101 protein-coding genes and 2 pseudogenes (2 of these 103 only partly in view) are annotated in these 114,777 nt (G+C 56.9%); 44 read left to right on the forward strand and 59 right to left on the reverse strand.

Annotated elements, in window-relative coordinates; translation table 11 throughout:
- From PLANPX_RS16870 to PLANPX_RS16895, 6 genes are all read right to left on the reverse strand, one after another.
- Positions 1 to 50 carry the 5' end (the start) of a TraR/DksA family transcriptional regulator gene (locus PLANPX_RS16870; protein WP_152099863.1) on the reverse strand. Its footprint begins 349 nt before the window's first position, so 50 of the gene's 399 nt are visible here — the first part of the coding sequence; the start codon lies at positions 48 to 50; the stop codon falls past the left edge of the window.
- 100 nt (positions 51 to 150) lie between these two features.
- Entirely contained in the window at positions 151 to 555 is a 405-nt protein-coding gene (locus tag PLANPX_RS16875; RefSeq protein WP_152099864.1) for a response regulator, read from the reverse strand.
- Between the two features lie 31 nt (positions 556 to 586).
- On the reverse strand, positions 587 to 844 hold the full coding sequence (locus PLANPX_RS16880) for a hypothetical protein (protein ID WP_152099865.1): 258 nt from the start codon (positions 842 to 844) through the stop codon (positions 587 to 589).
- Between the two features lie 245 nt (positions 845 to 1,089).
- Positions 1,090 to 1,560 (reverse strand): hypothetical protein, encoded by a 471-nt coding sequence (locus PLANPX_RS16885; protein ID WP_152099866.1) that lies wholly within the window; start codon positions 1,558 to 1,560, stop codon positions 1,090 to 1,092.
- Between the two features lie 117 nt (positions 1,561 to 1,677).
- The gene (locus PLANPX_RS16890) at positions 1,678 to 2,202 is read right to left on the reverse strand and encodes a ferritin-like domain-containing protein (protein ID WP_152099867.1); all 525 of its coding nucleotides are present in this window, start codon (positions 2,200 to 2,202) and stop codon (positions 1,678 to 1,680) included.
- Positions 2,203 to 2,269: 67 nt separating this feature from the next.
- Entirely contained in the window at positions 2,270 to 2,743 is a 474-nt protein-coding gene (locus PLANPX_RS16895; protein WP_232536149.1) for a DUF2294 domain-containing protein, read from the reverse strand.
- A gap of 385 nt (positions 2,744 to 3,128) precedes the next feature.
- On the opposite strand from PLANPX_RS16895, the gene PLANPX_RS16900 reads away from it, so the two are divergent.
- The 3 genes from PLANPX_RS16900 to PLANPX_RS16910 all read left to right on the forward strand — a co-directional run bounded on the left by PLANPX_RS16900 (position 3,129) and on the right by PLANPX_RS16910 (position 4,922).
- Positions 3,129 to 3,509 carry a DUF2294 domain-containing protein gene (locus PLANPX_RS16900; protein WP_152099868.1) on the forward strand — a complete coding sequence of 127 codons (381 nt, stop codon included), beginning with the start codon at positions 3,129 to 3,131 and terminating at the stop codon, positions 3,507 to 3,509.
- Between the two features lie 125 nt (positions 3,510 to 3,634).
- Positions 3,635 to 3,979 carry a hypothetical protein gene (locus tag PLANPX_RS16905; RefSeq protein WP_152099869.1) on the forward strand — a complete coding sequence of 115 codons (345 nt, stop codon included), beginning with the start codon at positions 3,635 to 3,637 and terminating at the stop codon, positions 3,977 to 3,979.
- A 304-nt stretch (positions 3,980 to 4,283) separates the two neighbouring features.
- Positions 4,284 to 4,922 (forward strand): DUF4142 domain-containing protein, encoded by a 639-nt coding sequence (locus tag PLANPX_RS16910; protein WP_152099870.1) that lies wholly within the window; start codon positions 4,284 to 4,286, stop codon positions 4,920 to 4,922.
- Between the two features lie 63 nt (positions 4,923 to 4,985).
- Here the strand turns inward: PLANPX_RS16910 and PLANPX_RS16915 are convergent, their stop codons facing one another.
- On the reverse strand, positions 4,986 to 5,690 hold the full coding sequence (locus tag PLANPX_RS16915; RefSeq protein WP_152099871.1) for a DUF1003 domain-containing protein: 705 nt from the start codon (positions 5,688 to 5,690) through the stop codon (positions 4,986 to 4,988).
- 992 nt (positions 5,691 to 6,682) lie between these two features.
- On the opposite strand from PLANPX_RS16915, the gene PLANPX_RS16920 reads away from it, so the two are divergent.
- The gene (locus PLANPX_RS16920) at positions 6,683 to 9,049 is read left to right on the forward strand and encodes a phosphoketolase (RefSeq protein ID WP_152101910.1); all 2,367 of its coding nucleotides are present in this window, start codon (positions 6,683 to 6,685) and stop codon (positions 9,047 to 9,049) included.
- 33 nt (positions 9,050 to 9,082) lie between these two features.
- Positions 9,083 to 10,282: an acetate/propionate family kinase gene (locus PLANPX_RS16925; RefSeq protein WP_152099872.1), complete on the forward strand. Its 1,200-nt coding sequence runs from the start codon at positions 9,083 to 9,085 to the stop codon at positions 10,280 to 10,282.
- Between the two features lie 209 nt (positions 10,283 to 10,491).
- On the opposite strand, the gene PLANPX_RS16930 is transcribed toward PLANPX_RS16925, so the two are convergent.
- Positions 10,492 to 10,896, reverse strand: a complete 405-nt coding sequence (locus PLANPX_RS16930; protein ID WP_152099873.1) for a DUF2171 domain-containing protein — start codon at positions 10,894 to 10,896, stop codon at positions 10,492 to 10,494.
- Between the two features lie 556 nt (positions 10,897 to 11,452).
- Between PLANPX_RS16930 and PLANPX_RS16935 the strand changes: the two genes are divergently transcribed.
- A complete protein-coding gene (locus tag PLANPX_RS16935; protein ID WP_152099874.1) occupies positions 11,453 to 12,724 on the forward strand; it encodes a tyrosine-type recombinase/integrase in 1,272 nt (423 codons plus the stop codon).
- 139 nt (positions 12,725 to 12,863) lie between these two features.
- Here PLANPX_RS16935 and PLANPX_RS16940 read toward each other — a convergent pair whose 3' ends face one another.
- The gene (locus PLANPX_RS16940) at positions 12,864 to 13,622 is read right to left on the reverse strand and encodes a nuclease-related domain-containing protein (protein ID WP_152099875.1); all 759 of its coding nucleotides are present in this window, start codon (positions 13,620 to 13,622) and stop codon (positions 12,864 to 12,866) included.
- Positions 13,623 to 14,048: 426 nt separating this feature from the next.
- Here PLANPX_RS16940 and PLANPX_RS16945 point away from each other — a divergent pair, with 426 nt between their 5' ends.
- Together PLANPX_RS16945 and PLANPX_RS16950 are read left to right on the forward strand one after the other, a co-directional pair.
- Entirely contained in the window at positions 14,049 to 15,092 is a 1,044-nt protein-coding gene (locus PLANPX_RS16945) for a DUF3800 domain-containing protein (RefSeq protein ID WP_152099876.1), read from the forward strand.
- A 108-nt stretch (positions 15,093 to 15,200) separates the two neighbouring features.
- Positions 15,201 to 16,136, forward strand: coding sequence for a hypothetical protein (locus PLANPX_RS16950; protein ID WP_152099877.1), 936 nt, complete (start codon positions 15,201 to 15,203; stop codon positions 16,134 to 16,136).
- Between the two features lie 402 nt (positions 16,137 to 16,538).
- Here PLANPX_RS16950 and PLANPX_RS16955 read toward each other — a convergent pair whose 3' ends face one another.
- Complete coding sequence (locus tag PLANPX_RS16955) at positions 16,539 to 17,213, reverse strand: ParA family protein (protein ID WP_152099878.1); 675 nt, start codon at positions 17,211 to 17,213, stop codon at positions 16,539 to 16,541.
- A gap of 664 nt (positions 17,214 to 17,877) precedes the next feature.
- Here PLANPX_RS16955 and PLANPX_RS16960 point away from each other — a divergent pair.
- Positions 17,878 to 19,314 carry a replication initiator protein A gene (locus PLANPX_RS16960; protein ID WP_152099879.1) on the forward strand — a complete coding sequence of 479 codons (1,437 nt, stop codon included), beginning with the start codon at positions 17,878 to 17,880 and terminating at the stop codon, positions 19,312 to 19,314.
- A 283-nt stretch (positions 19,315 to 19,597) separates the two neighbouring features.
- Positions 19,598 to 19,921, forward strand: coding sequence for a hypothetical protein (locus tag PLANPX_RS16965; protein ID WP_152099880.1), 324 nt, complete (start codon positions 19,598 to 19,600; stop codon positions 19,919 to 19,921).
- Here PLANPX_RS16965 and PLANPX_RS16970 read toward each other — a convergent pair.
- Genes PLANPX_RS16970 through PLANPX_RS16980 form a run of 3 tightly spaced genes read right to left on the reverse strand, consistent with a single transcriptional unit; the run spans position 19,900 to position 21,131 of the window.
- Positions 19,900 to 20,157: a hypothetical protein gene (locus PLANPX_RS16970; protein ID WP_152099881.1), complete on the reverse strand. Its 258-nt coding sequence runs from the start codon at positions 20,155 to 20,157 to the stop codon at positions 19,900 to 19,902. The two genes, PLANPX_RS16965 and PLANPX_RS16970, sit on opposite strands and share 22 nt — an antisense overlap.
- Positions 20,154 to 20,519: a hypothetical protein gene (locus PLANPX_RS16975; RefSeq protein WP_152099882.1), complete on the reverse strand. Its 366-nt coding sequence runs from the start codon at positions 20,517 to 20,519 to the stop codon at positions 20,154 to 20,156. The genes PLANPX_RS16970 and PLANPX_RS16975 overlap by 4 nt, the downstream gene beginning before the upstream one ends.
- A 21-nt stretch (positions 20,520 to 20,540) precedes the next feature.
- On the reverse strand, positions 20,541 to 21,131 hold the full coding sequence (locus PLANPX_RS16980; RefSeq protein ID WP_152099883.1) for a hypothetical protein: 591 nt from the start codon (positions 21,129 to 21,131) through the stop codon (positions 20,541 to 20,543).
- Positions 21,132 to 22,905: 1,774 nt separating this feature from the next.
- Between PLANPX_RS16980 and PLANPX_RS16985 the strand changes: the two genes are divergently transcribed.
- On the forward strand, positions 22,906 to 23,604 hold the full coding sequence (locus PLANPX_RS16985) for a hypothetical protein (RefSeq protein WP_152099884.1): 699 nt from the start codon (positions 22,906 to 22,908) through the stop codon (positions 23,602 to 23,604).
- 3 nt (positions 23,605 to 23,607) lie between these two features.
- On the opposite strand, the gene PLANPX_RS16990 is transcribed toward PLANPX_RS16985, so the two are convergent.
- The 6 genes from PLANPX_RS16990 to PLANPX_RS17015 form a co-directional block, all read right to left on the reverse strand.
- Positions 23,608 to 23,844 (reverse strand): hypothetical protein, encoded by a 237-nt coding sequence (locus tag PLANPX_RS16990; protein ID WP_152099885.1) that lies wholly within the window; start codon positions 23,842 to 23,844, stop codon positions 23,608 to 23,610.
- Between the two features lie 85 nt (positions 23,845 to 23,929).
- The gene (locus PLANPX_RS16995) at positions 23,930 to 24,385 is read right to left on the reverse strand and encodes a putative toxin-antitoxin system toxin component, PIN family (RefSeq protein ID WP_152099886.1); all 456 of its coding nucleotides are present in this window, start codon (positions 24,383 to 24,385) and stop codon (positions 23,930 to 23,932) included.
- On the reverse strand, positions 24,382 to 24,645 hold the full coding sequence (locus PLANPX_RS17000) for a hypothetical protein (protein WP_152099887.1): 264 nt from the start codon (positions 24,643 to 24,645) through the stop codon (positions 24,382 to 24,384). The genes PLANPX_RS16995 and PLANPX_RS17000 overlap by 4 nt, the downstream gene beginning before the upstream one ends.
- 139 nt (positions 24,646 to 24,784) lie before the next feature.
- Positions 24,785 to 25,096, reverse strand: a complete 312-nt coding sequence (locus tag PLANPX_RS17005; RefSeq protein ID WP_152099888.1) for a hypothetical protein — start codon at positions 25,094 to 25,096, stop codon at positions 24,785 to 24,787.
- 403 nt (positions 25,097 to 25,499) lie between these two features.
- Positions 25,500 to 26,354, reverse strand: coding sequence for an ArdC family protein (locus PLANPX_RS17010; RefSeq protein WP_152099889.1), 855 nt, complete (start codon positions 26,352 to 26,354; stop codon positions 25,500 to 25,502).
- A 463-nt stretch (positions 26,355 to 26,817) separates the two neighbouring features.
- Entirely contained in the window at positions 26,818 to 27,447 is a 630-nt protein-coding gene (locus tag PLANPX_RS17015) for an exonuclease domain-containing protein (RefSeq protein WP_152099890.1), read from the reverse strand.
- A gap of 433 nt (positions 27,448 to 27,880) precedes the next feature.
- On the opposite strand from PLANPX_RS17015, the gene PLANPX_RS17020 reads away from it, so the two are divergent.
- On the forward strand, positions 27,881 to 28,825 hold the full coding sequence (locus tag PLANPX_RS17020) for a tyrosine-type recombinase/integrase (RefSeq protein ID WP_172992125.1): 945 nt from the start codon (positions 27,881 to 27,883) through the stop codon (positions 28,823 to 28,825).
- A 167-nt stretch (positions 28,826 to 28,992) separates the two neighbouring features.
- A complete protein-coding gene (locus PLANPX_RS28355; RefSeq protein WP_338034235.1) occupies positions 28,993 to 29,964 on the forward strand; it encodes a MauE/DoxX family redox-associated membrane protein in 972 nt (323 codons plus the stop codon).
- A gap of 224 nt (positions 29,965 to 30,188) precedes the next feature.
- Here the strand turns inward: PLANPX_RS28355 and PLANPX_RS28360 are convergent.
- Positions 30,189 to 30,725: pseudogene (locus PLANPX_RS28360) on the reverse strand (glycosyltransferase family 2 protein); the annotation flags it as partial.
- Here PLANPX_RS28360 and PLANPX_RS17030 point away from each other — a divergent pair.
- Complete coding sequence (locus PLANPX_RS17030; RefSeq protein WP_152099893.1) at positions 30,724 to 30,936, forward strand: hypothetical protein; 213 nt, start codon at positions 30,724 to 30,726, stop codon at positions 30,934 to 30,936. The pseudogene PLANPX_RS28360 and the gene PLANPX_RS17030 overlap by 2 nt on opposite strands.
- A 142-nt stretch (positions 30,937 to 31,078) precedes the next feature.
- Here the strand turns inward: PLANPX_RS17030 and PLANPX_RS17035 are convergent, their stop codons facing one another.
- From PLANPX_RS17035 to PLANPX_RS17065, 7 genes are all read right to left on the reverse strand, one after another.
- Positions 31,079 to 31,861: a DUF1559 domain-containing protein gene (locus PLANPX_RS17035; RefSeq protein ID WP_152099894.1), complete on the reverse strand. Its 783-nt coding sequence runs from the start codon at positions 31,859 to 31,861 to the stop codon at positions 31,079 to 31,081.
- A 24-nt stretch (positions 31,862 to 31,885) separates the two neighbouring features.
- Positions 31,886 to 32,671 carry a DUF1559 domain-containing protein gene (locus PLANPX_RS17040; protein WP_152099895.1) on the reverse strand — a complete coding sequence of 262 codons (786 nt, stop codon included), beginning with the start codon at positions 32,669 to 32,671 and terminating at the stop codon, positions 31,886 to 31,888.
- Positions 32,672 to 32,690: 19 nt separating this feature from the next.
- Complete coding sequence (locus tag PLANPX_RS17045; RefSeq protein ID WP_152099896.1) at positions 32,691 to 33,584, reverse strand: tetratricopeptide repeat protein; 894 nt, start codon at positions 33,582 to 33,584, stop codon at positions 32,691 to 32,693.
- A gap of 88 nt (positions 33,585 to 33,672) precedes the next feature.
- Entirely contained in the window at positions 33,673 to 35,010 is a 1,338-nt protein-coding gene (locus tag PLANPX_RS17050; RefSeq protein WP_152099897.1) for a DUF1573 domain-containing protein, read from the reverse strand.
- A gap of 357 nt (positions 35,011 to 35,367) precedes the next feature.
- The gene (locus tag PLANPX_RS17055) at positions 35,368 to 35,934 is read right to left on the reverse strand and encodes a hypothetical protein (RefSeq protein WP_152099898.1); all 567 of its coding nucleotides are present in this window, start codon (positions 35,932 to 35,934) and stop codon (positions 35,368 to 35,370) included.
- 135 nt (positions 35,935 to 36,069) lie between these two features.
- On the reverse strand, positions 36,070 to 37,050 hold the full coding sequence (locus PLANPX_RS17060) for a hypothetical protein (protein WP_152099899.1): 981 nt from the start codon (positions 37,048 to 37,050) through the stop codon (positions 36,070 to 36,072).
- 824 nt (positions 37,051 to 37,874) lie between these two features.
- Complete coding sequence (locus tag PLANPX_RS17065; protein WP_152099900.1) at positions 37,875 to 38,573, reverse strand: hypothetical protein; 699 nt, start codon at positions 38,571 to 38,573, stop codon at positions 37,875 to 37,877.
- Between the two features lie 4 nt (positions 38,574 to 38,577).
- Between PLANPX_RS17065 and PLANPX_RS17070 the strand changes: the two genes are divergently transcribed.
- Positions 38,578 to 39,761, forward strand: a protein-coding gene (locus tag PLANPX_RS17070; RefSeq protein WP_152099846.1) for an IS3 family transposase whose coding sequence is annotated in 2 segments (ribosomal slippage) — positions 38,578 to 38,845 and positions 38,845 to 39,761 — 1,185 coding nt in all. Because the reading frame shifts where the segments join, the coding sequence is not laid out codon by codon here.
- A gap of 154 nt (positions 39,762 to 39,915) precedes the next feature.
- Here the strand turns inward: PLANPX_RS17070 and PLANPX_RS27435 are convergent.
- Positions 39,916 to 40,053 (reverse strand): hypothetical protein, encoded by a 138-nt coding sequence (locus PLANPX_RS27435; protein WP_172992127.1) that lies wholly within the window; start codon positions 40,051 to 40,053, stop codon positions 39,916 to 39,918.
- Positions 40,054 to 40,408: 355 nt separating this feature from the next.
- Between PLANPX_RS27435 and PLANPX_RS17075 the strand changes: the two genes are divergently transcribed.
- Positions 40,409 to 40,717, forward strand: a complete 309-nt coding sequence (locus PLANPX_RS17075; protein WP_152099901.1) for a hypothetical protein — start codon at positions 40,409 to 40,411, stop codon at positions 40,715 to 40,717.
- A gap of 85 nt (positions 40,718 to 40,802) precedes the next feature.
- On the opposite strand, the gene PLANPX_RS17080 is transcribed toward PLANPX_RS17075, so the two are convergent.
- Positions 40,803 to 44,825: an SIR2 family protein gene (locus PLANPX_RS17080; RefSeq protein ID WP_172992128.1), complete on the reverse strand. Its 4,023-nt coding sequence runs from the start codon at positions 44,823 to 44,825 to the stop codon at positions 40,803 to 40,805.
- A gap of 771 nt (positions 44,826 to 45,596) precedes the next feature.
- Between PLANPX_RS17080 and PLANPX_RS17085 the strand changes: the two genes are divergently transcribed.
- Both PLANPX_RS17085 and PLANPX_RS17090 read left to right on the forward strand, forming a co-directional pair.
- Positions 45,597 to 47,318, forward strand: a complete 1,722-nt coding sequence (locus PLANPX_RS17085; protein WP_152099903.1) for a di-heme-cytochrome C peroxidase — start codon at positions 45,597 to 45,599, stop codon at positions 47,316 to 47,318.
- Positions 47,319 to 47,969: 651 nt separating this feature from the next.
- Complete coding sequence (locus PLANPX_RS17090) at positions 47,970 to 48,941, forward strand: hypothetical protein (protein ID WP_152099904.1); 972 nt, start codon at positions 47,970 to 47,972, stop codon at positions 48,939 to 48,941.
- On the opposite strand, the gene PLANPX_RS17095 is transcribed toward PLANPX_RS17090, so the two are convergent.
- Positions 48,897 to 49,334 (reverse strand): helix-turn-helix domain-containing protein, encoded by a 438-nt coding sequence (locus PLANPX_RS17095; RefSeq protein ID WP_152099905.1) that lies wholly within the window; start codon positions 49,332 to 49,334, stop codon positions 48,897 to 48,899. The genes PLANPX_RS17090 and PLANPX_RS17095 overlap by 45 nt on opposite strands.
- 48 nt (positions 49,335 to 49,382) lie before the next feature.
- A complete protein-coding gene (locus PLANPX_RS17100) occupies positions 49,383 to 49,664 on the reverse strand; it encodes a hypothetical protein (RefSeq protein ID WP_152099906.1) in 282 nt (93 codons plus the stop codon).
- A gap of 229 nt (positions 49,665 to 49,893) precedes the next feature.
- On the opposite strand from PLANPX_RS17100, the gene PLANPX_RS17105 reads away from it, so the two are divergent.
- Positions 49,894 to 50,613, forward strand: coding sequence for a hypothetical protein (locus PLANPX_RS17105; protein ID WP_152099907.1), 720 nt, complete (start codon positions 49,894 to 49,896; stop codon positions 50,611 to 50,613).
- Between the two features lie 74 nt (positions 50,614 to 50,687).
- Here PLANPX_RS17105 and PLANPX_RS17110 read toward each other — a convergent pair whose 3' ends face one another.
- Positions 50,688 to 50,945: a hypothetical protein gene (locus PLANPX_RS17110; protein WP_152099908.1), complete on the reverse strand. Its 258-nt coding sequence runs from the start codon at positions 50,943 to 50,945 to the stop codon at positions 50,688 to 50,690.
- Between the two features lie 11 nt (positions 50,946 to 50,956).
- Between PLANPX_RS17110 and PLANPX_RS17115 the strand changes: the two genes are divergently transcribed.
- Positions 50,957 to 51,280 (forward strand): hypothetical protein, encoded by a 324-nt coding sequence (locus tag PLANPX_RS17115; protein ID WP_152099909.1) that lies wholly within the window; start codon positions 50,957 to 50,959, stop codon positions 51,278 to 51,280.
- 8 nt (positions 51,281 to 51,288) lie between these two features.
- Positions 51,289 to 51,618 carry a hypothetical protein gene (locus tag PLANPX_RS17120; protein ID WP_172992130.1) on the forward strand — a complete coding sequence of 110 codons (330 nt, stop codon included), beginning with the start codon at positions 51,289 to 51,291 and terminating at the stop codon, positions 51,616 to 51,618.
- A gap of 79 nt (positions 51,619 to 51,697) precedes the next feature.
- Here PLANPX_RS17120 and PLANPX_RS17125 read toward each other — a convergent pair whose 3' ends face one another.
- Positions 51,698 to 52,243: a hypothetical protein gene (locus tag PLANPX_RS17125; RefSeq protein ID WP_232536152.1), complete on the reverse strand. Its 546-nt coding sequence runs from the start codon at positions 52,241 to 52,243 to the stop codon at positions 51,698 to 51,700.
- Between the two features lie 1,165 nt (positions 52,244 to 53,408).
- Between PLANPX_RS17125 and PLANPX_RS27440 the strand changes: the two genes are divergently transcribed.
- Positions 53,409 to 54,041 (forward strand): hypothetical protein, encoded by a 633-nt coding sequence (locus tag PLANPX_RS27440; protein ID WP_172992131.1) that lies wholly within the window; start codon positions 53,409 to 53,411, stop codon positions 54,039 to 54,041.
- Positions 54,042 to 54,797: 756 nt separating this feature from the next.
- Here PLANPX_RS27440 and PLANPX_RS17135 read toward each other — a convergent pair.
- Together PLANPX_RS17135 and PLANPX_RS17140 are read right to left on the reverse strand one after the other, a co-directional pair.
- Entirely contained in the window at positions 54,798 to 55,571 is a 774-nt protein-coding gene (locus PLANPX_RS17135) for an NnrU family protein (RefSeq protein ID WP_152099913.1), read from the reverse strand.
- Between the two features lie 78 nt (positions 55,572 to 55,649).
- On the reverse strand, positions 55,650 to 56,285 hold the full coding sequence (locus PLANPX_RS17140) for a YceI family protein (protein WP_172992132.1): 636 nt from the start codon (positions 56,283 to 56,285) through the stop codon (positions 55,650 to 55,652).
- A 347-nt stretch (positions 56,286 to 56,632) separates the two neighbouring features.
- Here PLANPX_RS17140 and PLANPX_RS17145 point away from each other — a divergent pair, with 347 nt between their 5' ends.
- The 3 genes from PLANPX_RS17145 to PLANPX_RS17155 are packed head-to-tail and all read left to right on the forward strand — an operon-like array spanning position 56,633 to position 59,768.
- Positions 56,633 to 57,403, forward strand: a complete 771-nt coding sequence (locus PLANPX_RS17145) for a methyltransferase domain-containing protein (RefSeq protein ID WP_152099915.1) — start codon at positions 56,633 to 56,635, stop codon at positions 57,401 to 57,403.
- Positions 57,400 to 58,575 (forward strand): NAD(P)/FAD-dependent oxidoreductase, encoded by a 1,176-nt coding sequence (locus PLANPX_RS17150; RefSeq protein ID WP_152099916.1) that lies wholly within the window; start codon positions 57,400 to 57,402, stop codon positions 58,573 to 58,575. Before PLANPX_RS17145 ends, PLANPX_RS17150 begins: the two co-directional genes overlap by 4 nt.
- Positions 58,572 to 59,768 (forward strand): type III polyketide synthase, encoded by a 1,197-nt coding sequence (locus tag PLANPX_RS17155; RefSeq protein WP_198421750.1) that lies wholly within the window; start codon positions 58,572 to 58,574, stop codon positions 59,766 to 59,768. The genes PLANPX_RS17150 and PLANPX_RS17155 overlap by 4 nt, the downstream gene beginning before the upstream one ends.
- Before the next feature lie 61 nt (positions 59,769 to 59,829).
- Here PLANPX_RS17155 and PLANPX_RS17160 read toward each other — a convergent pair whose 3' ends face one another.
- From PLANPX_RS17160 to PLANPX_RS17170, 3 genes are all read right to left on the reverse strand, one after another.
- Positions 59,830 to 60,018 (reverse strand): hypothetical protein, encoded by a 189-nt coding sequence (locus PLANPX_RS17160; protein ID WP_152099917.1) that lies wholly within the window; start codon positions 60,016 to 60,018, stop codon positions 59,830 to 59,832.
- 60 nt (positions 60,019 to 60,078) lie between these two features.
- Positions 60,079 to 61,938, reverse strand: a complete 1,860-nt coding sequence (locus PLANPX_RS17165) for a heavy metal translocating P-type ATPase (protein ID WP_232536425.1) — start codon at positions 61,936 to 61,938, stop codon at positions 60,079 to 60,081.
- Positions 61,939 to 62,435: 497 nt separating this feature from the next.
- Positions 62,436 to 63,071, reverse strand: a complete 636-nt coding sequence (locus PLANPX_RS17170; RefSeq protein ID WP_152099919.1) for a chemotaxis protein CheB — start codon at positions 63,069 to 63,071, stop codon at positions 62,436 to 62,438.
- A gap of 417 nt (positions 63,072 to 63,488) precedes the next feature.
- On the opposite strand from PLANPX_RS17170, the gene PLANPX_RS17175 reads away from it, so the two are divergent.
- The gene (locus PLANPX_RS17175) at positions 63,489 to 65,063 is read left to right on the forward strand and encodes a protoglobin domain-containing protein (protein WP_152099920.1); all 1,575 of its coding nucleotides are present in this window, start codon (positions 63,489 to 63,491) and stop codon (positions 65,061 to 65,063) included.
- A 71-nt stretch (positions 65,064 to 65,134) separates the two neighbouring features.
- Positions 65,135 to 66,520 (forward strand): sigma-54-dependent transcriptional regulator, encoded by a 1,386-nt coding sequence (locus PLANPX_RS17180; RefSeq protein WP_152099921.1) that lies wholly within the window; start codon positions 65,135 to 65,137, stop codon positions 66,518 to 66,520.
- Positions 66,521 to 66,962: 442 nt separating this feature from the next.
- Here PLANPX_RS17180 and PLANPX_RS17185 read toward each other — a convergent pair whose 3' ends face one another.
- The 10 genes and pseudogenes from PLANPX_RS17185 to PLANPX_RS17220 form a co-directional block, all read right to left on the reverse strand.
- A complete protein-coding gene (locus tag PLANPX_RS17185; RefSeq protein WP_152099922.1) occupies positions 66,963 to 67,811 on the reverse strand; it encodes a sugar phosphate isomerase/epimerase family protein in 849 nt (282 codons plus the stop codon).
- Positions 67,812 to 67,822: 11 nt separating this feature from the next.
- Positions 67,823 to 69,076 (reverse strand): hypothetical protein, encoded by a 1,254-nt coding sequence (locus PLANPX_RS17190; RefSeq protein ID WP_152099923.1) that lies wholly within the window; start codon positions 69,074 to 69,076, stop codon positions 67,823 to 67,825.
- A pseudogene (locus PLANPX_RS17195) lies at positions 69,057 to 70,129 on the reverse strand (phosphoketolase); the annotation flags it as partial. The pseudogene PLANPX_RS17195 and the gene PLANPX_RS17190, both read right to left, overlap by 20 nt.
- A gap of 93 nt (positions 70,130 to 70,222) precedes the next feature.
- Positions 70,223 to 71,215, reverse strand: coding sequence for an HAD-IC family P-type ATPase (locus tag PLANPX_RS27790; protein ID WP_232536153.1), 993 nt, complete (start codon positions 71,213 to 71,215; stop codon positions 70,223 to 70,225).
- 2 nt (positions 71,216 to 71,217) lie between these two features.
- A complete protein-coding gene (locus PLANPX_RS27795) occupies positions 71,218 to 72,768 on the reverse strand; it encodes a cation-translocating P-type ATPase (protein ID WP_198421752.1) in 1,551 nt (516 codons plus the stop codon).
- Positions 72,769 to 72,923: 155 nt separating this feature from the next.
- Positions 72,924 to 73,406: a putative toxin-antitoxin system toxin component, PIN family gene (locus tag PLANPX_RS17205; protein WP_152099924.1), complete on the reverse strand. Its 483-nt coding sequence runs from the start codon at positions 73,404 to 73,406 to the stop codon at positions 72,924 to 72,926.
- Positions 73,373 to 73,636, reverse strand: a complete 264-nt coding sequence (locus tag PLANPX_RS27445; protein WP_172992133.1) for a hypothetical protein — start codon at positions 73,634 to 73,636, stop codon at positions 73,373 to 73,375. Before PLANPX_RS27445 ends, PLANPX_RS17205 begins: the two co-directional genes overlap by 34 nt.
- Positions 73,637 to 73,703: 67 nt before the next feature.
- Positions 73,704 to 74,018 (reverse strand): hypothetical protein, encoded by a 315-nt coding sequence (locus PLANPX_RS17210; protein WP_152099925.1) that lies wholly within the window; start codon positions 74,016 to 74,018, stop codon positions 73,704 to 73,706.
- Positions 74,019 to 74,839: 821 nt separating this feature from the next.
- Positions 74,840 to 75,754, reverse strand: a complete 915-nt coding sequence (locus PLANPX_RS17215) for a type IV secretory system conjugative DNA transfer family protein (RefSeq protein WP_232536428.1) — start codon at positions 75,752 to 75,754, stop codon at positions 74,840 to 74,842.
- Positions 75,755 to 76,188: 434 nt separating this feature from the next.
- Positions 76,189 to 76,449: a hypothetical protein gene (locus tag PLANPX_RS17220; RefSeq protein ID WP_152099927.1), complete on the reverse strand. Its 261-nt coding sequence runs from the start codon at positions 76,447 to 76,449 to the stop codon at positions 76,189 to 76,191.
- Between the two features lie 240 nt (positions 76,450 to 76,689).
- Here PLANPX_RS17220 and PLANPX_RS17225 point away from each other — a divergent pair, with 240 nt between their 5' ends.
- From PLANPX_RS17225 to PLANPX_RS17265, 10 genes are all read left to right on the forward strand, one after another.
- The gene (locus PLANPX_RS17225; RefSeq protein ID WP_152099928.1) at positions 76,690 to 77,343 is read left to right on the forward strand and encodes a hypothetical protein; all 654 of its coding nucleotides are present in this window, start codon (positions 76,690 to 76,692) and stop codon (positions 77,341 to 77,343) included.
- A 46-nt stretch (positions 77,344 to 77,389) separates the two neighbouring features.
- The gene (locus PLANPX_RS17230) at positions 77,390 to 79,357 is read left to right on the forward strand and encodes a CHAT domain-containing protein (RefSeq protein WP_152099929.1); all 1,968 of its coding nucleotides are present in this window, start codon (positions 77,390 to 77,392) and stop codon (positions 79,355 to 79,357) included.
- A gap of 79 nt (positions 79,358 to 79,436) precedes the next feature.
- On the forward strand, positions 79,437 to 79,742 hold the full coding sequence (locus PLANPX_RS28480) for a contact-dependent growth inhibition system immunity protein (RefSeq protein ID WP_172992135.1): 306 nt from the start codon (positions 79,437 to 79,439) through the stop codon (positions 79,740 to 79,742).
- A 565-nt stretch (positions 79,743 to 80,307) separates the two neighbouring features.
- Positions 80,308 to 80,532, forward strand: a complete 225-nt coding sequence (locus PLANPX_RS17235; protein ID WP_232536154.1) for a hypothetical protein — start codon at positions 80,308 to 80,310, stop codon at positions 80,530 to 80,532.
- Positions 80,533 to 80,542: 10 nt separating this feature from the next.
- Positions 80,543 to 81,568: a DUF6745 domain-containing protein gene (locus PLANPX_RS17240; RefSeq protein WP_152099931.1), complete on the forward strand. Its 1,026-nt coding sequence runs from the start codon at positions 80,543 to 80,545 to the stop codon at positions 81,566 to 81,568.
- Positions 81,569 to 81,599: 31 nt separating this feature from the next.
- Complete coding sequence (locus PLANPX_RS17245; protein WP_152099932.1) at positions 81,600 to 82,514, forward strand: STM4015 family protein; 915 nt, start codon at positions 81,600 to 81,602, stop codon at positions 82,512 to 82,514.
- An 8-nt stretch (positions 82,515 to 82,522) separates the two neighbouring features.
- Positions 82,523 to 83,647 carry an STM4014 family protein gene (locus PLANPX_RS17250; RefSeq protein WP_232536155.1) on the forward strand — a complete coding sequence of 375 codons (1,125 nt, stop codon included), beginning with the start codon at positions 82,523 to 82,525 and terminating at the stop codon, positions 83,645 to 83,647.
- Entirely contained in the window at positions 83,644 to 84,453 is an 810-nt protein-coding gene (locus PLANPX_RS17255; protein ID WP_232536156.1) for an STM4013/SEN3800 family hydrolase, read from the forward strand. The genes PLANPX_RS17250 and PLANPX_RS17255 overlap by 4 nt, the downstream gene beginning before the upstream one ends.
- Positions 84,450 to 85,769: an STM4012 family radical SAM protein gene (locus tag PLANPX_RS17260; RefSeq protein ID WP_152099934.1), complete on the forward strand. Its 1,320-nt coding sequence runs from the start codon at positions 84,450 to 84,452 to the stop codon at positions 85,767 to 85,769. The genes PLANPX_RS17255 and PLANPX_RS17260 overlap by 4 nt, the downstream gene beginning before the upstream one ends.
- Entirely contained in the window at positions 85,766 to 86,608 is an 843-nt protein-coding gene (locus tag PLANPX_RS17265) for an STM4011 family radical SAM protein (protein ID WP_152099935.1), read from the forward strand. Before PLANPX_RS17260 ends, PLANPX_RS17265 begins: the two co-directional genes overlap by 4 nt.
- A gap of 81 nt (positions 86,609 to 86,689) precedes the next feature.
- Here the strand turns inward: PLANPX_RS17265 and PLANPX_RS17270 are convergent, their stop codons facing one another.
- From PLANPX_RS17270 to PLANPX_RS17310, 9 genes are all read right to left on the reverse strand, one after another.
- Positions 86,690 to 89,488 (reverse strand): hypothetical protein, encoded by a 2,799-nt coding sequence (locus PLANPX_RS17270; protein ID WP_152099936.1) that lies wholly within the window; start codon positions 89,486 to 89,488, stop codon positions 86,690 to 86,692.
- Positions 89,481 to 92,216 carry a hypothetical protein gene (locus PLANPX_RS17275; protein WP_152099937.1) on the reverse strand — a complete coding sequence of 912 codons (2,736 nt, stop codon included), beginning with the start codon at positions 92,214 to 92,216 and terminating at the stop codon, positions 89,481 to 89,483. The genes PLANPX_RS17270 and PLANPX_RS17275 overlap by 8 nt, the downstream gene beginning before the upstream one ends.
- Entirely contained in the window at positions 92,213 to 92,929 is a 717-nt protein-coding gene (locus PLANPX_RS17280) for a hypothetical protein (RefSeq protein ID WP_152099938.1), read from the reverse strand. The genes PLANPX_RS17275 and PLANPX_RS17280 overlap by 4 nt, the downstream gene beginning before the upstream one ends.
- A complete protein-coding gene (locus PLANPX_RS17285; RefSeq protein WP_152099939.1) occupies positions 92,926 to 94,083 on the reverse strand; it encodes an AAA family ATPase in 1,158 nt (385 codons plus the stop codon). The genes PLANPX_RS17280 and PLANPX_RS17285 overlap by 4 nt, the downstream gene beginning before the upstream one ends.
- Positions 94,080 to 94,742 carry a hypothetical protein gene (locus PLANPX_RS17290; protein WP_152099940.1) on the reverse strand — a complete coding sequence of 221 codons (663 nt, stop codon included), beginning with the start codon at positions 94,740 to 94,742 and terminating at the stop codon, positions 94,080 to 94,082. The genes PLANPX_RS17285 and PLANPX_RS17290 overlap by 4 nt, the downstream gene beginning before the upstream one ends.
- Positions 94,743 to 94,885: 143 nt before the next feature.
- The gene (rtcA, locus tag PLANPX_RS17295) at positions 94,886 to 95,944 is read right to left on the reverse strand and encodes an RNA 3'-terminal phosphate cyclase (RefSeq protein WP_232536157.1); all 1,059 of its coding nucleotides are present in this window, start codon (positions 95,942 to 95,944) and stop codon (positions 94,886 to 94,888) included.
- Positions 95,925 to 96,818, reverse strand: a complete 894-nt coding sequence (locus PLANPX_RS17300; RefSeq protein ID WP_232536159.1) for a hypothetical protein — start codon at positions 96,816 to 96,818, stop codon at positions 95,925 to 95,927. The genes rtcA and PLANPX_RS17300 overlap by 20 nt, the downstream gene beginning before the upstream one ends.
- A gap of 154 nt (positions 96,819 to 96,972) precedes the next feature.
- Positions 96,973 to 98,490: an RtcB family protein gene (locus PLANPX_RS17305; RefSeq protein WP_152099942.1), complete on the reverse strand. Its 1,518-nt coding sequence runs from the start codon at positions 98,488 to 98,490 to the stop codon at positions 96,973 to 96,975.
- Positions 98,491 to 99,336: 846 nt separating this feature from the next.
- The gene (locus tag PLANPX_RS17310; RefSeq protein ID WP_152099943.1) at positions 99,337 to 100,914 is read right to left on the reverse strand and encodes a TROVE domain-containing protein; all 1,578 of its coding nucleotides are present in this window, start codon (positions 100,912 to 100,914) and stop codon (positions 99,337 to 99,339) included.
- Between the two features lie 246 nt (positions 100,915 to 101,160).
- Between PLANPX_RS17310 and rtcR the strand changes: the two genes are divergently transcribed.
- Positions 101,161 to 102,741, forward strand: coding sequence for an RNA repair transcriptional activator RtcR (gene rtcR / locus PLANPX_RS17315; protein ID WP_152099944.1), 1,581 nt, complete (start codon positions 101,161 to 101,163; stop codon positions 102,739 to 102,741).
- A gap of 78 nt (positions 102,742 to 102,819) precedes the next feature.
- On the opposite strand, the gene PLANPX_RS17320 is transcribed toward rtcR, so the two are convergent.
- Complete coding sequence (locus PLANPX_RS17320) at positions 102,820 to 103,827, reverse strand: dockerin type I domain-containing protein (protein ID WP_152099945.1); 1,008 nt, start codon at positions 103,825 to 103,827, stop codon at positions 102,820 to 102,822.
- A gap of 617 nt (positions 103,828 to 104,444) precedes the next feature.
- The gene (locus tag PLANPX_RS27455; RefSeq protein ID WP_172992136.1) at positions 104,445 to 104,588 is read right to left on the reverse strand and encodes a hypothetical protein; all 144 of its coding nucleotides are present in this window, start codon (positions 104,586 to 104,588) and stop codon (positions 104,445 to 104,447) included.
- On the opposite strand from PLANPX_RS27455, the gene PLANPX_RS17325 reads away from it, so the two are divergent.
- The 6 genes from PLANPX_RS17325 to PLANPX_RS17350 form a co-directional block, all read left to right on the forward strand.
- A complete protein-coding gene (locus PLANPX_RS17325) occupies positions 104,587 to 106,005 on the forward strand; it encodes an SUMF1/EgtB/PvdO family nonheme iron enzyme (protein WP_152099946.1) in 1,419 nt (472 codons plus the stop codon). The genes PLANPX_RS27455 and PLANPX_RS17325 overlap by 2 nt on opposite strands.
- 54 nt (positions 106,006 to 106,059) lie before the next feature.
- Positions 106,060 to 107,445, forward strand: coding sequence for a Gfo/Idh/MocA family protein (locus tag PLANPX_RS17330; RefSeq protein ID WP_152099947.1), 1,386 nt, complete (start codon positions 106,060 to 106,062; stop codon positions 107,443 to 107,445).
- Positions 107,446 to 107,687: 242 nt separating this feature from the next.
- Entirely contained in the window at positions 107,688 to 110,885 is a 3,198-nt protein-coding gene (locus PLANPX_RS17335; RefSeq protein ID WP_152099948.1) for a PSD1 and planctomycete cytochrome C domain-containing protein, read from the forward strand.
- A 79-nt stretch (positions 110,886 to 110,964) separates the two neighbouring features.
- Positions 110,965 to 112,407, forward strand: coding sequence for a DUF1501 domain-containing protein (locus PLANPX_RS17340; RefSeq protein ID WP_152099949.1), 1,443 nt, complete (start codon positions 110,965 to 110,967; stop codon positions 112,405 to 112,407).
- A 290-nt stretch (positions 112,408 to 112,697) separates the two neighbouring features.
- Complete coding sequence (locus PLANPX_RS17345) at positions 112,698 to 114,272, forward strand: DUF5060 domain-containing protein (RefSeq protein ID WP_198421754.1); 1,575 nt, start codon at positions 112,698 to 112,700, stop codon at positions 114,270 to 114,272.
- Between the two features lie 147 nt (positions 114,273 to 114,419).
- Positions 114,420 to 114,777: the start of a glycoside hydrolase family 127 protein gene (locus PLANPX_RS17350; protein ID WP_172992137.1), read on the forward strand. The gene runs 1,670 nt beyond the window's last position; the window shows 358 of its 2,028 coding nt (coding positions 1-358); its start codon is at positions 114,420 to 114,422; its stop codon lies off the right edge, out of view.

Raw genomic sequence — 114,777 nt, forward strand, 5'->3', positions numbered from 1 at the left:
CGTAATGCGATCAACTGCACTTCAAAGCCGGCCTGTACTTTCTTCTCCATGAGACGATTACTCCAGCGTGGTGACGTGCGGCCTGTTCCGATCGTCGATGTCACATTGGCCTTCTATCGGCGCGCGGAACATGTAGTCCAATTGAGTGCCTTACGCGTTAACGGAAGCAGACGCATCAATAACTCGGTATTCGTCAACGACTCGTTCGCGAGCATGTGCAATAGTCGTCTCCAACAACGACAGTACACACGGTTTGGTAATGACGGCGAAAGCGCCTTCTTCTTTGGCTTTCCACAGAGGGTAGTCGTAACCCGAGAGAATAATCACTTGCAGATTAGGCCGAATTCGCTTCATCCGTCTCATCAGTTCAATCCCATCCATCCCCGCGAGACTGAGATCAAGTAGGACGACCTGGAACTCTTGCCGACTCAATGCCGCTAAGGCCAGTTGCGTAGTCGATGCCCCCGCGACTCGATAGCCCCGTCGCTGAAGGAGCTGCGTCATTGCGATCAACAGATCGGGCTCGTCTTCCACGACCAATAGTGAACAGTACATTCGATGCTCCCTTCGAAAATCTGCAACGTGACTAAAAGCAGTTGTTGTGCACCTCTTCAACGATCAGTTCCTTGAGTCGATTGATGTTCGCTTGCTCTTGCGCCTTCATATCGATCCAGAACTGTTTCAATCCCACTCGCCATTCGGCGTCGGCGGCATACTGATCGTACCGCCAAATGGAATCGAGACGACGACTCAGTTCGTGAATGATGTCGTGGTCGTGGTTGTGGTCTGGGCGACTGCATGACTCTTCCAAATGGATAGGTCGTCGCTCCGTGGCATCTGCCATGGCATGGGCCTCAGCTATTTCCTTGTCCGCGATAGATCGATATCTGTAGACCGACCTGCGTTGCCGCCGACGCCGTGAAATTGACGGCGCCGGGCGACATGCAGACCGATCGCCGGCAATGCTCATTCTTTGACGACCACTGAACCTTCAGTATTCGTTATGGGGGCTGCCACGCCTTGAGACTTCATAATCGACTCGTGGGCATCGTTGGCAGTGCCGACTGCCTTTTGCACCGCCGCACTATGCTAGGCGACTTTAGCTGGTGCGGGAGTCGCTTTGGCCGCTTCGGCATTCAACTCAGCCGCCTGTTTAGCAGCTTCGGCTTGCTGGGTGTGAACGATCGCTAGTTTCGCGTCCGCTTCCTTCTTCTCAATCGCCGTCAGCGACGCCTCTAGCTCCTTAAGTTGCACCGCTGCGGCGTCGAGTTGGCGACGAATCTCAGCTGAATGAATCTGTGCCGACTTTTGATCGATCGCTGTTTGTTGGGTGGCGTGATGCATTGCGTGCTGGTGTAGCATGCGAGTATGGTCCATCACATGTCGGTGGTTCAGGTAGATCATATGATGCTGCGCTTCCCGATGGCTGCCGGGAGCAATCTGTGACGGCTTTTGGAGCGGATCGGCGTAACTCCCGCTTGCTAAGACACACACGATGGCTGCTGCTAGGACGATCTGGTAACGCATTTCAATTCTCTCCATTGAGTCGATCGACTTCATGTCGTCGGTATTTTGCGGCGACGCCGCAGTCACAGTGCCGATGTCTAATGTTGAAGTCTGTTTTCGCTTGTCTTAGTTTGTTAGTCGCTACTGAGCCGGGGGAAACCCCATGGTGGCTTAATTGATAACGGTCGTGCCAATTGCTCGTCCTTGCTGCGGTAAGCTGCGATGGGTCAGATCGGGGACGGGCTCCCCCAGTGCAGTCGCCAACGCCACTTGATGATCTTGCTCCTGCACCAGAATCTCGCGAATCAGTTCAGCGACGGCGTACTCTCCCAGGGCCTCGCATTGAACGACGCGCTGCCGATAGCGAACGATCGTTTCGTTCTCATTTTCTAAGTCGAATCGCAGCATCTCGTCGGCCTTAGCGGACGTCTTCACGAGGTTAGGCATCGTTTCAGGACTTCCGCCCAGATAATCGATCTGGGCTGCGATCGTCAGTGCGTGCGCAAGCTCTTCAGCAGCGTGTTTTTCCAGTTCTGCAGCAATGGCCATGTAGGCAGCACCTTTAAGCGTCTGTGAATAGACGACGTACGAAATAATCGCCTGATACTCGCCGGCTAGATCTTCGTTCAGAAGCGCGATTAAGTCCGTTCGCGTCAGGGGAGAGTCCTCACCCATTTCCAACAGTTGCCTGATCATTGCTCTTTTCCGATTGGACCTAGAATGACTTGGGGCTCGGTACTCTAATGCTTTTGTTTGCGTCGTATCATGCCTGAAGTTCAGCATCAGGGCGCAACTCGTGGTCTTCATCTGCAGCGCGACCGAGAGGCTGTTGCGATTCGCTGCCATGCTCCGTATCCGCGGTCGTCTGCGAGGCCAGCAGGTAGACTTGCACCATGGCGCCCGATGTGAATGCGTGAACAACGGTACCGGTCGACGTTTCGATCTCTGCGGCCGACTCTCGAACTTGTCGTCCAGTGATGCGAGCAATCTCGCGTCGCATCTCATCATTGGAACCGCTAAAAAGTCGACGGTGATACTCTTGCACCTGCGCCATTCCCTCCGGGCTTCGAACGAGCGCCCGTTCGGCTGGCGAGAGTGCATCAAGTAACGTGACCACGAGCGTATCGTCGCCGAGTACGACCGTGACCGCCCTGGGGGCGTGGCCGGTACGCTGCTGCTGCATAGCTTTGGCCAGTTGAGCGATTTGCTCAACAGCCGACGGCGCGGAAGATGGCACGGTGGGTGGTCCTTTGTCGTCGCCGCATCACTGCGGACAACAACGAAAAAAGCCGACGTGCAAAACGCCTTGATGGCGTTCCAACACGTCGGCTTACTTACTAACGAGCCCTCCAGCGTTGGCTGGACTGCTCCTTATTATGTCTTCCGAATGCTTAAGTCATTCAGCTTGCAGATTACTCGCTTTAAGCGATTTCGCTGCACTTGTGACTGACTCAGCAGATGAACTGTAGGCTAGCCCCCTGATAATAGATACTCCCTATTTGTTTTACTTCTTCGTAATTTGGCGTTTCGGTTAGGGCGCCTTGGGATGTAGTCTTCAGCAAGCAGACCGTGCTCAAATTCGCTCAATAGACTCGAATCGGCGGTATGATGGGGGTTGAAACATGAAGTCGGTCGGCGAGATCGAAGCAGGAATCTGTGAAGGAGTTTCTCGATTCGAGTTGGAGTACATGGGCCGCGGTCCGAAGGACATTCGCGCTCATCTGCTGGGCGATATGGTTGTTGTTAGACTCCAAGGAGTGCTCACGGGCGCGGAACAGCATTTAGTTGCGTCCCTTCCGGCCGACAAAGGGCGGGATCTTCTCAAGCAAGTTCGCACCCATTTGATCGAGACGGCGCGGCCGCTAATGGAGGCGATGATTGAAGCGGTCACCGAAGTCAAAGTGGTATCTCTCCACCACGATATCAGCACGACAACGGCGGAAGAGATCCTTGTGTTCACCTTGGCGGCCATCCCCCAGTGTCGTGAGGCGAAAAAGCGATAGCAAATGTGTCTCTCGCCAGCATATTGGGAACGCTAAATGCAACGTCGACTTTGAACCACTACGACGTGTGAATCATGCGTGACGTTGATCAGTGTCGCGCAATCTCAGTATTGAGGTTCGTTGGCATGCATCAGTTTCCGGCAGTTCGCCCCGCCGATCAATTCAACGTCTCCCTGTCCGGCGAAATGGTCGCATGCAGCTGTCGTGAAGACGCCGCGGCGGTGAGAGTAGCAGACGCAATTCTTTCGGGACACGACAGATCGACGCATCAGCCGATCTATCTAAAACGCCTTGTCCGCCTCCTCCTGAGATATGGCCGTATACGCGCCGCGTGCCTATTAAGCGGCAGTGTCGTTGGTCTACTTTCTCACTGTCTCGCTTCGTTAGAGGATGATAAAGAGAGCGCCGCCGAGCATCGGCCGTTAAAGGCGCAGATTGTCGAGTTTCACTTCCATCAATTAAACGATTGAGCGTTGTGAGTTCAGGCCGACTCGCTTCACATCACATCGCGACGCACAATCACGTCAGTCTCGCTGTTCGTATCGTGAAATCGGTTGTCGGCTCCATCTGCGTTGAGAATCCGAGTAGGCACGTGCATTGCACGCGTCTATGCCTCGCGATTGTTCGTCTCGCATCGCAACCGTCTCGGTAAGGGGGCAGCTTCTTATGCCCTCCTTAGAAAGAACGCGGTGCAACTGGGAAGGAGTGGCTGCAAGGCGTGAGATCGCAGATTGCTACGAAACAACCTGTTAAGAAAGCAAAGAGTCATCGAAAATGAAAGTCACCATTAACACAGTGTTAGGATGCTTGCTGTGCCTTGCCGGTGCATCCAGGGTAGCCGGAGCTGCGGAAGAGGCAGGCCACGAAGGACTGACCCACGAAATTGCCGCTTGCATGTTGCTCGGCAATCAGGAAGAAATTGCCCTTGCACAGTTTGCGGAACAGCATGCGGAGCATGCTGATGTGAAGGAATTCGCCAAGGCATTGGTCGCTGCCCACACGAATGCCGTCGCAAGCATTAAGAAGGCAGCCCCAGAAGTCGCCGATCTTCAGCTGACGGCCGGTAAAGGCGTCACTTCGGATTTAAAATCGCAACACCATCAGGCGCTCGCGATGTTGCAGCAGGTCAAGAGTGAATGCCTGGCGCTCACCGAGAAGGAACTCGGCGAGTACAAGGGGAATGAATTCGACCAGGCCTTTATCGGCCAACAGGTCGGCGCTCATATTGGAATGCTCGCTCAGCTGCGGGGGAGCAAGAATTTTGCCTCTCCGGAACTCCAAAAGGTGATTTCCGAAGGCGAGAAGACGACGGAGGCCCACATGGCCGCAGCAAAGAAGATTATGAGTCAGCTCAAGACGAACGCATCAACCACGGCTCGCGTGGGACAGCGTCCGGCAGCGGGGACTCGCTAGACTTAAGTGACGGAATTCAGTCCCGACGTGGCGGTTCATCGCCACGTCGGGATTTCCTTCACATTATCGATTCTTTCCTCTGCAGAGTTCCGTCATTAATTCGACCTCCATTTGCTGAATCTCCATCATTCGCTCCCATTGATGAGACATTAGTTCATCAAGCTTCACGTGAAGGTGTCGAATTTCCAGCTCTGCTTTGAGATTGATGCGGTAGTCGTGTTCAGCACGCATCCGATCTCTCGCCTCCAGTCGGTTCTGGCTCATCATGATCACTGGCGCTTGGATCGCGGCGATGAAGGACAAAACAAGGTTTAATAAGATGAACGGGTAAGCGTCGAATGCCGACGTGCGAAGCACAATTGCATTAACGCCGATCCACATCGCCATGCCGCCAGTAAATAGAATTAAGAACGACCAACTGCCTCCGAAAGCAGCGAGCCGATCGGAGAGCCTGTCGCCCAGCGTTCGCTGTCCGATAAATTCGTCATCCACGTTCGCTGAAAGCAGTTCATGCTCACGCAGGCTATCGACCACCTCCCGTTCCAGCGATGACAATTCGCCCCGTTCCGCGATTAGTGATTTTTCAATGTGCAGCGCTCGGTAAGTATTCAAATCTTCCAGGCAGATGAACTGATCGGCACTCCATTGCGGATGCTCGACCTCAATAAGCGACGCAATGGGCGCTCTCACGAGATCTCCAGGCATCATCTGGGAAGACGGTTTCATCAGGCCGCACACGCCGCATTTCTTAAGCGAAGGGTAAGTCATAGCTGAGGCTTTCGGTTCGAGAAAGGAAGCGTGCGGCAGCAACGCAGGAGACTGATATGGTTAGATGTCCAAGTAGGATGACGGGCCTTCGCACTTTGACGTAACGACGCCAATGAATCACAAATGCGATCAAGCGGGGCCACTTTCAAAGCGTAAGCTTGCAGTCATTCTGACGAAAGGCACAGTAGCGCTCATCGTAATAATTGTCGGCGAACGCTTTGCATCCGCCGGTGATTCACGTGATCAATTATGTCATTTGTCGGAGGCGTCCTGGGTTCTTATAACTCCGGCGGGGCGCTCGCTCACGGCCGCGCTCGATCAACTTGATGTCGAACATCGGTGGTTACGAAGCGACTTGCGAATCGCTTGGCGCTCGGGCGAGCCAATAACTGGCCCTCTTGAGAAGCGCCGGGCGCCCCGGACGGCAGCTGAAACCCATTGCAGCGCTTTCGCCGCTGCGGTCGCTAGCCACTTTGGAGTTTATCTCCTTCGCCCGCCTGAGCACTCGCACGTCCTTTTGGCCGATGCTCAATTTGATTGGCTGTCGAGCCCTAGCGGTCGACAAGCAGGCTGGAAGTCTGTGAAGGGACCGCTTGATGCACAGAAACGAGCAAATTCTGGTATGCTCGTCGTCGCCGTAGTCAAGAACTCAGACGCCAGACTTCCCGGGCACATTGCTGTGGTGAGACCAAGCGATAAGCGTGTCATATGCATCACACGTTGCGGACCGCAGATCCTTCAGGCGGGTTTTACCAACTATCGCTCCGCCGATCTGATCCTGGGCTTCGAACGTCACTCCGGTGCCTGGCTGCCTGCGGGAAAGGGATCGGTTCGATTCTTCTCACACACGGTTGATTTGTGTCTGGGGCGCTGTTCAGCTTCGGAGTGCAGCCGATCCAGAAACTTTAACTGCGAGCGGCCAGATTGAATTGATGGTCGTTGCCAGAACGTCAACGAATGTGCCCCGACTCGACGGCGAAAGGAAACCGGCCATGGGATGCGACGGTCCTACCAACGAGCTACTGCTTAAGTTGGACGCCTACTGGCGCGCCGCAAATTACCTTTCGGTGGGCCAAATTTATCTGCGCAGTAACCCGCTATTGCGTGAGCCGCTGGCGCTCAAGCATATCAAAGCGCGACTGCTTGGCCATTGGGGAACAACGCCCGGGCAGAACTTTATATACGTCCATCTCAACCGGGTGATCAAGAAGTACGATCTGAACATGATCTACATTTCAGGCCCGGGACATGGCGGGCCTGCGCTGGTCGCCAACACTTATTTAGAGGGTACCTATTCAGAGTTTTATCCTGACGTGACTCAGGATGAGGCGGGAATGGCGAAGTTATTCAAACAATTCTCGTTTCCTGGCGGCATTCCTAGTCACGTGGCTCCCGAAACTCCGGGATCGATCCACGAAGGAGGCGAGTTGGGCTACTCGCTGAGCCATGCGTTTGGAGCCGTGTTCGACAATCCAGAGTTGATCGTGGCCTGCGTAATTGGCGATGGCGAGGCAGAGACTGGCCCGCTGGCCACTGCCTGGCACTCCAACAAATTCCTCAACCCCGCGTCTGATGGGGCCGTCTTGCCGATCTTGCATCTTAACGGTTTCAAGATCGCCAATCCCACCGTGCTGGCTCGAATCGGATCTGATCAGTTGGCGGAGTTAATGAGGGGATACGGCTACGAGCCGTTTTTCGTTGAGGGCGACGATCCGGAGGCGATGCATCTCCTCATGGCAACCACGCTTGATACTGTCGTTGGCAGGATTAAGGAAATTCAGCACGCGGCGCGAACCCATGGTTTTTCAGGCGTGCCGGTGTGGCCGATGATCATCTTGCGATCTCCCAAAGGTTGGACAGGTCCCAAGGTAGTCGACGGCGTCCAGATCGAAGGGACCTGTCGATCCCACCAAGTGCCGCTTACCGAAGGGCCCGAGACGCCCAGTCATATACCGCTCCTAGAAGCATGGATGAAGAGTTATCGACCGGACGAGTTGTTCAACGAATCGGGCTGTCTTGTCGCCGAGTTGGCCGAATTGGCGCCTCACGGTGAGCGGAGAATGGGGGCCAATCCCCATGCCAACGGCGGGATCCTCTTGAAGGCGCTGCGGATGCCCGACTTCCGCGAGTATGGCGTTAGCTTTGCGTCGCCCGGCTCCGTCGATCGGTCAGATACGCAGGTGCTTGGGCAATTTCTAAGGGATGTAATCAAACTAAATCAGTCGCAACGCAATTTTCGCATCTTCTCCCCCGATGAAACTGCGTCGAACCGGCTTTCCGCCGTCTTCGAGGCTACTTCAAAGCAGTGGCTCGCCCCCATCGAAGCGAATGACGAGCATCTGGCCGCCGAAGGTCGAGTGATCGAGATGCTCAGCGAGCACCAGTGCGAGGGATGGCTAGAGGGTTATTTGTTGACTGGTCGGCACGGACTACTTAACTCATACGAGGCCTTCATTCACATCGTCGACTCGATGTTCAACCAGCATGCCAAATGGTTGAAGGTAACGCGCGACATCCCCTGGCGGCGGCCAATCGCCTCTCTGAACTATCTGCTCGCCTCGCACGTCTGGCGCCAGGATCACAACGGGTTTACGCATCAAGATCCCGGGTTCATCGACCACGTCGCTAACAAAAAAGCCGAAATTGTTCGCGTCTACTTGCCGCCGGATGCAAACAGCCTTCTCTCGGTGATGGACCATTGCTTGCGTAGCACGCACTACGTCAACGTCGTCGTCGCAGGCAAGCATCCGGCTCCGCAATGGCTTGGCATCGACGCCGCTGTCGCACATTGTTCCGCAGGAATCGGGATGTGGGAGTGGGCCAGCAACGACCAGGATGGTGAGCCTGACGTAGTGATGGCCTGCGCCGGGGACGTGCCGACGCTCGAAACGCTCGCGGCTGTCCAGTATCTACGACAATCATTGCCCGAACTCAAGATTCGCGTCGTCAATGTCGTCGACCTCATGAAGCTCCAACCTGCGAGCGAACATCCTCATGGTTTGAGCGATTATGACTTTGATACGCTCTTCACGAAGAACAAGCACGTGATCTTCGCATTCCACGGATATCCGTGGCTGATCCACCGACTGACCTACCGTCGTACGAATCACGCTAATTTGCACGTTCGCGGCTATAAAGAAGAAGGGACGATCACGACTCCGTTCGATATGGCAGTGCTGAATGACTTAGATCGTTTTCACTTAGCGACTGACGTCATCGATCGATTGCCCCAGCTTGGTTCGCGGGGAGCGCACCTGAAGCAGGCCCTCCGAGACAAGCTCTTTGAGCATCGACAGTACATCAATGAGCAGGGCGAAGACATGCCCGAGATTCTGAATTGGAAGTGGGACCTAAGCTAAGCCTCGATCCATAGCGAGCCGAAGGATTCGAACGTGTCCCAACCATTATCTCCATCGGGCAAGCACAATTTGATCCTTGCCGTCAACGCTGGTTCTTCGAGTCTCAAGGTCGCCGTATTTAAGGCGAATTCACCTCCCGTTCGAGTTGCATCGGCCAAGGTCGAGCGAATTGGCGCGCGTGACACTCAAATCACCTTTATGGTCGGCGGTGAGGCGTCTCGCTCAGAAGCAGTGCTCGCCAGCTCTCACGATGACGCACTTGCTGCGATCATGTATCGCGTACAGGAGAGGATATGCGCTTCCTCTCTAATTGGCGTCGGTCACCGTCTTGTTCATGGCGGGCCTAACCATTCGGCGTCGGAGGTGATCACGCCAGAGTTGCTGGACGATATCCGCCAGCTTGAAATCTACGACCCAGAGCATTTGCCGTCCGAGTTGCAGGTGATCGAATCGCTGCAACGACGGCTGTCAGGTATCCCTCATGTCGCTTGTTTTGACACAGCCTTCCATCACGATCTTCCAGCGGTCGCGCGACGGCTACCGCTGCCGCGGCGACTCGACGCACTCGGCATCCGGCGCTATGGATTTCACGGGCTTTCCTACGCCTACCTGATGGACCATTTAGCGCGATTAGATTACGGGGAATCACGGGGCCGAATCGTCCTTGCGCACTTGGGGAACGGCGCAAGCTTGGCGGCGGTGCGAGATGGCAAACCCATCGACACCAGCATGGCGTTCACACCTGCCGCCGGCATTCCCATGAGCACCCGATCGGGAGACATCGATCCCGGATTGATTGAATACCTCCTGCGAGCTGCGGGCATGACGGTTCAAGAATTTAATCGCATAGTCCACCTAGAGTCAGGACTTCTCGGCGTCTCCGAGACTTCTGGCGACATGGAGCTACTTCTGGAACGCGAACATGAGGACGCGAGGGCAGGGGAGGCAGTGGCAATATTTTGCTACCATGTCCGCAAGTATATTGGCGCGTACGCTGCGGCAATGGGAGGACTTGATACGCTCGTCTTTGCCGGAGGAATCGGTGAGCGCGCGGCAGAGGTTCGATTTCAGATCTGTACAGAGCTTCGATTCCTGGGCATTGAATTGGACGCGACGTCAAACAGGGACAATGCCGATCTAATATCAAGCGGCGTTCTTCCCGTGAATGTGAGAGTCATTGCCACAGACGAGGAACTGATGATTGCGAGGGATGTGATCAACGCCATTGGCTGAGCAAACACGGCGCTTCTGCTTTCGTGAGGTTGTACAGTCCAGTCTCGATCACGCCTGACGTGCCCCTTCAAAAGAGCCCGCGCTTGGAGCGAGAATCAAATAACGAGCACGCCGTCTTTTAGGAACGCGGCTGTAAAGCGACCAACGAAAGAGGCCCGGCCAGAAATTGACCGGGCCAATTGAGGTTACGACAACGCGATTATTCGCGGTTAGTTTCCACAACCGCAGGACGCAGCATCTAACTTCCAATTCTGTTCCGTCTCTTTCGAGTTCTTCGAAAGGTGAACGTGACGATCGACCCGCTCAACCCAAGCTACAGGAACGAAATGATGTTGGCCATCAGGGCTGTCATTCTTCGTGAGCTTGATTGCTCCACCTTCGACATGATCTACAACGCCCATCTTCTTTCCGCAGGACGCAATGACATCCATGTGGTCTGTGATCGCACCGACTCCACGATCAGTTCCCTCACCCGGACCACTCATTCCTGTCTTCTCCTTAACGAAGTCGACTGCATCCTCTGCACCAGTCGCGATCCTTTTACTAACGTCTTTCGCAGCATTTGCGACTGCATTCCCTGCGTCGGCAACGCCATTCTTCACTGTGCCGGCCATGATCGTCTCCTTAAAATAAGTTAAGCGGCGGTTCCGCTGCATCCTGTGTAGACATCCACACCTCACATACGGTGCAACTGTCATACCGTTGCGGGTTACAGAAACCGGGCGTGGGGGAGGTGATTGGAGCGCGACCACAAGGCGAGAAGGCGAAGTTAGGTGGTTCGTTCGGTAACGAAGCTTTCGCTTGGTAGGCCGCGATAAGCTGACGCAAATCTGACGCAGATCCGCCAATGCATCCTCTGGATATCGTCCGGATTTAGCACAGGCGTTATTGGACGAATTAGCCGTGCATTTGCGAGTCATCCGCGAAGTGTCCACCTACCGGTCCGGTACAATCAGGATGGCAGTTGTTAGACTCAAAATCCAGTGCCCGCAAGGGCGTGCCGGTTCAAGTCCGGCCTCCGGTACTTCTTTTGTCCCAACGACTTGCAACAAATAACTGCAAGTCGTCCTCAGTGGTCCGAACGACCACTGGGGACAATCTGGGGACAGGATTGCTTTTGCATTGCGATGCGTCGATGGTCTTCTCGCAACTCGCGAGGAAAATCGCATCATGGCATCGCTCGAAAAACGCGGAAGCGCTTACCGTGTCGTCTTCCGCTATGCTGGCATCAAGTACGCTCGTTCGCTCGAAACCAAAAGTGAGAAAGCTGCCCAAGCAGCGTTGGCTCGCCTGGAAGACAATCTCCATCGCCTGCAGCTCGGCACGTTGCAAGCGCCTGATCATGGCGACCTAGCCGGATTCCTGCTGGCCGACGGTCGCACTCATTCGATCGCTTTCTCAGTAGCCGTTCCATCGCAGACACCTGCTCCTACTGGACTGACGCTGGCTAGTCTCTTAGAACGATTTTGGACCAATCTTCCCGAAGGGAGCTTGGAGAAGTCAACAATTGCCGGGATGAAGATTCACCAAAGGCAGCTTGAAAAGCATTTTGGAAAAACTCTGTTCATTCAGTCACTCACCCTTTCGCAGCTCCAAGGCTACATCAAAGAGCGATCAAAAGACAAAGGTCTTCACGGCCGCCGAGTCAAATCTACGACGATTAAGAAAGCCATCGTCACGCTACGAACCGTCTGGAATTGGGGCCGCCAGCACGAATTGATTGAAAAGGAGTTTCCTTCGAGGGGGCTGAAGTATCCGAAAGGCGAAGAGAAATTGCCTTTCATGACGTTTGCTGAAGTTCAGAAACGCGTACTCAATGCATCTGTCGCCGAGGCTGCCGAACTTTGGGAATGCGCCTTTCTATCGACACGCGAAATCAACGAGCTCTTGGAAAGAGTCAAGGCCTTTGGCAAGCAACCGGCGGTATACCCCATGTTTATGTTTGCGGCCCACACCGGCGCCAGACGATCGGAGATGATTCGCTCGAAACTGACGGATATTGATTTTGTAGAAAACGTCATCACGATTCACGAGCGGAAGAGATCGCACGATAAAGTAACGACTCGCCGCGTTCCGATGTCTCCACCGCTCCGCGACGCTATGAAGAGTCTCGTGTCGTCGCACCCGGGGACAGGTTCGACATTCTGGCATCAGGCGTCGGCAACTCGCGGACACCGAATGGTCGCTCCCCAGCCGCTCGATGCCGATACCGCGCACGACTACTTTAAGCAAACACTAAGCGATACCAAATGGACTAAGCTGAGAGGTTGGCACGTTTTTCGCCACTCATTCTGCAGCAATGCAGCCGCAGCTGGCATTGATCAGCGAATCATTAATAGTTGGGTTGGCCACCAGACGGAAGAAATGGTTCAGCGTTATCGACACATGCTGCCCAACCATGAGCAGGCTGCCATTGCTCTGGTGTTTTCTGCCGCATCGTGACAGTCACCTCAGCGACTGCTGAGCGATACAAGTCAGTGAGTCTTGTACTGCGCCACGCTCATTCATCACCAGTGATTGCGTAGACAAACACCGGCAGCCTTCAGACCAGCGATACATCGCTTGAATTGGCGATCGCCCTTCACGCATCCAAAGTGCTTCGAATGTAGCGTGCCAAACCGAATGCGAGCACGCGGACCTGTTCTGGCGTCAGCCGCTGAGGTTCCTTCTGAGCCCAAGAGATGAAAGCCTTCGGGTTCAGAACCCACGTTTGAGCCTTGCCTTTCGACTCAACATACCACCCGGGAAAGAGGACTACGCCGCGCACTTCCGTTTCAAATCCGGCGTATTCCGTCAATACGTCTCGGATACGCGATGCTCCCGCGCGTGCCTGGACTACTGGGTCTCGGTCCGGTTCCATCCCGTTGACTAGCACCCGCTGACCGTCGTAAGTGACGCGAGCGTCACCAAGCGGCTTGGAACGAGTTTTAGTTTCGATAGCAAAAACGCCGCCCGGACCAATTGCCACATGATCAACATTGAAACCATCGAAACAACAATCGTGAAAGACTTCGTAGCCCACGGGCAGCAACTCGCTCTGCAACAACTGCCCTGTTGAGCGTTCTCCCTTGAGACCGGTTTTGATAAGTCTCGCCTCAGCTTTGACAGAGCGCCATTTCCACGACGCGATGCCAACGATAACGACGGCGATGAAGGTCAATGTTTTTGGAACTGGCGGGGAGACGAACCACCACCGCCACCATTCCATCCCAGCGGTCACGGCAGCCAAAATTGCCGTCATAAACCATGGGTACGCAACATCCAACAGCAAATCATCAAGCGATTCCCTCAGTGACTGGCCCGGATCTCGTAGTGGCGTATCGCGAATAGGGTCTTTCACCAGTCATTCCTTACGTGTGTGCAGGTCTGCAATCATTCAACCAAACGACGGGGTAGTTTGGGAGATTATTCCGCTCGGCGATTTCACCCAGAGACGACCACAATCCCCAATGCATCGCCACTGTAGCGATGATAGTTGCATGGCAGTGACTATCCAAGGCACCGCACGAATGCTGAAGCGAGTTATCGGATGGGAGCTTAGTATGAAAGCCCTATGCGATTTCAACAGTTAATCGGATCGCGACAATCGAACTGAACCAAGCCCATTAAGGCCACCGCCAAACAACCCAACTTCAGCATATTTATGCCTATTATTGCCGAAACCTGACCGATACTTTTGCAACTGGCCTTGCTCTGCCCAAACGACACTCGAGCCCTCCCGCCTAATCCCTATTACTTCCATACAGGTCAACGACGAGGCGCAGCTATGCAGCAGGCCTTTCTTGACGAATCGGGCTACACCGGACGCGACCTCCTGAACAAGGAACAACGATTCCTTGTGCTGTCAGCACTATTCATCAGCGAAGACGACGCGAAAGCCTTAAAAGCCCAATACTTCCCTAGCTTGCAGTCCCCCGAGTTGAAGCACCAGACGCTCACTAGGCGCTCGCAGAATTGGTCGGCAATGCTGGCAGTACAGCGAGAATGCCTTCAGACTCATCGTGGAATCTCGTTTGTAGCGGACAAGCAGTACCTCTGCGTCTTGAAGTTCCTGGATGATTGCATCGAGCCCTCTTTTTGCGCGAGAGGATTTGACTTTTATAAGGACGGATTCAACCACGCGATGGCAAGCGTTCTGTGCCGAACTGGGCCAACGATTTTTGGCGCCCAGGAGTTCGAATCCTTGATGCGTCTCTATATCAGAGCATCTGCAACCAAGGAGTCGGTTGACATTGACGCCCTCTGTAGCCATGCACGCACGCTCAGAAGCAACGAACATCTTGGCGATCTTTTGACACCGGTAGCGGACAATCACCCCGAATTTCGACGTGAGATATCAAGCCCAAATACAAGTACCAACGTCGCATCCTCGTTGCTATTCGGCTTAGTGAGCCAGCTGGAATCTCGCTCCGGAGGTGAATATACATTGACGCATGACGCATCGCCCGCGATGCGAAAGTATCATGATGCAATCGTCAGCATGATGCACACCGATGTCGCCGACTTTCGCATCTCGGATGTAGCCAGCATTTCCTTTCCGCTCCAACTAAAACAGATTGTTGAGGCAGACTCGAAAGCCTCGACCTCCCTGCAACTTGCAGACTTATTGGCAGGCGGCGTGCACACAGTGGCAAAATCGCTTTTTGATGCGGCTGCTCAAAGCGATTACAGCACTTCGGTGCTCGAACTGTATTCGGACGATAACTTCATGTTCATGTTTCCGAGCAGCGACTGCACTGACATCCGCGATCGCTTCGCCAACACAGAAACGGCGCAAATGATCGATTTCATCGGGCGTGTGATTGACTGACCCAAGCAGATCAGGCTTGCGAGGGCGGTGCCTTTCTGCTTAAGAGCCTGGCGAGACGCCATTCCAGAGATGCGATTTGTCGCACATTCTAGTCCACAGGAGATAGTGATGGCCATCAATGCGCAAGAGTTAGCGTGGTTTGTCGCCAACTATACGGCAGTCACAGGCAAGGCAGTACAGAGGTTCGTTTGCCCAATCACGCTCCGCGATGATGAGAACGCAGAACTCTCCAACGGCCACGTGTTGAATGCAGCTCTGCACACTGCCTCACGCAAAACAGTCATTCAGCGCAAAGACGTCGATGGGTATTTCGGAAGAACGATTGAGCCGCTGCTGATCGACCTGCTGAATCTTCCGATGACCACTCCGCAAGAACTTCTTCGACGAGTTCGAAATTGGCAACTTACCACCCCGCAAGGCGAACAAGTTGAGTTATTCTTCTCTGACAGGAGAGCTCAGCAAAGATTTCAGCAGGCCGGTGTTTTCGATGGAAACAGAAATCTCGTCGCCACACCATTTTTGAGAGAGCCAAAGCTCATCCCATCAGATATCCAACCAATGCGAGTGAGCGGTTCAACCTTCATACCCGACGGCGTAATCGAAGGCTGCCTACTCAAATCCGCTTATTTGGCGCTATTTCAAAGACTGGGGTACTCTTTTGTCTTCAATCCCTTAAGTAATGAAGTTCGCGTCGCACTTGCGAAGTTCTACCAAGATGGAGCCCCCCCGGCAGAAGCGAGAGGTTATTTCCAGGCCTTCAACGGGTGCTGGTCAGTCGCTAACACGGGTGAAGCGATCCCCGATACGCTAGAAGATGGCACGGTGCTCGTTCATACGACCGGCGAGAATACAAGCGAGAGTTTCCAATTTGCGATCAGTTGCCTTTTTCGAATTAACGGCAAACTGATTTCCGTAGCTTTGCCGCCTTGCCTCTCGCCAACTCCCTCTTCGGAGGCCCTTGATAGGTATAAGGCATATCTGGGAGATCAAACAATCTCGCAACAAACTCATTTGGTCCAACTGGCAGCCGTTGATTCGAATTAATCGAGATAGCCATATTTAGCTAGCCAGTCAGCGAGCGCTTCCTCGGCAATTTCTTGCTGTGTATCAGGCTTGGCGTCTTTCAATCTCTGTTCTAAGTGAGCTCGTCTCAGCGCCTGAGCAGTCCGGCGTGGGAGCCTAATCGTCACCGGCACAAGCATCTGATCGAGAACCTGAGTGGAACTTGGCGCCTCATGAGTGGAGCGCCTATTCCGCCGTTGTGGCCGCGGTGACGAGCCTTTATCAGCTTCTCCATTCTCGCTCGAAGGCGAAAGGTCTATCGTTTGGTTGGAAGCATCCTTTGCCGGAACCGGCGTCATTGAAACCCCTGGCGGCTTCGATTGCCCACTAATGAACGCCCTCTTCTCCGGCGTCATTTCCATCGCCGCTCCAATTGATCTTCTCTCAGCCATTGCCTACGCTCTGCCTCCCTGCATGTTGTTTCACTGCTACGATATCTCCCACAAGTTCGCGAAATAGTCCGTCGAGATCGGCGGCTGCCTGCGCACCTTTGCGGCCAAACCTTGCCACCACCGTCCCTTGTTGCGCCGCATCGCGATACGCTTGCAAATCGCGAACGACGTGCTGAGCGACCTGAAGTCCAAGCTGCGGAGCGCCCTCCTTCAGTTCTTGGCTAATCGTGTCCCGGGTCTTCATCTTGTTGAGCACAAGGCGTCCGTCGGGTTTGCCGCCGTTGATTCCCTGGGCGTATCGAAGGACCGTGGTCGCCCCAGCGACCGACCTCACATCGAGAATCGAAGGCGAAATCGGGAAAATGGCCAGATCCGCGAGGATGAGCAAGGTACGACTCAAATCTTCCAGCCCACCTGGAGCGTCCCCTATCAAGAAATCGTGGCTAGAAACGAGTTCTTGGACGTTTACAAGGCATTCCTCAGGAGTGTCAGCGACGCGAACCGTGATTTTGGGCTCCGCTTCGACGATCCATTGCGAACTCGAACGCTGTTTGTCGGTGTCGAGTAACGCCGTTTGAAAGCCAAGGTCGAAGAGCCACACGGCAAGGTGCGTCGCGAGGGTGCTCTTGCCCACGCCGCCTTTGGAATTTGCGCAAACGATCATCATGTTTCGACCCTAGCGCGAAAACATCCTGACTGACAAGCATGTTTTTTTGCTGCGATGCTTTATTTCTTCCAGGCATCCAAGCTGACCATTCAGGATGCTTCACAACTGCGCATGAACGATGCAGTAATCACGACTTTAAATACGGCAAGTCAGCAAGAAAGTCAGCAAGCATGCTTGCATTGAATCAATCTCCGACTCATCTCCGGCGTTAGATCATCATTAAGACTTGCCGAAAACGTACGTCAATCCCTTAGAGGGAAGGCGTGCAGAAATCCCTTGTGAGGTGCAGGGAAATGGAGCAGGGTTTCACCGCCGCGTGATCGTCTGATCCAGCCAACTAGAGTGAAGCGAGACAGGAATTGCCTACAAACTCAGGCAATGGACGTTTGGGCACACTACGGTGAAGTGAGACAGGGAGCTACGGTGAATCGAGACAGGGAATCTCCACTGGCTAGAGGGAAATGAAACAGGGAACTAGCGTGAAATGAAGCAGGGACTGAAGGGAAACGAGACAGGGAATCTTCTCGCTCTAAGGTGAAATGAGACAGAAAAAACGAGCGTAAGTGTTGGATAAAAAAAGGCTTTTCAAGGGTGTAACTCTTGTGTTAATAACTTTAAATAACTTGCAACAACAGAGGACTGTTGCTGCTTGCTTTTAAAAGAAATGATGGAAGATGCTCATCGCACTGAATCACTAGTCGCCAAGTCGCCGCTGCCATTCGACCTCGATGATGGACGTGATGAACTGAATCTCGCTGAATTCCCGCTGGCGGCAATCGCCGACCGCGTTCCCGACAATCAAAAAACGCTCGTCTTCGAAGATCGCATTTTCGATTCTGGTCGATCAGAAATGATCACGCGGCGGCTCACAATCTCAGCGTCCGACAAGTTCGGACTGCCGACTTCACTCGATGACGAAGTGATCCTCGGGCTCATTCAACTTACGAAGCAAAATCGCTTCACCGAACGAAAAGTGAACTTCAGTCGCTACCAACTCATCCAAATCTTGGGTTGGCGCCATGAAGGTCGGAGTTACGATCGCCTGGAGAAGTCGCTCAAGCGCTGGCTTGGCGTTACGCTCTACTACGACAAGGCATGGTGGGATAAAGACGAGCAAACATGGGTTGACGAAAACTTTCACATCCTGGAGCAAGTCACGCTCTACGACCAGGAACGAAGGTTGAAGCGCTTACGCAGCAGCAACTCTGAGCCGCCACTTTCCTCATTCGCCTGGAACGAAGTTGTCTTTCGCAGTTTCAAGTCAGGATACTTGAAGGCGATCGACCTCGGGCTCTTTCGACAGCTTGAATACGCCGCGTCGAAACGGATGTACCGTTTTCTAGACAAGCGGTTCTATCACAAGTCCCGTTGGGAGTTCGATCTCGCAGAGTTTGCCTGCGAGCACATTGGCGTCAGCCGCAACTACGACACGGGGCAACTGAAGCGTCGACTTCAGCCAGCGATCGATGAATTGGAAGCGGTGGGTTTCCTCGAAGCGATGCCGATAGCACAACGATACGTGAAGATCAGTCGCGGCCAATGGAAGATTGTCTTCATCAAGAAATCAGTTCCGCAAGTTGAGCTACTCGGCAAAGAAGAATCTCAATTGATTAAGAGACTAGCGGATCGCGGCGTGACGCCATCCGTCGCGGCTGAACTTGTGCGAGAGTTTCCGGCCGAGTTGATCGAGATGCAGATGGAGGTGCTCGACCGCTTGCTTGAAAAGAAAGACCGCGATTCGATCCGAAATCCGGCTGGGTACTTGGTCAAGTCGATTCGAGAAGGGTATGCTCCGCCCAAGAAGCAACTGCAAACGAAGCCTGTTGTCCTCACCGAGACACCAAAAAATAGTTCGCCCATTGAGAAGGCGGCGCCTGATCAATCGGCAGTCGATGCTTACCTCATGGCATTAACGCCCACTGAACTCGCCCACCTCGAAGAGACGATGCTTGAGCATGTCGGAGCAACTCTTGCGGAAGGCTACCTAAGGTCCAAACAAGCGAAGAGCTCTGCCTTCTCGGTCTACCGCCGCATGGTATTGGAGCGAGGCGCTAGGCAATTTCTTTCCACTCAGTGCAAAGCAGAAAAGTCCGCTGCATAGCCACTTTTTTCTTCCTTCGTCGGCCTATTATCGTTTGGGGTGTCACCCTACCGGGGCCCTAAATGATGGTAGGTCGCGAGAAGGAAAGCTCTAAAATCCCCGATTCCCTCACAGTCCCAAAATCTTCCTTTGTTGGTCCGATTCGTCTTGGGGTGTTCTTGTCGCAAAAGTCGACAAAGCATCATTTCCACAAAATGAATGTGGCATTAGGTACTAACATTGCTGGCGCCCAGCTACTAAATTGGGAACACGTATCTCAATTGACCAACGTGGCTTCCTGACTATGGAAAAGACACTGCCGGAATTGCTGTCGCGGTCGGAAGCCGACCTCCGAACCATTGCCAAGGCTCTCGCTCTCGCGGGATTCCATGCCGATGCCTGCCGGATGTTGGGAATGGCATCCATCGTAACTCACGATGTGCGGGAAAAACTCGCCGCCGCCGAAGCCGTGTTGCGAGTTGCTCAGTCTGATGCTGTCGACGAATGCCCGATAATTCCAGAAGCTCCGAAGCTGACGCTTCTTGCATCCACCAGCGAAGATAAGAAAAAGCGGGCGAGGACGAAGCGCCCCGCCCGCCGACCGGCTTACTTGCCGGTATCAGGGTAGTTGGCTGCGAACCAAGCCTGAAGACCCGAGACGACTGCCGCCAACTCATTAAGATGTCGTCCGCCGTAGCTCGACGAGTCTTTGAAACCGCCCTCGGTCTTGTAAGACCGGCGGATGATTGCCGACGGGAACTTCGCGCCGTCCTTCCCATCATTGAGAAACACGCTCGCCGACACAGCTCCGATGCGGACGGTGTGAACGGGTTTGTTCGTTGTCTTGCTGCTTTGCTTTTTCATTTTTCTTTTCTCCATAAGTTAAAGGTAAATTGCGTTTCCGCACCCGGCGGATGAAATGCAAATTGCCTGCGTTGGAGGAGTGACAGTCGCTGCGGCATCAATAAACGCCGCGCTGCCTCGACCGGCAAAGAGAGTGACAGTTCCGCAAGGTCTGGCCGCGAACTTTGCAGAGCAGCTCCGAGCGTGATGCCTCTCGACGGGAACTTGAAAAACAAAGCAGATGCAAGGAATCGGTTGTCATCCAGATCGGAAAGAATCCTGTGTCGTCGAAGATGATTCAGTGAATTCCGGCGCGATACCGTGTGGAAATTGTCGAAAGGCTCACCGCCGACAAGTTGACGCGAGGCGTCGTCGACCTGCATCGGCGAATGAGCCTGTGCGAACTAGTCGCGAGAACCGGACTGGTCACTCGTCCCCTTGGCGTGTCCGCTCGGAGGCGACGTCGAAAGAACTTTCTTCTGCAGTTCGGGCAATTCGCCAGAGACTAGCTCGGTAACGTTCTTCCATAGTTCCCGAATCTGGAGAGGTGAAGTACTCAGCCAAACCGTATCCAGGAGCGCTTCTTGCTCGCCGCGAAGCTTGAGAACCTGTTGGCCCAGAGCGTCTTTGGACAGCAGTTCCCTTTCAGAAATCGCTTGTCGCGTTGCCACAGCTTTCTCCCACGTCTCGATGTTGTCGCGAGAACCGTAGTAGCGGGCTACAGCTTTGATGCCTGCTCGCTTTGCCAAGTCGGCAAGCTTTTGCTGCGTGTTCTCGATCTCCTTTTGGACGGCGTCTTCCTGCTCACTAAGTGCGTTGAGATCGCTCAAGAGTTGCGTTCCCCCAAGCGCCTCGATAGCTTTCTCACGCGCCTGGAGCGAGACTTGCTCCATGTACCGCGGGTCGCTCTTTTCAAGCAGCTCGGTGATGGCTCGCTCAATCTTTTGCGCGATACGTTCTTTCCAATGCTCCTTTTCTTTCACAGTAATGCTCATTAATTCCTCCACATTATTTATACGTTAAATGAACCGAGAATCGGCTCTGCGTGCCGCCATCCGCGGCGAGTCAAGGTGGAGCCTTTGCGCAGCAAAGCAGCAGCGAGACTTCCCGGTGCGCTCCGACGAGCGGACCTTGACCGCTGCGGCACAATCAAAACAGAGCCGAAGAAGGTTTGACTAGCCGGAGAAGCGACTGCCTGGGAGGATTTGATTAGGGGCAGTTTGCGTGTTATACGGACACTCAGGGAAACCAGGATAGGTTTTCCCGACTGTCGATGTTCGTAAACGCTTTGGCAGCAGTTATCCGTCTGGAGAACGCATCCGTTTAGCCTGGTCACCAACCAGGCCAAGGAGAGGGGATTTACCATCCCTCACGCGTTCTGCCGGTAGCGCTGAGTGCATGGAGACATGCTCGCTCAGTGCGAAGGAGGCTTGATGAAGTAATCTCGAAATCGCTCGCTGCCTTTGTATGGCAGCGATGACGCTCGAAGTAATCTCATCATTCTATCCTATAGTTCAATGTTCTTTTCTCGCCCCGATGCGGGGCGATACGGAAATTCTCTGACAGAAGTTCTGGTCAGAGCCGTCAGTATTCAAAGTCGGTGCGGCTGCATTGTTGCAGCCAAATCCACACGCGGGGTTCGCTTCCTCTAGGAAGGGGCGTTCAACGTTGTCCGGCGTCGGGAGCCACGAGCCTCGCAAGAGGCCGTGTCGGGGGAGTGACGTCCTTCGAGTACACCAGTAAGTCTGGTGACGTGAAAAGCTCAACGATGAAAGGCGGGTAACCGCTTGCCGGTAAATGTTTCGAAAGTCGATTGCCGAGATTCTCGGTCACTCGCGATAGCGAAGGGCCGAGGGGGACAAGTGGATGATTCACACGGTAGGGGGAGCTTCTAGACTCGTACCCCGGAAATCGCCGGGCACGAAAGTGCCAGGTGGAAAGTAGGACGGCCTGGCGGCCGCACCTAGAATCGTTCGCCATGAGGGTCACACCTCTCACCCACGAGATTCGAAACATGAAGGTACTGACTAACGTAGGAATCGCCGTCGAGGCCGGTTGGTAACCGGTGCCAAGGCTCGTCGCCTTGGTGCTTCAAATTCGACGGCGAGGGAGCGGGTCGCAAGTAGAGAGCCGGAGGCTCAAGCACGCGGGAGCGTGCGAGAGGTCCAGGCGGTGGTCGAGACGAAGGTCTCGAGCTGTCAGTCGGTGGAACCGACTGGCGGTCATGGCAAGGCAGTCATGACCCGTGCTCGCTTGGGGGTGGTACCCCAAGCATGAGAGCCGACGAAAGCGACGACTGGCTTACTAAGCCAGACGGATAACTGTGCCGGAGGACCTCCATGTGGAGGCCTCCGGCGGTCCTTGGTTGGAAGCATGGTGGTCAAACGAGTTCTCTTCGGGAGAAGAGAAGTCTTTTGGCAGCGAATTGGCGGTGGACAGGCGACGTGTGCTTTGCACACGACGGTTTTTCACCGAGGTGTTTAGCAACACGGTTAGCATGAAATTGGGCGGGCTGCTGCTAAGAGTTTAGTAGCAGCCCGCGAATCGAATGCGGCTGCGTGGCATGGAAGGTTCGCAAAAATCGAAGGCAAGGTTTTAGCTTCGAGGTTTTGCGAAGTCACCTACTTGGCGTGAGGCGAGAACGATGGACAGTTCCGCAGCATTCGCCAAGCTGATTTTCGCATGAGTGTTTTTCTCCGGGCAAGCAAGAAGCTTGCCCCTTTTTATGACGGCTTGCAGTTTGAGTCGTCATGAAAAGGGGGACTAGAAATGAGGAAGGAACCATACAAGTACGAGACGACTTCGGTCACGGGATTCGTGCAACGAATCGCGACGTGCCTGCTGAGGCATGGATACGTTCACTACGTTCAAGGGACGGTCGGCGAAGGGAAGGATTCTCGGGCAATCGACAAGAAGCTGCTTGAGAAGTACGACGTCATACAGAGCGAGTGGACTCGAGCCCGCCGCAAAGAGAGGGGGCTCGCAAACCTTCAGTACGTCAGGTTCGACCGAACTTGGGTGCTGATGGCCACCGAGGGGAGTCACCCAATGAAGTCGGCTGAGCAGTCTCAGCTTCGCGACATCCGCGAAGCTCCGATTCAGATTGAGGGATATTCCATCTATCTGAAGAGGGGGGATTTCAAAAAGAGAAGGTCGAAGGACGACGCTCCGGTGCGTGACGACAAGTTTCACGCCCGCGTGCTCATCTCCCGGGAGCGGTACGCAGAACTGCGGGCTTACTTTCTGTCCATTGCGTGTCACCGGACAGCCGCGCGGCTGGCAGTAGAAATAAACGGCTTGCCGTTTGAACCTTACAAGCCGGTCTGGCGTCAGCTCAGAAAGATTGTTCGCTTGGTAAATAAGAGGCGAAAGGCAGCCGGTTTCGACCAGGTGCTGATGGACTCGGTCCGCTGGAGGAGGAATATCGTGAAGGCGTTTGAACCACTAGAGGTTGACCGGGCGGCTTAGCATCTAGTCTGGTCGACTCCGGTGAATTTTCAGAATCAACTTTGAGTGATCAATCATTCTTTTTGCCAGTTCAGGCATGTCGCTAGGGACTGGTTGACCACAATACTCCTTCACAGCGTCAAAGATTTCACGAGAGTGAGTTCCATGGCAGCGAAGTTGGTGGTCTGTCCACGCTTGATTTGCAGATTCTGTAATGTCTTTCCATTCTTCCTTCACGAACTTAAAGAACATCGCGTCCATAGCAAGATCCGTAATTGTGAACGGTTGGCAATCAATGCACCAAAGTATACCGAAGACGGTAGTGCCTGCGAGTATGGTCTCGCTTCTATGCGAACGATTCCGCTAAGAAGTTCTCCGGCGTGCCGATGCGCAGGCGGGGGTAGAGGGCCTTGAACTCCTGGCCGACGGCAGAATCAGAACGGCTCAGTTCGAGCAGATCTTTGTCCCATGTGACCAACCAATCCGCTCCTGACGCGAGAGCGAGATTTATGTACTTACTGTCTTTAGGATCTCGCTTCAATTCGTATTGCTCCGGCACAGCGTCAATCCAGAAGCTGGTGCGGAGGAAGTGCTGCAGAAAGAGAGTGACCGCCTCAGGCGTCAGGGCAGGGAATTTGCTCTGGTGTTCGGTGCGATTTAGCACGTCATGGATTTCGGCAAGTACTTCAGCCCCTAGGGCGAGCGTTACTTTCCCGGAATCGACCAATTCAAAAAGCCTGGAAACTCGCTCGGGACGAGCGGCAGAGCGAAAGAAAAGCATGCAATCGTAAACGACTATCACGCACTCGTCTTCGGCTTGCGGTCATTGAACACTTGGTCCCGCAAACTTTCGTAGAAGGAGTCGAGGCCATCGTCAGAGGTGCCACTTGCGGCAACCTCTTTGCGGAAGGAAGCGAGAACCTCATCCAGTGACGGCGCTAATACAGTTCCGCTTAAGACACGCTCAGCGTGACGCTCCAACTCTTCGCCGCAGGCAGTAGCCTGGGCCCGCAGGCGGGCTTCTACGTCAGGAGAAAGTGAGATCTGAAGTTGAGTTGACATAGTATCATTTTACTACATTCCGCACGGTAACGCCAGAAATATCAGACCACGCAAATGGCTGAATCTAGACGGGAGAAGGGAAAACCTCTGCGGCCACTTTCGGCCGCAGACCTGCAAGCTTAGAGTCTTCCCCCTTCAACTACGCGGCCAAAGGCTCGGCTTGAACTAGCTGAGCTTCATTCTCGGCAATCCAAGTACACGCTTGCTGAATCACGTTCAACAGCTGGGCTTGGTTTTTTGCGAAGTAGTTAGACGAGTAGCCGGTTTTTCCGGTAGATGCTTTCCACGAGCGACTGATTGAGTACTCGTAGTAGGGGAAGCCGGTTGATGATTCCCGTTTCCAAATCATCGCGGAAATTCCGCCGTCACGAAATGATTTGACGGGCTTTGTTTCCCCTTTGCCGCTGCCGACTTTCTGCTTCTTAGTTTCTGTTTCTAATTCATTGGTCATACATCCTCCAAATAAACGTTTCTGGAGAAATAATGCGGCCAAATTGATTCTTAAGCAAATTTATTTTGATTCTTGCCGGGCACTGAGTTAGCAGTAAGCATATCGTGAGAGATTTTCGGAAGATAGATGAGGAGCTGCACTCGGCCGCTCGTGACAGTCTGCCGACCAATACGGACAAGACAATCCTGCACTGTGTCGATTCGTGGTCCCATATCATCGGCTAGTTCTTGGTCGCCGCGGTCATGTAGGACTAATTCAAAGATCAAGGCAGAGACGGATCCAGTGTCAGGAATAGGTCACTTCCGCGTAGTCACTTCCGGACCTCGAGTCCAGGGGCCTAAAATCGGTAAACCCCGCGACTTAGAAAATGGAGGCCAGTGGCGTGCGTGCTACGAACCTCAATCTAAGCGATCGCCAGCACAACAGAGCGGACGCAATTCATGTCAGGCTCATCGATGTCCGTCGACGCGACGACAGAGATGATCTGCATGGAAACCCGCTGAATGTGATCGAGCGATTGCATGAGTAGTTCCCTATCACCGGAGTAGAGCTGGATGTAGTCGGCCGAATGGCTGACGGCATCAAGCCCTGCAGTGCGGCAGACGATGAATGCGACTGCTTCTGCTTCCAGTTCACGAACCTTCCGAGTCGTTTCCTTTCGTCGTTCGCCGCGGTGGAGCAGTTCGTGAGCGAGTTCGTGGGCAGTGACCAAGAATTCTTCGGCTGGTTCCAGACCGTTTAGAATTTCAATCTTGCCTCCATGGGAAGCGCCGTGAGCCCCGCCGAGTGAATCGGCGAACTCCAAGGCGATCTCCAAGTCACTTACGTAGCGCTGGAGCCTCCTGAGCTTTTCACCGGGCTGGCCGTGAATTCGGCTAAACTCCGGCAACTCAGCTCCCTCTGTTTGAGCCACGTCAAAGACGTGTGCGACCCGAAAGCCGCGAACGATAGGGGATGATTGCTCGTCGTCGTTGTCAACATCTTTCTTTTGCCGATAGACAAGCGGAGCCAAAATCATCAGCCCTTTTTCGCCCTTTTTGACGTACCTGCCGAGCTGCTTCCAGCGAGCGAAGCCAGCAACTATTCTTGCCGTGGGTTTTTGCATCGCAATTAATAAGCAGTTCCGAAAGCTGTAGTGGTAAAAGCGGGCTTGAAATTCAAGGAACTGAATCAACGTGTCGCTGCGACCTTGTTCAAGGGCCTTGATCAACTCGTCGATCCCCACCTCTACATGTTTCAACGCTTCATCACTTTTCATTTGATACTTCCTCCATCAGTTAGGGTTTGCCTGTGTTCGCTCGCAAGAAGGCGAACCAGCAAATCCTGCCGGTCATGGGAAAATCGCGTCCAAGAAGCGGATGCGACCGTAAGGAATGCAGCCGAAAAGGCTGCGGTAAAAAACCGTGATTGCACGCCACCGGTCTCGCGACGCAGCCTGATGGCTAAGTCGCGAGAAGGTGGTTGCGTTTGCGTCTACCCAGATGAGGTTCTTGAAGAGAACAGCAGAGAATACTGCAGAAATAGTTCTTACTCAAATCCTGTAACGGGAGCTTCGCGAAGTGTAAACGAGCCCAATACCTTGCCGCGATTTGCAGCGAAGGGAGGCTGAATGTGAATCCTACGGTTCTAGTTGCGAATTCGTAGAGGCCGCAGCGTTGGGAGGGCAGGGCAGGGAAGGGGGTGCGTGTCGCTGAGGGCGCGGCAGACAAGATGCGAGTGGATCATTCATTGCTTCCGACGCCACCGACTTGGTTATTGCTTTGTCGCGACCTGCTTCGAATCGCCTGAAACAGCTGCACCGTGGCGAGCGCATCGGCCAGCGCTTCGTGCGCTTCAGCTGCATGAAAGGGAATGCCGAAGAACTGACAAAGCGTAGCTAATCGATAATTTGTCGGCGAATCAGCATTGGCGAGCGCACAGTGCCAAAGTGACATCTGCAGCGTGCACAGAATTTGGCGGCGAGCAGGCAGGTACAAGCCGAGCTTGTCATACCAAGCGGTTAAGAAGGGACCGTCGAATGCGGCGTTATGAGCCGCCAACTGAGCTACGTGAAATGATTCGCCTTCCGCGGACACTACCGGCGTGGTTGCATGTTTCCGTAGAAAGGAAGCGAAATCCTTCGCTGCCATGACTGGTTCGCGCGCCAAGTTGGCCCACAGTCCGGGATGGTAATGATTCTTCCTAAGAGATAGAGACTTTGCTTTTCTGAAGTCGAACTTGAGCTTGACCTCGAACGTATCCAGGACGCCCCCAGCGGCATCAACTGCGACGGCTGCAAGTTGAATAATTGGATGTCGCTTTGGGTCGCCGCCTCCTGTTTCCAAGTCAATAAATACGAATCGCTGTCTCATAGCACACTGTGCCACAACACAGAGTCTTACTCAAATTGCCCATCTCAAGCATTCGCCGCTAGACGAGTGCGGCATTGCGTTGGTTGTCGCTCGTCTTGATTGACAGACTCTCGCTGTAACGAAGCTTCGACAAACGGCCGCTTCCCCTGCCCGAAAATGCCTTGTTGCTCGTTAATGATAAAATCTGTTATCCTCGGCAAAAAGGGGATTGAGATGGAGTTTGAATAAGGCTCACCCGGACCGACTTTTGCCTGGTCCGGTGCAAGTTGCCACGGGGCGCATGACGAAGGAGAAAGAGGAACTCATCAGATTGATCGACGCCGGAACGCTGGTCGTTCCCGGCAGTGAGTTGGATCCTGAGCGGCTGCCGCCGATTCTCATTGGCCAGTTGACTCCGGCGACGCAGCGACGCGTCGAACAATTTTATTTTTCGGTGGCGTCGATCCTGGAGGCATGGATCAAGCGCCGCACAAGTCGGCATACGCAGCGGGCTTACCGGCAAGATCTCGATGCTTTTATTGAGCGTCTGAAACTTGACTGGCCACGGCACGCCACAGAGCTGCTGACTGTCTCGGTCGCAGATGTCCGCGCGTGGCGAGATGATCTTATGACGCAAGGCATGGCGCCCAAAACGCTCAATCGGCGTATCTCGTCGGTTTCAAGCTTCTACAGGTACCTCCAAGCGGTCGCCGCCGAAATGCGTCTGCCCATCGTTGTTCCTAATCCGGCGCATGCTCAGTTCATTGGCCGCGGCTCACAGGATCCGGTCGATGAGACCAAAGCCCTTACGGCGACGCGAGCCAGGCAGTTGATGGGGCTGCCGCAGGGCGACGAGGTCATCGCTTATCGCGACCGGGCGATTTTGAGGTTTTGTCTTTATGCGGGCGTTCGCATCGGGACGGTGTGCCGGGTACGGGCTCAGGACTTTCAGATTGAGGGCGATGAGGCGACGATTCGGATTGCCGAGAAAGGCGACAAGCGCCGGACGATCGGGATTCACTTTGCTGCAGCAGAGGCGATTGGCGAGTACATGAAGAAAGCCGGTATCGAATCGGGGCCCCTCTTTCGACCCCGTAATGGCCCGACAAGCTTGACTCTAGCGACTCGGTCGATGAACGAATCGTCAATGTATCTGCTCATCAGGAGTTACCTAGAGCGGCTGCCGGGCGCGATGCGCACCGAAGCTGACGGCAAGAAACATTGTCTTTACTCCCCTCACTCGCTCAGGGCAACGACTGCCACGCTGCTGCTAGAAGCAGGCGTCGACATTCGCAAGGTTCAAGAGTTGCTTGGGCATCGGCATGTGACGACGACTCAGGTTTACGACAAACGACGCCGGACGACGAAGGAGTCTGCGAGCCATGACGTGCCGATTTAGATCTTCAGGGTAGGACGGAATGCGCAGCTCTCTTCCCTCACCTACCCTCTGGGCTGCAATCTCGCACTGGCGCGGAGCGATTAGAAAGTTGGGCGCAAAGTTCAATCGCGGTATACTCATTTCCAGCCTTGCATCTCTTACCCCTCCTCTCCGTTCAAGCTAAAAACATGCCTAAAGTCGACGCAACGAATGACGACCCACCGCTACAACGGCGTAGCGTCTTCTTCGTTCGCCTACTCCTTACAGGCCTTCTCCTGACGACGGCTGCGCTCAAAGTCCTCTCGCCCGCCGAATCGGCAGCGATGGCCATCGCCTACAATATTCCTCCCTTCTTGACGGCCATGGTCGTGCAAGCGGAATTGGCGCTCGCTGCGCTCCTGCTCTTCGGCTGTCGGCCGAGGCAGACGCTGTTTGCCGCCGCCGTTATGTTCGCTCTCTTCGGAGCATTCTCGAGTTATCGAGGCTGGGCTGGCTACGAATCGTGCGGCTGCTTTGGATCGTTTCAAGTAAATCCCTGGATCACCGCCGCTTTGGACGGGGCGATGTTCCTTCTCGCCGCCTGGGGGGCCTGGAAATCCCCCGTCGACCAGCATCATGAGCTAAAGCGATTTTACTATGCTGGCGGCCTTTACGCTGTGGCCGGTCTCTGGGCTGCGGCGGGAATGATTTCGAGTGCATCTTCGTCGCATGAAGACGCTACTATCGGTGACACTAGTGGGTTGGTCGTTCTGGAACCAGGAACGTGGATAGGAAAGCCGTTTCCGCTCATGTCGCATCTGTCGCCCGTAGTCCCGCTCCACGAAGGTCGCTGGACGATCCTCATTCACCATCACGATTGTCCTCGCTGCCAAGAGGCGGTTCCGCAATACGAACGGCTGGCAGAAGCAGGGAACGATCGTCGCATCGCCCTCGTCGAGACGCCGCCGTACGGGGAGATCGCCTTATCGGAGCAAGGAGCGCTGCGAACTCGGCTCTCAGAAGACCACGAGTGGTTCGTCCAGACGCCAGTCGAGATTCAAATCGACGCTGGCGTCGTCGTCGGCGCATCGCTTGATCTGCCGGCAATTGCCGCCGAGCCGTTGCTTGTTTCCCAGCGAGGTTCAGGCAGCGAATCGTCAAGTTCCCTGTCCACTGATTGAACGTACTGGCGCGAATGGCGGGACCAAACAGCGAGCAGGTTGTAACGCAAGATGTAGTAGATCGCCCACAGGCCGTCCGTGAAACGGATCTTCTTCCCCTCGCTCACATCTCGGGGCGCGTAGCTGATCGGCAGTTCCAAAAAGCGGCCCTTAGTGCGACTCGCCATCGCCGTGATTTCGATTTCCATGCCAAAACGCTTACTGGTGAGCGAGAGTTCTTTGAGGATCGGCGCTCGGAAGGCTTTGTAGCAAGTTTCAACGTCGGTTAGCTTCCAATGCATGAAGCAATTGCTGAGCGCCGTGACGACGCGATTTCCCCAGTAGTGCCAGAATGGCCAACTCCCCCGAGTCGGCCGTCCGAGCAGGCGGCTGCCGTAGACGATGTCCGCACTGCCGTTGAAGATCGGCTCGATGAGACGAGTAATCTCCGACGCGTCGTATTCGAGATCGGCGTCTTGAATAATTATTGCGTCGCCCTGGACCGCTTCCACGCCTCGACGCACAGCCGCTGTTTTTCCGGCGTTAGCGTTCAAGCGAATCATGCGAATTCGCTGGTCGGCGCGGGCCGCTTCGGCGATAATACTCGGCGTTCGGTCGGTCGAGCCGTCGTCGACGACGATCACCTCCAATCGCTCGATCGGCAGCGATAAGAGCTCTTTCAGCACGACGCCAAGGGTCGCTTCTTCATTGTAGACTGGAACGATGACCGATAACTCGATCGAGCCGCACGCGGAACCGGACGTTGTGGAATCAAATGGCATGAAGAACGAAACCGTCGACTGGCGCGAGACACTGCCGGCGGCGGAGTTTTGCTGCTGGGTCGTCGTGCTGCTGGCACCGCTACTGCGTTGGATCAACGGGGCCGCGGTGACGGACGACCAGTTCCTAATTCACGTTGCCATCGTCACGGTAGCGGTAGCGGGAGCTCTCGTACTACGCATTTGGAATTGGAAACAGCCAAGGAACCTTTAGCACACAGCTAGACCCAGTGCCCTGAAAGCGGTGAGCGCATCACATTCGCTTGCACCAATACTTTCTCAGGCGTCCCATATTTAGCTCGCCTTAAACACATTGCGCAATCGCATCACGAGTGTTACCGCCCCGAGGCCCAGTTCTATCTCTCGACTGTAGGCTCACCGCCATTTGTAGTGCAAAGAGCCAAAAACGTAACCGGATCGATGTTCTCGCTGATAAACCGAACAGACGCGTCACAGAACACAAAATTCGCGCCGCCCGGGTGCCGACTCCCGAAAGTACTATCATCTCCTGGAGGAATTGCTTCAGCGGTGCCGGGAAGTATCCAAGCCTGCTCTGCCAGCGTCTCTCCCATTGCGATAGTTTCGCTCTTACTATCGCGTATCACTGTCTGAGGAAGATTCCATGGAAACAGGTCCCTATTTCCCAGATAACTGGCACGACCAAGTTTAAGAACTGTTTGCCTTCGACTCTCCATCGTCGGACAGAGAAACGTTGCGATGGCCGTGCCACCTAAGCTGGCATTGGATGCTATGGCTGGCCGCTCCGATTCCGTTGGCTTCAATTGCGCATACAAAGCCTGCTGTTCCACATAGGGCAAGAGAAATGCACACGCCCCATATCCGTTTTTACCATCAACAGGATAGCGCCCCAGATGGCCTAAGTGCTCCTCCAATCCAATTCCGATTTGCCTCAAATTGTTTTTGCAGGTAACTCCCTTGCTCGATGCACGCGCAGCGCGGACGGCGGGGATCAGCAATCCCATCAACGTGCCAATAATCGCAATGACAACCAGTAGCTCTACCAGCGTCATCGCACGACGAAGTATTGGCTGGCCACAAGCCGAACCGCGGTGAAATCCTGCACGATGAGGGCTAACATGATTAACTACGCGTTTGATCTCAACTAAACAATCCATCATGCAGCCAGTTGCGGTAGCAACCCCTCACCACTCCCCGATGGCCTCACGGCCGTCGATCGTACTGAGTGCAGTGAAAACGTTAGGATCAACGTCTTCCTGAATAAAATGAACTGAACCATCGCAAAAGACGAAGTTCGCGCCCCCCCCATGCCGACTGCTGTATGCTCCGGCTTCGCTCGGTGGTGACGAGCCTGCGAGCCCCGGCTTGGCCCAAGCATGGTTATTAACCGTTTCCCCCATGGCAATGGTATTGCTTTCGCCATCAACGATGTCGTCATAGATCGTCACCTTGGAGAACACGAAGCTGTTACCGATATAATTGCTTGGTCCGAGGGACGAACTCTCGCCCTTTTGAGGCCTCAAGAATGATGGGCAAACAAACACTTCAATCGTTGAGTTGATGAGATTGTCGCCAATTGAGCCGACATTCGCAGTCTTTTTTTCGCGAGGTTTCAATTGATCGTAAAGCGCTTTCTGCTCAAGGTATGGCAGCAGGAATGCGCCTACGCCAAATCCGTTTTCTCCATCTACGGGATAACAACCGTGCGTCCCATTGTGAAGGTCAAGTGCGATTCCCATCTGTCGGAGATTATTCTTACACGCTGCGTTCTTGCTTGACGCCCTGGCGGCCCGAACCGCGGGAACCAATAGGCCAGCTAGCGCACCAATAATGGCGATTACTACGAGTAGTTCAACTAAGGTGAACCCCCATGCCTTGGACCGGGGTGCTTCGCCAGGCATTCCCTGAAGAGTTCTACCGGTCAAGCGACAACTTAGACTGGGTTCGTGAGATGCAATTGGATGTAGCATATAACATAAACTGCTTTCTCTAGGCCGGCCCTGCGGGCCGTAACAATCGCTTCCTCAGTATGATCGCGCACAGGACGACCACCGCCAGAAGGTTTCCAAATATCATTACTGTACGGGCAGAGCCCCTTTTCGACGTGAGCAGTTCGGCGCCTTCTGGAGAAGTATTTCCCATATCGTCAATGCGTACGCGAGCTTGCCGAATCGGCTCCCCCAGCCACTCATGCCCAGGATGCTTTTTCTCAAATTGCTCTACCCAGGCGGCTTTACCCTCTCGTGTGCCGGGCCCGCAAGACACTTTATGCATCAAAAGGTCTACGGATCGCGATTGAAGCGACTTCAGCATCTTCTCTTCCAAGGGATTCATCGCAGGAAGAGTCTGCCGGTCGTCATAGCCTAAAAGCCTGCTGCAGTGTCTTTCTGCTCCGGTAGAATTGTCTTCCACGATGCATTGCATCATCAATTCAAACTCAACGCTGACCAGGACAGCAATTTGATTTGTATTATTCGCGGCGACCTCTTCAACCAGAACACGTGCCTCACGAACTGCTTGAGGGTTATCAGTCATCCATCGCAATTGACCTGCCAAACCGATTCTGGCCTTACTCCACACCCAGCTATTCTCTGCGCTCCTCGCAATTGCTTCACGAAACCAATAAATCGCCTTTTGCTTACTAATGCCCTTTGACCGGTAGTAGCGGGCAAGGTGGTACATCGCCTCGGTGACTTCTGGAGCTTCCGAGAAATTTGCGATGAGCTGCTCATAGCGTTTGATGGTGTGCGTGGGATTCGAGTCTTGGTAATGCAACTCCTTTAACTCTTGAAGCTGCGAACGGAAGATCACGAGTTCTCGTGAGGGCCGTTGGCCACACGCTGATTGTGCGAACACACCAGCCATCACAAAGATGAAAGTCACCGCCAGCGATGCCCTAGAGACACCTTGGTGCCGGCAATTGCGGTGGGATATCATCTTCGTTTGCTCGTCTCTAAAGGCGATTGAAGCGTCAGGTGCCGCCGGCGGAACTTAGCAACTCCGACACAGCTTGGCGAAGTGCGGGGCCTCGTTTGTCAATGGCGACTACCTTACCCGAGCCGTCGATAAGAACTACGCTGGGTATCGCTCTAACCTTATATCGCTTGGCGAATGCCAACCCCATTCCATCATCTTTGGAGACAATGGTGTCCCAGGGAAGCGACATCTCATTTAGATATTGCTGCCGATTCTCCACAGACTTATCGAGACTGACCCCCAGAACCTGAAATCCTGCTTCGTGATAATCGGCGTGCAATTGCTTCAGCTGACTCAGTTCCCCCTTGCAAGCGTTACATGTGCTTGCCCAAAAAATCACCGCAGTTGGCTTGCCAGTGAACTTGGTCAAGGATATTGGAGCTCCGGCTAAGTCGACCCCCTCGAGTTCCAGCGTCTCACCAACTTTCGCGTCTAAGGTGGGCCCCGCCATGCCTGGCGGCAAGGCAGACGAACCGACGCCATTACTGCTTGCCAATTGCGCGGATGTTAGAATGGGGATATTGATTTCCTTGTACTCGCCCGGATGATCCGTCATAAGCTTCACCCAGCGCTGCGATTCCGCGGCTTCCTGCTGAGGCTTAACTTTCACCTTTACCAAATAACGCTTACCCTCCTCCACGGCTTCTAGCTCGGCTTCGACGTTGTCGCCGCTCGTTCGCGTCTGCTCCACATTCAGCGCATCGATTCCTTTGCCGGCGGTGACAGTCACTATGCCGGAAAATGGCTCGCTGCCTTTAGTATCGCCAAGCGCCAAGTGAGGAGGACTCAAGTCGACGTGGTAAATCGAATTGCCCTTCAGATCAAGCTGAAGAGCCGGCGTGCGAGGGTCGTTGCTTTGTACCAACACGGATCGATTCTGCGGTCCTCGCAGTAAATGTAGGTCCAGCTTCACATTTAGTGTAGTCGAACCGCCTGGCGGGATGCTCTTCGACCCGACTTCTGCCGTTGTGCAACTGCAGCTTGTTAGGACACGGTTGATCAAGAGCGTCTCTTGACCACTATTGGTCAACTTAAACGCGTGCTCGACAACATCCCCGGCATCACGCTCGCCGAAATCGAAAATCCGATCATCGATTTCGACTCGCGGCGAAGAAGGCAATGATCGCGAGTTTTCTTGCCTGCGAACGTTGTCCAATTCAGAATCTTCGATGGTTGATCCGGCTGCATCGCTTCGGCGTCCAGCGTGATCGTCCGTCGCATTTACAGAAGCCATCGCAGACTGCTTAAAGTGGCTCAGCATATGCGACTCGACGAAAACACCGGCCAAAAGGCCAGCAGCAAATAGCAGAGCAAACTGTGCCTTTAGCGACATGACTTAAAATTCCTTTCGTTGCTTACCCGGGAAAGGTAAACCATCAGCAAACTGATGGCACTAGGAAAACCCTCCAGAGATCGCATGGGTACGGATCGCTTATGTACGCACGAACGGCCTCGTCCGTTGCTTTCCTAACTTTAAATGCCCAAGCTGATCTGCCCTCGACGTCTAACACTTCACGTGCGATTGATTTTTTCGACCCCTCGGCGATAGCTTCCTACGTCCCCTGCGAAAACTGTCTTCAGAAAGAATGTGTTTACGCGCTCACGAAACGGCGAATGATGGCTCACCCTCCAGGATCGCACCGCAGGTACTAAGCCTTGCGCCGCAGCCTGATCGAGCACATCCCCAGCCCTATTGCTTGCCTTCGGTAGGCGACACAAGCAATTTCATCAACTGCTTCCTTAAGGTCGCATCCTTTATTTCCTCTTCCACGGATCTTTTTATACCCTCCCGCTCCCCTGCAATATCGGTAAAGTTTGCACTCGCATATTTGGAGATTTTGCTGCGTAGTACCTCGCCAGACTTCTGGAGTTCCCTTTGCAGGATATGCCGTTCGGCTTTTTCTGAATTGGCGAGAATCGCTTCTTCGTACTGCTTACGAAGCTTTGGGTCCTCAATCGCAGATGGGTCAACACCAGAAAAGCTTTGGCTATCTGGAGGAGGCATCACGTTCAATTCCGGAGAATCCTTCGGGTCCCATTCGGGGTCGATGCTTTGGTTCACTGCATCTATCAATCGCAACCATAATCGCAGCTTCTGAGTTCTCTGTTGGCTCCAGGCGGCAGGGTCTTGTTGTTTCGAGGCAATTTCTATCTGACTAACTTCCTGGCTGATTTTCCTAAATCGCGCCAACTCGCCCTTGTTCTCGACAGGCTTGATTTGCTCAGCAAGTTCTTTGAATGTTTTGTCCGTCAGCATTTTCTTATCGTTAGGCGCGCCGGCTCCATTAAGGCGATGTGGCCCGCAAGTGAATAAGGCCACGATCAAAATCAGCCATGCAGGTTTAACTCGCCTTGAAGTCATATTGATCCTCCTATTAAACGAAGCTAGATGCTAGTAGCTCGATGCGGCATCGCCGTAACTCTTGGTTTCCGTATGGCCCCCCTTACTCTGAGTGCATCGCCCATCGTTGCCGTTTACGGGATTTGCACCATCTCCTTCAATAACCGAAAGGTGAGTAACCACCGCAAACTGCTTTGGAGTACCAGTTCCTACTCTAAACTCCCAAGGAATTGGCCAGCTTAAGCTGCCTGCAGAAAATGGAGTTGTCGTAAATGCTCCCATCGAAATCGTATCGACGCCGTCGACTTTACTGCCTTTTCCGACAACTACAGGCAGGACGTTAACCCATCCGCCAACAGCGTGCATCAAACCGTTGTACGAGGCAAAATATCCATTGGCAACAGCCGCAACAGCACCTTCGCGAACTTCGATGTTTGCGAATGATACATTCGCAGCTGTTATATACGGCCTTCCTTTGAACCCCACACTACCCGTGTTGTGAACGTGCCAAACACCAGTACCAGCTTCCTTTTCAATCGTTACGCCGCTGGGTTCGACAATTTTCAGCGTCTTACACTGCTTACAGCCATTAGCCTCCGCACACAATTGCGCCGAGCAGGCTCGGTCGCCTGCAGTCCAGTCATCACCACTTACGGCGACGCAGGTGGCATCGCTGGTGGTATAGGTGACAGCGCCCATAGTCTGCCCATCCGCTTGAATTGCTACAATTTCACCCGATTCACCTACTCCTGCGCTACTCCTACTTCTTCCCTGAAAATCGTTATCAAATTCCAGTTCCAACCGGAACGTCGGACAGCAGCTGTCTTTCGTGCCGTCGCTATCGGTGTCGTACCCGTAACAGTCGTCATTCTTTCCATCCTTACCCGGTGTGCCATCGGCCTTTTTGACATCGCAGCGATAGCAGTCATCGTTTTGGGTTCCAGCAATCTTGTTCATGCAAAGATAGCAGGAATTGTTCTTGCCCTCTTGGTTTGTCGGATCCGTTGCATGGTACGGATCGTCACATAGCATGCAGCTATCGTTTACATTGTGGGCACCATCGGGAGTGCTGTCGCACAGGTAGCAGGAATTTGTATCGTTGTCGTCGTCATCCGGGTCGCTTGAGTGCGTCGGGTCGTCGCACAGCCAGCACGCATCGTTGACGTTGTTGGCGTCTGTAGGCGTGGAGTCGCATAGATAGCAGGAATCGCTCGTTCCATCTCCATCGGAATCACAAAGCAAGCACGAGTCGTTTTGCCCATTACCGTCAGTAGGCGTGCTGTCACACAGACTGCAAAACAGATAGCCTGACCAACCAGGGTATTCACACCGTCCGCAATCGTTGTACTCTTGGTCGTCGTCCTCGTCGCAGCACCAATAGCTCTCCGGATCGCAGCAATTACCGTTACAGCCGACTTCGCCCGGATCGCAGCATGTGCCTCCCGTCGCAACTTTCCCGTCGGTGCAGCACTGGTAGACGTAGCTATCTCCATCCCAACGCGTAGCGCACTGATTGCTCTCGCAGCACGCGCCGTCGCAGCATCCGGCACCCACGCCGCATGAAGTGTAGCTCCAGCTGCTGCCGTTCCAGCGCGCACAGCAGGTGCGGTTGGCTGCGATGCAGGAATTACCACAGCACTGCCCCGTGCAGGGATTCTCGGGGTTGGTGCAAGACCCCGATTGCCCTTGGGCCTCCTGCACGAGCGCGGGCGCGATCAGCAAGCCAACTGACATGACCACCAATAGGCTCACTGAGGTGATGGCGCTCCCCATCCGGCTAAGCATCGTCACCAGTTTCGAACGGACATCGCGAGCGTCCATACGCCGAGTTCCTGTAGTTGAAATGAGTGAGTGATTCAGCGGAAAACCCAGAGCGAATAGCCCGCAAAGGCTGTCGGTTTTAGGCCGCGAGCTTGGTGGAAGCTCGGATGGGAATTGCTGTCAAGCGATGCAGACCCGTCGCGCGCCGCCCAGCTAGCCCCGTGCAAAAAGTTCACGCTGAGGACGTAACAAGCGGGATTTAACTTCGGATTTTCGCCTTGCTCGCCATTCGCAGCACTGTTAGCCGATGGCAATTGTTCCGGCCAGGGAAGCGTCTTATCGAGGCCAAAGTAAGTGGGATCTAAATTGCCATGAAATGCCAGATGAACCGGTTCACTAGTCGGACGCTTATTCAGCCAATCTCTGAGGTACAAGAAATCTTGCCCCCAATCGACATTACTTCCGAGCAAGTACTTCGGTCCGTTCAACGGTCCTCCGATCAACTCATTGAAGTAACTTAAGCTGTGTGGATAAATCCATAGGCTGCTTATACCGGACCAAATAAGCAGTGTTAGCGCGGACGCAGCGACGATCGTTCGCAACGACTGTCGCTGGAGTTGTGGGAAACCTATCGCGGCATGATGCTCCCTGTCAAGAAAATTCCTAAATATTCCAGATAACCATACAAACAAAAAAGGAAAGCAGGGCAGTGCATAACGAAAGTGACGTGCCCCCTTCAAAAGAGCCCACGCTTGGAGAGAATCTAGGCTGTGGGCGAAGTCGAAGGAGAGCATTCCGATGCCGCGAGGAACGAAGTTCAAGCCGGAAGAGATCATTTCGAAGCTGCGCGAGGCGGAAGTCGAACTGGCTCGTGGGAAGAAGATTCCCGAAGTCTGTAAGCAGATCGGCGTGACGGAGCAGACGTACTACCGCTGGAAGAAGGAGTACGGCGGCTTGCGGATGGACCAAGCGAAGCGTCTCAAAGAGCTTGAGAAAGAGAACGCTCGACTGAAGCGATTGCTCGCCGACGCGGAGCTTGATAAGGCGATCTTGAAGGAAGCCGCGTCGGGAAACTTCTGAGCCCGACGAAACGACGCTGTGCGGTCGAGTACGTTCGAGATTCTCTCGGACGCGCCCGAGTGTCGGAGCGTCGGGCTTGCCAGGTGCTGAGCCAACATCGCAGCACACAGCGGCGGAAGCAGCGCGTTCCCAGCGACGAGCCGCGGTTACTCAAGCGGATCGTGGAACTGGCAAGCGACTACGGCCGCTACGGCTATCGCCGGGTGACTGCCTTGTTGCGGCGCGACGGCTGGACGGTCAATCACAAACGCGTCGAGCGTCTTTGGCGTCAGGAGGGCCTGAAAGTGCCGCAGAAGCAACCAAAACGGAGGCGACTGTGGCTCGCCGACGGCTCGTGCGTGCGGCTGCGCCCATCCTACAAAGATCACGTCTGGAGCTACGACTTCGTCGCCGATCGCACGAGCGACGGCCGGGCGATTCGGATGCTCACCCTAATCGACGAGCATACCCGCGAGTGCTTGGCGATCGACGTGGCCCGAAGCCTCAAGAGCGAGGACGTGCTGGAGCGCTTGAGCGACCTGTTCGTCCGTCGCGGCGTGCCGACCTACATCCGCAGCGACAACGGCGCCGAGTTCACGGCGACGAAGGTGCGCGAGTGGCTGGCTCGGGTCGGCGTTAAGACGCTGTTCATCGAGCCGGGCAGCCCTTGGGAGAACGGCTACGTTGAAAGCTTCAACGGCAAGCTGCGCGACGAGCTGCTCGCGCGAGAGCAGTTCGATACGCTGCTGGAGGCCAAGGTTCTCATCGAGCGCTGGCGCCGGCACTTCAACGCCGTCCGACCGCACAGTTCGTTGGGCTACCGGGCTCCGGCGCCGGAAGCGATTCAGCCTGCTTCGCTTGCTTCGGCTACGCCTCAGCAAGCGAAGCAGGCTGGCGTTGGGGCAACGCCAACTCTAACTTAACGATTGGTTCACTAACCGGGGGCAGGTCACGAGGCGCCGCCAAAGAATGGATTGTTAGCCACGAGGAATTACTGCGATTACAGGCAGAGGGCCTGCTGGCGGACTCGGTGCGATATCGCCATCTTCGCTGAAACCATAGAAACGCTAATCGCACTTACTCCAGCGTCGACTCGCTCACTTCGAGCGATTGCAGCACTGCCGACAAATCCTTCCCAGCGGTCAGCATCGCATCCGCGTCACGCGACTTACGGACAATCTGCTTCGGCGAATGACGACGACGTTTCGTACTCATCTGCGGGTCTCCTCGCCCCAAGGGCTGATTCGACCTTCACAACGCATGGATCAGGAAATCGATAGCAGGGCAGGATCAGGTAGCCATGACATGCCGAATATGACTAGTCCCGTAGGGCGTGTATCGCAGTGAATCTAGCTGCGATTCGCCGGTCGAAGTCAGGCTACTGATTACGCGCAAGACACCCGGCACTCAGCGATCCGCGCCGTTTGCTTAGCGTATAGGAGCGTGCTAACATGCACTCAACTGCTGGCAGTCGCGGTTCAGCGAGCGGTCCTCAGGTACGCTGGCTGAACCCTAACGGTGCATCCCGTAAGGTTTTATTTTCTTTGGATGCGTCTAGGAGACTCCAGTCATGGCTAGGAAGATCGACAGTGCAGTCGACATGATGCGGAAAGAAATTTTCCAAATCTACGATTACGCAGTTCACAGTGAGAGAGTTGGCCGTCTTGATGTTGTTGTCTATCAATGGGCTGATGCAAAAGATGGAAAGCCCCAATTTGCATGCTCGCTCAAAATGGCCACCGACCGCCGAGTTCTACCTCCATGCGCATATAAAGGTAGCTACATTCCTTTCGGTCAGCACATGAGAGATGCAAAGCGTGCTCTCACCGTTGCGCACGAATGGATCAGTAGCCGAAGGAAAGAACTAGGTTTGGACTAGGGTTATCAATTCCCGGGTTAATGGTCGTGCACCGTTCCCGGGTTCTTTCACTTGTCGCAATGATCTACTACGTTTAAGTGAATCGCTAGACTTGACTGCTGGTCCGAGAACTGCTTGGCCGCCAACGCCAGTCAACACGATCGAGCTGTCCTCGTACCGCATCAGATGACTCCGGAAGACCACACCGGAGGCGTATAGCATGCCACTGAGATGTTTCGATTTCATACTTGACTACATCGGCCTCGATCTTATCGAAAAGTCGGCGCAGAATAAGCCGAATGTCAGAATCGTATCCACTGTTAGTCAAACCTTCAGTTGCATGTGATACCGCCGCCTCCAGGACCCCCAGAGACACAGCACTTTTCCCCTTCGCGTCATAGTTGAGAACAAATTTCTGGTAATGAGCAGCAGCTGATAGGTAATAAAAGTAAACTCGCCATTTACTCTCGACCCTTCCCCTCGCAAGAATTGATTCCGCTTGCTCCAGATAGCGTATGATCTCTGTAAGGGATGCGTATGCCGCGTCGTCAACGCCACCATCCAGGAACTTATCTCTGGAATTCATCCACTTAAGCAATCTCCACTCAGCGTCCATTAACATTGCAGTGGACTCCAGCGTCATGTCGTCCGGACAGAACGGTTGATGTAAGCAAGCCCTGGCCCTGGAAAATTCGACAGCCGAAAAGCATCCGACGTCACCGCCACCTCCGCTAAGTTCACGAGAATTCTGATGCCTCGTGGGAGAAACGAAGTCGTCGGCACCGTCGAGCTCGAGATAAGCAATCGCGACGCCATGCAAAGTGTGTAAATAGCTACGGACTCGCCTGGCACGCTGCTGTGATGAGAAAGTGCCTAGCAAACGTCCTAACTCATCGCAATCCCTTGCAATTCTCACCACCTCCCTCTGTGAGCTAAGCGATTTTGACTGCAATGGGGTACCGCAAAGCCAACCATAACGCGGATTTGCCACATGGACTTCTAATGCCAAGTGTAATTCCCTGGCTTTTATGTACATGCCAGCTAAGTCCATATCGCGTGATCCATTACGCGATTCGCGACCGACTGCCCCTTTGGCAGCATTGAGCACTACTTTCTCTGCAGCTCGTCGTCTGCGACGACACTCAATGCTATTAATCCAGACATACTTGGATCTCTTTTTGATCCAACAATTTTCAACCGCACCTGCTAGAAGAAACGGCTCGTGTAATGCGACTGTCGACTTGACCAAGCACCACAGTGTGCGCTCTGCAGTTTTGCGATTCGCCGCATCGCCAGAACTCAATCCATCGCGCACCAGCTGTATTAGTTGCTTTGCAACCTTTTTGTGTGCGGCAGACATCGTGCACGAGTGGCATGCACAAGTACGGCGGTTATTCGCAGGCCGCGCGTCCTCCAGCTTGAGCGTTGTTATAAACAACTCATCAAACGTGCTTAAATTCCCGCTTAGTTCCGAGCACGCTGAACTGAGTTCCACAAAAAGGTAGCGGAGAGCGTAGCGAGAGTGCCCCGCTGTTAGGAGCATTTGTGAATAATGTGCTAGTAAATCCCTCAGGGATTCTCTCACTTCAACATGCAGCGGCTGAAGGTCGCCTAAATCTTTGAACCGATTATATAGACTACTGTCGATGGTTCTAAGAATTCTTATTGCTTGCCCCAATTCGCAGAGCAACTCGGCAACTTTTCCATGTGAATGTAAGTGGTCGCTTTCCGCCTTCAGAGAACTAAGCAGTGCTCGCAGCGGACCGAGATAGTTCGTTTCCGGCGCCTCCTCGACTTCTTCAATATCCCACTCTTCTTTTTCCTTAGCACGCTCGAACGCCCAAGCAATCGAAGCTACGCTGTAGTATACAAACTCGCAAAACGCCGCGGTATCACGTGACTTATCGTAGACGTCTTCTTTTGCAAAACGTGCTATCTCGAGCGCGAGGCGAATTTTCTGCGGCGCTAACAGATCCCTCACAGCTTTCGCTTTTGAGAGTGCCGCCTTCTCAGAGGTATGATTTGTTGCCCCAAAGAAATAGTTGTAGATGCTCGCCTTCGTGCTCGCATGCATCCAATAAAATCCGCCTTCCAGTCGCGACAAAAGATGCCAGTCATTGTGCATACAACCTTCGGCTACGCTTAGGCCCATCGCTGCACTTGCGAAATACCTCTGCCCGAAAGTCGCTTCTAGCTGACGGTCTCCGTCTGCTCTCACGTCCCTACATGCTCTGCCACCAGCAAAGTCCTGCCAATCCGCTTGCCGCAACACTGTGACGGCAACTACTAGCAACGCGGTACGGCTACGCGGCCTGCGAAACAAACTGGCAAGGACGAGAATAAGCCCTGCAACAGGGCAATCTGACTCAAGCTGTTCATTTACAATTTTTAGTGCCGTTTCTCCCCGCGATTCCTCCTCGCGATCCCTGTCTGAGATCATGGTGACATGTGTAGAAAGGGACGGACCACAGATGCGACTGAGCATTGCGTACAGGGCTGATGGATCTGCGCTTGGATCGTCGCTACGAATCAGATTAGTATCACTCGAACTACCACCCTGGCCGGTGGAATTGCTTGCCTTGGTGAACGGCGTAATTGCACAAGCAACAATTGACGTACCGAACGTATGCGACTCTTGCCTGATGCGGCTAAGTAGATTCAGAAGCCGCGATCGCTGTACGTCAATGCGACATTCACTTACCCTCATTAACGGCAGGTAGCGAGGAAAGGCGAACTCACCGATCGAATCAATGCTCAGCAGCACATTACTTCGGCGTAGTGCTCGTGCTAGCCACCGAACGGCTATTGTGCTTTCCCACCCCTCCTCTTCCTCCAAAAGCTTTTCATGGTCTACGGTAACATGCGTCCACTCCTCCTCCACTGCGCTCGCTTCGTCCAACGCGCGCTCCTTACAAACCATTTCTTTTCTTTCGATCGCCTCGATTTCAAACATGTCAACGTCACGCAGCATAAGCGGTCGGTGAAGAGAGTGTATCCCTCTGTCTGTTCGGGATAGATCGTCGACAATCCGCGATAGCAACGCGGCCCGAGTAGCTATATCTGACGCATCAATCCATACGCTTTCGTGCGATTTAAACTCGTCTGTATCATTAGCGTTCACATTCAAAGCAGTGGATGTCCCCCGACCTTCCTGCACAGCTGCGAAAATTCTAAAGCGTGATAGGAGGATGGTCTTGAACGATCTGTTCTTGATGTCTTCTACAATGTGACGCTCTAGGGAACGCGGGGCGGTAGGTAGTGCTCTGTACGAAGTGCGGCTAACGGCATACTCATGTGAGAGATACTGATACAATTCTTGAAAGAATAACTGAGCATCACGATACTGAACGCTAGCCGCTGGTTTTGGAGCGGTCGCATTATCGCTATGCCCTGTCGACATTAGCGGTTGCACGGCGTCCCGCAGCTGATTGGGAATGCTTCCGCTTCGAGTAACCCATAAAACCCTGGTAGGATCGCCCAATGGGCTATCCCGCCAGCGGGAGATATGATCTGAAATGACGTCCATTACGCGCCGATCACTTCCACTGTAGCCAACGACGACTACCAATGCCCCAGTCTCGCCGCCCTTAACACCATCAATAAAACGATCTTCCAAGCATCCTCTCATCGTATCCATTGCCGCGATAGGAAGCGGTTCATCGAGGTCATACCCGGTTCGGAGGCCGTGTGTCCCACCGTGCAGTTTCATTAGTGAGAGCGCTTGACTTCGCACTAATCGCGGGCTCGGCAATGAGCCTTCCCTGCTAACCTCGTAAACAGTTGGTGACAGGCCCTCCGCGCGTAACGCTTCTTCAATTAGCGGATCGAAGTTCGTCGTAAGGATCAGATCGATGCCGAGCTTCTCAACAACGAAGCAGATAAACTGGTGAGTCGCTGACGGGCGGCGCCCCCTTACAAAATGGTCGAAGAAAGCGTCGACAAGTGAATCATCATAACTGGCTGCTGAGTTGAGAAGAGAGCGGTAGTCGGTGTAACTAACTTTGGAGAAATCCAAGCCTTTTATGTAAGCTTCGGACATCCGTGCATATAATGGCGCCACGCGAACCAACTCTGCGCCGATACCCTCGGCATACGCCTTTGCCCGTTCCTCATTCATGGCCAATCGCATCGACTCGAGACCTCCGCCCGCCTGCTGCGAGATCCACTCTGCCCATACATCATGGCGATGCGGCCATCCAAACGTACGTACGAATTCTCGTAGGTTTTCGAACCCCCTACGCCGTGATACAACTCGCAAAGCGACAAGATAGTCGCAAAGAGTTATCGAAATTGGTATGCCGGCGTCAATCGAGATCCCCGATCCAAGGAGAAGTACGACTCGCTGCTTGCGGGCTCTAGCATTCTCGATCATCCTAAATGCTTCTTCGGGAGTATACGATATGACCGTTTCCATATTGCCATCCTGCATCGCGCGTCAACAGCCCCTCTTCCCTTCGGGCCTTCAATCGCACGAACGCTTCTAAAGTGCAAATTTGCGCGACGTTCCGGGATCTAGATGTGTGGGAAAAGTAAAGGCGGACCAGCGTGGAGCAATGTGTAGCGTTTGCACGTCAAGCCTGTAAACCCAAGCACTTCCTCAAATGCACTTTTTATGACACTACTGTACGCTGTTGCCTAAAGAGACCTCCGGCTCACCGCCTTATATCGACACTACAGTCGTGTTTTTCAGTGAGTGCATTTTTTCGCGGGATTTCTAGTTCGGTGGCAACAACCCTACGGCTATCGATCCTAAAACTCCTGGCACTGCACTGGTGTACAGCGGGGTGCCGCGCGCTAGTAGAAAAGTATCGTTGAACAATTGAAGTAGGGGCACCCATTCATGCTAATGCCGCCCGCTTCAAACTACGCGCCACACTGTGACTGATACCAGGTGGTTCACTTGGAAGCGAACGGCTGGACTGCAAACGAGCGGCTAGATTTTTATTTCTCGCGACAAGGTTCTCAGCTAGTTCCCTACAGTTGGTTTCTCAGCCTTGAAAAAGCTGACAGTGAGGAACTATTTTCGGGTGACGCTCACATACGAAAACTTGGCTTCATTCCACATGAGCGCCATCCTGTCCGCAACCCTGATGGTCTGCCGATCGGATTTGTACTCGACTCAAGCGCGCCGCCCGTCGAAGTCAAGAAGGGATTTCTTGGTCCCGACTATTCGATGGACCACTATCCGACGGGCGACTGGCTCGGCCTCACCTGCGCCGCTTGCCACACATCAGAGCTGACCTTCAAAGGAGAGACCTACCGCATCGATGGCGGTGCCGCGATGGCGGATGTGGAGTCGTTGCTAAGCGAGCTGGCGAGGGCACTGCGAGCAACCGCCGAGGATGACAACAAATACGGTCGCTTCGAGCAACGAATCCGACAGGCTGCGGCGGGAGACATCGACACCACGGGGCTGCGCGAAGAATTGACGGCATACACACCCGTAATGGAGAAATTGGTGGCGCGCAATAAAGCGACCCACCCTTACGGACTGGGCCGTCTGGATGCATTCGGAGCAATATTGAATCAGATTTGTGAGGCGTCTCTCGGGATTCCTGAAAATCACCGCGAAGCCAATGCACCGGTCAGTTATCCCTTCCTTTGGGATACGCCCATGCTTGATTGGGTGCAATGGAACAGTAGCGTGGAGAAGCCCATTTTTCGCAACGTTGGCGAGGTGCTTGGGGTCTTCGCTCACGCGCAACTCACCGGAAAGCCGGAGAGCGGCCAGTTCGAATCGTCCGCGCGCCTCAACTATCTGCATCGCTTGGAATTGCAAATGCGCCGCTTGCAATCTCCCAAATGGCCGTCACCCCTTGGAGAAATTGACATCACAAAGGCAGCACGTGGTAGAGAACTATTTGCGCAAAACTGCGCGCAGTGCCACAACATGCGAGATGACCAAGGCCAATTTGAAATGACATCCCCTAACAGCCTTGGTCACACCTTTATACGAACTACGGCTGTTCCGTTTCAGAAAATCGGAACGGACCAACAAATGATAGTTAATTTCATTACGCGAACCGCCAAGCCTGGCGATCTTGCTGGAGTACTTGCGCTGGACTCGAATGAGACAAAAGCAAAGCTCAGCGCGTTTCAGGACACCGTGAGCAAATTTGGCTTGCCCCCCTTGGAAATAGAGGGAAAGGTCCCAGCGGCCATGCTATTGGGAGCTGCCGTCAGCGGCGTGATTGAGAGAGACTTGGCAGGGGAGCTGCGAAACCGAAGCGAAGCGGAAAAACGGGAAATTCGCGAAGATCTCGAAGGTCATCGTGACGGCGGCTTCCCGCCGCTATTAGGAGCGGGGTATAAAGCCCGTCCTTTGAATGGTGTGTGGGCGACCGCTCCATATGGTCATGCGGGCGCCGTACCCAATCTTTATCAATGGCTCCTGCCTGAAGAGAAACGTGCCGACAATTTCTTTGTCGGCAGTCGGGAATTCGATCCTATTCATGTGGGCTTCTCAACAGAGCCACACGGGGACGCATTCCATTTTCGCACACACGACGATCAAGGTAACCCAATCCCAGGCAATTCCAACCGAGGGCACTCGGGGCCAGGCAAAACAGATTTTAGTGACGAGCAGCGGTGGCAAATTATTGAGTACTTAAAATCCCAGTGAGCCAAGAATTAGCCAATTCAAAAAAGCGCCGTGTCGCTTTACTGAACCGCTTCGAATAGCGCCCGCTCGCTACTGTGGATGAGCTCAGTGACCCAAGGCCTGTTACGATATTACTTAAATCCTTTAACTATTCGATGGACTTTCCGAATATCGACTTTGGGGCGAATTGCAGTATGGGTGGCAGTAACCCACCTAAGGTCGAAACGACCTAGGTACGCGACTGCCCCTCGCTGCGCTGAGGTGAGACACACCGAAGCTACGAAACCGTCAGAAGATGCCCCCATGAACAATTGAGCCCCCCGTCATCGACTGAACCGGGCAGCAAAAGTGGGGACAAAATGGGGACAATGTTGGCGATGCGACACAACATGGGTACAATGCAATCGCAACATCACCCCCTTCATCATCTCTGTTACTGAGAAGACTTTACGACTCATTTGCAACGCAGGACAATTCAATAGAAGCTTCCGGCGAGCGCGACTCAAAATCCAGTGCCCGCAAGGGCGTGTCGGTTCAAGTCCGACCTCCGGTACTCTTCAAATTTGCCTTGTTTTCTAGGGTTTTTCAAGCTAGTTCGGATCGAATCGGTTGTGCTGCCGGCGATGACATACACGCCTGGTACCACGCCTCCTACCCGACCTAGACTTGAACATGGCAAAGGCAAAACCCAAGAAGCCGTATGCTGCTTTCCCTCTCTACGCGCACTCCCGCGGATCGTGGGCCGCGCGAATCGGCGGCAAGGTCCGCTACTTCGGCCCCTGGCGCGATCCCAAAGCCGCGCTCGACAAGTACCTCGCGTACATGAACGGCTCGGCCGTCGTCGACCGGAAGACTGTTGGCAGCCTGACCGACGCCTTCCTCGCCGATAAACAGGCCCAACTAGCCACTGGGGACATCACCCCAATCACCTACGCCGAGTACCGGCGGACGTGCGAAGTCATCGAATCGCACTACGGCCGGGGGCGATGCGTCGAATCGCTCGAATTCAACAGCCTGAGAATCGCGCTGGCGAAGGGCAAAAAGGTACCAACGCTCGGACCGGTGACTTTGAAGCGCCGGCTGGTCATCGCCCGGATGATCTTCCCCAATGCCGGCAAGCCGCTGAAGTCGCCCGCGCAACGGCTCTTACGCGCGGCGAAGGAAGCCGCAGGCATTCGCCTCTACGAAGCCGCCGACCTCCGCCAGCTGGTGAAGGCGGCCGGCGACGATTTCAAGTGGCTGTTGTTGCTGGGAATCAACTGCGCATTCGGACCGAAAGATTGCTCGCTCTTCCCCGGCCCTGATGGCGAATGGCACAACTTCGCACGGCCGAAGACGGGCATCTCGCGCCGCTGCTGGCTCTGGCCGGAGACGGTCGAGGCACTGGAGCACCATAGCAGCGGGTGGAATCGGCACAACGTTGCCCACACGTTCGTGGAGCTTTGCGAGCAATGCGGCGTCACGAACCATGGCTTCTACTCGCTCCGCCGGACGTTTGTCACGGTGGCGGAAGGCTCGCAAGCTGTCATCGATCGCATCTGCGGCTGGTCGCGCAATGACATGGCGACTCAGTACCGCCAGAAGACATTCGACGACAAGCTACGGGCGTGCTCGGAAGGCGTTCGCGCGTGGTACTTGGCGTGACGCGAGGAAGTCGTCTAGATCGGCTGGCTTCACCATGTAGCGCGGGCGTTGCCCTGTCGCGAGGTTCGACGCCTTCAGGAAGCCGGTCTTGATCCATTCGATGACCGTTTCCGGCGCTGAGCCGGTCAGCTCGGCAACTTTCGGCGGCGACAACAGCGGCTCCGGTCCTGGCTCCGGCGGCGGTGTTGTCGCCGCGATGCATTCAGCCAAGTAGCGGCGCACTTCAACTACCTGGGCGGCGGGAGTCCATTCCCGCACCAGGGTAGGGTGGCCATTCTTAGCCGCCCACTCGCTGACCTCGTTGACGATGCCGGCGGCGACGGTCTCCGCTACGCGATCGTCGAGGTCTTCGAGTTTGGCTAGAAGCTTCTGGAAGTTCATTCGGAGGCTCATTTGTAGTAATGTGGCCCGGTCAACTGAGTGCTGACCGGGCCACGATTTCTAAGCGGCGACATCGTCGAACACGAAGTCGTCTTCCTCGTCGTCGTAGTATCCATCCTCGCCCAACTCCGCCTTGATGTACGTTGCCGTCTCCCTCAACTCTGCCGGCTCCATCTTATCGACGAGCAAGAATAGCTCGTCCGTTTCATGCCCGATGGGCTTGAACGCGACGCCCCGGACGTTGTGAAATACGGCGACGCCGCGGAAGCCAGCGTAGACGCCGGCCGTCCATACTTCCTCGAAGTGGCCGGCTTGAATCAGACGATCGACTAACGCTTTCATGACGAGACTCCAAAGGGTGAAAAATCGGACATATTTTCATCCTTTACGGCGTCAGCGAACCGTCAATGGAATTGTTAAAGGCCCACGCTGATTTCGTCCGTTGCATAACCTCCAACGTGGCGGCACGATCGGGCGAAGCCTTACAGGGCGACACGGTTTTTGGGCAGTAGACGGGGCGAATACCTCGTGGCACACTATTGATTCCAAGTTCCCGCACCACTCTACCGCGATGCCCATCTTCAAATACCTTATCGGCCTCAGTCGCAACTACGACACGGGACAGCTGAAGCGGCGATTACAACCGGCGATCGAAGAGTTGGAGGCAGCGGGTTACCTGAAACCTCTCTCCTCGGCGGAACGGTATGTCAAGGTTTCCCGAGGACACTGGGAAATCGTCTTCGTGCGTCAAGCTGACGCGTCGGCCGCAAAACTCCTCGGCAGTGCAGCAACATTAGCTGACCGCCTGGTGAACGCTGGCGTCACTCGCTCGGTCGCCATGGAGCTCGCTCGCGACTATCCGCAAGAAGTTATCGAACTGCAGCTGGAGGTGCTCGACCGCTTGCTACGAAACAAGGGACAGAAACAGCTTCGAAATCCGGCAGGCTATCTAGTGAAGGCAATTCGGGAAGGCTATGCGGCTCCGCAACAGGAGGCTGCTCCCCGCAACAGATCCTATTCCGCCGCAGCTCGCCACCTCAACAAAGAACCTCTTACTGACCCGCTGAAAGTTCAACTTGAGAAGTACCTCAAGTCACTCTCCTCCGTAGAAACAAAGGAGCTTGAGAGGCTCGCCCTCGCGACCGCGACCGCGACTCTTGCCAACGGCTATCATCGTTCGCAGCTTACAGGAGGTCCGGCGTTCGCCTTCTACAAGCGTATGGTGTTGGAGCATGGAGCGCGGCTGCGGTTGCACGAACTTTCATCTGCAGACGAAAGACAAGTCGCTTAATTCTTCGTACTCCCAGTCGATACTTCTTCGCCGAATGCGGGAGGAGCCTCATCGCTCCTCCCGCAGACGTCCGATCACTTGGCAGCATCCGGATAGTTAGAACTGATCCAGGCTCGCACATCTGCGATGACGGCTGCCAGCTCACCGAGGTGTCTGGAGCCATAGCTAGACGTGTCCTTGAAGCCGCCCTCCGTCTTGTACGATCTACGGATCACAGCCGACGGAAACTTAACGCCGTCGTTGCCTTCATTGAGAAACACGCTCGCCGACACCATGCCGATGCGAACGGTGTGAACGGGCTTGTTAGCGGGTTGGTTGCTTTGCTTTTTCATATTTTTCTCCATTGGTTAAAGGTAAAGTGCGTTTCCGCACCCAGCGGACGAAACGCATTTTGCCGATCAATGGAGGCGTGATGGTCGACCGTGAAAAATCAACGCAGCCACTCAAGCACGTTCTCCAGGCCAACGAAAATGGGGGATGTCGTCGATGCTTCGACGAAGGAACGGCAGGCGAAGATTTTTTGCTTAGCAATGCGGACGTGATACTATCGACGCATCTGGCCTCGACGCTGGCCTTGCGGCTCGCCACTGGCATGGCGGACGGCAAGCCCAATGCGATGCACGCGGCGAAGGGTTTTACGATTGGTTTTGCGTGCGCTCAAATTTGAAGGAGTCGATGATGACGACTGCTGCAAAAAGTCAGGAGAGTTCGAACCGCGGAAATGAACAAGGCCGTCGCCAACGACCGGCGTGGAGCAAGACGAGCTTCCCGCTGACGGTGGCGGTCTTCGAGTTCCCCAACGATAACGGCTCGCCCAACTTCAGCGTGAAGTTAACGCGAGCGTTTCGACGTGACGAGAGCTCCGAATGGGAGAACACGGAATATCTCGGCGGCGGCGGCGATTTGCTGAGAGCGGCCAAGATGCTTGAATCGGCTGATGCCTTTGTGCAGAGCCGATTGCAAGCCGACTACCGCGCACGAAAGGAGGATGGAGACGGATTCTAATCCGCCTGGTTTCGCCCCACGATTGCTGTGCATCGCTGGGGCTCTTTTTTTATGCAGCCGTCTGTGCGCACTTTCTCAGTTATTTTTTCTTTTTCCCGCCATTCTTCGATCCTTTCGTCGGCGGTGAATTCTTGTCGGGCAGCAACGTCACCTGCCCGCGTAGATCCATCATGAACTTGTGGATCGTTAGCGGCCAGTTGTTCGCCTGCGACCATTGGTTGATATCCTTTTCCAGTAGGGTCGCGTAGTAGGCGTGCCAGTCGAGCTCAACCTCCGGTGAAGCGTCTAAGTCGTGAATATGGAATTTCTTCGTGTAGGCTCCACAAGCCCGGTGCTCCAAAATGTACACATCCTTTACTTCGTGCAATTCCTTGGCGGCGTCGAGGTGAGCGATAAAGGTTTTGTACCATTCATCCAATGTTCGGGCGCTACCCTTCTTCACTCCCGTGGCGCCTAGAGCAGCGCCTGCAAACACTAGGTGATCGTAGCGATTGCAGAGGTTGTCGCCGTTCATAAACGTGACGATGTCGTCAAGCAATCGCAGGTCCATGCAAGAGATGAGCAGAACGTTTTCATGCGGCGGTTCGTAATCTAGCATCGTTTTGCTCTTCGATGATGAAGCCATAGCGGGCGTCTCCGGAGCGGAATGGAAAAGATGGAGTCGCGGTCACTATAGCGATGCGCGAAACGAATAGCGATATTTTCCCCATCGAAATGTCTCAAACGATCTTTACTTAGCCGAACGCCTCCTCTATTTCCCAGGATAGCCTCCGATTAGCCCCTTCCGCCGTCGCCGTCGCATCGGCCCTCACCCTGGCTGGGGCCGATGCGATGGCAGAGGCGGCAGGGGCGCGCCCCTTTTGTCGAACCCGAGTGGAGGTTCTCAGCACGTCAAACTGCATTTGTTTAGTGCGTAAAACCATGATATAGATCCGCTCTTAGAGAAGCGGTCGGATCGCTTCCCGGTCGTTAAACGTTCATGTAGCTTTGATTGCCCCTTCCGTTTTGCAGACGCTCCCGTTTAATCAGCCTCACCAGCTGATTAAGGAGACGGACCTTACCAGTCGTCGCGAGTCTGAGCTGTAGAGCTGGGTTGCATCGAGAGGTGCTCGCCCTGTTCGACGGAGGCTCCTCCGAGTAATCTCGAATTGTCGACGCTGCCTTTGTATGGCAGCGACCGACGTCGAAGTAATCCGGTAGGTTCTATCCGATAGAGACGAAAGTCTTATCTTTCTGTCGCCCAAACTGTGGGCGATGCGGAAAACCCTTGGAAGAAGTTCTGTCCAAGGCCGTCATGTTTCAAAGTCGGTGCGGTTGCAGTCTCCTGCGTAGGAGACTTGCGACTTAATCCGCCCACGGGGTTCGGGCCTCTCTTGAGGTTCGCTCAACGTGCGCCGCCGTAGGGAGCCGGCATGTCCGCGAGGGCAGCCGCCGGTCGGTGACTCGACCGGGGACTTGGGGCAAATCCTCAAGCCGCGAATAGCTCAACTACGAAAGGCCCATCAGAAGGGCTTGGCGGTCAGTCGATGAGGGAGTCGTTGCCAAGCATGTCAGCAAGTTTCGATAGAAACTCGCTTATGACGAACGATCCTGGCTTATGGGTAAGGGGAAGTTTCTACGTTTTGTCCCCTGAAATGAGGAACGACGAGTTCCTTGAAACTATGCTCGCCTGACGGCGAGACATAAAGCCTTTGTTGATCTAGCAGGCTAATCCCTGCTAGTCACGAGACCCTCGTTGAAGAGGAACATGGCTAACGCAGGATCTGCTCTGGCCGCCGGGTTGGTATCCGGTGCGCAGCTTCGTCGGCTGCGTGATTGAAACGCCAGTGCAGGGGAGTGTGGCCTCAGTAGGAGTTTGCAACGCTAGTCGCGGGAGCGACCAGCGGAGCAGAGCGAGTGTTCGGGCAAGGCAGTCCGAGCTCGTTCAAGCGCATCCGGGTGGTGCCGAGCGCGATGACTTTGAGCGAGACTGGCTGATCGTGGCGACTCACGGGACGCATCGATTCTTCCTGGAAGAAGGAACAGCAGTGAAGGATGTGCGGAAGCACCCCATCCACTTTGCCGGTTACTCGCTGACTATGAGGCGAGGGGAGTTCTTGAAGAAGGAGTCGGGAGCTGCCGAGGCTGAGCCTGACGGTAGGTATCGCGTTCGAGTTCAAATCGCTCGCGAACAACTGCGAATGCTGAAGCCCTATCTCATCGAGCTCTCGACAAGACGAAGCGCTGAATGGATTGCCAGGGGGCTTTGGAATCTCCCCTTTGAACCCTACGCGCCTGTTAGGAAGCAACTATTGGCGTTGTTGCGGATGATCAATTCACGGCGTCAGGCAGCAGGTCAGTCAAAACTGCCGGCGAGCGTTCTTCGCATGAAGCGGGACATCGTCAAGCCGTTCGGGGAAGGTGATGAGGCTTTGGCCGCCTGAAGATCGAAGAAGAAATGGCGGAGTGGGCGCTGCGGGGACGAGGCCTAGTCGCTAGTTCTGAGACGGGCAATGAGAATGTTGGGTGGCTGTGGATTGTACCGCGAGTGTTCGCAATCAGAGAAATCCGCGTAGAAGTCTTCGGAGGCCATCAATGGGACGTCCGTTATCAACGAACTCAGGCCGGCTATTTCTATGTGCCCTGGAAGCATTTGGTAGAAGAACGAAAGATCGTGGGTGCAGAGATTCCAAACGGGATGTTGCATCCCGTCGAAGTCGCACCGCGTCGCCTCTTCGTGCCGATCCCGTATTGCTTCGTGAATTGTGTCGAACAAGTCCGTCTCGCAGCGGTCAAGGCGGTCCGCGAATGCGTCAAACTGAGGCTCTGTAATTATATGGACCCATTCAGAGTCCGTTCGCAGCGTGCTGATTCGCTTAATCATCTTTTCCTCCTGAAATAGTCGTCTGTTGCGTTTCCGCACAAAAAGTGGAAACCAACAAACGGCATTTTTCAGGAAGGCGTTCGCAGAAGGATCAAGTTTTGATCCAAGTGGTCTGACGGAGAGGCCAGTTATGTCATTTGCTAGCCGCGATCGATGGAGGTGCGAGTACTCGATTCGATGGGCGCGTACAGGAGCTATTTATTATTCCCGGCGTTAAACAACAGAATCGCAAGGAGGACTCCACAATGGCGGCGCAGTTAAGATTCGGACCTGCGGCGAGTTGTCGTTCGATCGCTCGTACCCTGACGTACGCGGGTCATGAACCCTTCCGCCGCCGGCCCAACGGGCCGACGAGCATCAGCGGATAGCCTGGCACTTGCTGCTGGTATTGCCGATACTCCTCCCCCATGTAGTAAGCCAAGCGTTCGTCTTTCAAATAACTGCCGATAGCGAGGTACAGGGTCCACACCCCGGTGAGTATGGCGTGGTCGAACGTCATCCTGGGCGTAAACCAGATCAACCCGGCAAAACTGAGGTAAACGGGATGTCGCAGCCAAAGATAAGCGCCCGTCGGCGTGAACCGACGGCGCGGCAGCGGCTGCCGCCGAGCCCAGCGGCTCCACTCGGTGTATCCCGTTTGATAGCCCAGGCCGGTGAGCAGCAGACTGTAGCCGAGAGCGATCCATGAGAGGTGGAACGCCGAGACGACGAGCCTGCGAGGCCAACCATGAAGTTCCCAAATGACGTTGTCGCTTCCTCGCCAACCCAAGAACACGCACCACAGCGAGAGGCAAGTGACGATGCAGTAAAAGACGCCGAAAAACTCTCGACCAATCGCGCGACCAATCGCCGATTGCACCTGCGGAAGACGAAGGAGGCTGTGCGGAATGGCGAAGAGAAGCGCCAGACCAATGTTCCCCAATAGCATCATGAGGAACGCCGACGGCACGACAAGACTGCCGGCCGTATTGGAAAGAAACGCATAGAGCCACACGACGGTGATCGCGAACATCAATTGCGCCGTCGCGCCGACGACGAGTCCGACGGCGCGGCGCCAGACTGAGGTCGAATCAGAGCAGGCTGCGTCCATGCCGGAGTTCCGCGAGAGTGTGATCGTATCGTTAGGCGACGTTTCTAATCGATTGGGCGCAAGTGCGAGCGTTGAACGTTACTTCACCGCGTTGGCCACGATAATGTCGCCGTGCACGGCTAGTTCGTCGGCCACGCCGACGGCGCCGAGTGCTTTGCGGAGCGGTTTGATGCCGTACTCCGATTGTCGGAGCGGAAACTGGCCGCGGATGCGGAGGAATTCGCCGCGGTTCTGGACCTCGGCCTGAAACCTTAGCGGTCGCTTCACGCCATGCAGGGTGAATTCGCCGATGAATTCGTAGACCGGCAGTCCCTGGCGACTTGGCTGAGGCGTCTTGCGCGTCGAAGCGATATCGAACGTGGCGGTCGGAAATTGCTTCACGTCGAGCACTTCGGCGCTAAGCATGTTGGCAGTTACTTCGCGTTGCGTCTCGCCGGGAACTTCGCCTTCGACGGCGAGATACTTACGGGCATACGCGACGTCGACTAGAAAGCTGGTGGTATCGAATACGAGTTGCCCTGCTCCCTGGTCGGCATCAAGCGTGACGCGTCCCGAACGCAGCATGCCGACGACGCCGTGAACGTGCCCGAAGCCTGTCTTTTCGACGCGGATGTAAACGCGAGAATTCGTCGCATCAACTTCGCCGGGCGCTAGAGGCTTTGGGGGAACATCAGCGGCGCCAGCGACCTCGCCGACGATGACACTGAGACACATTATCAGTAAAGCGAAAACAGCGCAGAGGCGTATCGATTCAGCACACTTTTGAGCGTTCTCGTCCATCATCGACCTGGTTTCCTTTCGATGTCGTAAGAGTTCTAGTGAGCGTGGTTGATGCAATTGACACGCACGTCCTACTCGTCGCACCATAGCCTCTCGCTCGACGCCGACATGGTATAAATCGCTGCGTCGATAAGAGTCGAGAGCAACTTGCGAACTTCCCGCAAGACCGCCCCGCGACTTACGGACAACCACGTCATCAATTTCGGACGACGGCGCTTCGCGAAGAGGCGACGCGCGTCGCGCACCTTGCTGTCGCGGCGCGAAGCTGAAAGGAATCAGCGATGATGCGAAGCACGGCAACGGCCGCTACCTACGGTCCGAATCTCGGCGCTCGCCAGCGCGTGCCGGAGCTAATGGACGAACCGGGGATCGCCCCCGCCGCGCTCGAAGATGCGCTCCGCGGGATCGCGCGAATCAATGCGTTCAGCCTCACCGCCGGTCATTTGTGGCGACGGTTGCAACGGATCGCTCGAGAACGAAAGCTCGATCGGCTTCGCATTCTCCACGTCGGCTGCGGCAACGCCGACGTCACGCTGGGCGTCGCGCGACGGGCACGGCGCTCGGGCGTTAAGGCGGAGCTATTCGGCTGCGATCGAACCGCGGTGGCCGTCGAGGCGGCGCGAGAACGCGCGCGACGCCTCGGGCTGCAAGAAGTGCTGTTCTTTCAAGCCGACGCGTTGACCGACGATTTGCACGGCAGGTACGACGTCATCGTCAGCTCGCTTTTTCTGCATCATCTCGACGAAGCAGAAGCGGTCGTCCTTCTCCGTCGCCTGAGCCGCATGACGCGACACGCGATCGTAATGGACGACCTCCGCCGTTCGGCTTTCGGCTACTGGCTCGCATGTTGGGGTTGTCGATTGCTGACGCGCTCGCCTGTGGTCCGCTTCGACGGCCCCGCGTCGGTGCGGAGCGCTCTGACTGCCGCCGAATTTCTGAAGCTAGCGCACGCCGCCGGACTGGAGGGAGTGACGATCGAGCGACGCTGGCCGGAGCGATTGACGCTGGTTTGGGAGAATTGCGCCGTCTCCGTTCCGGAGTTCGTACGATGAGCGCTCCCACGCCCTGGAATGTGGCCGTCATCGGCGCCGGACCGGCCGGATCGGTGGCAGCCTCTCAGCTGGCTCGCGCGGGGCTGCGGGTCGCGCTCCTCGAGCGCACCGTCGGACCGCGCTACAAAGTTTGCGGCGGCTGCCTCAACGAGCGCGGCCTTTCGGTGCTTCGGCACTGTGGTCTCGACGTCGCCCTGCGTGACGAACTTTCGGCGCCGTTAAGGCAGATCACGTTCCATCGCGACGCCCGGCAAGTGACCATCAACGACCAAGCCGGAACCATCGTCAATCGCGCGACGTTCGACGCCGCGCTGGCCGTAGCGGCCGTGCAGGTTGGCGTCGAACTTTTCGCCGGCGTGAAAGCAACCGTCGAACCGCTCGACGCTGCCAGCGCTGCGCGCGAAATAGCGACGCGAACGATTTCTCTGCAACGGGCCGATGGAACTGCCGACCGCTTGAGGGCGGAGCTTGTCGTCGTCGCCGACGGATTGGGTCGACCTTCGCTGCAGCGTCTTTCAGAGTTCGCCGCGATCGCGGCCCCGAACTCGCGGCTCGGCCTGGGCATTGCTCCGAGCGAGACGCTGACGAGCGCCGGCTACGAGCCAGCGACGCTTAGCATGGCGATTGTCGATGACGGTTATCTTGGCGTCGCCCGACTTGTCGACAGGCGGCTCTGCATTGGCGCCGCCTTCGACGCCGCTGTCGCTCGTCGCGGGGCCTTCGACCGTTGGATCGGCGAAGCGCTTACCCGCTGCGGGCTGCCCGCGATCGACGGTCTCTCGACGGCGTCGATCCGCGGCACGCGTCCCCTTACGCAACGCCCAGCGTGCGTCGCTAGTCACCGCATAATCCTCATTGGCGACGCCGCCGGATACACCGAACCCATCACGGGCGAAGGAATGGCATGGGGACTAGCCGCGGCGGCGGCCGTGCCGTCCTTCGCGCTGCAGGCATGCCATGAGTGGCATTCCGAGCTTCCCGCCGCCTGGGAACGAACGCTTCGCCGCGATGTTCACGGCGGCCAGTTCTTCAACCGGATCCTCGCCGCTGCGCTTCGCCAGCCGCGTTACGCCCGCCGTGTGTTCGCCGTCGCGGCGGCGCTGCCGAGTTTCGCCGCCCCGATTGTTCGCCGCCTGAACCGACCTCAAGCCGTTGCAAGGATCGCCGCATGAGCCCTCTGACGAAAACCTCCGCTCGCATCACGCCGGTTGGCGCCCCTGTGCGCACGATGACGCATCGCATCACGCGGACGCCGTCCGCCCCCGTCATTCGCGGCCTCGGCGTCGCCGTGCCGGAGCACTCAATCCGGCAGCATGAAGCCGCCGAGATCGCCGCTGACCTGATCGCGTCGGAAGAACGCAGTAAGCGAGCAATCGCCACCCTGTATCGGCGTTCCGGCGTTGCCTCGCGGCATTGCGCGATCCTCGAAGCGCCCGTTGACGGCCCGCCGGCTACGCAAGACTTCTTTCGACCTCGGACCTCGCCTGCCGACGGCGGCCCATCGACCGGTCGGCGAATGGCGCTCTATGAGCAATCGGCGACGCGACTGGCCGTCGCAGCGGCGCGCCGCGCCCTCGCCGAGTCGGACCTCGCCGTGGATCGGATCACTCACATCGTGACGGCAACTTGCACCGGCTTCTCGGCGCCAGGGTTCGACCTAGGCCTCATCGAGCAGCTCCCTCTCCCGCGCGGCGTGCAGCGAACGCAGGTCGGTTTCATGGGGTGTCACGCAGCGCTGAATGCGTTGCGCGTCGCTCAGGCGTACTGCAAAGCCGACCCCCGCGCGAATGTACTCGTTTGCGTGACCGAAATCTGCAGCCTGCACTTTCAATACAACGAACAACCGCAGACGATTGTCTCTAACGCCCTCTTCGCCGATGGCGCCGCGGCCGCTGTGGTATCGTCCGATCACAGTGAACGTTCGAGTTGCGTTAACGGCGACGCCTGGAGACTCGGTGATCACGCTTCATTCGTCGTACCGAATTCGGCCGACTTGATGAGTTGGCGGATCGGCGACCACGGTTTTGAGATGACTCTTTCGCCGCGGTTGCCCGATCTGATTGCAGAGCGGCTGGCGCCTTGGGTCGACGCTTGGCTCGCCCGCCAAGGCCTCGCTCGCCAGGAAGTGCGTTCGTGGGCGATCCATCCCGGCGGCCGCCGCATCCTTGCCGCCGCCGCGGAATCGCTGGCGCTCACTTCAGAGCAAATGGCTCCGTCCGAACAAATTTTGCGAGACTTTGGCAACATGTCGTCGCCGACGGTGCTGTTTATCTTGCGCGAACTGCAGCGGCGCCGCGCGGGACTGCCGGCCGTGATGCTGGCGTTCGGGCCCGGCGTCACAATTGAAGCGGCGCTCGTCCGGTGACGTGTTGATGGGACCTTCCCATGGGAAGGTGTGAAGAATTCACACCGGCGTGACGTAGCTACTACCGTTTCCCGGGAGGGAGCAAGAATAGCGAGAGAATGCCGCCGCAAATAAGGAATATCGCGAAGCCAACGATGAACGCTTCGTATCCGCTACCTAAAAGGAGCGTCCTGCTGAGAAGAAAGCTCGCCGCCGCCGCGATCACCGAAGAAATGCCGGTAATCAGAATGATTTTGGAAGCGATGCGCATAGTTTCCAGCCGGTTTAAAGAACGACCGCGTGGCGATTGGCGTTAACCGCCCGATAGGGATCAACGGTTCGTTGGCGGCTCTACTTGAGCTTTTGAGAAATCCGAGAGCTTTTTCGGCGGAAGTGCAGCACGTAAGGCGTTCAGTATTGCGAGCACATCAATGATCTCTTGGGTCACCGCGCCAGCCACCGGAAGTAGCAGACCGCCGCTAGCCAACGCCATTCCCGCGACGCTCAGTGACATCCCGCCAATCGCGCTCTGAAGCGCGATGCGTCTCATGCGACTGCTGATGTGCATGAACTCGTCGACCTTTTCCAGCGAACTGTCCATGACGACGACGCCCGCTGATTCAGTGGTAATGTCACTGTTTTGACCAATAGCTATTCCCACCGTCGCGGAGAGAAGTGCGGGCGCATCGTTGATGCCATCCCCGACATACAACGTTCTGGCTTTCAGCGTTTCCGCACGTACTATGGCGACTTTTTCCTCCGGCGTCTTCTCAGCGTAGACTTCGCGGATGCCTATCTGCTCGGCTAAGTAGCGCACCTCGGATTCACGATCTCCTGAAACAATCAGAAGCCTCGTGAAGCCATGGTAGGGATGTAAGTGCTTGACGAACGAAGCGCCCTCGCTGCGAGGTTCGTCGCGAAACCTGTAGGTCGCTGTATAACACTGGTCAATAACTACGCAACACTCAAGGCCGCCGGCGTGGGGTGGTAACTGGTCTCCTCGATCGAGTTGATCTCTAGCAATCACGCCACGGCTTGTAATCTGCACCGTATGTCCGGCGACAATGCCGCGCAGGCCTTGGCCGGGCGGTTCGCTTATCTCGCTCACTTCTTGCAAAGCGACTCCAGCTGACTTGGCAGCGGCGAGAACTGCACGGGCAAGCGGATGTTTTGAATAGCGCTCAAGGCTTGCCACTAAAGTCAGCACTTCTGCGGCTTCAGCATCTGAGACCACAAGTTGGTCCGTCAATCGTGGACGTCCATAGGTCAGCGTGCCCGTTTTATCGAAAATCGCCGTGGTGCACGTAGCAATCGTTTCGAGAACAACCGTATCTTTTACGATGATGCCGCGGCGAGCGCACAAAGAAATCGCGCCGATAATGGCGACGGGAATTGCAATTAGAAGCGGGCAAGGCGTTGCGACTACGAGCACCGCTAAAAATCGGTGCGGTTGTCCGCTGATCCACCAAGCAAGTGAAGCGATTGCAAGCGCCAGGGGGGTGTAGTAAGCGCCAAGAGTGTCTCCCAACCGTCGCATTCGAGGGCGATGCTGCTCAGCAGATAGCATGATTTGCATGATCTTCGAATACCGAGAGTCAGCTGCGGGGCGACTTGCACGAATGACGATCGCCGATTCGCCGTTAATTGCTCCAGAGATGACTTCTGAGCCAGGCGTCTTTGACATCTGAAAAGGTTCGCCGGTCAGAAACGACTCGTCCATTGAGCCGCGGCCCTCGATCACGACGCCATCGACCGGACAAATGTCATGCGGAAAGATGACGAGCACATCGTCAACGGCTACATCGCTCAGCGGTACGTCCACTACCACGCCACCTCGCCGTTGATGCGCTAACGATGGCATTCGCTTCGCGAGCGCGCTTAGAACTGACGAGGCGCTTCGAATAGCGTAACTCTCCAGTGCCTCTCCCCCCGAAAGCATCAGCACCACAAGGGCTCCGGCGAGATACTCGCCTAAGATAATCGCCGTCACGATGGAGATGCCGGCCAGTAGATCGGATCCAAATTCGGCCCTTAAAACTTTCGCGGACAATTCGAAAACAAGGGGAACTCCGCCCAACAATAGGACGGACCAGAGCGGCAACTCAATGATGAATATGGAAGTGCTGGTGGCATACCGAAGCACCAAATGTAGGGTGATGCCGGCGATCGCTGCGGCGGCAATTGCTGTCATTCGGCGGTTGGACCAGAATTCAACGAACGACGATTTTTCTGGAGCTGGAGTTTCCAAGCTAATCCACCTGAACGAAGCCGACAGAGCGAGGCCCTCAAGAGTATCGCGGACTGTAGCTTGTCCCTCAACGATAGCTTGGCGTCGGACGCCGCGCATACACGCCAGGGCAGTGGTTTAACTGAGGCCCGGTAATGTAAGGTTGCGTGGAATGGACAGAGACTTCTTTGGTAATCATACGTTGTGCCTCGACTAACTCGTTCTCTAGACTTTTCACCACCGCCGCATAACCCTGTAGGCGAATTGAGTGGCCGGGGTAGCCGGCGGTTGTCAGTGCAACGGCCAACTTGCGAAGGTCAGTAATGGCCCGAGCGGCGCGGAGTATTAATTCGTTGTCCGATGGACTCTTAGGGTTCGATGGATTGCTCATGGGAGGCGATTGAATAGCGATAACGGTACACTGCAGGGGCCTGGGGGGTATGATGTGACGCAAGTGGCGTTTAGATCAGCAATTGCATAATGGTCGGCGCAATCTCGTGCAGCGGCAGCCCCAGACTGACGGAGCCCGTCGCTATCGCCGACTTCGGCATGGAAAAGCTCTCGCTGGACTTCATGTCTTGAGCGATCACAACTCCCCCAGCCTGGTAGACAGATTGAACGCCGTCCGTCGCATCTTGGCCGCCGCCAGTCAGCACTGCTGCGAGCACGTCACCGCCTAAATGTTCTGCTGCAGAGACTAGCAGGGGATTTGCAGAGGATAAGACGTAACGTATCCTTTGCCCGTCGCTGAATTGGAGACGGTGATGTGCATCGACGACGAGATGCAGGTCCGAGGGTGCGACATACACACAGCCAGGCACCATTTTCTCTCCCGCTTCGGCGTCTTTCACCGTCAGCGATGTTCGTCGCTGTAGGACCCGGGCGAGGTAGTTGGGAAAGTGCTTTGTTCGATGTTGCACCACTGCGATTGGGACCGGGAAATCTCCCGGTAAGCCAGCGAGGACATTGCCGACTGCCTCAACGCCGCCTAAGGACGCTGCCATAACGACTAATTTGAAGCGTCTGCGGGGCTCGCCTGACGAGTTGGACGATCCATTGGCGATATCGTGCGTGAGTGGAGTAGCGCTGAAATGCATTCGAATTCCCTATTTAAAGCATCGCACTCTCTGAGCGTCCAGGATTGCATTCACGCATTTGGTGCGCCTATTGAAATGCTATTCAGTATGCGGCGAAAAACGCCAATCTCGACCGCCGGCAACGATGAAGCGTTGGTTCACGTGCGATTCACGCGCGCCGTAACGCACACGAATGGGCGAAACCGCATTTAAGCAAACCGTACCGAATCAATTCGAACGCTCCGCCTGTCCGGTTGCAGGCGGCGAATTGCGAGAAAGTGCTGGCCAAAAGCGCAACAGAGCACGCTGGATGGCCGCGAGCCGGCAGTATTGTGCCAAAAACGCGCAACGGAAGTGCGGATTGTCTTTATTTTCCGCTCAGATGATGTTACCAGGAACGCGTTAGCCAAAAACTTGTCCGCCGTGTGGAGAGGCCATATGGAACAGATCAAGCTTCGCTATCGTGAAATGCAACGCTACGTCGAGTGGTCCGAAAACGATGCGGCGAGAATGGCAGAGATAGAGCCGCTGTTAGCTCCCCATGCCCAGGAGTTGATCGATGACTTCTATGCAGAGATCCAACGCCATTCTGAAGCCTTGAGTGTCATCACGGGAGGCGTTACTCAGATCGCAAGGCTCTCCAGAACGCTCCTGGAGTGGCTTGCACAGCTTCTGGGGGGCTGTTACGACGATGTCTACATGGAACCGCGCTGGCGTGTTGGCCGCCGGCACGTGGAAATTGGTCTGCCTCAGCGTTTCACGAGCCTCGCGCTTGGAAGATTGCGCGCCGGATTGACTCGCATCTTGTGTGACAAATGGGCTCGCCCCCCCCGCGAGCTAACGCAAGCGTTAGTCTCGCTCAACAAGCTGCTAGATCTCGATCATGCACTGATTCAAGATGCCTATGAGACCCAGTACGTCGAGCGAGAACGAATGCTCGAACGCGAACGAGGCGAAAAGAAGTTCAGACATCTGGTCGAGAATGCGAGCTGCTTAATCGCGATCGTCGCCTCCGACGATTCAATCGCTTATTTCAATCCCTTCGCCCAGAGGTTCACGGGCTACTCTGCGGCCGAGCTTTCGGCGTCTCCTGAGAAGATGTGCGACGTCTTTGGAGGAGATCGTGAGAATATTGAGCGCCGGCTGTCTTCGGTACGCAATCTCCACGAAACTTCCTGCTGTGACGTGCAAATGTTTAAATCGGGGTCGCCTCCTCGCTGGATTTCCTGGACGTTTAGCGCCATTGAGAACATCGGAGTAGACACGCTAGTACTAGCGGTAGGCCAGGACGTCACTGAACAGAAAAGGGCTGTCGAACAGCAACTGAAGTCTAGCCGCCTCGAGGCTATCGGTGAAATGTACGCCCGGATCGCACATGAGAGTCGCAATTCTCTCCAGCGACTCCAGGTTTGCTCGGAGCTACTGGCGGAAGAGCTTGCGGGCAATGAAGCTTGCATGCGGCTTGTGGAACGCTCAGCCCAAGCGCAAGGCGATTTGCACCGGCTTCTCGACGAGGTTCGTAGCTACGCTTCTCCAATTGCATTGGAAAAAACTGAATGCCGTGTTTCAGCACTCTGGCAGGAGGCCTGGACGCTGCTTGAGACGGCGAGAAAAGGTCGCGATGCAGTCCTTGTTGAGGACATGACCTTGGCCACAAACCGCCCACTGCTGCTCGATCGCTTCCGCACAGTACAGGTCTTTCGAAACATATTCGAAAACTGCTTGATCGCGGGAGCCGATCCGCTGAAGATTCAAATAGTGTGTCAGGAATGTCGCTACAACGAGGTCTCGATGCTGCAAATTCGCGTGTCGGATAACGGACCTGGATTCAGCCCGGGGGCGGCCGACCAGGCTTTCCAACCTTTCTTTACCACTCGAAGTCGTGGAAGCGGCCTCGGGTTGGCGATCGTTCGACGAATCATTGAGGCCCACGGGGGTAGCGTTGCAGCGACTAACGTGACCGACCGCGGCGCGGAAGTGACAATTACGCTTCCTCTCGATTCCTCGACCTAAGCAATCGGCACGTGGAATGCAAGATTACGGATAAATTGCGCCCCCAATCGTCACCGCCCAGTTACCATACTATGCACGAATGCCCTGATTTTTCCGAGTGCGACCTATTGCTTGTGGATGATGATCGCGAGTTGCGCGGCGATATGGCCCAGTACTTCGCCTCGAAGGGCTACCGCGTCCGCGAAGCTGCTAACGGGACCGATGCGCTAGTAGAAACGGAGCGACAGTCGTTCGACGTAGCTGTAATCGACTTTGCGATGCCTGAAATGACGGGGATCGCACTGTTGGAGCAGTTTAAGGCTCGCGGGGCAGATATGCCCGTGGTGATGCTCACCGGCGAGGCGACGGTTAGTTTAGCCGTCGAGGCGATGAAGCTCGGAGCTAGCGAATTCTTAAGTAAGCCAATCAGTCTTCGCGAGCTGGAGCGCCTCGTAAAAAAGGCCGCAGCCGCGGGACGGTTGCGTCGAGAAAATCAGCAATTAAAAGCAGTGCTGCGACAGCAACGCTCAGGTGCACCTCAATTGGTGGGCGGTTCCTCGGCCATGGAAGAGGTGTTCCGCCTCATCAGCCGGACTGCAGGCTCCGTCAGACCGATTCTAATCCAAGGGGAAAGTGGAACTGGGAAAGAGCTCGTCGCCCGAGCCTTGCATGAGGCGAGCGGCTTGGCCGACAAGCCGTTGGTCATTATCAATTGTGCTGCGCTTCCCGAGGCCCTACTTGAGAGCGAATTGTTTGGCCACGAAAAGGGCGCCTTCACGGGCGCCGTGGCCGCGAAGGAAGGACTATTCGAAGTAGCTGACGGCGGCACCCTATTCGTCGACGAAATTGGTGAACTAGCAGCTAGTTTACAGGCAAAGTTGCTCCGAGTTTTGGAAGACGGGTCGCTACGTCGAGTAGGCTCCGTCAAGGAGCGCCGCGTGCGCGTGCGGTTAATCGCCGCGACGAATCGAGATTTAGCGAAAGAAGTGCAGGCCGGCCGCTTCCGGGAGGACCTCTTCTACCGGATCAACGTTCTGACGATTGCACTACCTGCGCTGCGTGACCGTGAAGGCGACATAGAACGTCTCGTTCGTCACTTTCTTGGCTTCGAATGGAAGATTGAAGATCCAGTCTTGCGATTGCTTACGAGCTACAGCTGGCCCGGGAATGTCCGGCAACTTATCAATGCTCTCGAGCGTGCAAAGGTCCTGGCGGATGACGAATGGATACGCGCCGAGAACTTGCCGCCCGAGATCGTTAGAAGCGCTCATGAACAGCCACTCAGCGTTCCCGGGCAATCCGTTGGAGACTTAGAATCCGTGAGCCGTCGGCACGTTGAGGCGACGTATCTGCGTATGCAGGGAAATAAGTCGAAGACCGCCAAGGCGCTCGGAATCGGTCGCCGAACTCTCTACCGCTTGCTGGATAAATACGGAATCGAGCCGTTGGATCAAGGCGTCGAGCCAACGGGAGAATAATTTTGCTGCTTAGCGGGCACGCTGCTCAAGCCCGCGCACGAGACTACACGGACGCGATTTTCCACCCTCCGTACGTCGTCAATCTTTTTTAGAGTCGTCTGAAGCAGTTGCTTGAGATAGAAACTAGGCACCATTCCTTCGACAATGAGCACATCCTCAGCCTGCACAAACGAGAAATGCTGCAGTCGATGCTGAAAGGAAGAATGACTGGAGAGCATCGTAATGGCTCGTGTCACAGAAGTGGCCATTTTCGCATTAGCAGTTCTGCAATCGGCGGTTGCATTCACGTGATAGCTCCTGATTTTGGTGATTGAATCGCCCTATTCTCAATTACCTCGCGATGGCTAGCATCGCATTCTGCATGCCGCCGATTTCAGCCCACATCTCTCTCAATGTGGGGTTCGGGCAAGACCCGCGCGTGCGTTCACGCACAGGGGTGTGCCTACTTGAATCGCTCGGCAAGCTCATGCTCTCCGGCGAGCTCGTGAAGATATTTGCGAGATTGCTGAGCTGCTCCGAAGTCAAAGGTCCCGGCGGACGTCAGGCCGATCTCAAGGATGATAGCCCCATCGAAATGCACGTGGGCTAATTGGCCGACCAGGGCCTTCCAGTCGATCCGTCCTTGGCCAGGCGGAAAGTGATCGTCGCGTTCGCCGTAGTTGTCATTGGCATGGACCATCCATAAGTGTCCCGACAGCTTGTGTACCACCTTGGTTATGTCTCCCGATAGGAACGCGTGCCCGGTGTCTAAGCAAAGCCCTACGTCAACGCGGTCAATAGCTCCCAACATCCACAACATGTCCTTGGTCAGGCCGAAGCAGAGGTGTGGAAGCATGTTTTCCATGACGAGAGCCGTTCCCAGCTGGCGACAGCGCTCCGCCAAGTAATTCAGCGATTCCGCGCCCCGCTCCATCCTTAATAGGCGCTCTTCGCCCCGTACCGGCGAGCGTTCGGGACCAGGGTGAATAACGAAATTTCTAGCCCCGAGCTCAGCAGCTGCAATCGCCGCCGTCTCGACGGCGCCCACCGACGCGGCTCGGGTAGATTCATCGAGTGAAGTAATATCAATCTGATCTGCAAAAGGAGCGTGAAATGAGTAGGGCTCAAGCTGTAGTTCTCGAAGACGTTGCGCAGCTTGAGTCACCTCGGCTAAGTCCCGGTAATTAAGATGAGCAGGGTAGGAGCAAATCTCGACGATCGTGAAGCCAGCGTCACGAATATCCTCTAAGCATTTCAGGATCGGACGTTGGTAGAACGCGCCAGTGGAGATTCCAATCGGCCAATCGCTCATGTTGTCGCTTTCTAAGTTGTGGACGCATGCTTCAAGTTAGCTGTGGAAAATACTCCCTCGCGATGATTGCAGCGTTCGACTAGACGGGTGCGGTGGTCTTCTAGAATGTCCCCGCAACCTTTCCAGCAGCAATAGCCCTTCTCTTCAGTTGACTTGCAGTTGTAATCTACGAGCGGGTCGAGTCCGTCAGCCATCAAGCCGGCGAATAACCGAACGTAGAAATCAGCTCGAAGTGATGCGTCGTAGACAAACCAACCAGGATTCAAATGGTAATCGCGTTCGTATTTCGAGCGTACTAATCCCGCAATATGACGGGGATGCCACCCCTCCGCCGTGAGCGTGCGTACTAAGTGCTGAAGGCCTGCGGGCTTTAGGAGCAGTTCGTTTGGTTCCTCTAAAAGTCGACGCACGCACTTTGGGAGGCATCCAAGTGGCGTTACATCGTAAGTCTGCGGCCACTGGTCGGGCGCGTCATGCTCGCAATTGTAAAAGTACCGGTGAAAGCGCGCCAATTTCGATCCGCAGTAATCAGCAATCAGCTGCTCCATTCCGCGTTGGGCGTCCGGAATGGCGGTCGACGCTCGCGTCGCGAGATCGCGGACGGCGGCCGCATCTTGCATGCATTGTAGGCCCTGTTCTTCGTCCATTTCAAAAAGCGGAATAACGAATCGCGAAGCGCCGAGCGGCGAAGCGTTACTCGCTTGAGCGTGTTCAAATTTTAAATACCTACTGAAGGGCATGCGTATGGCTCTTGTATGAAGGGGGTCGCCGTACTCCGAAAGGTCTATGGAGATAATCTCGCGACCATGCTCAATGGGGCCAACCTCGACGGCAGTAAGCTGGATAGGGATCTGGCATGCTTCTGTGGCTTCGCGAAGCGCACGATGCGCCAGGAACTCCATCACTAAGCCGACGCCCGCGAATGCTCTTCCGGATTCCTCCGGCACTGAATGTCCCCCTGGGGGCAATTCTTGTTGGTATTTGCCGCGAACGCAATCGGGCAAATGTCCGAGATGAGAGAGAGCTTTAAACGCAAAAGACGTTAGCGGCACTTTCCAAATGAGGTGATGTCCTCGCCCGCTAAGCAGGTGCAGCGGAGTGATGCCGTATTCATTCAAGGCTGTCTGCAGAGAGTGAACGACCGGCCTTTGTAGCTTCAAGGCCCGAGAAGCTTCATGCAGTGGCAAGGAAGGGTCGTCGAAGTTGACGTACTCTAAGTCGAGGTCAACTAGGAGCGATTGATCGTCCCATACGGCGGTTTCCAAGAGGCGCCAGTCGAGCCAACTCGGGGAGGAGACGTCCAGACCCGTCGAACAGCTCTTCAGGGCGGTAGCTTCTCATCCACGATTGAAGAAGCGGTACGTGGTCAGGAGCCTCAGGCCCTTCCGATAGAGGCACTTGATGTGAGCGCAAGTTCCCTCGACTTGGACGCCATCGATTTCCTCAGGCCCCGTCCAGCCCTTAGGCGATCGCAATACGATCATCGGCCATACAGGCAGCTCCAAAGCGCCTTGTTCACGCGCGGACCGCTGAATGTCGTGAATGCGCTCCACGACGGTATCTAACGTGGAGATCATCAGCTGATGCATGGTCGCGGGGGTCGTCCCCCTCGACGAAAAACGGCTCATAGCCATAGCCTCGCATCAAGTCGGCGAGCTGTTCGCTGGTGATTCGCGCCAGCACGGTCGGATTGGCAATCTTAAAACGGTTCAGATGCAAAATGGGAAGGACGGCACCGTCCGTTACCGGGTTAAGGAACTTGTTCGAGTGCCAAGCCGTGGCCAGCGGCCCGGTTTCGGCTTCTCCGTCGCCAACGACGCATGCCGCGATCAACTCCGGATTGTCGAACGCAGCGCCGAAAGCGTGACTTAACGAGTATCCCAGCTCACCGCCTTCGTGGATCGATCCCGGAGTTTCAGGGGCCACATGGCTTGGTATCCCGCCAGGAAATGAGAACTGCTTAAACAGCTTTGCCATTCCTGCTTCGTCTTGAGTGACGTCAGGATAATGTTCTGTATAGGAGCCTTCTAAGTAGGTATTCGCCACCAGCCCGGGCCCCCGTGGCCCGGGCCGGAAATGTAAATCATGTTTAGCGCGTACTTGTTGATCACTCGGTTGAGATGCGCATAGACGAAATTTTGACCTGGCGTGGTACCCCAGTGCCCGAGCAGCCGCCGCTTGATGTGTTCTGGTGCAAGAGGCTCGCGTAGTAGAGGGTTGCTGCGAAGATAGATTTGTCCCACCGAGAGATAATTGGCTGCGCGCCAATAGGCATCCAACAAGGCTACGGGATCATCGGAGCGATCGGTTGGAGTCATACGCGACCACCTTTCTTTCGGGTGATTGTAAGTCAGGAGGTCATGCTCGCTCGTTGCCTGACCAGTCCACGGACATAATGCGACGACAACTGTTCAGCTAGTGGCTCGGCGGCGGTTCTCCCAGCGATAGAAGCCATGTTTGGCGACTTCCACAGTTCCCGCGTACGCGACAACGATTGTCGAAATACCCAGGAGAATTTTTGGCGGCAATGGGGCGAACCCGGCGGCGCTCGCCCAGGGCAGGCAAGTGAGTAACGCGGCGCCCAATATGACTACAGCGTTCGAAGCAGATAACCATCGCCCAGGAAGGCTTTGCCAACAAGGTCTTCGCGTTCTTACCACCAGAACGACAAGGCAGGCCGACACCAGAGACTCAAGAAACCACGCAGCACGAAATAACTCATTGCTGACTCCCATCGCCATCAAAAAGCCAAACGTTATGAAGTCGAAGATGGAGCTGATCGATCCGAACACGACCATAAATCGGCGAATGAAGGCAATATCCCAACGACGCGGCGCGGCGAGGAGTTCGTCGTCTACGTGGTCGTTTGCGATGGCCATCTCAGGAAAATCAGTCATCAGATTCAAAAGTAAAATCTGTTGTGGCAAGAGCGGCAGAAATGGCAGGAATAAAGAAGCGCCGGCCATGCTGAACATGTTGCCAAAGTTTGCGCTAGTTGCCATGAACACGTATTTGAGCGTGTTGGCGAACGTTTCTCGGCCCGCTCGAATGCCCGCCGCCAAAACATTAAGATCGCGCTGCAGCAGCACGATATCTGCAGCCTCTTTGGCGACGTCAACCGCCTGGTCGACGGATATGCCAACGTCCGCGGCATGCAACGCGGTGGCGTCGTTGATTCCGTCTCCTAAATAACCAACCACGGCGCCGGCCTGCTTTAGAGCCAGAATTATTCGCTCCTTCTGATTTGGCTCGATTTCCGCAAAGACATTGGTTTCGTCCACCCGTCTGAGGAATGCTTCATCGCGGAGTTGACGAATCTCACTACCTGTGAGCATCGATGGGCTAGCAAGTCCCACTTGCCGGGCTACGTGCTTCGCGACATGGCGATTGTCGCCAGTGATCATTTTTAAGCGGACCCAAGCGAGTCGATGCGTGATATCGCTTCGACTATGCCATCTTTGGGCGGATCCTCCAGGACTAAGAATCCCACGAAAACCATATCGCACTCCAACTCGACTGCCTGTCCATACTGCGGAACTCGCTTTTCATAATGGCGTTTCGCGAGTGCGAGGGTGCGAAAGCCCTGTTCGCTCAGCTCTCGGTAGACTCGACTAATTTCCGCTTCGTGCACTGCCAGCTCGACGCAAGTTCCGTCGCGCAGCCTAACCCGCGAGCATACGCTCAGCACATTGTCCACCGCACCCTTGGTGATGAGCTGATACTCACCACCGAATTCGACGAGAACGCTGAGGCGTTTCCTGATGAAGTCGTAGGGACTTTCGCCGATTTTTCGGTAGGCGGACGGATCGAAGCTCAGGCGCTTCCGAATCGCTTCATCGATGGGATTTCTAAAACCAGTCTGTAAAGCCGCGTTGATCGTCGCTGCGCGGAGTGTGGCGTCACATAAACGTCCAAGGGGATCAAGCGCCGAGTGAACGTTAACGATTCCAGTCGTCAGCGTCCCCGTTTTATCGCTGCATAGAACATTCATACTCCCGAAGTTCTCGATAGATGACAGTCGCCTAACAATCACCTTGAGTGCGGCCATGCGTCTTGCGCCCTGTGCGAGATTAACGCTGATAATCGCCGGGAGTAGCTGGGGAGTCAGTCCGATAGCCAACGCCAACGCGAACATCAACGATTCCAGCACGTCTCGTTTGCATAGAACGTTTACGGTGAAAATCACGAGAAGTAGGGCCGTCGTCGCCTCCAGTAAGAGATTGCCAAGGTGGCGGATTCCGCGCTCGAACTCAGTCTCTGGGGGCTGCCGTTGGAGCTGACGGGAGATTCGGCCGAATTCCGTGACATTACCTACATGAACCACTAACGCCTTACCAACGCCGCTGACGACATGCGTTCCAGCAAACACGGTGTTATTGCGTTGCGACAGTGGAGTATCCGCCGGAAGTACTCCGGGTATTTTCTCAACAGGAAAGGATTCGCCTGTCAAGGACGCTTCGTCGACGAGGAGATCCCTGCTCTCGATGAGCAAGCCGTCGCCTGGTATGGTCGATCCAGCAGTTAGCTCAATGACATCTCCTGGGACGACTCTGTCGGAGGGAAGTTCAACACGCCTTCCCTCGCGAAGGATGACGCACTTCGTCGATACGAGAGCGAGCAACCTTTCCATGGCTCCAGCGGCGCCATTCTCTTGCCAGAAGCTGAGGAATGCGCCTGCCATGACAATTCCCAGGACCATGAGAGCGTCTGCGTGGTCGTGCGCTAAGACTGACAACGCAGCTGCTCCAAGCAGCAAGATGGTAATGGGGCTCTTCAACTGCGCAAGAAATAGTCGCAGGCGTCGATACTGCTTTCGAGCGGGATGACTCGTTTTTCGAGCTTTGTAACGAGCGCGAGAGAGAGATTCGGACAGGCCGTTGCGATCGCTCTGCAGCAACCGCAGCTGCTCGTCGAGAGGCCTGACCCAGTACGCTTCAGCGATCACGCCGTTGCTCATTTAACCGACCATGCTGAGGCGGCTTGTGTAGTGGATGGCTAGAATATAACCTCAGGCGCGTACGGTGGCCGCAACTTCTTAAAGTATGGGCATTCGCGGAAAGGAGCACGGCGTACTGAGCTTACATTTGAAAAGCCCGGCGCAGGCCATCGGCATCAGTCGAGATGCCGTAAAAAATCCTCGCCAGTGCCGATGCGTAGCTGAGGATATTTGCTCGAAAAGTCGCGCCCCGTCGGGGACTCGTTGTTAGAAAGCTCAAGCAGATCCTTATCCCAGCTGACAAGCCAATCTGCTGCGGCCTCAATAGCTAGATTGATATACTTGGTGTCCTTCGGGTCTCGCTCCAAATGATAATGCGACGGTACAAGAGGATAGAAGCGAGCGAGCGACAGCAAGTGATCCAAGAAGAAGTCAACGGCGGCCTGGGTAAGCGCCGGAAACTTGTCGAGATGCTCTGGGCGAGTTAGGACGTCGCGGATCTCCACGACGATTTCTCGACTCAACGCTAGGGTTACCGCTCGCGCGTCAATCAACTGAAATAGGCGTGAGCCCCTGTCGGGTCGAGCCGCCGCACGGAAAAAGAGCATGCAATCGTAGACGACAATTACGCGCTCTTTTTGGGGTGGCTCTCCTGCCATACCTTATCTCGCAAGCCTTCGTAGAAGGAGTCTAATTCGTCGTCGGACATTCCGCTGTCAGAGACGGCCTGGCGGAAGGAGGCGAGCACTTCGTCCAACGACGTAGACATCAAGGCGCTGCTGAGAAGCTTCTCCGCGTGCCGCTCCGGTTCCTCGCCGCAAGCCTTTGCCTTGGCGATTAGGCGAGCCTCCGCGTCAGGAGTAAGCGATAGATGAAGTTGAGTAGCCATATAGTTATTCTACTACAGCTTGAAGGGGAAGGCCAGGAAAACCTGTCCCTCCCGAATGTCGCTTCTTCTAGGCGGCCAAGGCCGAAGCCTGAAGGGAATCCTTCTGCTCGTGCTCAGCAATCCAATCAGCGGCTTTACGGCTGACGGAAATAAGCTCTTCGACGTTGCGAGAGAAATAGTTTTTCGAATAGCCGGTACGCTCAGTCGACGCGCTTTTCCAGGACCGGGACAGCGTAAAGTCGAAATAAGCGAACCCTGAAGGACCCTGTCGCTTCCATATCGAGGCGGCGATGGCGCCTTCTCGAATGATGTGCACTGGGTCTCTAGGTTCTTGACTCTTCCGTTCGGAAGAGATTGATGTAGTTTCAGTTTCAATAGTCATAAGCGTTCTCCTATAGAACAATGGTTTAGGAGACGATCCTGACACAGATTCAGTCCTTACTCAAACTTATCTTAAGTAGGGCGGGTAAGCCAAATTAGACGGAAGTGGCGCTAAGTCCCGCGTAGTCACCAGCCCGCTGGCGCGTGCTGCGCGCTCAAACCGGTGGGGGCGTCTACTTGGGAGCCTTCAATCGGAGGTGGAGTCGTCAGTGGCGAACGCTCCGTCTTAACTCGCGAATTCTGCCAGCAGATCGTGGTGGGATTCATAGATAGCTCCGGTGCGTTTTGAGCGAATACCCCCGATCTCGATCGCGTCTGCGTCGTCGGCGTTGAACAACACAACTGAGTGACGGTATCCGTCGCCTGCACGCCGATCCGCGCACAAGCCGTCTATACGATCGCCGCGACGAAAGGATCACTCGCGGCGAAGTGGAAAGAATTACGATTCTTGGTTGAGCCAATTACCGCGATGCTGCTTTCGCGGGGACTTAGCTCTAGATTGAACCTGCGATGCCAATGATTCTGAGTGTCGTTATGAAACCGACCTACGGCTTCACACGCCCAACTCCAGCAAGCGGATCGTCCTCGCGGTCGTCAGTGTCGTGTGTCTGATCGGCAGCGCGGCTGGGCAAATACGCGATCCCGAACATCCGAGCATCATCTTCAGACCAGGGACGGATCTCACATCGCGCGCTGTCGATTAGTTTGAATCGCTCAACATGTGAATCTGCTTGCGGCAAGCGTTCTTTCAAATCCTTTGGCGAGTGGTGAGCCGTCCAGCACCCTAGCGATCCGTTCATGTAGATACCATGCACGCCTGAACTATGGAGGTTCGCTTCGGGAAGCTTTGTAGAAATGCTCTGGCGGGACGACGTACTCAGCACCTCCCACATGACCGTCTGATTCGACGAACGCCTGGCGTTGGCCGATCGAACGACTCGCCCATTGCGCGGTTTCATGGCTCTTTAGGTGCAGATAGAGACGATTTCCGCATTGGGCGACAAACGCTTCGCCCTGCTCACGGCCGTATACATTGTAGAGCGCCCCGATATCCTGGAATCCGAGCACCGAAACACACCCCTTGCTTCGCGCCCGTAGGACGAGAGAGTCGATACCCTGCAGCTCCCCCGCCTCGGTAAGCTCGTCCAGATAAAGCCAAGTCCGGCTGTCACTATTTTCGGGGGATGAAAGAATCTCCTTAGAGAGTCGATCGACGAACAAACTTGCCAAACGATTGATCTCCGCGCGTGCAGGTTCGTAGTTGCCAAGCACAATGATCGATGGTTCATGCAACCAACGCTTGACGGAAATGCTTGCCGACGCTCCGTCCCAGCAGGCAGCGATTGTTTTATAGGGGCGCAGCTTGGAGACTATGGTTGAGAGGAGATTGCCATGGCCGCGCGGACCGATTTTGTCGAGCACCGCTTGTACCGATTCGTAAGAGTCCTGATTCTTCGCGGCGACTTGTTCGATCCGCTCGATTGACTGCATTACGAGCAGCAATTGTCGAAACGTCCATCGTCCTGGGCATACCCTAATAAATACTTCCAACACAGCGGCTAAAAGCAATCGTGGGGCGTCTTCAAAATACGGTTGGCTAGCCCTCGAACTCTTCGGGATCAGATACTCCGCGAACGTCTCAGCGACTGGGATACTGTCGATGTCCTTCGCTAGATCCCACGCAACGCCCCTCTGGTCAAACGGATTAAAGATATACACGGGGCAATATAATACCATACCTGCGAGCACTTGTACGGCATCTTGCTTAGAATCGTAAACGAGCGCTCGGCAATTTGAGCCCGGCCGAATTAACGGCAATTGATCCTTGCATCAACATGCGAATGTCGCTTCGTTTCCCGCCAGCGACAGGACGAAGTCGGAGCTATGCCACTGATCGGCGATCTGTCCCGATCGAGGGAAGCCTGTAGGCCGCACTAGTTCCCACCGCGCATCGTCTGTAGAACTCGCCCAGCCTGTTGTGACTTCGTGAACGAAGCTGTGCTCAGAAGCGAAGATTCCTAAATCTCCGCCACCCGCACGCCACTGTTGCAACCGATCGCAAGCGTGGAACAGCCTGACTAGTGCGGGCTTATATCGTTCCACCTGCGATACGCTGACCGGTCCCATCCTTGGGCCGATGAGAAAGATCGCCATCAGCTCGACGCGAACGATCATTTTTCCTTCCCCGTCGCGCCCGCAGAGTGGCGGAGATCGGAAATACGTTTAATTAGCGCCTCCATCAGGGTCAGCGCCTTGTCGGCAGGAGCGTTATCGGGCGGAGTACCAGGTCGGGTGCTGCTTGGCTGCGACGAGTGGCCTGCGAATGGCGGCTTGTTGATCATCTCCCATTTGGCCAAGGCATCGCCAATCGACGTCGGCGGGTCCTGCTTCCACTGCTCAACAAACTTATCGATCCTATCTGACATCGACATCGTACTGCTCCGCACAATTCTTTTGCGAGATCGCTTTCGCCCTGCTGGTCGATTGCGGCGCCGGCAGGTACCACACGAGCCGACTAGATGATACCGTGGCCCTATCTACCTGCAAGTATTTCGGTCGAAATATCTCGACGCTCTCTCATGATTGCCCCGTAGCGAGAAACTTACAGCTTCTGAATGCGCCGGCCAGCACTCGCTAAGAAACGGACTATTACGATTTTAATCGCTGTGGATGTGATTGAACGTTTTGTCGCCGAATACGACGTTCCCTTCCGTTATGACGAAGCGACTGGGGAATTGTGGCGATTAGGCTGTTTTTCGCTGCGTTTTGACAAAGCGTCACTAGCCGATAGGGAAGTCGCCGTAGGTGCGTATTACTGTGCGATGGTTCGCGAAGACGTGAACCTGCAGCTCGCCGAGGGGTTGCAACTGCTGCGTAGATCGCAAGAGTTGGCCGCTGACCTGAAGAGCGAGGCAGGCCGCCTGTCAGCATTTGGTTGCTACGCGCTCGCCAGATGGTTTGACGCGAAAGGTCGGTTGCTCTATCGGTGCGGCAATCACGCGTTAGCTCAGGTCGCGTTTCGCGAGGCCAATGGGCTCGTCGAGCAGGGGATCCGTCGCGGTCTTGCGGGCGTCTCGCGATGTTTGGCCGATATTCAGAGCAATCAAATTCGCAACGAGTTTGAACTCACGCGACAGTCGGGTACGGAGGCTAGTAAAGCAGAGGCGTGCCGCAAACGGTTAAAGCAGTCGATCGAATCGGCGGAAGTCTGCCTCAGCTGTGGTCCGTCGGAGTACGCGGCGATCGAAATCACTCGAGGGTTAATTAGCTGCCTTCACAACTGGCTCAGCTGCGTGCACGTCGATTCACGTCCCCATTCCAAGTGAGGAAGAAACGGTTCGGAATAAGCTCCAGCACCTGCTTCACGACGAAATGGACGTCTATCGAAGCGCTCAATTCAAGAATTGGATTGCGGGATCTGCGAGAAAGCACGACCAAGACAAGGCTAGAAAGTTTTACAACGAACTGCTAGACAGCCCCTGGAATCGAGGAAGATTCTTTGCGAAGCAAAATCTAGCGGACATGGATCGTGACGGCGCTCAACTCGTTGAGCTGTGCGAAGAGATCGAAGATGAGCAAAGAAAGAACGGCGGTATCGACGCGTCGGATATCGAACGGTTCAACTGGACCTTGCAGCTGGCAGAGCAGGTCCTAAGCGGAAACTTGGCGCACCAGGACAGGCTGACGAGGCTCCAAAGCTCGATTATCGAAACGATCTCCCAGGTCGTGTCCGTAGCCACCTACATGCCCGTCTTCGAGAAACGGCTGCGGCCGAGAATCCGCAACCTCGCACGGCAGCGGCTGGTGAAGTGGAGAGAGAAGATGACCTCGTCGACGAAGCTCAGCAGCGAAGCCTTCGATAACCTCGTCGATGAACTTGAGCGATTCGCGGCCCGCGAGGTGAGCGAAGTGTTGCGGCGAAACAAGAGTCGCCGTGATCAAGCCAGCGCCGACATCCGGGCGTTTCTACTCGAAAGCGAGGACGTTCCGCAGCACGCCGACCCGAAGGGTCGTACCGCGACGAGGCCCCCGTTTCTCTTCGCCGCAGACGAGATGTCGCCAGAAGTGAAGTCAGTGATGGTCGAACGCGTCGCGCAGGCTCGAGCGGTCGAAGAACAGTATTGGTTGGACAACCCTCTTCAAGTGCAGACCCCTGTGGCGTCCGCTTCTCAGATTGCCAGAAGCATCAGCGTCCGCGATCAGCAGCATCTGCTTTTGAGATACGCGCTGGTTGGCAACGAAGGCGATGCGGAAATAGTCGCCTTCTGGTGGTACCGGGGCAAAGCGGGCGCAACGCCTCTGGGTCCCGACGCTGTGCAGCTCTCGAAGGAGTTTGCATCCGAAACTCTGCTCAAGCAGACGCGGCTCGTGATCCGCGGCGAGCACAACAGCATGGCGCCGAGCCTGGAGTATGCAAAGCGATTGTGGGACATGTTTCTCCTGCCGGCCATGAAGGAGATTTCCGCACTCGACGAAGCCAAACCGCAAGCTGCGAAACGACGCGTCACGCGGGTCACTATCTGCCTCGACTCAGGGCTTTATCACCTCCCACTGCAAATGGCCTGGGTTCCTACAGATCACTCAAATGCCCACAGCATAGACCTGGGAGTTGAATCGAAGTCTAAAGTTGGCGAACCTGAATCGGACGGGACCCCGCTCGGGCTTCTTTGTTACGTGGCCTTCACGTTGAACCTGTCATCTCATCTGCTTGATAATCGTCGATCGTTCGGGACGTGCCTGGCAAATGAGGACGATGACCTGGTGGTGTTAGAACATGACGCCGAGGGATACTTCCCAGCATGCTCTCCTCCCTTGAAAGAGGAGGTGCAGCACTGGCACGCCATCAACTCGAGGTCCCGCTACTACGAGTCTGCCGGGGAGCCGGACATTGCTTCCGCATTGAACAACCGCGCGGAATTCTTGATGTTTGCATGCCACGGTCACTCCGATCCGGAACTCGGGCCTTACCTGACTCTCAAGGAACGCCACCTAATTAGTCACAATCTGTCGTACGGCGCCCCGTTGAAAGGAAACAAGGTCTTATTCTTGGGCGCTTGCGAATCTTCATCGGCTAGCAGGGAATCGTACGGCAAGCTGATCGGTTCGTTCATCGCCGCAGGAGCAGGCGCCGTAGTGGGCAACCCCTGCTCGCCGCTGGTTCCAACAGTTTGTCACGTTGCGGCAGGCATGTTCAGTCAGATTCGGCGGGCGCCCAATGGCTGCGATCTTGCAGCAGCGCTCCTCCACGCTGCAAGAGAAGCGTACCAGCAACCCAACATACATCTCGATGAAGACCATGAGTTGCTGCTCATGGCGACGACCCATCAGCTTTGGCTATGACGGGTTACAGCCATCGTCGCGGTATGAGTGATCCCTGCGCTGTGCCGACTCACTACGTGCTCACTTCGCTACCAAATAGATGGCAGAATTCAAAGACCATCAGCTGCTCCGCGACTTCTTCTCCGCATACTATCACGAAGACTGGGATGCTGACCATCACGACGCAGCAGGCGTCATTAGGGAGTATATAAATGAGGGGCGCAACCCGTCCCATTTGTCAGCTTTGGCAGACGCCATCGCGGACCTTGTGCGACGTGCAGGGAACGACGTTGACCTGGAAGATTGCCTGCTTCGATCGCTTGGGTGCTATTACATGCCAAGCAGCGACGGGCTGTCAGCATCCGAGTGGCTTACGCACATCTTGCAAATTCTTAGGCAGCGCTGAGAGTCCTCTGCCGAGTCACTTTTCACAAGGGCCTGCCGGCATGGCTGTTATCCGCGAACGGCCCGCGCGATTTCGCGCTCTTCGACTAGCACTTTGGCCGCTTCTCGCGTGACAACAGCTGGCGACTCAATTCTCCGACGAGTACTGGAGTATTCTGGCCTTATTTACAAGCGAACGAACTCTTCAAGCAAGTTCCGAGAAATCGCGTTAGGCGGCGTACGGCATTCTGTGCGCTGCGGTCGAATTGGCTCCGCTGGGCAGGCTTTCTTCGCAGGAGTTCGCTGATGAAAATCAATCGCATCTGCACTCTGCAGCGTCTCATTCGCGAGAAACTTTCAAAAGGTTATCGGTAAGTTAGATCAGGTTCCTGAACGCACGTCGCAAACGATTAGACTCTGGCGATGACCTTCGCTATGATGCCGTCACGCAGAGCATGCCCAAAGACGCTTTTCATGATCGATCGCTGCAATAGCGGAGCGACGCTGCCATGGCCCTTTACCGACACGGCGATCTGTTAGTTTCCCGTGTAGACGCTCTCCCTTCGAGCGCACGCAGACTGCATCACTTGGTACTCGCGCAAGGCGAACTGACGGGCCATTCCCATCGAATCGCCGAACGCGACGCCGCCGTGCTGTTCGAGGCCGATCAAGGGTTATTTCTCAACGTGACGCAGAGCGTCGCGACGCTTGTCCATCAAGAGCATGGGCCAATCGAACTTCAGGCGGGTTATTATCAAGTCTGGCGGCAGCGCGAGTATACGCCGGCGGAAATCCGCGTTGTTCGCGATTGAGGACCGCACCATGGCCGTTGCGACAATGACTGCCGGCGAGGCCTACGCGGCGATTAGCAGCGGCGCTGCAATAGCCGGTGCGCGAGTCGAAGGCGTGTTGGACTTTTCTGTTCAATCGGGTAGACCCTGGCCGAGCCACTTTCCCGAAGACCTGGAAGTCGACGTCCTGAACGTGGCTGGCCAGCCGATCGAGAGTTTGCCGCGCGGTCTTAAGACGTACGAACTGGATCTTCGCGACACGCCGATCGTACGTTTGCCCGACGGACTCGAAGTGAGGTCGCGGTTAGATCTCACGGGCTGCGACCGCTTGGAGAGCCTGCCTGCGGAGCTTACCGTCGGCACGCTAATCCTGCGGGGCTGCGTAGCGCTCCAAGCGATTTCCGAGCATCTGAGCGTCTGGTTTCTCGATCTGTCGGAATGCTGGGCCTTTGAACGCTGGCCGCAAAACGCAACGATTCGAGGAGGGCGGCTGCAGCTCCGCGGCTGCACGGCATTGCGCGAGTTGCCGCCGTACATCACTCGTTTGTCGGCCCTAAACGTGCGTGAGTGTCCGAACCTCCGCTCGCTGCCGCCGGATCTCGTCGTGACCGGTTGGATCGACTTGGCTCATAGCGGGCTGACGGACGAGGAGATGCTGCCGGTTGGCGTCGCGTCCGCTCAATTGCGTTGGGCAGGCGTGAACGTCGATCGTCGCATCGCGTTTCATCCTGAAGAGATTCGAATTGACGAGTTGCTAGAAGAGCGGAACGCTGAACGTCGCCGCGTGCTGCTCGATCGCTACGGGTATGGCCGCTTCTTGCAGGACGCCGCGGCGGAACTATTGGACGCCGACGTCGATCCAGGTGGTCCGCGCCAACTACTCCGCGTGAAGCTTCCTGATGATGAAGATTTGGTGGCGATGTCTTGCTTCTGCCCGTCGACCTCTCGGCAATACATCATCCGCGTCCCGCCACAGACGCCGACATGCCGCCACGCCGCGGCATGGATTGCCGGCTTCGACGACCCTAATGACTATCGCCCTTTGATTGAGACATGACCTCTACTAACCCCCTGTGCGAGGATCGCGCATGTACAGTGAATTGATTAGCGAATTCTCAGGACAAACTGTCATCGATTACGACGACGCCGATTCCTGGAAGGGGCCTGCCAAGGCTTACCGGCTACGCGAAGAATATGACGACGAACGCAAGATCTCCGAGCGGTTGGAATCGCTGTTAGAGCAGCCTGGCGCCAATCAAATTACCGCGTTGATCATTGGCGCATGGACCGGATCGTGCGAAGGCAGTGATTCCGCAGAGATCGTCGAGCTCATTGCAGGGGTAGCTGGCCGGTTGCCGTCGCTCAAGGCGCTGTTCTTCGGCGAGATGACCTTCGAAGAGTGCGAAATTTCGTGGATTAATCAATCGGACGTCAGCCCGCTATTGAAGGCGTTCCCGAAACTGGAAACGTTTCGCGTTCGCGGCGGGTCGGCCTTGTCGTTTTCGAGAATCGCCCATCAGTCGCTGCGTGAACTAGGAGTGGAAACAGGCGGGCTTTCACGATCGACGATCCGCGAGATTTTCCTGTGCGACTTTCCCGCGCTAGAGCATCTTGAGTTGCAGCTTGGGGAAGCAAACTATGGCTTCGACGGCTCGGTCGAGGATCTGCAACCTCTACTGGAAGGCAGCCTGTTTCCGAAACTCCGCTATCTAGGCCTGACCAATAGTGAGATTGCAAATGATATCGCGGCGGTCGTGGTCAATTCCCCGATCGCCGAACGGGTCGAGACGATCGATTTGTCGCTCGGCAATCTCGACTCGGAAGGAGTCGAGTCACTCAAAGGATTGAGCAGGAATGGAAACCTAGAGACGCTCATCATCTCGCACCACTACGCTTCCCCCGAACAAGTCGCGTCTTTAACGGCAGCGTTGCCGTTTGAGGTCGTCGCCGAAGATCCTCAAGAGCCAGAGGACGAGTGGCGGCCCATCGTCCACGCTGAGTAATGGCAGTGGTGCAAGACAAGATTACGCTCGTCGGCAATCGTCACTCGCGGCGCGTGCAAGGCTTTGTCGCGGCAGCCGCTCGTGGGGGCTGCGCAGTGAACGTCGTGCCGTATGTTGATGCGATCTCCGGTCGATGCCCGCCTCCCACTGAGGGCGTGGTACGGTTGGATTCGCCCGGCGAGGACGCGGATGCCTATCGAGCGATCTTGCGGGCAGGCATCGCCCCCCTTCGTATGGCCAGCGGTGAACCGCTTGATCAGGATGGCATCGAACGATTGGAGCTCGCCCGCGGGGCCATCGTTCGCCCGCGACAATGGTTCTTCGGATTTCGCGAAATCCTGCATCAACTGGCGGTCGACTGGAATGATCCGCGGATTCGCTGGATGTCGACGCCGGCGGCCGTTAGCACGGCATTCGACAAGCTGGCGTGTCTTGAGCGATGGTCGCAGTTACCGACCCCTCGCCGCATTCCGCAAGTCTGGTCGTACGCGGAGCTTCGCGAGGCCGTTAAGCAGCGACACGCGCGGCTGTTTCTCAAACTCCGTTACGGATACGCGGCCATGGGCGCGGTGGCGCTCGAATGGCGTGACGGCAACATCCGAGCGATTACCACCGTTGAGACCTGCGTAAGTGGAGCGACGTCGCAGCTGTACGTGTCGAAGCGGCCGCAGGTGCTGCGACGCGAAGCGGAGATTGCCTGGCTGGTCGATCGACTTGCAGCAGAAGAACTTGTCGTCGAAGAGTGGTTGCCAAAAGCACGCTGGCTAGGCCGTCCATTTGACGTGCGAGCGGTAGTGATCGGCGGCGAGGTTCAACATGTCGTCGGCCGAGCCAATGCCTCGCCCTTCACGAACTTGAATCTGGACGCCGTCCGGATCAGCCGAGACGACCTGATGCACCATCTGGGGGGACGCTGGCCCGAGATGACGGAACTTTGCGCTGCAGCAGCGCGGGAATTGCCCGATGCTGGCATGCTTGGCATCGACGTCCTGGTGAGACCGGGCGGCAAGCAGTTCGCGCTTTTGGAGGCCAATGCGTTTGGCGACTATCTTCCCGGCTTGCTGCATCAGGGCCTGTCAACATGGGACGCTGAAGTGCGTTGGCTGCGCGGTCGCAAGGAGTTGGCGGCATGATGGCTGATTCTCCCAGCACTGCGCAAGCTGCGGACATTTTGATGGTCACGTTCGATGCGTTGCGATTCGACGTCGCGGAGCGGGCCTATCGCGACGGGCGAACCAAGAACTTAGCCGCCTTGCTGCCGAATGGGTGGGAGCGTCGCCATAGCCCGGGAAACTTTACGTTTGCCTCCCACGCCGCATTGTTCGGCGGCTTCTGGCCTACGCCGACTGAGCCGGGCCCCTCGCCTCGGCCCTTTGCGCTGCGATTCCCCGGGAGCCGAACTCTCAATGAGCAAACGCAAGTTCTGGAAGGAAGCAACATCGTCGAGGGCTTGCGGAAACTTGGCTTCTATACGATTTGCATCGGGGGCGTCGGCTTCTTCAATAAACTGACGCCGCTGGGGAGCCTCTTCCCGGCGATGTTCGATGAAAGTCACTGGCGGCCAGAGTTCTCTGTTTCGCAAATCCACTCGACGCGATCTCAGGTTCACACAGCGCTTGACTGCCTGGCGTCTCAGCCGCCGTCGCGACCGTTGTTCCTCTTCATGAACCTCTCGGCAACGCATCCGCCGACAGTCGGCTACCTGCAGGGCGCGAGGGAAGACTCGGTCGAGACTCAAGAGGCTGCGCTTAGCTACGTGGATCGCCAAATCGAGCCGCTGCTCGACGGTCTGCGTCAACGGCGCCGCCCGCTGAACGCGTTTCTGATGTCCGATCACGGAACGCTCTTCGGCGAGGACGGCTACACAGGACATCGCGTTGGGCACGACGTCGTTTGGACCATTCCGTACGGCGAGTTTTGCTGGGAGCAACCGTTATGAACGCTCAGCTTAACGCGCCGGACGAACTTCTCGATTTACGCGCCTACGCCTACTCGTATCCGCATAAGTCGGCATACCGGCCGCTGACTCCGCCGGTCTCAATTGCGGAAGCCTGGCAAGACGAAGACGTCCGTCAGCTCTCTCTTTACGTGCATGTGCCGTTTTGCGAGATGCGCTGCGGGTTTTGCAATTTATTCACTCAATCGCAACCGGCAGGCGAGGCAGTCGAGAGTTATCTCGCGACGCTGCTCAGGCAGTTTCGCATCGTGCGCCGCGCGGTTCCCGAGGCCGAGTTTGCTCAGTTTGCGATCGGCGGCGGCACCCCGACCTACCTCTCGGCGCTGCAGTTAGAGCGATTGTTGGCGGCAGTGGAGTCGGGCTTCGACCTGTCGATTGCAACGCTGCCGACTTCGATTGAAACCTCGCCGCTCACTGCCACCCGAGACCGGTTGGCCATTCTGAAAGAATTCGGCGTCGAGCGAATCAGCATCGGCGTGCAGTCGTTCGAAACAGTTGATCTTCAAGCGTTCGGCAGACCGCGGCAGTGTCGCGAAGTCTACGCCGCGTTAGAAACAATCCGAGAACTGCAGTTCGCGACGCTCAACATCGACCTCATTTATGGAACAGACTCGCAAACGGCCTCCGCCTGGCTAGCGTCACTGACGGAGGCGCAGCGTTTTGAACCGGAAGAGATTTACCTCTACCCGCTGTACGTTCGACCTGACACGGGCCTTGATCGGATCGAACGTCGGCAAGATCAGCACCGTCACGACTTGTACCGACTGGCGGTTGAATTTCTCACCAATCGCGGCTACCAACAGACTTCGTTGCGGTGCTTCCGCCGTTCCAACTCCGCTGCCTGCGTCGCTTACACATGCCAACGAGACGGCATGATTGGTCTGGGATGCGGAGCGCGTTCCTACACGCGACGTCTGCACTACGCGACGAAGTTCGCCGTGCGTCAAACAGGAATCCGAGCGATCCTGTCCGAATGGATTCGCCAAACAGACGCTGAATTAGCGCACGCGACGCACGGCCTACGGCTTTCGTCGGACGAACAACGACGCCGCTATCTAATCATGAGCTTGCTCCAGGCGGAAGGGGTATCACTGTCGGACTACGAGCGGCAATTCGACGGCTCGCCGTTTGACGACGTTCCTGAGCTCGAAGAACTGCGCCATCGCCACTGGCTAGATCAATCGACTCAGGGAATGCTGCGTCTGACCGCCCTTGGATTGGAAAACTCCGACCTTGCCGGACCGCTGCTCTACTCCGCATACGTTCGGAGTTGCCTTGAGGAATTCGCACGGCGATGACGTACTCGCTCCTCTACCGCGGTTTTCTGAGCAGTTGCAACTACAGTTGCGGGTACTGCCCATTTGCCAAGCGGATAGAAAGTCGCGCGCGGCTCCATCGCGACCGGCAATCGGTCGAGCGATTCGCCAACTGGATCGCGGAACAAACCAGCGATCAATGGAAGATCTTGTTTACGCCGTGGGGCGAAGCGCTCACGAGATCTTGGTACCGCACGGCGCTCACTCGTCTTTCTCATTTGCCGCAAGTGCAACGAGTGAGTGCGCAAACCAACTTGTCGTGCGGCGTTAGATGGATCAACGATTGCAATCTTGAGCGATTGTCTCTGTGGACGACGTTTCACCCATCCGAAGTCAGCGCTGTAGCCTTCGCCGCAAAGGTCATCGAGTTGCGAGGGCAGGGCGTTCAGCTTTCCGTCGGCATGGTGGCCATTCCGGGCGCACTGAGCGACGTTGATGCCATGCGAGACCGCCTACCGCCAGACGTCAACATGTGGCTCAATGCCCAGCAGCCTCGCCGGCGGCCTTTTACTGAAGATGAAGTTGCGCGCTTCTCCCGAATCGATCCGTATTTTCCGTTGACGTTGCGACCTGAGCGATCTCTCGGCAGGCCGTGCCCAACAGGCGAAGTCAGCTTCACGGTGGATGGCGACGGGGACATGCGCCGCTGCCACTTTGTCGATAGCGTCATCGGCAACATCTATACCCCGAATTGGCGAGCTTCGCTGATGCCTAGAGTCTGTCCCAACGCATCTTGCAAATGCTTCTTGGGAACATCGCAACTGCTATCAACTAATTCGGCGTCAGCACTGAGCAATCGCTTGGCGTTGCTCGAACATTGAGTGAACCGCCGATGTCGCGGATCAATCAACGCTCCTGCGTCGTCCAAGCGCCTGCCAGCGTTATCGAAGCGGGCCGTGAGGCTAAATCTCATACACGGTCGCTACGCCGTTCGCGTCGAAAAGAATGAAACGGTCGGAGGCGACCACGGGCAACAGCGCGACAGGGGGGGCGCCATGCTTGTCTAATGTCGCGACAAGCTTGAGTGCGCCCCCTTTGGTCTCGTACGCTTCAATGCGTTCAGCCGTCGCGGCGATGGCGTAGCCACCGCGATTGATGCAGACGACGGGTTCGATCATATCGCTGGCCATGGGAATCAGGCGATGATGTCCCGAGCCGTCCCACAAGACAGCGGCGCCATGCTCCATGCCAATGGCGATCCGATTGAGCGCGTAAAGGTGCGAGCCGGAAACAGAACGGATGGGCGACGCGGTTTCAAAACGCTGGCTTTCGGCCGTGGCGCTTAGTGAAACCAATCCATTTCCGAATCCGACGTAGAGTCGATCGTTGCGCACATGCATCGGCAGCGGGATAGCCACCTCGTCCCCTTGCCCGCAAAGCTCGCGTGGAATGGGGATCGTGCCGATCAATCGTCCTTGGTCGTCGGTGCAACTGGCGACGAATCCGTCGCGAATCTCCACGGTCCAGAGGCTGCCTTGCCCGCCGCGCGAGGCGCCGAACGGTCGTCCCGAGCCAGGCAAGGCGCCGATTTTCACGGATTGCGGGTGATATTCAGTGGGAGTGAATACGATCTTTTGCGGCAGCGTTTCGCCGCTGACGACGTAAAGCCCCACCGAATCGCGGTGAAAGTGGTCGACGGCGAGAATCAGCTCGGCGTCGCTCAAGACGCTGACTTTCGGCCAGGGCGTCGCGAACCGATCGACGTTGCCGGCTGAATCGGCGCGGGAGACCACGATGCGCCCATCGACGATGCCTGCCGCAAACAGCACGTCGCCGCTGGCGGCGGCGGTGCGCCAAGAGCCTTTCAAACCGAGCGACATTGAATGAAGTGCTTTGATCTTCAGCGGCGTCGCGCTTGTGCCGGCGATCGATGCGCGAGGCGGCGGAGACGCTGGGGCGTACCGTCGGGCGTCTCGCCCCAGCAACAGGTCTTCCGGAGCCAATCGCGCCAACGTCGAGCATAAGAGGCGGGCTTCAGCGGGAGGCGCCGCGCGTAAACGAGCGCCGATGATGCGCGTCGCCGACTCCGCGGCAGCGTCGCGGGTCGAACGATCCGGGTAGCTTTCAAAAAGTTCCGCCAAGACGACGGACACCGGCAGTTGCATGCGGCGCTCCGCCGCTTCTTCGACGAGTTCGACGGCGCGGCTGCGCGCATCGTCGTGTCGTCCCGAGCGTTTCAGCGTGGAGAACAGATGTTGCAGCGATGTGATTGGCGCTACCGAGTTCAGCCACCCGCTTTCAAGTTCGACTAACGCCTGATCGACGTCGTTAAGACGCGTTTCCCAAACGCGAGCCGAATCGACGTAGTCGTCGTTGCGGCGAAACTCCTCGATGGCCGTGAGATAAGCTTCGCGAGCCGATTCGGGTTGTTCTAGGCCTTCGTAAAGCTCGCCGACTTTTTCATGCATCTGTAACTGCGAGTATTGCTCGATGGCTTCGGCCCACAGGCCTCCCTGTTCCAGGCATCGAGCCGCGTCGAGCGGGCGGTGTAACCGCTCTCGATAGAGGACGGCTGCTTCGCGAAAGCAGCGGCCAGCCGTTAGCGCACCGGCAGCTGCATCTAGATCGTTCAGCAGTTCCGCGAAAATATAGGCGGCGCGACGATGTCGCCCGAGGTTCATCTCGCGGTTGGCTAGAGTTCGGTATCGTTCGACGAGTTGCCGCTGGTAGTCCGCTGCGATATTCCACTGATCGGCCCCGCCTCCGCCGCCAAGGCCTCTCAGGCTGAAATTTACGAGGCGTTCCGTCAGTCGACCGCTCGGCCGAGCCAAGCCGCGATGGAGCGTTCCGCCGATCGGTAGCGCGAAGCGCAAGCCACGATCAGGATCGTCTTGCAGCAAGTGGAGTAACCGGCGAATTTCCTTATTGCGGGCGTCGTCTAGCGACTTCTGGACGCCGGCCAACTTGTCCGCCAGATACGCCCCAAGTTTGCTTGGTTGCCGTGAGCGCTGTGATGCGGAAGAGCGATGCGTACTCCCTTTCCCTTTGGCGGCGCCCGCTGGAGGCTGGAACGTCGGCAGCAGCTTGCCCAAAGAACCCAGAGCAACGAACGCGAGGCCAGCGCTCGCCAAACCTGCTTGGACGACGCCCCGTAAGAAACCGCCTTGAGGCTCTTGCGGCGCCTCGGGAAGGTCATGCCACTGCTCGGCGTCGGAGCCAATATTGTCGCGCCCTGAATCTAAAATCGATTCGAAGCTTAGCGCGACGAGCGGTTCCAGGGCATAGTGCCGCGTTGCGAAGGCGATTCCCGAGACAGCGCACGACCAGTCGCGCGGCGTGAGCTGCGGCGGCGCCAATAGCTGCGCCGGCGACAAGATCTCCGCTGGCTCGGCTGCCGTCAGTCCGGCAGCGGCTTGCCAAACATAAACGTAGCCTGGAGGCAACAGGGCGGTAAGCTCGCTGGCTGAGAGCCGCGGCTTGATTGCCGCGTCAACTGGAACGTAAACCTGCGGCGCCGTCTCTGCGAACGGGAGGCAACGTCGCGACGCGGCGACGGGAGTTGGCGGAATCAACAGCGCCGCGACAACCTGGGAAGTTGCGCCGGCGCCCCGCAATGGGATGATTTTGATTTGAGCGTGGTTCACCGGCCAAGCGGCGATTTCATGCAACCAACTGCCGGCGTCTCCGCAAGCGATCAACCACGCCGCTGCGGGGAGCGGCGGTGATTCTCGTCGACAGAGGGTGACGGGGAGTTCAAGCATGCACTGAATGGACGAATGAACGAATGGTTGGTTCGAATAGGTTGCGTGAAGTTGCGGCCGAACGTTCGTCTCCGGCTTTCTCGGAGCCAGCGATGAAATAAGGCTTGCCCCACATCTGGCCGTCGGAACGCCAGCCGGTGAGTTCGCCTTCATGCAAAACGAGGGTCAGTTCAGGCAGGCTGCGGTTAGCTGGAACCAAGTGCAGCAGGCCGCGAGAGTCCAGAAAACAGGCGTTCCCGTTGGGCCAACGCGCGACTGACAATTGGTAGCCGAAATAGCCTTCGACAGGCTTGAACGCGATCGGCCGCTGCAACTTTAAGCCATGACTGCGGCTGACCATCGCTGGCGTATTCAACGCGAGCTGAAAGCTGACGAGCTGCTCCTTCGCTGAACGGAGCGCCAAATCGCCCGACGAATCGATGCCGATGACGTTGAAGCGATGACGCAGCGTTAGCGCCCTGCAGTTTCTCGTGATGCGTTCGTCAAACGCCGTTTCCGTGCAGCGGTGGTTGATTCCGAACGGCATGCCGATGCTGCGATACTCCAGCCTCGACGGTTGCTCTGGGTGCGGCGCGGCCAGGCAAATCCGCTTGCCATCGAGCGAGATGTCAAGGACGCGAATGTCGCCGCTGAGGTCATGCCAGACCCTCTCGAGTTTCTCATTTGCCGTAAGATAGAACTGACCAGTCGGCGTGACGCCGACGGGGCCGTCGCCGCCGGCGTATTCGAACATGGTTGACAGCTTGAGCGTCACGGATGAGTTCGCGAATACCGGCACGGCTTCAAATCTGGCGGACATTCCGTTGTAAGAGAGCGCGTGCCAAGGCTTGCCGTCATACGTCAAGCGAAAGAAGCGGCCATGTTGCCAACGCAATCCATGCGGAATAGCCAGCCGATCAAGTTGCGCCCCCGTCGCCGGATCGAACACCGCCACTTTATTTTTTCGACACGCGAACAGAATGCCATTGTGGGCGCAGACCGATGCGACGGCGCCAAAATCGCCAAGTTGCAGCGGCGTCGGTTGCTGGCGTAGACCCTCGCGGCCAACGCTGAAGACATGAAGCTTGTGAGCGGAGCCGGCGACGACGAAAACGTTATCGCCGGCGTCTGGTTGGCTCGCCCACCACAGTCTGCCGATCGGGAGACGTTCGGCGATTTGCATCGCGCCGCGGGCGGGCATCGTCCAGCGCATCAGGCGGCCGTCACTGGTGAGCGACAGAGCGCCCCAATGGCCGCTCCACCAAATTTCGCTCTGGCGGACGGCATGGGGAAGTTTCAGCGGGAAGGGGGCGACTGCGAAGATCGCCGGCAGGTCCGACGTGCTGCTGCGATCGACCAGGGCGGCTGGCGCCGAGACAATGTCCGCTAGATCGATGGTCGCCTCGCGCAGCAGTTTGCATCCGCGCGGCGTCCGCTCCCAAAGTCGAAACGTGCCGTCTCGATCAACCGCCGCCATCAAGAGCTGCGGCGGAGCCAATTGACGGAGGGTTTCCTGCACGTCGGCGGCGTCTAGCGATTGCTGAGAAGTGAGCAGAATCGGCTCCGTCCGGACGTTGTCGCTGGAGATGCGCTTCAGGAAGTCGGCCAAGGCGGCGGCTGGGTGGAGATCGGGCTCCAACGCGGCGAGATGCTCGGTGATCCCACTGCGCGAGAGTAACTCAATCGGCTCGGCGAAGTCGTCGCTCGCGCGGAAGAAATCGACTTTTCCCGCCCGGCCTGACTGAGCGGCGAACGCCAGCGCCGCCGCCGTCGCAAAGAGGCGAGGAAGTCCCCACATGCGAATACCGGCGTCGATCAAAATCGCCCGGTTCGTTTGCGGCAAGCTCGGCGGCGACTCGCGGCAAATGTAGAGCGCCTCGTTCATCGCCACGCGCACGGCAAGCGTATTGTTATCATGCGCCAATTCGCTGGCGAGCAATCGGTCGAGCGGTCCCCGATTCGCAATGTCGCTGTAGCCGCCGGCTTCTTGCTCCGGCGCCGCCGAGAGACGTCGGGGCAGACTGGTCATCGATTCCAGTCGCTTGGCAATCCGGCCGACGCCGGCGAACTCCGCATCGTTGAGGAGCGAGCAGATGAGTTGCCGCGCCGTCTCGGAGGGCGAGAGTTCCAATTCAACGGATTGCGGCGCCTCTTCGATTCCGGTCGTCAGCCGCATTCGCAACGCCTGCGCGTCGACGCGATGAATCCCTGCGGAGAGGAGATGGAGGTCTCGCGCCAGCAGGGCCGGCGCGTAATTACTGGCGACGACCGCCACCTCCGCGACGTCGATGAATTCCCCGATTCCCCTGTCCATTGCTTCGGCAATTGCCTCGGCCGTGGAACCTTGGACGACGCGCGGCGCCCCTTCCAAAGCCATTTCAACGAGCACTCGCTTGGCGGCAATTTGCGTACGCAGTTCCGGCTCAAGCTGCGCTACTTTGTCGAGTTCGCTGAAGGCGTTCGACAGCAGCGATTGAGGAGCAGATTCTTGCAAGGCGCCGGCGATGATTCCGAGGCCTGATCGATCTTCTAGCCACGAGTGGCGCGTCGCGGCGAGCAGCAGCAAGATAGCGCTGAATGAAGGCAACCCCTGCGGCGCCAACCACCGCAGCACTTGCGCCACTTCGGCTCGAAAGGCGATGGTACGGTTGTCCTTCCAGACGATCGCCTCGCCGCCTTCGCGCCATTCCCAGAATCCGTCGTCTGGAGCACGCAAATATTCTCGGATTGCCATGTCGACGTCGGTCACGGCATGGCCTCCGCGGTGAGCCGTGCCGCCGATCTTGTCGCCGCGACGAACGCCTCGGGCGGCAACTTCTCACAGGTTCCGGCAGGCGACAGCATGGCAAGTTCGCCGGGCTTGAGTCCGAGCCAGGAACGAATCACTGCGGCGTCGAGCGCAGGGCTCCAAGCCCAGCCTGCCGGCACGGCGACGCCGTCGGCGAGCGTATAGCGTACTCCCGGCAGGGGCGGCAACGGTACGCCTTGAATCAAGCATGATTGATCGGCGCTGACCGCGAAAGTCCAGCGTTTCAGCCGGGCTTGCGGCGCTCTGACGGCGTACTCCGTCCATGCGCCGAGCGTCGTTTGCAGCAAACTCGCTTCGCGCTCTTCACTACTTCTTACTAGCGAGAGCGTCGTAGGCGTGGGGCGGGAAGCAACGAACATACGGTGGGGAACGCTCAGAGCGATCCACCTCGACAGCGACGTCCAAACCGTCTTCGGCAGTTCGCCGCAGCTAAGACGCCTGCCGACCGGCACGAGGGCGTTCTGGGCCGTCACCATGAATCGCTCGCAGCCGATGACCGATCGGAGCGTTCGATCTAGTGAATCGTTCCACTGCGGGCCGCACAACCAAATTCGCCCGCCGCTCACGCAAACCGCGACGCCGTCCAGATCGCGGAGCTGCGCGAACGCCGGCGCCGACTCAAGCGGTGCAGAGGCGGCCCAAGTCGGGGTCATGCATTGGCTCCGATGCGCGTCCAGAGTTCGCTGGCCATTTGTTCAAGTTCAGCCCGCTGCCGCGGATCAGTCACCCATTGGCAGCGAGTCGAGAGGAGCGCGAGCTTGTCGCGCACGACGCTTCGCTGCGCCGAATCTCCTGCGGAGGCTGCGACTTCGTCGCCAAGTTGCGTCAAATCGCTGGCCAACCGTTCGGGATCTGGCGCCTCGGCGACGCGCGACTGAGGATGGCCGGCGGCCAAGTCGCTTTCCTCGGCAGCTTCGAGCGCCTGTTTCACCAGTGCCGCCAGAACGTCTTGCTCCTCTTCCGAGTTCCAGATGTAACGCAGCACCCAGACGTCCGCTTGATTCGCTTTCATCCTACCGCACAGGATAGCGCTTGCCGCGAGCAGGTTTTGCAGCTTTACGGCACGCCGATCGGAGATCGCGAGACCTGCTCGGCGAAGTTGCTGAATCAACTCGACGTACCGCGGCAGCACGGCGGAGAGGTCGACCTGCTTGACTAGCGACTGCAGCGTTCGAATGTCTTCGACGCTCACCTGGCTGCTGCTTCCCTGGGCATGTCCGTCGAGTTTCCAGCCTGCAACCAGCACTTGCTGCAAACTATCGTCGGCAACGTTGTAACAGCCGACGCGGACGAGGAAGCGGTCGATCAACGCTTGCAGCGACTCGTCCTCCGGCAAGTGATTGCTGGCGCCGACGACCATCAAAGTGTGCAAGGGCCTGGCTTCTCGTCCGCGGCGAAACACGCGCTCGTTGAGGACCATGAGCAGGCTGTTGAGAATTGCGCTGTTCGAATTCAATAGTTCGTCGAGAAAGACGAAGTCGGCTTCGGGAAGCATGCCTTCAGTATTCGTCTCAAGCTCGCCGTCGCGCAGCTTGCGAATGTCGAACGGGCCGAAGATTTCGTTCGGTTCCGTAAACCGCGTGAGCAGGTAGTCGAAGATGCGTCCGCGAATGCGGCTGGCAAGTTGGTGCACGAGCGCACTCTTCGCCGTTCCGGGCGGCCCGAGCAGAAAGAGATTCTCTCGCGCCACCAAGCATAGCCCGAGCAAGTCAATAATCTCGTCTTTGCCGACGAAACTTTGTTTCATCGGCTCCAGAACGCGCTCTCGCAGTTGTTGCGAGAGGCTCAAAACGTCCGAGTTGGTCATTCTCCGTTTCCAGCTTGTTCGTCTTCCGATGGAATCGCGTTCAATGCGAGCTGGCGCATCAGCTCAGGCGCCAGTTCTTGATACAGCCCCAGCGATTCCTCAATCGCTTGCGCCCCCTGCACGCTTTGCATCGCACGCACGTCGCCCGACTCAATTGCCCGATCGGCGTACATCTGCATCAAGCTAGCAGAGCCGAGCAATGGGGCAATATCGACTTCAGGGGCTTCAATAATTCCTACCGATGACAATGGCCACTGCCGCGCCCATTCCAGCAGTTCCTGGCGGAGCGGATCGTCCGTTGCCGATCGGCAAAAGGACAACAGATCGGGTAGAAAACGAAAGGCGAGGTCCACGCTGTAGTGGGCTTCGGGCGAGTTTAACGCTGCGATGGCTTGATTGGCGGGCGTGAAGGCAAAGTCCGGACCATAGTCGCGAAAGAGGGCGTATTGGCAAGCTTTGTAGTAGTGCGTCGTCGCCCATAACGCCGCCTCGACGTCGAATCGCGGCGGGGCGTCTGGTAGATTGAGGCGATAGGCCTCCTCGAAGTTCGCAAGAAACTCGCGTGTTTCTTGCAATTCCGACTCGCTCAGGTCGTACGGGGCTGCCGCGCGAGTTCGTCTCCCCTCGAACAGATCTTGCAAGAATTCGCAAAGGTTCATTGGGAGTTCTGGCTGCGATCGTAAGCGATGGCCGAGGTTTCTAAAACATTACCATGAGTGGCGCATGGCGGCCACATAAATCATGTCTGCTTTTGTCGGAGCGTTGCATCTCGTCGCCAGAATGGCCGTGGGCAGAGACCGCTTCAATTTCCCACCGTTACTCGACAGCAATCTCCTTCGCGGTCGACATTGATCGGAATCTCAAGAAAGCTGCGTAAGAGATCAATATGCGTCTGCGAGTGTCGAGTGAGGGGCTGCGTGGCGAACGAGCCGCCCCGGCCCGTCTGCCAAGCGGCGATTCCCAGCGGCAACAGGAGTTGATCCGCCAGGTAAGGGCCGACCGGTGCGCCGCTCGCCAGGTAGCTGCGGGCCTCCTTCACGGCCTCGCCGGCGACGCGCTCCGCCGTGGCGCCGATGCGGCCGAAGCCAGTGAAGACTTCGCGAACATGCTCCGAGTGAATCTCGATCAGGAAGACGTTTCCCGGTCCGGCCGAGTCGATGCTCGCGTCGACATGAAGCGCCGAGTCAGGCCAGCTGAGCTTTTCAGCGGCTAGTTCGACTTCGCGCCGACCAATCCGCGGCGACAGGTTCGCCACGAGAGCGGTCGCGGAGCGCTGGAGGATCTCGCCCCGTTCCAGCAGATCGAAACCTGCAAGCTGCGGCGTTGGTTCGATCGCCACGCTGAAACGCCCGCCGCCGGCTGGATAGAAGCCGTGGCGTTCCAACCCTGCTGAAACGCGCGGGCCCATGCGGTTGATCAGCGGGAAGAAGGCTTGTGAGAGAAAGTCGAACGGCGGCGCCCAGGGATTGTGCGTCCCGCCTTCGAGCACGATCTCCGACGGCCCGTGGGCAATCAACAGCGCCGGCAGAATCGTTTGCAACACGAGCGTCGCACTGCCGGCGGTGCCGACCGAGAAGGTGCGCTGCCCCGGCCGGATCGCCGTTGGGCGAAAGGAGAGCGTTTGCGAACCGATTTCGTCTCCCTCGACTTCCGCGGCGCCGATTTCGACCGCAGCGCGCACCGCGGTGAGATGCTGCCGCATGAGGCCGGGTTTATCGCGTCCGGCGCGGATATTTTCCAAGCGAACCGGACGACCGGTCACGAGCGCGAGGGCGAGTGACGAACGGAGGATTTGTCCGCCGCCTTCGCCTTGCGAGCCGTCGATTGTGGCGCATTCGGTCCTAATTTTGCTGTCCCTCACTTTCGAAGAGCCACTTCAAAACCACTCGTGTTGGCGCTGGGCAGAGTCCTCTGCTCAACCAGTTTGAGAATTCATGGTGAACCAGTGGTGCGATATTGAATGGCGCTTCCAGTATATGGCGACATGTAGCATCGAATGCGAACATGAGTGTTTCGCGAGCGCACAGCTGAGAAATGCGAGCCAACTCATCCTCCATCTTCTTATTCGACGCTCGGTGGATTAACCCACTTCCGTAAATAAGGGCATCCAGCAGGTCTTCGTTACTAACGCCACACAATTCTTTGATTGGCGGAAATCTCCAATCGCCTGCAAGGCTTCCGCTGAATCTATCAATCTCGTAGTGCATCCAAGCACGCTTTGAATCGGAGTCAACGTGCTTCGAGTAGAGGTTTGCAATACCCCGAAAAACGTCGTCTCTCCTGAGAAGCAACTGCCTTATCAGAGGGAACACTGCAGTGAAGCATTCAATGTCCCCGAGTTGAAGGCGATACGGACCTTTGCCGCTCCAAGACAGTTTCGGTTTGCTATTCCACCAGCGTCCCTTCTGGATCAACGTAATCAACTGTAAAAAATGCATAACATCATTCGACTCTTGGATGCCCCACTCCTCAGGAACTAGCATTTCTGACGGGCCGAGTCGCAAGACGCTCGTCACGTTGCCCATGATGATTGGATTTTCAACGCCACTGATAATTGCCAGTAGATCAACTTCATCTAGATTCTCGCCACTTTCGTCCTCAAAATAGTCGGTTAGATTTATTCCTCCAAACCCATTGCTGTTGAGAAGCTCGCTCTTAAAAGACTGCTCATCGTGCTCGCGAAAGAGATGGCGAAAAGCAATGAGCGCTCGATGTTTGCGACGATCGTCGAGCAAAGGTGCAACTGTCTCCAACTCCTCGTCGCTCGTACAGAGTGACGGGTCGAAAATTAGCCGTCGATCAAACATCGTCTTCGTTTGGCGATTGATCGCGCTGACATACCACGGAAACTTTTTTGATGACAAGTTGTACCGAGATAGAATTATTTCTCTAGTCATCCGCCTGATCTCCATCCTTGACGACAAACTTCGCCTTCAACCGCGCCACTTCGCTCGCCAGCCCCGCGCTCTTCACTGAACGCAGCACCTCGTCAAAATCTTTGTACGCTGCAGGCGCTTCGTCGATCGGGTACGCCCGGCAATTCGTGAGGATGTCGGCCTCGTCGAACGAGCGGTCGACTTCTTTTTGGTCAAGCGCACGCTTCGCCGCCTTGCGACCTAGTTGCCGGCCGGCGCCATGGTTGACGCTGTAGCAACTCACCGAGGCTCCCGCGTCGGCGGCCATCACGACCGAACCCGCCTGCGGATTGCCAGGCAGCAAAATCGGGTGCCCCGTCCCGGCGAACGGCGTATCGCGCAGCGAGTGATGCCCGGCCGGGAAGGCCCGCGTCGCTCCCTTGCGGTGGACCCACGCGATGCCGTTGTTCACCACTTCCTTCCGCGCGATGTTGTGGCTGATGAAATAGACCAGCTGGCCGGTGACGCCCGGCAACACTTCTTGGAACGCTTCCAGCACCAGCGCGTTGATCAGCAGGTGATTGACGGTCGCAAAGTTGGCGCCGAGCGCCATGTCGTCGATATAGGCGTCGGCCTCAGGCGTGCCGAGCGGGGCGTAAACAAGTTCGCGGTCGCCGCCCGGGAGGGGGATATCCCACTGGGCGAACTTGCCTTGCAGGGCCTTGAACTGCCCCGACGCCAACTGGTGGCCGATGCCGCGCGAACCGCAGTGCGACAGGAACGCGACGCCGCCGTCGACGAGCCCGAAGACCCGCGCCGCTTCGCGCGCACGATCGTTTGCTTCGACATGCACGACTTCGCATTCGCCAAAATGGTTGCCCCCGCCGTAGGAGCCAAGTTGCGTCATCTTTGCGTCGAAGCGGTGCATTTGCGGCATCAGTTGCTCGAGCCGTAACGCCAGGGCGCCGGTCGAGTCGTCGTGGCCCACGTGCGCGGAATCTTCGCAGCGCGCCGCCCACTCTGGCGGGATGCCGAGTTCTTCGCACACGCCGCGCGAAGCTCCTTCCACCATGACGCGTTTGCCAAGGGCTTCGCTGACGTGGCGCGACTTCGGGGCATTCCGCTGACCGCGACCGGCGCCGGTGGGCGTCCGTTCGCAGATCGCGTTGATGAGAGCGCGACGCGTCGGCCGGTCGAGAATCGCGTCGGCCGGCAGGCTGGTTTGCAGCAGGCTCATCGAACACTTGATGTCGACGCCAACCGGGCCGGGATAGATGTGGGTCGGCGAAACCATGACGCAGCCGACCGGCGCCCCGTAGCCGCAATGGGCGTCGGGGTTCAGCACCAGATCGGTAACGCCAGGCGCCAGCCGCGAGTTGATCGCCTGCTGCAGGCAGAGGTCGTCGAAGGTGGCGCGAATCGCCTCGGTGCCGATGACGGTGATCGGCTTCTGCTTTCCGCCGGTCGGTAGAATGGCGGTCGCATCGCCATCGGCGATCATCTGGAACTTGCTCGGCGCCGAGGGCGAATCGTTGTCAGTGGCGATGCTCATTAGTATCAACTCGTGAGAGTAAAAGGGCGGCGACAAGAAATCGAAGAAACAAACACCTGACGATCTAACCCGTTGATCTACGGCTCGCACGACAAGTCACGCGATGCCGGCGGGGCTCGAACCCGCTCCCTTCAGGTTCCATGTAGTTCCTTCTGCATTCGCCGCTGGCTTGGGATGTTTTGTAAGTTTCAAAATGAATGGCGACAAAAGACGAAGAAACAGTCTGATGCTCTAACCACTGAGCTACGGGCGCCGCGCGAGCGACTGCGCCGGTGGGACTCGAACCCACGACCGTCAGGGCAATGTAGTTCCTTCTGCATTCGCCATTCAAAGCAGTAAAAGTCTTGTTACGTGGAAAAACCAAAAGCGAAAGGCGCGACGACAAAATTGATGAAACGGATACGCGCTCTGCCAGACTGAGCTACGGCCCCGTAGTTGTACCAAACGAGTAGAGCCGGTGGGATTCGAACCCACGACCTCGGGTTCCTAGACCATGTAGTTCCATCCGCATTCGTCGCGCTTTTCGCCTTTGGTTCGATATGGATCGAGTAAATCTCTTGCGACAAACGGGGGCGAGACATCCCGGCCCGTAAGTTGAAAGTGGACCGGAGGGGATTCGAACCCCCTAAAGCCATGTAGTCACGCTGGCATTCGCAAGAGTTAGGTTGGTTGTGTATTGACTTCAAAAAACATGAGGGCGCAACCACAACAGAATCGACAAGGGTTCGTCGAGACGGTCACATTGGGTTAAATGTAGTCTCGAAGGCATTCGATTCCGCTGTTGCCAGAAGGTCGCCGTCGGGGAGGGAGGGCGCCCGAAACGTCCCTCCCTCCCGCACTTGCTCGTTACAAACTCACCGCTTCGATCACGCGGACCCAGTGATCGCTGGCGAACTGGCCGCTCGCCACGTTGGCAAGCAGCTCGAACACTTGATCGCTGAAGCCGCCGACGTTGACGACGTCGTCCCGCTCCTTAGCTTGCACCGTTCCCGACGGCTGAATGTCGATGCAGACCATTCGCGCCCGCGGGTTACGGGCCTTGAAGGCAGACCATTCGTTCATCGTCGCGGTTCGGCCTCCGCCGAAACGACCGTAAGCAGGCGTGTCGATCCACGACTCGTTGTCCGAGACGAAGACCACCAAATCGCCGACGGCACGCCGCTCGTTGAGCGTCCGCAGCGGGGCGCTGCAGTTCGTACCCGACGGCGGTAACGCCGAGAGCTTCTGTGCGTTCGTCATCACGCTGTCGCGCGGGTTGAGCCGGACATCAACCGTCTTGTCGTTGAACGGCAGCACCTCCGCCTCCGGATTTTGTCGTAGCACGGCCGCCGCGACGAGCGCCGCCACGTCGATGCAACGGACCGCGGTCGTCGCGCCTGGGCGATGGCCGGTGACCGGCGAATGCATCGACCCCGACACGTCGGGGCAGATGAACGCCTTTCCCGCGATGCGCGGCACATTCTTCAAAGACAGTTCCATGGCGTCTTGCAGGGATTCGCGGACCGCCGTCGGCACGCGAGCGTCGGCGTTCGCGTAGGCCGTCATCAACTGGTACGGGAAGACTCGCGCCTTCTCCACCAGCCGAGGATCGCGCAGCCGGTTGGCAATGAGCGTCGTCATTTCAGCATCCTCGAATACTTCGTGTCGCAGAAACGTGTTGAGATTCATCCGCGTCATTTGCCACGGCGCCGTCCGCGCGATCTGTCGCCAATCTTTCTTCGTGAGCGGCAGCCCCGTCAGCATTTGGAACGGCACGTCGGGCACGGCGACCTTTCCCGGATTGGTGTTGCGATTGAACTTTTCGTACTGCTTCACCAATTCCGGCAAGACTTCGGCGTTGTGCTGGCGACCAATCAAGTAACCGTACAGCGCTTCCCGGGTTGAGTTCGCCGGCTTGGGGTGGACCATTCGCAGCACGTCGGCCAGAGACGGAGCGTTGCCTACTGAACCGGTGAAGAGCTGCGCATCGCTCCGCGCTTCAAGCCATTGAACGATTAACCGCTTCGGCAGCGTACCGAGGCTCTTGCGCCCCACCGCGCCCGATCGCATGATTTGCACGAAGTTGCGGAGCATCTTCGGCGAATCGATGACGCGATCAAACGCCTCGGCCAGCAACCCCGGCGAGCGGACCGACAGCACCGCCAACAGGAGCGCCGGCATATCTTTCATGTGGCCGCGTTCCCGAGCGTAGATGGCAGTGCGAGCGATGAACTCCGGCTCAACGGCGTTGCATAGCATGAGAACCGTTTCGAGCTGCTCTTCGGCCGAGGCGTAAAAGGTCGCACCCAGGCAACCGGTCGCCGCGTATTGGGCAAGGGCTTGCTTATCGGTGCGCTGGTACGCGAGGCCGCCGGCTTCGTTCACGGCGTCGGCCTTCGGAGTCAGGACGCCACGGAGGGACTGAAAGAGTGACTTGTTTGCCATGATTGGTTTCCTTCGATTCGGCCAAGTTCGTTGCATGCCAACTTCGATGGGATGACCTAATGCATCAGGTGTGCCAATGGAACGTACATTGAGCTGTTAATTTCCATAAGATGTTTTCTTGATTAGTGTTACGAGTCATTTCCATGCGTGAAACCAGGAGCACTTCTGTGGTAAACCAGCGGTATTTATGATATTCTTAGATAGCCGTTTATATGACGGTATACGGACTACTTGAACACGAAACCAATGAAGCAAGTCGCCATTGGCCTCCTGGGCTCCCGACTCGACCAGAGCATCGAAGACGCAAACCGCTGGCAAACCTGGCGGCCCTCAGTCGCGATCTGCCAACACGAAGATTTCTTGATCGACCGATTTGAGCTGATCTACGACGCCGCGGTGTCGCGGTTGGCCAATAGCGTCGCCGACGACATCCGGTCGGTTTCCCCGGAGACGGAGGTGAGGCTTCACGAACTCACCTTCCAAGATCCGTGGGATTTCGAGGAGGTGTACGGCGGCCTGCATGCGTTCGCGAGCAGCTACACGTTTCGCCCGGAGTCGGAGCGCTATCTCGTCAACATCACAACGGGCACCCACGTTCAGCAGATATGTCTCTTCTTGCTTGCGGAATCAGGGCATATCCCAGGGCAGTTGCTGCAGGCCTCGCCGCCGCGACGCCAACAGGAAGGGCAGGGGACCTATCGGATCATCGATCTCGATCTGTCGCGCTACGATCAACTCGCGGCGAGATTCGCGCTGGAACAGCAGGAGAGCCTGTCGTTCCTGAAGTCAGGAATTCAAACGCGCAACGCAGCGTTCAACGCGCTCATCGAACAGATTGAACGCGTAGCCATCCACAGTCGAGCGCCGCTGTTGATCACGGGGCCTACTGGCGCCGGGAAGAGCCAGCTTGCCCGCCGCGTTTTCGAACTTAAGCAACAGCGCCGGCAGCTGGCCGGACGCTTCGTGGAGGTGAACTGCGCCACCTTACGCGGCGATCAGGCGATGTCGGCGCTGTTCGGCCATGAGAAGGGCGCCTACACCGGCGCAACAGCCAAGCGAGACGGCTTGCTCCGCGCCGCCGACGGCGGCATGCTCTTTCTCGACGAAATCGGCGAGCTCGGGCTGGACGAACAGGCGATGCTGTTGCGCGCCATCGAAGAGAAGCGATTCCTCGCCGTCGGCGCCGACCGCGAGGTTGCCAGCGATTTTCAATTGATTGCCGGCACGAATCGCGACTTGCAGCGTGCAGTGAATGAAGGCCGATTCCGCGAGGATTTGTTGGCGAGAATCAACCTTTGGACATTTTGCCTGCCGGGCCTGGCTGAGCGTCGCGAGGATATCGCCCCCAACTTGGAGTACGAGTTGACGCAGTACTCGGCAAAGACGGGGCAAGTCGTGCGGATGAACAAAGAGGCGACGCAACGGTTCCTCCAATTCGCGGAGACGGACGCCGCGACGTGGCGAGCCAATTTCCGCGACCTCAACGCCGCCGTAACGCGCATGGCGACCCTCGCCGCTGGCGGACGCATTTCAACTGATCTCGTTGAAGAAGAAATTCGACGCCTGCAGACGCAATGGCAGCCCTGCGTCGTCGGCCCGAACGATCGCTCGCTGCCGGAGTTGGTCGACGCGAGTCAGCTGGACGATTTCGACCGCGTGCAACTAGAGGAAGTGGTGCGGGTATGCCGGCAAAGCAAGACGATCTCCGACGCTGGCCGGAAGTTGTTCGCAGTCTCAAGAAATTTGAAAGCGAAACCCAACGACGCCGATCGGCTGCGAAAATACTTGGCCCGGTTCGAATTAACCTGGGAATTACTGCATCGCTAAGCGTCCCGCCAAATGGAGAATCTTGAGGCTAAAAACCGTCTATCTAGATGGCACTTAGTGCTTAATTCGCGTTGGCGATTAAAAAGGGCGGCGTCTCAAGATCAGCGTGGCGAGCGCGACGAGAGCAAGAGTTAGCGCGGCCGGTTCGGGGATGGGCTGTGCGACTGGGACGGCGGGCGGGATGGCTGCGAACTGGCTTTTCCAGATGATCATGTCGAGAATATTGACGGCGCCGTCGCGGTTGGCGTCGCCGCTCGTGATCGACGCGCCGCTCGTCGTTCCCATGCCTCGTTGCAGGGCGAGGAAGTCTTTGCCATCGACGGCGCGATCCTGATTGAAGTCGGCAGATGGGTTGATGTTCAACTTAAAGTCGTCAATCGCGAGCCCGTCGTTGGTTCCGCCGATGTTGGCGTTCGCCAGCCAACGGATGTAGAAGACGCCGCCGTCGGGGATGCCGCCGGAGGGAATGACGGCGACGGGCGCCGTCGTGGTGCGGTTGGCGGCGAGATTGCCATCCTTCGCGCCGGCAGGCGACGTGTTGTTGGGGGAGACGAAATCGAGCGTGTTGACGGCGGTCCAGACAACGCCGGGGCCTTGGTCCACAATCGAAGTCGCGTTCACGCTGAACTCAAAGTCGAGGCGATCGACGATAGCGTCAGCGGCGCCGAGGCGCCACATTTCACCAGTGTAAGCGATGGTGAAGGAAGTGATCACGAAGCCGGTGTTGTTGAGGAAGCAGGCGCCGAGGGTCGTGTTGACAGTTCCGGAGGTGAGTTCCCCGAAGGCTCGATCGCTGTTTCCCGACGCGCCGTAGCTATAAGTGTTGCCGGTGGAAAGCGCGCCGTTGTCGGCAGTGTAAGTGAGCGTGCCGCCGGTTCCGGCTTCGCTAAAGGCCCAGCCTTGGGGAAGGGAGTTGGAGTTGTTTGCCGTCCCGGACGCAGGGAGCGCGTTGAAGTCCTGGAGGTAGGAGGGGCCGGTAAGAAACACGCAAAGTTGAGCATGGGCCGCGCTGCCCGTGGCGGCGAGCGCGACGATGACGAATAGAAGCTCGACGACGCGGGGCCGCCGGAGGATGGTGGCGCTCATGGGTGCAACACGCTGAGAAGTAGGCAGTGCGGAGCAGCAACGCAGCAGGCGACGTTTACTATAGAAAGCCTGGGGATTGGGGTCCATCAATTCGCAGTCGCGGGGAGTAATCGCCCCATGGCGAGGCCGTTTCGCGGTTGCTGCGACGAAATAGGCTGCCTGCGACTGGCCTGGAGTCGTCGGCAGTCGTCCGGGGAATGGCCCCGACATAGACGCATTGCTCTTCGCCCAGAGTCACCCTCATCGCGACGTGTCGCACTGTGCGAAATGGCAGACGCGCCGCAATACTAGACCAATAAATCCCAATTTATTGACAAAGGAGACTAGCCGCAAGGCGTTAAGGAATTTCCTGCCACGCTTAAGATAGGTCGCTGCGAACGTGTGTTTATCTCCAAGCGACATAATGATTCAGCACAATTTTGCATAGAAACTTCGGGGACCAAATTGAGTTACTTGCCGCAGTGAGGCGACATCGTGACGCCGATGGATACTCAGATTCGCCTTGTTTTCCCGAGCGGTGCGTTGGTTGGCTAAACCGCTTCGCAGAGTTGCCGCGGCTTGCGGGGCGAGAGACGTCACCTGGGGATGTGGTTTCCCAGCCCTTCAACTGCGATTGCTCACGTTACAATAAAAACTTCTCCTGTAAGAAGCTGCGTCGAGAGGTCGACGCCGCGCGCGGCTCCAACTTTTCCACCGCCGATGATTCGATTGAGATCGCGCTCATGGCGCGAAGCTCGCAGGCAGGCAAGCATATTGTTCATGAGATTGCATCGCTCTCGCATCGCTCTGATCGCAACGCTGGCGGCAAGCGTCTGCGCGCTTTCGGCTTCGCCAGTGTGGGCAGCCGTCGACTTTGCCCGTGAGATCCAGCCGATCCTGGAGATGTACTGCGTCTCGTGCCACTCGGCCGATCACACGGACGGCGACGTTGACCTTTCAACGATTGAAAAGGTCCGCGGCAGCGAGGGATTGCTCGTGCCAGGCCAGCCGGAGGAGAGTTCGCTTTACACGCTGGTGGCCGTTGAGAAGGACGACCCGCAGCTCATGCCGCCCGCCGATCAGGGAGGGCCGCTGAAGAGCGAATCGATCGAGTTGCTCAAAACTTGGATCGCCGAGGGGGCGACCTGGCCGGAGGGAGTGACGCTCAAGGTTCGGCCGAAGCCGCCGGCGGAGATTCCGTCGCCGGATGATATGGAGTTGGTCAAGCGGATCCACGCGAAGATCGTCGCGCAAGCGCAGGCCGACGGCGACGGCGCGATGGAGAGCTACGAGGCGGAAGTGCCCGAGACGGCCGCTCCCTATGCGATGGTCGCGATCGAGGGGGGCAAGTTCCTGATGGGAAGCCCCGCCGACGAAGCGGGGCGCGGCGAAGAGGAAGGGCCACAGGTTGAGGTGGAGGTCACACCGTTCTGGATCGGCAAGCATGAGGTCACCTGGGACGAATACGAGCCATTTATGATCACCGGGATCGAACGGCTGAAGAACGGCATGCGTAAGGATTTTGACCCCGCCGTTCATACCGACGTCGATGCAGTGAGCCAGCCGACTACGCCCTATGTCGAAATGAGCTTCGGTATGGGTCAGTATGGCTACCCGGCGATCAGCATGACGCAGCATGGGGCCAATAAGTATTGTCAGTGGCTGAGCGCTCAGACCGGGCACTTTTACCGATTGCCGACCGAAGCTGAGTGGGAGTACGCCTGCCGCGCCGGTACGAATACCGCGTATTCATTCGGCGATGATCCTGCAGCGCTCGACGACTACGCGTGGCACGCCGGCAACAGCGAAGAGAAATACCAACTCGTCGGACAGAAGGAACCGAATCCGTGGGGCCTCTACGACATGCACGGCAATGTCGCGGAATGGACCGCGGATCAGTTTGATCCGAACTACTTCAAACAACTTAAACCAGGCGCTGCGAACCCGTTCGTGAAGCCGACGACGCTTTATCCGCGCAGCGCGCGCGGCGGCGGCTGGGCCGATGGGCCGGAGCGGCTGCGTGCGGCCGCGCGGCTTGGCTCCGAAGCGGCGTGGCAAGAACAAGATCCTCAGCTTCCCAAAAGCCAATGGTATCTCACCGACGCCCCGTGGCTCGGTTTTCGTCTCGTTCGCCCGAAGGAAATTCCTTCGGCTGAGGAAATGTATTTCTACTGGAATAGCTCGTCCAACAAGCGGTGATTCGCGGCGGCGCCCGATGACACCCACCGCTTCAAACCCAGGTAGGAGCCCAACATGCCACTTCCCGAACTCCCCTCTGATCGTCGCCACTTCATCAAGGTTGCCGGGGCCGTCTCGGCGCTCGGGGCGATGCGTGCTCCGCACGTGTTTGCTCAGGCGGGGGCGAACCACCAGTTTCAGGTGGCGCTGATCGGCGCCGGCGGGCGCGGCACCGGCGCTGCGGTCGATGCGCTGACGGCTTCGGGTTACCCGATCAAGTTGGTCGCCGTCGCCGATGTGTTCAAGCAGAAGGCTGACGAAAGCCTGAACGCCCTGCGGCAACAGTTTGCGGATAAGCCGGAGTTGATCGACGTTCCCGAAGAGCGCTGCTTCATCGGCTTCGACGCCTACAAAAACGCGATCGACGCGCTCCGCCCGGGCGACATTGCGATCTTTGCAACGCCGCTGGCGTTCCGCTGGGTGCATTACCAGTACGCGATCGACAAGGGCGTCCATGTGTTCATGGAAAAGCCGCTTGTCTCCGACGGCCCAACCGGCAAGCGGATGCTGGAGTTGGCGAAGAAAGCCGATGAAAAAAATCTGAAGACGGCCGTCGGGCTGATGGTTCGCCACTGCCGCGCCCGGCAAGAGTTGCATCAGCGGATTCAGGACGGCGAGATTGGCGACCTCGTCGCTATGCGGGCGTACCGGATGCACGGCCCCGTGGGAACTTGCTTTAGCAACGCGAAGCCGGCCGATCGCGACGAACTCGAATGGCAGGTGCAGAACTTCCACAGCTTCCTGTGGGCGAGCGGCGGGTTGTTCAGCGATTTCTACATTCACCAGATCGACGAGGTCTGCTGGATGAAGAACAAGTGGCCGGTGAAGGCCCAAGCACTCGGCGGCCGCCATTACCGCGGCGACGCGGTCGATCAGAACTTCGACACGTACGCGGTCGAGTACACGTTCGACGACGGCACGTCGTTCTTCTTCGACGGTCGCACGATGCTTGGCTGTCGCAACGATATGTCGAGCGTGGTGCTCGGCAGCAAGGGCTCGGCGATCGTCAGCGCTTCGGGCCACCACCCCGGCAAGTGCAAGACGTTCAAGGGTCACAAGCTCGATCGCGACAGCACGGTGTGGGCGTACCCGCAGCCCGAAGCGAATCCTTACCAGCTGGAATGGCAAGATTTCATCGACGCGATCGTCCACGACACGCCATACAACGAAGTGCCGCGCGGCATCGAGGCGAGCCTGGTAACGAGCATGGGTCGCATGGCGGCGCACACGGGGCAGGAGGTCACTTACGATCAAATGCTCAACTGCAAGCACGAAATGGCGCCGGGCGTGGCGGACTTCGCGCAAACAAAGGAAGCGCCGCTGACTCCGGACGATCAGGGCCGGTACCCAGTGCCGAATCCCGGGAAAATTCGCGGCCGCGAGTATTCCGATAAGGCGTAGCGACTGCACTCGCGCTCGTTCCGATCAAGCGATGCGCGGGCGATACGATTGAACGACGAAGCAGCGTCTCTTCGAGCGAGGGACGCCGCTTTTCTCTTTGGTTCAACGACGATAGCGCGGTCGCCGCGAGTTCTGAATCGGCCGGTTATGATTGCCGGCGGCGTTGGCTATAATGATTGACGGCCGCCGCCTGCCGACGGGGATGCTCCGCGCCGGCACGCCTCACTCCGTGAGACGCCGACATGCTCTTTTCGTCTCGTCGTTGGTTTGAATTACTCTGCTGCGCGGCTGCGTTCGCGCTGTGGTTGGGACTGGGTGCGCGCGACGCCGCGGCTGACGAGGCGCGCCCGCCGGTCGATTTTACCCGCGATGTGCGGCCGATCCTTGCGGCGAACTGCCTCCATTGCCATGGGCAGGATCCTTCGCATCGCGAGGCCGACCTGCGGCTCGACGTGTTCGAAGCAGCAGGCGGCGATGGAGTTAGCGGGGCCGCATCAGTAATTGTCCGCGGGACGCCCGCAGAGAGCGAGCTGATCGCCCGCATCACGAGCGACGACGAATCGCTCATCATGCCGCCGATTGATTCGGGCAAGAAGCTGAAGACTGAAGAGATTGAGACGCTGCGCCGGTGGGTGGAGCAGGGGGCGGAGTTCAAGCCGCACTGGGCCTTCGTGGCGCCAGTGAAGCCGGCAGCGCCTGCGGTGAGCGATGTGGCGTGGGTGAAGAACCCGATCGATGCCTTTGTTTTGAATCGGCTCGATCGCGAAAATCTCAAGCCGTCGCCAGCGGCTACGCCGCAGACGCTGCTGCGACGTTTGTCGCTCGACCTGACCGGGCTGCCGCCGACGCTGGAAGAGCTGTCGGAGTTCGAAGCGGAGCTGGCGACTGCCGAGGCGCTCGCCGGCAAGTCGTCCGCGGATGCGACGACGGCGAATGTGGCTAGCGCGTATGGCCGGCAAGTCGATCGGCTGCTCGCCTCGCCCGCTTATGGCGAACGCTGGGCGCGACTGTGGCTCGATGCGGCCCGCTATGCGGACTCCGACGGGTTTGAGAAGGACAAGCCGCGGTTCGTGTGGATGTACCGCGATTGGGTGATCGACTCCTTCAACGCCGACATGCCTTACGACCAGTTCGTCGTCGAGCAGGTAGCCGGCGATCTGCTGCCGAATGCGACGCAAGATCAGCGGGTGGCGACAGGTTACTTGCGGAACTCGATGATCAACGAAGAGGGGGGCATCGACCCCGAGCAGTTCCGCATGGAGGCGATGTACGATCGCATCGACGCGATCGGCAAAGGGGTGCTCGGGCTCACCGTACAGTGCGCGCAGTGCCATACGCACAAGTACGATCCGATCACGCATACCGACTACTACCAACTGTTTGCCTTCTTAAACAATTGCGATGAAGGACAAACGTCGGCCTACACCGATGGCGAGTTGGCTGAGTGGGCGGCGACGCGCGAGCTGATTGAGCGTTTGGAAAATCAGCTCAAAACGGCAACGCCCGACTGGAAAGATAAACTGGCGGCGTGGGAGGCGAGCGTTACCGACGATTCGTCGCAGTGGACCGTCGTGCGGCCGGAGCTTGATGCCAGCGGCGGACAGAAGCACTATTTGCTGAAGGACGGGTCGGTCCTCGCGGCGGGCTATGCGCCGACGAAGCATGCGACCGAGTTTACCGTGACGCTCGACGCTGACGCGAAGGTTTCGGCGGTGCGGCTCGAATTGCTCAACGATCCCAACCTGCCGCATGGCGGGCCTGGGAGGTCGATCGACGGCATGTTCGGCCTCACCGAGATGCGCGTCGCTACTAACTTCGCGGCAGAACCCAACAAGCGCGTCGAGCAGAAAATCGTTTCAGCAACCGCCGACGTCAATCCGCCCGGCCGGCCGCTCGACGTGGCGTTCGACGATCAGAGCAAGCAGCGCCGCGTGACCGGGCCGATCGAGTATGCGATCGACGGCGACAATCTCACCGCCTGGAGCGGCGACATTGGCCCGGGCCGCAGTAACGTGCCGCATCAGGCGGTGTTCGTACTGGAGAAGCCGATCGAAGCGAAGGCGGGGACAAAGCTGACGTTTACGCTCGTGCAGCAACATGGCGGCTGGAATAGCGACGCGAATCAAAACAACAATCTCGGCCGGTTCCGCTTCGCCGTCACCGGGGCCGACGGCGCCAAGGCCGACGCGATCCCCGCCGCGGTGCGGAAGATCCTCGCGGTCCCTGCCGCCGAGCGTTCGCTCCAGCAAGAGGCCGAACTTTTTAGCTACTGGCGCACTACCGTCGCCGACTTCGCCGAGACGAACCGCCGCCTCGACGCCCTCTGGTTGAGCCACCCGCGTGGCACGACGCAATTAGTACTGGCCGAACGCGAACAACGCCGCCCGACGCACCGCCTCGAACGGGGCAACTTCCTCCAACCGGCTGAAGAAGTGACGCCGGGCACGCCCTCGTTCCTCCATCCGCTCGCCGCCGAGCAGCCGACGCGACTCGACTTCGCCCGCTGGCTGGTCGATCCCAAGTCGCCGACCGCCGCCCGCGCTGCCGTGAACCGCATCTGGCAAGCCTATTTTGGCAGCGGCTTGGTGACGACGGCCGAGGATCTCGGCACGCAAGGCGACCTGCCGACGCATCCCGATCTACTCGATTGGCTCGCCTGCGAACTGATGGAGCATGGCTGGAGCCAAAAGCACATCCATCGGCTGATCGTCAGCTCGGCGACCTATCAACAAGCGGCCGCCGCATCCCCGGAACTCCTCGCCCGCGATCCGGCGAACCAACTACTTGCCCGCGGGCCGCGGTATCGCGTTGACGCCGAGACGGTCCGCGACGTGTCGCTCGCCGTCAGCGGATTGCTCACGCAGAAAATCGGCGGCCCGAGCGTTTATCCGCCCGCGCCGGAGTTTTTGTTTCAGCCGCCCACCAGCTACGGGCCCAAGATTTGGGACTACGACGCCGGCGCCGACAAGTATCGCCGCGCCCTCTACACGTTCCGCTACCGCAGCGTGCCGTACCCGGCATTCGAAAGTTTCGACGCCCCCCGCGGCGACGTCGCCTGTGTGCGGCGTCCGCGGTCGAACACGCCGCTCCAGGCGCTCACGACGCTCAACGAGTCGCTCTACCTTGAATGTGCACGGGAACTCGCTCGGCGGATCGTCGTCGAGGGAGGGCAGGTGGATGAGGAGCGAATTCGCTACGCGGTGCGCCGTTGCTTGTCGCGTTCGCCGTCGCCGGCAGAATTGGCGACGCTCGCCAAATTCCTCGGCGAGCAGAAGCAACGTTTTCAAGCCGACGGTGCCGATCCGGGGCAATTGCTGTCGGACGATGATGGCCAAAAACTGAAACCGCTGCCGGGCAACGCCGCCCCAGCCGACCTCGCCGCGTGGACGGCGCTCGCTCGGGTGGTGTTGAACTTGGATGAAACGATCACCAAAGAATAAGGGCGTCAGTGGTCCGTGGTCAGTTGCTGTTTGATTTCTAAGCAACTGACGATGGACCACTGACAACTGACAAATTTTCATGAACTGCCAATCGCATCAACACGCAGGTTTGCCGCCGCGCGAGCTAGCTCGTCGGTGGTTTCTCAAGGAATGCGGCGTCGGCCTCGGAGCAGTCGCACTGAACCAACTGCTAGGGAGCAGCGTCGCCCGCGCGGCGGCCGATCCGCTCGCAGCGAAGCAGGCCCAGCTGCCGGCGAAGGCGAAGAACGTCATCTTTTTGTTCATGGCCGGCGCGCCGAGCCATCTCGAGCTGTTCGACAACAAACCGCAACTCGCCAAGTTCGACGGCACGCTGCCGCCGGCGGAACTCCTCGCCGGCTACCGAGCAGCGTTCATTAATCCGAACTCGACGCTCATGGGGCCGAAGTTCAAGTTCGCGCGGCACGGTCAATCGGGCGCTGAACTCTCGGAGCTCTTGCCACATCTAGCAACCATCGCGGACGACATCACGATTGTGAAATCGATGGCGACCGACGCGTTTAATCATGCGCCGGCCCAGCTGATGATGAGCACCGGCAGCCAGCAGTTCGGCAAGCCCTCAATCGGCGCTTGGAGTCTCTATGGACTCGGCAGCGAATCACAGAACTTGCCTGGCTTCGTTGTCTTCAGCACCGGCGCCAAGGGCCCCAGCGGCGGCAGCGCCAACTGGGGGAGCGGCTACCTGCCGACGGTGCACCAAGGAGTGCAGCTTCGCACGAGCGGCGATCCGGTGCTGTTCCTTTCGAACCCGCGCGGCGTCGACAATCGCCTGCAGCGTGATTCGCTCGACGCGATCAACGAACTTAATCGGCAGCACCTCGACGTCGTCGGCGACCCCGAAATCGCCACGCGGATTAACTCATTCGAGATGGCGTATCGCATGCAGGCGAGCGCGCCTGAGGCGATGAACCTCGCTGACGAGCCGGAGCATATTCTCAAGATGTACGGCGCGGAACCGGGCAAGCCGTCGTTCGCGAACACCTGCCTGCTCGCGCGCCGCTTGGTAGAGCGCGGCGTTCGCTTCGTCGAAATCTTCCATGAGTCATGGGACCAGCATGGCAACTTGGTTCCCGACCTGCAAAAGAACTGCGAGAAGACAGACCAGCCGAGCGCCGCGCTGGTGCGCGACCTCAAGCAACGCGGGCTGCTCGACGAAACGCTCGTCATCTGGGGCGGCGAGTTCGGCCGCACGCCGATGGTGCAGGGGAACCCCAACAACGTCGGCGCCGGTCGCGACCATCACCCCAATGCGTTCACCATGTGGCTGGCCGGCGGCGGCATGAAGCCAGGCGTGACGCTCGGCGCCAGCGATGACTTTGGGTTCAACGTCACGCAGGATAAGGTCCACGTCCGCGATCTGCATGCAACGATCTTGCACCAACTCGGCCTCGACCACACGCGGCTTACCTACAAGTTCCAAGGCCTCGAGCAAAAGCTGACCGGCGTCGAACCGGCGCGCGTCGTGAAGGAAATCATTGCGTAGCCACGAAGAGTCGCAGAAAACGCAAAAAACGTTTCCGTACTTCGATCGTACTCCTCCTATTCTTCTTTGCGTATTCCTTTGCGCCTCTGCGCCTTTGCGAGAGACATCTTCTTCTGCCGACCTCACGCGAAGACGCGGAGACGCAAACAGAGCCATTTCTTGAATGCCTATTGGCGATTCGGAAATCTGGCGGCTCTGACGCCGCGTCGATTGAAATCAGAGCGGGCAAGCGCTAAGACAGGAGTGGCAAAACTCTTCTCGCTTCTTGTCACTCGACGGACGACTCTTCCGTGAAACAGTTCTTCGGTCTGATGGTGGCCGTGGCGTTCGCGCTGCCTGCATGCGCTGCGGCCGGGGCGACGCCGCAGTGCGAGCAATGGGGCGTGCACGAAGTCGTGCTCGCTGGGCCGGCCGACGGCAATCCGTTTGTCGACGTCGATCTAGCGGCCGACTTTGCGGATGAGGCCAACCGTCGGCTGCACGTACCGGGATTCTACGACGGCGAGGGGCGCTATGTCGTTCGCTTCAGCCCGCCGAGCGCGGGCAAGTGGACTTATCGCACGAGTTCCAACGCGCCGGCGCTCCACGGCAAGAGTGGCGAGTTGATCGCGACGGCGCCGACCGGCGACAACCATGGCCCGGTGGTCGTGAAGAACGGTTTTCATTTTGCTTATGCCGACGGCACGCCATATCGCCCCATTGGGACGACCTGCTATGCGTGGACGAGTCAGCCCACGGAGCTTGAGGAAGCGACGCTGCGGACGCTCGCCGAGGCGCCGTTCAACAAGCTGCGGATGTGCGTCTTTCCAAAGCGGTACAAGTGGAACGAGAACGAACCGCCGCTATATGCGTTTGAGGGGGAGGCGCCCGATCGGTGGGATTTTAGGCGATTCAATCCAGCGTTCTTCCAGCACCTGGAGCGGCGGATCGTCGATCTGCAAAAGCTCGGCATCGAGGCCGACGTCATTCTGCTGCACCCCTACGACGAAGGGCATTGGGGGTTCGACCGCATGTCGGACGAGGCGGACGATCGTTACCTCCGGTACGTGGTCGCCCGGCTCGCGGCGTATCGCAACGTCTGGTGGTCGCTCGCCAACGAGTACGACTTTATGCTGGAGAAGCAGGAGAGCGACTGGGATCGGATGATCGAGGTGGTCGATCGAACCGACCCGTACGATCGGCTGACGTCGATCCACAACGGCCGTGTGCTCTACAACCACACGAACCCTCGGCTCACGCACGCGAGCATCCAGAACGGCTCCGCGGCTGAGGAAGCGGGCCGGGCGGTGCTGTACCGCGATGCGTACCGCAAGCCGATTTTGTTTGACGAGATTAAGTACGAGGGGGACATACCAAGCCGCTGGGGAAATCTGTCGGCGGAAGAGATGGTTCACCGCTGCTGGGAGTGCATCGTGGCCGGCACGTATCCGGGGCACGGCGAATGTTATCTCGCTGACGACGATGTGCTCTGGTGGGCGAAGGGCGGAACGCTCAAAGGCGAAAGCCCGGCGCGGATCAAGTTCCTCGCCGAGACCCTCAGCATAGCGCCAGAAGCGGGGCTGGAGCCGATCGATAGGTTGCAGTACCCGAACATCGTCGGCCAGCCGGGAGAATATTATCTCGTCTACTTTGGGAAGGAAGCTCCCCGCGAATGGAAGTTTTTCCTGCCGCGGTATGAGCTGAAGGATGGCGACACATTTAGTGTGGAGGTGCTTGATACTTGGAACATGACGGTGACGCCGATCGACGAGACGTTCGTCGTGCGACGTGAGTCGGAGTATGTCTTCGTCGATAAAGTGGGGCGAAGTGTCCCGCTGCCGGGGAAACCTTGGCAGGCGCTGCGGATCACCAAGATCGCTCAATAGGAATCTTTTCTATCCATGCTTCCAATGCAAAAAGATCTCACGCAAAGGCGCAGAGGCGCAAAGGGGAGAAAGGTAACGTTACTCAGTTTCTCTGTCTTTCCTTTGCGCCTCTGCGCCTTTGCGAGAGATTTAAAAAGCCTCAACTACATGCCGACCTGCGCCCTCGCAGCGGCAATTTTCCTCGCCAGCCAAGTCGCAGCAAGCGAAGTCGTCAATACGCGACAGAGTTCGCACGCGAAGCTACAGTCGATTCCGCTCGCCGACGTGGTTTGGACCGAGGGGTTTTGGGCTGAGCGGTTCGCCACGCTGCGCGAGCGTTCGATTCCGGCGATGTGGAAGCTGATGCGCGACGGCAAGTACAAGCCATTCTTGGGGCACTTCAAGATTGCCGCGGGCGAGGCGGAGGGAGAGTATCACGGCGCCCCTTGGAACGACGGCGATTTTTACAAGTTTCTGGAGGCGGTGACGGCGGTCTACGCGGTGACGCGGGATCCGCAGTTGGCGG

This window comes from Lacipirellula parvula, assembly GCF_009177095.1.
Classification (GTDB): domain Bacteria; phylum Planctomycetota; class Planctomycetia; order Pirellulales; family Lacipirellulaceae; genus Lacipirellula; species Lacipirellula parvula.

What these genes read in the sequence shown, in the direction of transcription:
- PLANPX_RS16875 (WP_152099864.1), bottom strand. Translation starts at nt 555, where the DNA reads ATGTACTGTTCACTATTGGTCGTGGAAGACGAGCCCGATCTGTTGATC.
- PLANPX_RS16880 (WP_152099865.1), bottom strand. Translation starts at nt 844, where the DNA reads ATGGCAGATGCCACGGAGCGACGACCTATCCATTTGGAAGAGTCATGC.
- PLANPX_RS16885 (WP_152099866.1), bottom strand. Translation starts at nt 1,560, where the DNA reads ATGAAGTCGATCGACTCAATGGAGAGAATTGAAATGCGTTACCAGATC.
- PLANPX_RS16890 (WP_152099867.1), bottom strand. Translation starts at nt 2,202, where the DNA reads ATGATCAGGCAACTGTTGGAAATGGGTGAGGACTCTCCCCTGACGCGA.
- PLANPX_RS16900 (WP_152099868.1), top strand. Translation starts at nt 3,129, where the DNA reads ATGAAGTCGGTCGGCGAGATCGAAGCAGGAATCTGTGAAGGAGTTTCT.
- PLANPX_RS16905 (WP_152099869.1), top strand. Translation starts at nt 3,635, where the DNA reads ATGCATCAGTTTCCGGCAGTTCGCCCCGCCGATCAATTCAACGTCTCC.
- PLANPX_RS16910 (WP_152099870.1), top strand. Translation starts at nt 4,284, where the DNA reads ATGAAAGTCACCATTAACACAGTGTTAGGATGCTTGCTGTGCCTTGCC.
- PLANPX_RS16915 (WP_152099871.1), bottom strand. Translation starts at nt 5,690, where the DNA reads ATGACTTACCCTTCGCTTAAGAAATGCGGCGTGTGCGGCCTGATGAAA.
- PLANPX_RS16920 (WP_152101910.1), top strand. Translation starts at nt 6,683, where the DNA reads ATGGGATGCGACGGTCCTACCAACGAGCTACTGCTTAAGTTGGACGCC.
- PLANPX_RS16930 (WP_152099873.1), bottom strand. Translation starts at nt 10,896, where the DNA reads ATGGCCGGCACAGTGAAGAATGGCGTTGCCGACGCAGGGAATGCAGTC.
- PLANPX_RS16935 (WP_152099874.1), top strand. Translation starts at nt 11,453, where the DNA reads ATGGCATCGCTCGAAAAACGCGGAAGCGCTTACCGTGTCGTCTTCCGC.
- PLANPX_RS16945 (WP_152099876.1), top strand. Translation starts at nt 14,049, where the DNA reads ATGCAGCAGGCCTTTCTTGACGAATCGGGCTACACCGGACGCGACCTC.
- PLANPX_RS16950 (WP_152099877.1), top strand. Translation starts at nt 15,201, where the DNA reads ATGGCCATCAATGCGCAAGAGTTAGCGTGGTTTGTCGCCAACTATACG.
- PLANPX_RS16955 (WP_152099878.1), bottom strand. Translation starts at nt 17,213, where the DNA reads ATGATGATCGTTTGCGCAAATTCCAAAGGCGGCGTGGGCAAGAGCACC.
- PLANPX_RS16960 (WP_152099879.1), top strand. Translation starts at nt 17,878, where the DNA reads ATGATGGAAGATGCTCATCGCACTGAATCACTAGTCGCCAAGTCGCCG.
- PLANPX_RS16965 (WP_152099880.1), top strand. Translation starts at nt 19,598, where the DNA reads ATGGAAAAGACACTGCCGGAATTGCTGTCGCGGTCGGAAGCCGACCTC.
- PLANPX_RS16970 (WP_152099881.1), bottom strand. Translation starts at nt 20,157, where the DNA reads ATGAAAAAGCAAAGCAGCAAGACAACGAACAAACCCGTTCACACCGTC.
- PLANPX_RS16975 (WP_152099882.1), bottom strand. Translation starts at nt 20,519, where the DNA reads ATGCAGGTCGACGACGCCTCGCGTCAACTTGTCGGCGGTGAGCCTTTC.
- PLANPX_RS16980 (WP_152099883.1), bottom strand. Translation starts at nt 21,131, where the DNA reads ATGAGCATTACTGTGAAAGAAAAGGAGCATTGGAAAGAACGTATCGCG.
- PLANPX_RS16985 (WP_152099884.1), top strand. Translation starts at nt 22,906, where the DNA reads ATGAGGAAGGAACCATACAAGTACGAGACGACTTCGGTCACGGGATTC.
- PLANPX_RS16990 (WP_152099885.1), bottom strand. Translation starts at nt 23,844, where the DNA reads ATGGACGCGATGTTCTTTAAGTTCGTGAAGGAAGAATGGAAAGACATT.
- PLANPX_RS17000 (WP_152099887.1), bottom strand. Translation starts at nt 24,645, where the DNA reads ATGTCAACTCAACTTCAGATCTCACTTTCTCCTGACGTAGAAGCCCGC.
- PLANPX_RS17005 (WP_152099888.1), bottom strand. Translation starts at nt 25,096, where the DNA reads ATGACCAATGAATTAGAAACAGAAACTAAGAAGCAGAAAGTCGGCAGC.
- PLANPX_RS17010 (WP_152099889.1), bottom strand. Translation starts at nt 26,354, where the DNA reads ATGAAAAGTGATGAAGCGTTGAAACATGTAGAGGTGGGGATCGACGAG.
- PLANPX_RS17015 (WP_152099890.1), bottom strand. Translation starts at nt 27,447, where the DNA reads ATGAGACAGCGATTCGTATTTATTGACTTGGAAACAGGAGGCGGCGAC.
- PLANPX_RS28355 (WP_338034235.1), top strand. Translation starts at nt 28,993, where the DNA reads ATGCCTAAAGTCGACGCAACGAATGACGACCCACCGCTACAACGGCGT.
- PLANPX_RS17030 (WP_152099893.1), top strand. Translation starts at nt 30,724, where the DNA reads ATGAAGAACGAAACCGTCGACTGGCGCGAGACACTGCCGGCGGCGGAG.
- PLANPX_RS17035 (WP_152099894.1), bottom strand. Translation starts at nt 31,861, where the DNA reads ATGATGGATTGTTTAGTTGAGATCAAACGCGTAGTTAATCATGTTAGC.
- PLANPX_RS17040 (WP_152099895.1), bottom strand. Translation starts at nt 32,671, where the DNA reads ATGCTACATCCAATTGCATCTCACGAACCCAGTCTAAGTTGTCGCTTG.
- PLANPX_RS17050 (WP_152099897.1), bottom strand. Translation starts at nt 35,010, where the DNA reads ATGTCGCTAAAGGCACAGTTTGCTCTGCTATTTGCTGCTGGCCTTTTG.
- PLANPX_RS17055 (WP_152099898.1), bottom strand. Translation starts at nt 35,934, where the DNA reads ATGCTGACGGACAAAACATTCAAAGAACTTGCTGAGCAAATCAAGCCT.
- PLANPX_RS17060 (WP_152099899.1), bottom strand. Translation starts at nt 37,050, where the DNA reads ATGCTATGTGACGATCCGTACCATGCAACGGATCCGACAAACCAAGAG.
- PLANPX_RS17065 (WP_152099900.1), bottom strand. Translation starts at nt 38,573, where the DNA reads ATGCTCTCCTTCGACTTCGCCCACAGCCTAGATTCTCTCCAAGCGTGG.
- PLANPX_RS27435 (WP_172992127.1), bottom strand. Translation starts at nt 40,053, where the DNA reads ATGAGTACGAAACGTCGTCGTCATTCGCCGAAGCAGATTGTCCGTAAG.
- PLANPX_RS17075 (WP_152099901.1), top strand. Translation starts at nt 40,409, where the DNA reads ATGGCTAGGAAGATCGACAGTGCAGTCGACATGATGCGGAAAGAAATT.
- PLANPX_RS17080 (WP_172992128.1), bottom strand. Translation starts at nt 44,825, where the DNA reads ATGCGATTGGCCATGAATGAGGAACGGGCAAAGGCGTATGCCGAGGGT.
- PLANPX_RS17090 (WP_152099904.1), top strand. Translation starts at nt 47,970, where the DNA reads ATGGCAAAGGCAAAACCCAAGAAGCCGTATGCTGCTTTCCCTCTCTAC.
- PLANPX_RS17095 (WP_152099905.1), bottom strand. Translation starts at nt 49,334, where the DNA reads ATGAGCCTCCGAATGAACTTCCAGAAGCTTCTAGCCAAACTCGAAGAC.
- PLANPX_RS17100 (WP_152099906.1), bottom strand. Translation starts at nt 49,664, where the DNA reads ATGAAAGCGTTAGTCGATCGTCTGATTCAAGCCGGCCACTTCGAGGAA.
- PLANPX_RS17105 (WP_152099907.1), top strand. Translation starts at nt 49,894, where the DNA reads ATGCCCATCTTCAAATACCTTATCGGCCTCAGTCGCAACTACGACACG.
- PLANPX_RS17110 (WP_152099908.1), bottom strand. Translation starts at nt 50,945, where the DNA reads ATGAAAAAGCAAAGCAACCAACCCGCTAACAAGCCCGTTCACACCGTT.
- PLANPX_RS17120 (WP_172992130.1), top strand. Translation starts at nt 51,289, where the DNA reads ATGATGACGACTGCTGCAAAAAGTCAGGAGAGTTCGAACCGCGGAAAT.
- PLANPX_RS17125 (WP_232536152.1), bottom strand. Translation starts at nt 52,243, where the DNA reads ATGGCTTCATCATCGAAGAGCAAAACGATGCTAGATTACGAACCGCCG.
- PLANPX_RS17135 (WP_152099913.1), bottom strand. Translation starts at nt 55,571, where the DNA reads ATGGACGCAGCCTGCTCTGATTCGACCTCAGTCTGGCGCCGCGCCGTC.
- PLANPX_RS17140 (WP_172992132.1), bottom strand. Translation starts at nt 56,285, where the DNA reads ATGTGTCTCAGTGTCATCGTCGGCGAGGTCGCTGGCGCCGCTGATGTT.
- PLANPX_RS17145 (WP_152099915.1), top strand. Translation starts at nt 56,633, where the DNA reads ATGATGCGAAGCACGGCAACGGCCGCTACCTACGGTCCGAATCTCGGC.
- PLANPX_RS17150 (WP_152099916.1), top strand. Translation starts at nt 57,400, where the DNA reads ATGAGCGCTCCCACGCCCTGGAATGTGGCCGTCATCGGCGCCGGACCG.
- PLANPX_RS17155 (WP_198421750.1), top strand. Translation starts at nt 58,572, where the DNA reads ATGAGCCCTCTGACGAAAACCTCCGCTCGCATCACGCCGGTTGGCGCC.
- PLANPX_RS17160 (WP_152099917.1), bottom strand. Translation starts at nt 60,018, where the DNA reads ATGCGCATCGCTTCCAAAATCATTCTGATTACCGGCATTTCTTCGGTG.
- PLANPX_RS17165 (WP_232536425.1), bottom strand. Translation starts at nt 61,938, where the DNA reads ATGACAGCAATTGCCGCCGCAGCGATCGCCGGCATCACCCTACATTTG.
- PLANPX_RS17170 (WP_152099919.1), bottom strand. Translation starts at nt 63,071, where the DNA reads ATGCATTTCAGCGCTACTCCACTCACGCACGATATCGCCAATGGATCG.
- PLANPX_RS17175 (WP_152099920.1), top strand. Translation starts at nt 63,489, where the DNA reads ATGGAACAGATCAAGCTTCGCTATCGTGAAATGCAACGCTACGTCGAG.
- PLANPX_RS17180 (WP_152099921.1), top strand. Translation starts at nt 65,135, where the DNA reads ATGCACGAATGCCCTGATTTTTCCGAGTGCGACCTATTGCTTGTGGAT.
- PLANPX_RS17185 (WP_152099922.1), bottom strand. Translation starts at nt 67,811, where the DNA reads ATGAGCGATTGGCCGATTGGAATCTCCACTGGCGCGTTCTACCAACGT.
- PLANPX_RS27790 (WP_232536153.1), bottom strand. Translation starts at nt 71,215, where the DNA reads ATGATCACTGGCGACAATCGCCATGTCGCGAAGCACGTAGCCCGGCAA.
- PLANPX_RS27795 (WP_198421752.1), bottom strand. Translation starts at nt 72,768, where the DNA reads ATGAGCAACGGCGTGATCGCTGAAGCGTACTGGGTCAGGCCTCTCGAC.
- PLANPX_RS17205 (WP_152099924.1), bottom strand. Translation starts at nt 73,406, where the DNA reads ATGGCAGGAGAGCCACCCCAAAAAGAGCGCGTAATTGTCGTCTACGAT.
- PLANPX_RS27445 (WP_172992133.1), bottom strand. Translation starts at nt 73,636, where the DNA reads ATGGCTACTCAACTTCATCTATCGCTTACTCCTGACGCGGAGGCTCGC.
- PLANPX_RS17210 (WP_152099925.1), bottom strand. Translation starts at nt 74,018, where the DNA reads ATGACTATTGAAACTGAAACTACATCAATCTCTTCCGAACGGAAGAGT.
- PLANPX_RS17215 (WP_232536428.1), bottom strand. Translation starts at nt 75,754, where the DNA reads ATGGTATTATATTGCCCCGTGTATATCTTTAATCCGTTTGACCAGAGG.
- PLANPX_RS17220 (WP_152099927.1), bottom strand. Translation starts at nt 76,449, where the DNA reads ATGTCGATGTCAGATAGGATCGATAAGTTTGTTGAGCAGTGGAAGCAG.
- PLANPX_RS17230 (WP_152099929.1), top strand. Translation starts at nt 77,390, where the DNA reads ATGGACGTCTATCGAAGCGCTCAATTCAAGAATTGGATTGCGGGATCT.
- PLANPX_RS28480 (WP_172992135.1), top strand. Translation starts at nt 79,437, where the DNA reads ATGGCAGAATTCAAAGACCATCAGCTGCTCCGCGACTTCTTCTCCGCA.
- PLANPX_RS17240 (WP_152099931.1), top strand. Translation starts at nt 80,543, where the DNA reads ATGGCCGTTGCGACAATGACTGCCGGCGAGGCCTACGCGGCGATTAGC.
- PLANPX_RS17245 (WP_152099932.1), top strand. Translation starts at nt 81,600, where the DNA reads ATGTACAGTGAATTGATTAGCGAATTCTCAGGACAAACTGTCATCGAT.
- PLANPX_RS17255 (WP_232536156.1), top strand. Translation starts at nt 83,644, where the DNA reads ATGATGGCTGATTCTCCCAGCACTGCGCAAGCTGCGGACATTTTGATG.
- PLANPX_RS17260 (WP_152099934.1), top strand. Translation starts at nt 84,450, where the DNA reads ATGAACGCTCAGCTTAACGCGCCGGACGAACTTCTCGATTTACGCGCC.
- PLANPX_RS17265 (WP_152099935.1), top strand. Translation starts at nt 85,766, where the DNA reads ATGACGTACTCGCTCCTCTACCGCGGTTTTCTGAGCAGTTGCAACTAC.
- PLANPX_RS17270 (WP_152099936.1), bottom strand. Translation starts at nt 89,488, where the DNA reads ATGCTTGAACTCCCCGTCACCCTCTGTCGACGAGAATCACCGCCGCTC.
- PLANPX_RS17280 (WP_152099938.1), bottom strand. Translation starts at nt 92,929, where the DNA reads ATGACCCCGACTTGGGCCGCCTCTGCACCGCTTGAGTCGGCGCCGGCG.
- PLANPX_RS17285 (WP_152099939.1), bottom strand. Translation starts at nt 94,083, where the DNA reads ATGACCAACTCGGACGTTTTGAGCCTCTCGCAACAACTGCGAGAGCGC.
- PLANPX_RS17290 (WP_152099940.1), bottom strand. Translation starts at nt 94,742, where the DNA reads ATGAACCTTTGCGAATTCTTGCAAGATCTGTTCGAGGGGAGACGAACT.
- PLANPX_RS17305 (WP_152099942.1), bottom strand. Translation starts at nt 98,490, where the DNA reads ATGAGCATCGCCACTGACAACGATTCGCCCTCGGCGCCGAGCAAGTTC.
- PLANPX_RS17310 (WP_152099943.1), bottom strand. Translation starts at nt 100,914, where the DNA reads ATGGCAAACAAGTCACTCTTTCAGTCCCTCCGTGGCGTCCTGACTCCG.
- rtcR (WP_152099944.1), top strand. Translation starts at nt 101,161, where the DNA reads ATGAAGCAAGTCGCCATTGGCCTCCTGGGCTCCCGACTCGACCAGAGC.
- PLANPX_RS17320 (WP_152099945.1), bottom strand. Translation starts at nt 103,827, where the DNA reads ATGAGCGCCACCATCCTCCGGCGGCCCCGCGTCGTCGAGCTTCTATTC.
- PLANPX_RS17325 (WP_152099946.1), top strand. Translation starts at nt 104,587, where the DNA reads ATGAGATTGCATCGCTCTCGCATCGCTCTGATCGCAACGCTGGCGGCA.
- PLANPX_RS27455 (WP_172992136.1), bottom strand. Translation starts at nt 104,588, where the DNA reads ATGAACAATATGCTTGCCTGCCTGCGAGCTTCGCGCCATGAGCGCGAT.
- PLANPX_RS17330 (WP_152099947.1), top strand. Translation starts at nt 106,060, where the DNA reads ATGCCACTTCCCGAACTCCCCTCTGATCGTCGCCACTTCATCAAGGTT.
- PLANPX_RS17335 (WP_152099948.1), top strand. Translation starts at nt 107,688, where the DNA reads ATGCTCTTTTCGTCTCGTCGTTGGTTTGAATTACTCTGCTGCGCGGCT.
- PLANPX_RS17340 (WP_152099949.1), top strand. Translation starts at nt 110,965, where the DNA reads ATGAACTGCCAATCGCATCAACACGCAGGTTTGCCGCCGCGCGAGCTA.